Origin of the sequence: Psychroflexus tropicus DSM 15496 (assembly GCF_000378765.1) — a bacterium.
GTDB lineage: Bacteria > Bacteroidota > Bacteroidia > Flavobacteriales > Flavobacteriaceae > Psychroflexus > Psychroflexus tropicus.
Genome location: NZ_KB905342.1, coordinates 288,358 through 403,700, shown reverse-complemented (window position 1 = coordinate 403,700; position 115,343 = coordinate 288,358). Strand labels below are relative to the sequence as shown.

The 115,343-nt window shown below is 37.7% G+C and carries 113 protein-coding genes, 2 tRNA genes and 1 riboswitch (2 of these 116 only partly in view); of the genes, 46 read left to right on the top strand and 69 right to left on the bottom strand.

The annotated features are described in order from the left end of the window. Positions 1–174, bottom strand: partial view of a 5-histidylcysteine sulfoxide synthase gene (gene ovoA, locus F598_RS0101765; protein WP_019037296.1) — the 5' end (the start) only. The gene continues 1,935 nt to the left of window position 1, outside the view; the window shows 174 of its 2,109 coding nt (coding positions 1–174); the start codon lies at positions 172–174; its stop codon lies off the left edge, out of view. 8 nt (positions 175–182) lie between these two features. Then, positions 183–716, bottom strand: coding sequence for a GNAT family N-acetyltransferase (locus F598_RS0101760; RefSeq protein WP_019037295.1), 534 nt, complete (start codon positions 714–716; stop codon positions 183–185). An 88-nt stretch (positions 717–804) separates the two neighbouring features. On the opposite strand from F598_RS0101760, the gene F598_RS0101755 reads away from it, so the two are divergent. From F598_RS0101755 to F598_RS0101730, 6 genes are all read left to right on the top strand, one after another. Further along, the gene (locus F598_RS0101755; RefSeq protein ID WP_169334096.1) at positions 805–1,257 is read left to right on the top strand and encodes a hypothetical protein; all 453 of its coding nucleotides are present in this window, start codon (positions 805–807) and stop codon (positions 1,255–1,257) included. A 10-nt stretch (positions 1,258–1,267) separates the two neighbouring features. Beyond that, positions 1,268–1,444 carry a hypothetical protein gene (locus F598_RS15210; RefSeq protein WP_019037293.1) on the top strand — a complete coding sequence of 59 codons (177 nt, stop codon included), beginning with the start codon at positions 1,268–1,270 and terminating at the stop codon, positions 1,442–1,444. 16 nt (positions 1,445–1,460) lie between these two features. Further along, positions 1,461–1,841, top strand: coding sequence for a PH domain-containing protein (locus F598_RS0101745; protein ID WP_019037292.1), 381 nt, complete (start codon positions 1,461–1,463; stop codon positions 1,839–1,841). Positions 1,842–1,977: 136 nt separating this feature from the next. Then, positions 1,978–4,134 carry a TonB-dependent receptor gene (locus F598_RS0101740; RefSeq protein WP_019037291.1) on the top strand — a complete coding sequence of 719 codons (2,157 nt, stop codon included), beginning with the start codon at positions 1,978–1,980 and terminating at the stop codon, positions 4,132–4,134. 547 nt (positions 4,135–4,681) lie between these two features. Next, positions 4,682–5,104 carry a DUF2141 domain-containing protein gene (locus tag F598_RS0101735; protein ID WP_019037290.1) on the top strand — a complete coding sequence of 141 codons (423 nt, stop codon included), beginning with the start codon at positions 4,682–4,684 and terminating at the stop codon, positions 5,102–5,104. 6 nt (positions 5,105–5,110) lie between these two features. Further along, a complete protein-coding gene (locus F598_RS0101730; protein WP_019037289.1) occupies positions 5,111–5,743 on the top strand; it encodes a tetratricopeptide repeat protein in 633 nt (210 codons plus the stop codon). A 23-nt stretch (positions 5,744–5,766) separates the two neighbouring features. Here F598_RS0101730 and F598_RS0101725 read toward each other — a convergent pair whose 3' ends face one another. After that, positions 5,767–6,426, bottom strand: a complete 660-nt coding sequence (locus tag F598_RS0101725; RefSeq protein WP_019037288.1) for a class I SAM-dependent methyltransferase — start codon at positions 6,424–6,426, stop codon at positions 5,767–5,769. Between the two features lie 143 nt (positions 6,427–6,569). On the opposite strand from F598_RS0101725, the gene F598_RS0101720 reads away from it, so the two are divergent. The 3 genes from F598_RS0101720 to F598_RS0101710 all read left to right on the top strand — a co-directional run bounded on the left by F598_RS0101720 (position 6,570) and on the right by F598_RS0101710 (position 10,376). Next, positions 6,570–7,100 carry a hypothetical protein gene (locus tag F598_RS0101720; RefSeq protein ID WP_019037287.1) on the top strand — a complete coding sequence of 177 codons (531 nt, stop codon included), beginning with the start codon at positions 6,570–6,572 and terminating at the stop codon, positions 7,098–7,100. Between the two features lie 206 nt (positions 7,101–7,306). Further along, positions 7,307–9,148: a PLP-dependent aminotransferase family protein gene (locus tag F598_RS0101715; RefSeq protein WP_019037286.1), complete on the top strand. Its 1,842-nt coding sequence runs from the start codon at positions 7,307–7,309 to the stop codon at positions 9,146–9,148. 319 nt (positions 9,149–9,467) lie between these two features. Next, positions 9,468–10,376 carry a histone deacetylase family protein gene (locus tag F598_RS0101710; protein WP_019037285.1) on the top strand — a complete coding sequence of 303 codons (909 nt, stop codon included), beginning with the start codon at positions 9,468–9,470 and terminating at the stop codon, positions 10,374–10,376. Between the two features lie 542 nt (positions 10,377–10,918). Here F598_RS0101710 and F598_RS0101705 read toward each other — a convergent pair. Together F598_RS0101705 and F598_RS0101700 are read right to left on the bottom strand one after the other, a co-directional pair. Then, positions 10,919–11,389: a CBS domain-containing protein gene (locus F598_RS0101705; protein WP_019037284.1), complete on the bottom strand. Its 471-nt coding sequence runs from the start codon at positions 11,387–11,389 to the stop codon at positions 10,919–10,921. Between the two features lie 151 nt (positions 11,390–11,540). Further along, entirely contained in the window at positions 11,541–13,121 is a 1,581-nt protein-coding gene (locus F598_RS0101700) for an amidohydrolase family protein (protein ID WP_019037283.1), read from the bottom strand. Between the two features lie 207 nt (positions 13,122–13,328). Here F598_RS0101700 and F598_RS0101695 point away from each other — a divergent pair, with 207 nt between their 5' ends. Both F598_RS0101695 and serA read left to right on the top strand, forming a co-directional pair. Beyond that, the gene (locus F598_RS0101695; protein WP_019037282.1) at positions 13,329–15,107 is read left to right on the top strand and encodes an ABC transporter ATP-binding protein; all 1,779 of its coding nucleotides are present in this window, start codon (positions 13,329–13,331) and stop codon (positions 15,105–15,107) included. 151 nt (positions 15,108–15,258) lie between these two features. Beyond that, entirely contained in the window at positions 15,259–16,494 is a 1,236-nt protein-coding gene (gene serA / locus F598_RS0101690) for a phosphoglycerate dehydrogenase (protein WP_019037281.1), read from the top strand. Here serA and F598_RS0101685 read toward each other — a convergent pair. Next, positions 16,491–18,539 (bottom strand): hypothetical protein, encoded by a 2,049-nt coding sequence (locus F598_RS0101685; protein WP_019037280.1) that lies wholly within the window; start codon positions 18,537–18,539, stop codon positions 16,491–16,493. The genes serA and F598_RS0101685 overlap by 4 nt on opposite strands. 50 nt (positions 18,540–18,589) lie before the next feature. Further along, positions 18,590–19,231, bottom strand: coding sequence for a 2OG-Fe(II) oxygenase (locus tag F598_RS0101680; RefSeq protein ID WP_019037279.1), 642 nt, complete (start codon positions 19,229–19,231; stop codon positions 18,590–18,592). 196 nt (positions 19,232–19,427) lie between these two features. Here F598_RS0101680 and queD point away from each other — a divergent pair, with 196 nt between their 5' ends. Beyond that, positions 19,428–19,880, top strand: coding sequence for a 6-carboxytetrahydropterin synthase QueD (queD, locus tag F598_RS0101670; protein ID WP_019037277.1), 453 nt, complete (start codon positions 19,428–19,430; stop codon positions 19,878–19,880). Here queD and F598_RS0101665 read toward each other — a convergent pair. Genes F598_RS0101665 through F598_RS0101655 form a run of 3 tightly spaced genes read right to left on the bottom strand, consistent with a single transcriptional unit; the run spans position 19,877 to position 23,853 of the window. After that, on the bottom strand, positions 19,877–22,189 hold the full coding sequence (locus F598_RS0101665; protein ID WP_019037276.1) for a penicillin-binding protein 1A: 2,313 nt from the start codon (positions 22,187–22,189) through the stop codon (positions 19,877–19,879). The genes queD and F598_RS0101665 overlap by 4 nt on opposite strands. Before the next feature lie 16 nt (positions 22,190–22,205). Continuing rightward, a complete protein-coding gene (locus tag F598_RS0101660; protein WP_019037275.1) occupies positions 22,206–22,703 on the bottom strand; it encodes a gliding motility lipoprotein GldH in 498 nt (165 codons plus the stop codon). After that, a complete protein-coding gene (locus F598_RS0101655; RefSeq protein WP_019037274.1) occupies positions 22,690–23,853 on the bottom strand; it encodes a PSP1 domain-containing protein in 1,164 nt (387 codons plus the stop codon). Before F598_RS0101655 ends, F598_RS0101660 begins: the two co-directional genes overlap by 14 nt. Positions 23,854–24,167: 314 nt before the next feature. Here F598_RS0101655 and F598_RS0101650 point away from each other — a divergent pair, with 314 nt between their 5' ends. The 3 genes from F598_RS0101650 to F598_RS0101640 all read left to right on the top strand — a co-directional run bounded on the left by F598_RS0101650 (position 24,168) and on the right by F598_RS0101640 (position 27,454). Then, a complete protein-coding gene (locus F598_RS0101650; protein ID WP_033408212.1) occupies positions 24,168–25,322 on the top strand; it encodes a beta-ketoacyl synthase N-terminal-like domain-containing protein in 1,155 nt (384 codons plus the stop codon). Between the two features lie 79 nt (positions 25,323–25,401). Then, positions 25,402–26,490, top strand: coding sequence for a biotin synthase BioB (gene bioB / locus F598_RS0101645; RefSeq protein ID WP_019037272.1), 1,089 nt, complete (start codon positions 25,402–25,404; stop codon positions 26,488–26,490). A gap of 70 nt (positions 26,491–26,560) precedes the next feature. After that, complete coding sequence (locus F598_RS0101640) at positions 26,561–27,454, top strand: cupin-like domain-containing protein (protein ID WP_019037271.1); 894 nt, start codon at positions 26,561–26,563, stop codon at positions 27,452–27,454. Between the two features lie 30 nt (positions 27,455–27,484). On the opposite strand, the gene F598_RS0101635 is transcribed toward F598_RS0101640, so the two are convergent. The 4 genes from F598_RS0101635 to F598_RS0101620 all read right to left on the bottom strand — a co-directional run bounded on the left by F598_RS0101635 (position 27,485) and on the right by F598_RS0101620 (position 30,656). After that, positions 27,485–27,916 (bottom strand): hypothetical protein, encoded by a 432-nt coding sequence (locus F598_RS0101635; protein ID WP_026302451.1) that lies wholly within the window; start codon positions 27,914–27,916, stop codon positions 27,485–27,487. Positions 27,917–27,962: 46 nt separating this feature from the next. Then, positions 27,963–28,454 carry a regulatory protein RecX gene (locus F598_RS0101630; RefSeq protein WP_019037269.1) on the bottom strand — a complete coding sequence of 164 codons (492 nt, stop codon included), beginning with the start codon at positions 28,452–28,454 and terminating at the stop codon, positions 27,963–27,965. Between the two features lie 92 nt (positions 28,455–28,546). After that, positions 28,547–30,088, bottom strand: a complete 1,542-nt coding sequence (locus F598_RS0101625; protein WP_019037268.1) for an Rne/Rng family ribonuclease — start codon at positions 30,086–30,088, stop codon at positions 28,547–28,549. A gap of 277 nt (positions 30,089–30,365) precedes the next feature. Beyond that, the gene (locus F598_RS0101620; RefSeq protein ID WP_019037267.1) at positions 30,366–30,656 is read right to left on the bottom strand and encodes an HU family DNA-binding protein; all 291 of its coding nucleotides are present in this window, start codon (positions 30,654–30,656) and stop codon (positions 30,366–30,368) included. 134 nt (positions 30,657–30,790) lie between these two features. On the opposite strand from F598_RS0101620, the gene mutY reads away from it, so the two are divergent. From mutY to F598_RS0101580, 7 genes are all read left to right on the top strand, one after another. Further along, positions 30,791–31,861, top strand: coding sequence for an A/G-specific adenine glycosylase (gene mutY, locus F598_RS0101615; RefSeq protein ID WP_019037266.1), 1,071 nt, complete (start codon positions 30,791–30,793; stop codon positions 31,859–31,861). A 33-nt stretch (positions 31,862–31,894) separates the two neighbouring features. After that, positions 31,895–32,350 (top strand): single-stranded DNA-binding protein, encoded by a 456-nt coding sequence (locus tag F598_RS0101610; RefSeq protein WP_019037265.1) that lies wholly within the window; start codon positions 31,895–31,897, stop codon positions 32,348–32,350. 18 nt (positions 32,351–32,368) lie between these two features. After that, positions 32,369–33,718, top strand: a complete 1,350-nt coding sequence (locus F598_RS0101605) for a gliding motility-associated protein GldE (protein WP_019037264.1) — start codon at positions 32,369–32,371, stop codon at positions 33,716–33,718. Further along, positions 33,705–34,268: a gliding motility lipoprotein GldD gene (gldD, locus tag F598_RS0101600; RefSeq protein WP_019037263.1), complete on the top strand. Its 564-nt coding sequence runs from the start codon at positions 33,705–33,707 to the stop codon at positions 34,266–34,268. The genes F598_RS0101605 and gldD overlap by 14 nt, the downstream gene beginning before the upstream one ends. A 237-nt stretch (positions 34,269–34,505) precedes the next feature. Further along, positions 34,506–35,213: a GTP cyclohydrolase I FolE gene (gene folE, locus F598_RS0101595; protein WP_019037262.1), complete on the top strand. Its 708-nt coding sequence runs from the start codon at positions 34,506–34,508 to the stop codon at positions 35,211–35,213. 532 nt (positions 35,214–35,745) lie between these two features. Then, positions 35,746–36,537 carry an MBL fold metallo-hydrolase gene (locus F598_RS0101585; protein WP_019037260.1) on the top strand — a complete coding sequence of 264 codons (792 nt, stop codon included), beginning with the start codon at positions 35,746–35,748 and terminating at the stop codon, positions 36,535–36,537. 116 nt (positions 36,538–36,653) lie between these two features. Continuing rightward, on the top strand, positions 36,654–37,562 hold the full coding sequence (locus tag F598_RS0101580) for a DMT family transporter (RefSeq protein WP_019037259.1): 909 nt from the start codon (positions 36,654–36,656) through the stop codon (positions 37,560–37,562). Here the strand turns inward: F598_RS0101580 and F598_RS0101575 are convergent. The 12 genes from F598_RS0101575 to F598_RS0101525 form a co-directional block, all read right to left on the bottom strand. Beyond that, complete coding sequence (locus F598_RS0101575; RefSeq protein ID WP_157594928.1) at positions 37,559–38,488, bottom strand: endonuclease/exonuclease/phosphatase family protein; 930 nt, start codon at positions 38,486–38,488, stop codon at positions 37,559–37,561. The two genes, F598_RS0101580 and F598_RS0101575, sit on opposite strands and share 4 nt — an antisense overlap. Before the next feature lie 119 nt (positions 38,489–38,607). Beyond that, entirely contained in the window at positions 38,608–39,300 is a 693-nt protein-coding gene (locus F598_RS0101570; protein ID WP_019037257.1) for a hypothetical protein, read from the bottom strand. Positions 39,301–39,409: 109 nt separating this feature from the next. Then, positions 39,410–39,598, bottom strand: a complete 189-nt coding sequence (locus tag F598_RS0101565) for a hypothetical protein (RefSeq protein ID WP_157594927.1) — start codon at positions 39,596–39,598, stop codon at positions 39,410–39,412. A gap of 84 nt (positions 39,599–39,682) precedes the next feature. Continuing rightward, positions 39,683–39,811 carry a hypothetical protein gene (locus tag F598_RS15690; RefSeq protein ID WP_281163561.1) on the bottom strand — a complete coding sequence of 43 codons (129 nt, stop codon included), beginning with the start codon at positions 39,809–39,811 and terminating at the stop codon, positions 39,683–39,685. Positions 39,812–39,888: 77 nt separating this feature from the next. Then, on the bottom strand, positions 39,889–40,506 hold the full coding sequence (locus tag F598_RS0101560; RefSeq protein WP_019037255.1) for a hypothetical protein: 618 nt from the start codon (positions 40,504–40,506) through the stop codon (positions 39,889–39,891). A gap of 257 nt (positions 40,507–40,763) precedes the next feature. After that, on the bottom strand, positions 40,764–41,177 hold the full coding sequence (locus F598_RS0101555; RefSeq protein WP_157594926.1) for a hypothetical protein: 414 nt from the start codon (positions 41,175–41,177) through the stop codon (positions 40,764–40,766). Positions 41,178–41,208: 31 nt separating this feature from the next. Continuing rightward, on the bottom strand, positions 41,209–41,544 hold the full coding sequence (locus F598_RS0101550; protein ID WP_019037253.1) for a hypothetical protein: 336 nt from the start codon (positions 41,542–41,544) through the stop codon (positions 41,209–41,211). Between the two features lie 282 nt (positions 41,545–41,826). Beyond that, positions 41,827–42,855 (bottom strand): oxygen-dependent tRNA uridine(34) hydroxylase TrhO, encoded by a 1,029-nt coding sequence (trhO, locus tag F598_RS0101545; RefSeq protein WP_019037252.1) that lies wholly within the window; start codon positions 42,853–42,855, stop codon positions 41,827–41,829. Positions 42,856–43,384: 529 nt separating this feature from the next. Then, a complete protein-coding gene (locus F598_RS0101540; protein ID WP_019037251.1) occupies positions 43,385–44,590 on the bottom strand; it encodes a homoserine dehydrogenase in 1,206 nt (401 codons plus the stop codon). A gap of 3 nt (positions 44,591–44,593) precedes the next feature. Continuing rightward, complete coding sequence (locus F598_RS0101535) at positions 44,594–45,604, bottom strand: homoserine O-acetyltransferase family protein (protein ID WP_019037250.1); 1,011 nt, start codon at positions 45,602–45,604, stop codon at positions 44,594–44,596. Continuing rightward, positions 45,597–46,061 carry an OsmC family protein gene (locus tag F598_RS0101530; protein WP_019037249.1) on the bottom strand — a complete coding sequence of 155 codons (465 nt, stop codon included), beginning with the start codon at positions 46,059–46,061 and terminating at the stop codon, positions 45,597–45,599. The genes F598_RS0101535 and F598_RS0101530 overlap by 8 nt, the downstream gene beginning before the upstream one ends. Positions 46,062–46,063: 2 nt before the next feature. Next, positions 46,064–47,377: an O-acetylhomoserine aminocarboxypropyltransferase/cysteine synthase family protein gene (locus F598_RS0101525; protein WP_019037248.1), complete on the bottom strand. Its 1,314-nt coding sequence runs from the start codon at positions 47,375–47,377 to the stop codon at positions 46,064–46,066. 237 nt (positions 47,378–47,614) lie between these two features. Beyond that, a riboswitch (SAM riboswitch) is annotated at positions 47,615–47,715 on the bottom strand. 424 nt (positions 47,716–48,139) lie between these two features. On the opposite strand from F598_RS0101525, the gene recA reads away from it, so the two are divergent. From recA to F598_RS0101490, 7 genes are all read left to right on the top strand, one after another. Then, positions 48,140–49,162, top strand: coding sequence for a recombinase RecA (gene recA, locus F598_RS0101520; protein ID WP_019037247.1), 1,023 nt, complete (start codon positions 48,140–48,142; stop codon positions 49,160–49,162). A 122-nt stretch (positions 49,163–49,284) separates the two neighbouring features. Next, positions 49,285–49,707 carry a hypothetical protein gene (locus F598_RS0101515; RefSeq protein ID WP_019037246.1) on the top strand — a complete coding sequence of 141 codons (423 nt, stop codon included), beginning with the start codon at positions 49,285–49,287 and terminating at the stop codon, positions 49,705–49,707. A gap of 6 nt (positions 49,708–49,713) precedes the next feature. Further along, positions 49,714–50,268 (top strand): RNA polymerase sigma factor, encoded by a 555-nt coding sequence (locus F598_RS0101510; RefSeq protein WP_019037245.1) that lies wholly within the window; start codon positions 49,714–49,716, stop codon positions 50,266–50,268. Then, a complete protein-coding gene (locus tag F598_RS0101505) occupies positions 50,269–51,615 on the top strand; it encodes an outer membrane beta-barrel protein (protein WP_019037244.1) in 1,347 nt (448 codons plus the stop codon). A gap of 65 nt (positions 51,616–51,680) precedes the next feature. Next, a complete protein-coding gene (locus F598_RS0101500) occupies positions 51,681–52,649 on the top strand; it encodes an HU domain-containing protein (protein WP_019037243.1) in 969 nt (322 codons plus the stop codon). A gap of 43 nt (positions 52,650–52,692) precedes the next feature. After that, on the top strand, positions 52,693–53,211 hold the full coding sequence (locus tag F598_RS0101495) for an acyl-CoA thioesterase (protein ID WP_019037242.1): 519 nt from the start codon (positions 52,693–52,695) through the stop codon (positions 53,209–53,211). A 6-nt stretch (positions 53,212–53,217) separates the two neighbouring features. After that, positions 53,218–53,655: a hypothetical protein gene (locus F598_RS0101490; RefSeq protein WP_019037241.1), complete on the top strand. Its 438-nt coding sequence runs from the start codon at positions 53,218–53,220 to the stop codon at positions 53,653–53,655. A gap of 82 nt (positions 53,656–53,737) precedes the next feature. On the opposite strand, the gene rpmA is transcribed toward F598_RS0101490, so the two are convergent. The 3 genes from rpmA to F598_RS0101475 form a co-directional block, all read right to left on the bottom strand. Next, positions 53,738–53,998, bottom strand: coding sequence for a 50S ribosomal protein L27 (gene rpmA, locus F598_RS0101485; protein WP_019037240.1), 261 nt, complete (start codon positions 53,996–53,998; stop codon positions 53,738–53,740). Positions 53,999–54,021: 23 nt separating this feature from the next. Further along, entirely contained in the window at positions 54,022–54,540 is a 519-nt protein-coding gene (gene rplU / locus F598_RS0101480; protein ID WP_019037239.1) for a 50S ribosomal protein L21, read from the bottom strand. 84 nt (positions 54,541–54,624) lie between these two features. Next, positions 54,625–55,065, bottom strand: a complete 441-nt coding sequence (locus F598_RS0101475; RefSeq protein WP_019037238.1) for a DUF4199 domain-containing protein — start codon at positions 55,063–55,065, stop codon at positions 54,625–54,627. 163 nt (positions 55,066–55,228) lie between these two features. Here F598_RS0101475 and F598_RS0101470 point away from each other — a divergent pair, with 163 nt between their 5' ends. After that, a complete protein-coding gene (locus F598_RS0101470) occupies positions 55,229–56,548 on the top strand; it encodes a M16 family metallopeptidase (protein WP_019037237.1) in 1,320 nt (439 codons plus the stop codon). A gap of 10 nt (positions 56,549–56,558) precedes the next feature. After that, positions 56,559–58,619 (top strand): M16 family metallopeptidase, encoded by a 2,061-nt coding sequence (locus F598_RS0101465; RefSeq protein WP_019037236.1) that lies wholly within the window; start codon positions 56,559–56,561, stop codon positions 58,617–58,619. 31 nt (positions 58,620–58,650) lie between these two features. Here the strand turns inward: F598_RS0101465 and F598_RS0101460 are convergent, their stop codons facing one another. From F598_RS0101460 to hemA, 3 genes are read right to left on the bottom strand one after another with little or no spacing between them, the layout of a single operon-like run. Then, positions 58,651–59,316 carry a uroporphyrinogen-III synthase gene (locus F598_RS0101460; protein WP_019037235.1) on the bottom strand — a complete coding sequence of 222 codons (666 nt, stop codon included), beginning with the start codon at positions 59,314–59,316 and terminating at the stop codon, positions 58,651–58,653. 1 nt (position 59,317) lies between these two features. After that, entirely contained in the window at positions 59,318–60,226 is a 909-nt protein-coding gene (hemC, locus tag F598_RS0101455; RefSeq protein ID WP_019037234.1) for a hydroxymethylbilane synthase, read from the bottom strand. A gap of 34 nt (positions 60,227–60,260) precedes the next feature. Further along, positions 60,261–61,517 carry a glutamyl-tRNA reductase gene (hemA, locus tag F598_RS0101450; protein ID WP_019037233.1) on the bottom strand — a complete coding sequence of 419 codons (1,257 nt, stop codon included), beginning with the start codon at positions 61,515–61,517 and terminating at the stop codon, positions 60,261–60,263. Between the two features lie 207 nt (positions 61,518–61,724). Here hemA and F598_RS0101445 point away from each other — a divergent pair, with 207 nt between their 5' ends. Beyond that, positions 61,725–62,603: an AraC family transcriptional regulator gene (locus tag F598_RS0101445; protein WP_019037232.1), complete on the top strand. Its 879-nt coding sequence runs from the start codon at positions 61,725–61,727 to the stop codon at positions 62,601–62,603. Here F598_RS0101445 and F598_RS0101440 read toward each other — a convergent pair whose 3' ends face one another. Together F598_RS0101440 and F598_RS0101435 are read right to left on the bottom strand one after the other, a co-directional pair. Continuing rightward, complete coding sequence (locus F598_RS0101440) at positions 62,604–63,263, bottom strand: hypothetical protein (protein WP_033408206.1); 660 nt, start codon at positions 63,261–63,263, stop codon at positions 62,604–62,606. It abuts the gene before it with no gap. 5 nt (positions 63,264–63,268) lie between these two features. After that, positions 63,269–63,865, bottom strand: coding sequence for a DNA-3-methyladenine glycosylase (locus F598_RS0101435; protein ID WP_019037230.1), 597 nt, complete (start codon positions 63,863–63,865; stop codon positions 63,269–63,271). A gap of 53 nt (positions 63,866–63,918) precedes the next feature. On the opposite strand from F598_RS0101435, the gene F598_RS0101430 reads away from it, so the two are divergent. Then, positions 63,919–64,455, top strand: coding sequence for a CIA30 family protein (locus F598_RS0101430; protein WP_019037229.1), 537 nt, complete (start codon positions 63,919–63,921; stop codon positions 64,453–64,455). 4 nt (positions 64,456–64,459) lie between these two features. Further along, complete coding sequence (locus tag F598_RS0101425; protein WP_019037228.1) at positions 64,460–64,732, top strand: hypothetical protein; 273 nt, start codon at positions 64,460–64,462, stop codon at positions 64,730–64,732. 68 nt (positions 64,733–64,800) lie between these two features. Here the strand turns inward: F598_RS0101425 and F598_RS0101420 are convergent, their stop codons facing one another. From F598_RS0101420 to F598_RS0101405, 4 genes are all read right to left on the bottom strand, one after another. Next, on the bottom strand, positions 64,801–66,396 hold the full coding sequence (locus F598_RS0101420) for an ATP-dependent DNA ligase (protein WP_019037227.1): 1,596 nt from the start codon (positions 66,394–66,396) through the stop codon (positions 64,801–64,803). Positions 66,397–66,402: 6 nt separating this feature from the next. Beyond that, positions 66,403–68,034 carry a S41 family peptidase gene (locus F598_RS0101415; RefSeq protein WP_019037226.1) on the bottom strand — a complete coding sequence of 544 codons (1,632 nt, stop codon included), beginning with the start codon at positions 68,032–68,034 and terminating at the stop codon, positions 66,403–66,405. Beyond that, positions 68,031–68,462, bottom strand: a complete 432-nt coding sequence (locus F598_RS0101410; protein ID WP_019037225.1) for a deoxycytidylate deaminase — start codon at positions 68,460–68,462, stop codon at positions 68,031–68,033. Before F598_RS0101410 ends, F598_RS0101415 begins: the two co-directional genes overlap by 4 nt. 96 nt (positions 68,463–68,558) lie before the next feature. Continuing rightward, positions 68,559–69,143, bottom strand: a complete 585-nt coding sequence (locus tag F598_RS0101405) for a HupE/UreJ family protein (protein ID WP_019037224.1) — start codon at positions 69,141–69,143, stop codon at positions 68,559–68,561. A gap of 128 nt (positions 69,144–69,271) precedes the next feature. Between F598_RS0101405 and F598_RS0101400 the strand changes: the two genes are divergently transcribed. Then, positions 69,272–69,345: transfer RNA gene (locus F598_RS0101400), tRNA-Ala, on the top strand. Between the two features lie 51 nt (positions 69,346–69,396). Here F598_RS0101400 and F598_RS0101395 read toward each other — a convergent pair. From F598_RS0101395 to F598_RS0101385, 3 genes are all read right to left on the bottom strand, one after another. Then, a complete protein-coding gene (locus F598_RS0101395; RefSeq protein ID WP_019037223.1) occupies positions 69,397–69,876 on the bottom strand; it encodes a hypothetical protein in 480 nt (159 codons plus the stop codon). A gap of 83 nt (positions 69,877–69,959) precedes the next feature. Next, positions 69,960–70,136: a hypothetical protein gene (locus F598_RS15205; protein WP_157594925.1), complete on the bottom strand. Its 177-nt coding sequence runs from the start codon at positions 70,134–70,136 to the stop codon at positions 69,960–69,962. A 180-nt stretch (positions 70,137–70,316) separates the two neighbouring features. After that, positions 70,317–70,619 carry a DUF3784 domain-containing protein gene (locus F598_RS0101385; RefSeq protein ID WP_019037221.1) on the bottom strand — a complete coding sequence of 101 codons (303 nt, stop codon included), beginning with the start codon at positions 70,617–70,619 and terminating at the stop codon, positions 70,317–70,319. 261 nt (positions 70,620–70,880) lie between these two features. On the opposite strand from F598_RS0101385, the gene F598_RS0101380 reads away from it, so the two are divergent. Beyond that, entirely contained in the window at positions 70,881–71,996 is a 1,116-nt protein-coding gene (locus F598_RS0101380; protein ID WP_019037220.1) for a DUF2914 domain-containing protein, read from the top strand. A gap of 3 nt (positions 71,997–71,999) precedes the next feature. Here the strand turns inward: F598_RS0101380 and F598_RS0101375 are convergent, their stop codons facing one another. Both F598_RS0101375 and F598_RS0101370 read right to left on the bottom strand, forming a co-directional pair. Next, complete coding sequence (locus F598_RS0101375; protein WP_019037219.1) at positions 72,000–72,470, bottom strand: hypothetical protein; 471 nt, start codon at positions 72,468–72,470, stop codon at positions 72,000–72,002. A 4-nt stretch (positions 72,471–72,474) separates the two neighbouring features. Then, the gene (locus tag F598_RS0101370) at positions 72,475–72,897 is read right to left on the bottom strand and encodes a TlpA family protein disulfide reductase (protein ID WP_019037218.1); all 423 of its coding nucleotides are present in this window, start codon (positions 72,895–72,897) and stop codon (positions 72,475–72,477) included. Between the two features lie 118 nt (positions 72,898–73,015). On the opposite strand from F598_RS0101370, the gene F598_RS0101365 reads away from it, so the two are divergent. After that, a complete protein-coding gene (locus F598_RS0101365) occupies positions 73,016–76,468 on the top strand; it encodes a pyruvate carboxylase (protein WP_019037217.1) in 3,453 nt (1,150 codons plus the stop codon). Positions 76,469–76,522: 54 nt separating this feature from the next. Here F598_RS0101365 and F598_RS0101360 read toward each other — a convergent pair whose 3' ends face one another. From F598_RS0101360 to F598_RS0101345, 4 genes are read right to left on the bottom strand one after another with little or no spacing between them, the layout of a single operon-like run. After that, positions 76,523–77,314, bottom strand: a complete 792-nt coding sequence (locus F598_RS0101360; RefSeq protein WP_019037216.1) for a hypothetical protein — start codon at positions 77,312–77,314, stop codon at positions 76,523–76,525. Positions 77,315–77,324: 10 nt separating this feature from the next. Continuing rightward, positions 77,325–78,056, bottom strand: coding sequence for an MIP/aquaporin family protein (locus tag F598_RS0101355; protein WP_026302443.1), 732 nt, complete (start codon positions 78,054–78,056; stop codon positions 77,325–77,327). Next, complete coding sequence (glpK, locus tag F598_RS0101350; RefSeq protein ID WP_019037214.1) at positions 78,056–79,558, bottom strand: glycerol kinase GlpK; 1,503 nt, start codon at positions 79,556–79,558, stop codon at positions 78,056–78,058. The genes F598_RS0101355 and glpK overlap by 1 nt, the downstream gene beginning before the upstream one ends. Positions 79,559–79,615: 57 nt before the next feature. Next, the gene (locus tag F598_RS0101345; protein WP_019037213.1) at positions 79,616–81,193 is read right to left on the bottom strand and encodes a glycerol-3-phosphate dehydrogenase/oxidase; all 1,578 of its coding nucleotides are present in this window, start codon (positions 81,191–81,193) and stop codon (positions 79,616–79,618) included. A 178-nt stretch (positions 81,194–81,371) separates the two neighbouring features. Between F598_RS0101345 and F598_RS0101340 the strand changes: the two genes are divergently transcribed. Further along, positions 81,372–82,124 (top strand): DeoR/GlpR family DNA-binding transcription regulator, encoded by a 753-nt coding sequence (locus F598_RS0101340; RefSeq protein WP_019037212.1) that lies wholly within the window; start codon positions 81,372–81,374, stop codon positions 82,122–82,124. Positions 82,125–82,185: 61 nt separating this feature from the next. Here the strand turns inward: F598_RS0101340 and F598_RS0101335 are convergent, their stop codons facing one another. After that, positions 82,186–82,611, bottom strand: coding sequence for an Lrp/AsnC family transcriptional regulator (locus F598_RS0101335; protein ID WP_019037211.1), 426 nt, complete (start codon positions 82,609–82,611; stop codon positions 82,186–82,188). A 118-nt stretch (positions 82,612–82,729) separates the two neighbouring features. Here F598_RS0101335 and F598_RS0101330 point away from each other — a divergent pair, with 118 nt between their 5' ends. Then, positions 82,730–83,446: a sulfite exporter TauE/SafE family protein gene (locus tag F598_RS0101330; RefSeq protein WP_019037210.1), complete on the top strand. Its 717-nt coding sequence runs from the start codon at positions 82,730–82,732 to the stop codon at positions 83,444–83,446. A gap of 270 nt (positions 83,447–83,716) precedes the next feature. Further along, entirely contained in the window at positions 83,717–85,390 is a 1,674-nt protein-coding gene (locus F598_RS0101325; RefSeq protein ID WP_019037209.1) for a glutamine--tRNA ligase/YqeY domain fusion protein, read from the top strand. A gap of 181 nt (positions 85,391–85,571) precedes the next feature. Here F598_RS0101325 and F598_RS0101320 read toward each other — a convergent pair whose 3' ends face one another. The 5 genes from F598_RS0101320 to F598_RS0101300 form a co-directional block, all read right to left on the bottom strand. After that, positions 85,572–85,970: a hypothetical protein gene (locus F598_RS0101320; protein WP_019037208.1), complete on the bottom strand. Its 399-nt coding sequence runs from the start codon at positions 85,968–85,970 to the stop codon at positions 85,572–85,574. Positions 85,971–85,997: 27 nt separating this feature from the next. Beyond that, positions 85,998–87,011, bottom strand: a complete 1,014-nt coding sequence (locus F598_RS0101315) for a pirin family protein (RefSeq protein ID WP_019037207.1) — start codon at positions 87,009–87,011, stop codon at positions 85,998–86,000. A gap of 11 nt (positions 87,012–87,022) precedes the next feature. After that, positions 87,023–87,385 (bottom strand): YraN family protein, encoded by a 363-nt coding sequence (locus F598_RS0101310; protein WP_019037206.1) that lies wholly within the window; start codon positions 87,383–87,385, stop codon positions 87,023–87,025. Between the two features lie 2 nt (positions 87,386–87,387). Then, the gene (locus F598_RS0101305; protein ID WP_019037205.1) at positions 87,388–88,284 is read right to left on the bottom strand and encodes a S66 peptidase family protein; all 897 of its coding nucleotides are present in this window, start codon (positions 88,282–88,284) and stop codon (positions 87,388–87,390) included. A gap of 540 nt (positions 88,285–88,824) precedes the next feature. Further along, the gene (locus F598_RS0101300) at positions 88,825–89,385 is read right to left on the bottom strand and encodes a hypothetical protein (RefSeq protein WP_019037204.1); all 561 of its coding nucleotides are present in this window, start codon (positions 89,383–89,385) and stop codon (positions 88,825–88,827) included. A 133-nt stretch (positions 89,386–89,518) separates the two neighbouring features. Here F598_RS0101300 and metG point away from each other — a divergent pair, with 133 nt between their 5' ends. Both metG and F598_RS0101290 read left to right on the top strand, forming a co-directional pair. Further along, a complete protein-coding gene (metG, locus tag F598_RS0101295; RefSeq protein ID WP_019037203.1) occupies positions 89,519–91,588 on the top strand; it encodes a methionine--tRNA ligase in 2,070 nt (689 codons plus the stop codon). Between the two features lie 39 nt (positions 91,589–91,627). Continuing rightward, complete coding sequence (locus F598_RS0101290) at positions 91,628–92,470, top strand: mechanosensitive ion channel family protein (RefSeq protein WP_019037202.1); 843 nt, start codon at positions 91,628–91,630, stop codon at positions 92,468–92,470. Between the two features lie 4 nt (positions 92,471–92,474). Here the strand turns inward: F598_RS0101290 and tsaB are convergent, their stop codons facing one another. From tsaB to F598_RS0101260, 6 genes are all read right to left on the bottom strand, one after another. Next, complete coding sequence (gene tsaB / locus F598_RS0101285) at positions 92,475–93,134, bottom strand: tRNA (adenosine(37)-N6)-threonylcarbamoyltransferase complex dimerization subunit type 1 TsaB (RefSeq protein WP_019037201.1); 660 nt, start codon at positions 93,132–93,134, stop codon at positions 92,475–92,477. Positions 93,135–93,272: 138 nt separating this feature from the next. Further along, positions 93,273–94,709, bottom strand: a complete 1,437-nt coding sequence (locus tag F598_RS0101280) for a TolC family protein (RefSeq protein ID WP_019037200.1) — start codon at positions 94,707–94,709, stop codon at positions 93,273–93,275. Positions 94,710–94,724: 15 nt separating this feature from the next. Continuing rightward, positions 94,725–95,849, bottom strand: a complete 1,125-nt coding sequence (locus F598_RS0101275) for an efflux RND transporter periplasmic adaptor subunit (protein ID WP_019037199.1) — start codon at positions 95,847–95,849, stop codon at positions 94,725–94,727. A 27-nt stretch (positions 95,850–95,876) separates the two neighbouring features. Next, positions 95,877–97,136 (bottom strand): ABC transporter permease, encoded by a 1,260-nt coding sequence (locus tag F598_RS0101270; protein WP_026302441.1) that lies wholly within the window; start codon positions 97,134–97,136, stop codon positions 95,877–95,879. Position 97,137: 1 nt separating this feature from the next. Continuing rightward, the gene (locus F598_RS0101265; RefSeq protein ID WP_019037197.1) at positions 97,138–98,382 is read right to left on the bottom strand and encodes an ABC transporter permease; all 1,245 of its coding nucleotides are present in this window, start codon (positions 98,380–98,382) and stop codon (positions 97,138–97,140) included. Beyond that, positions 98,375–99,076 (bottom strand): ABC transporter ATP-binding protein, encoded by a 702-nt coding sequence (locus F598_RS0101260; protein ID WP_019037196.1) that lies wholly within the window; start codon positions 99,074–99,076, stop codon positions 98,375–98,377. Before F598_RS0101260 ends, F598_RS0101265 begins: the two co-directional genes overlap by 8 nt. Positions 99,077–99,232: 156 nt before the next feature. Here F598_RS0101260 and folB point away from each other — a divergent pair, with 156 nt between their 5' ends. Then, positions 99,233–99,592 (top strand): dihydroneopterin aldolase, encoded by a 360-nt coding sequence (folB, locus tag F598_RS0101255; RefSeq protein WP_019037195.1) that lies wholly within the window; start codon positions 99,233–99,235, stop codon positions 99,590–99,592. A 62-nt stretch (positions 99,593–99,654) separates the two neighbouring features. Then, positions 99,655–99,725: transfer RNA gene (locus F598_RS0101250), tRNA-Cys, on the top strand. 180 nt (positions 99,726–99,905) lie between these two features. Here the strand turns inward: F598_RS0101250 and F598_RS0101245 are convergent. The 6 genes from F598_RS0101245 to F598_RS0101220 form a co-directional block, all read right to left on the bottom strand. Beyond that, a complete protein-coding gene (locus tag F598_RS0101245) occupies positions 99,906–100,604 on the bottom strand; it encodes a LysE family translocator (protein ID WP_019037194.1) in 699 nt (232 codons plus the stop codon). Positions 100,605–100,646: 42 nt separating this feature from the next. After that, positions 100,647–102,341: a single-stranded-DNA-specific exonuclease RecJ gene (recJ, locus tag F598_RS0101240; protein ID WP_019037193.1), complete on the bottom strand. Its 1,695-nt coding sequence runs from the start codon at positions 102,339–102,341 to the stop codon at positions 100,647–100,649. An 11-nt stretch (positions 102,342–102,352) separates the two neighbouring features. Continuing rightward, positions 102,353–105,052, bottom strand: a complete 2,700-nt coding sequence (locus F598_RS0101235; RefSeq protein WP_019037192.1) for a PD-(D/E)XK nuclease family protein — start codon at positions 105,050–105,052, stop codon at positions 102,353–102,355. A 62-nt stretch (positions 105,053–105,114) separates the two neighbouring features. Further along, positions 105,115–106,488 (bottom strand): OmpA family protein, encoded by a 1,374-nt coding sequence (locus F598_RS0101230; RefSeq protein ID WP_019037191.1) that lies wholly within the window; start codon positions 106,486–106,488, stop codon positions 105,115–105,117. A 72-nt stretch (positions 106,489–106,560) separates the two neighbouring features. Further along, positions 106,561–107,763 carry a glycine C-acetyltransferase gene (gene kbl, locus F598_RS0101225; protein ID WP_019037190.1) on the bottom strand — a complete coding sequence of 401 codons (1,203 nt, stop codon included), beginning with the start codon at positions 107,761–107,763 and terminating at the stop codon, positions 106,561–106,563. 21 nt (positions 107,764–107,784) lie between these two features. Continuing rightward, the gene (locus F598_RS0101220) at positions 107,785–110,928 is read right to left on the bottom strand and encodes a UvrD-helicase domain-containing protein (protein ID WP_019037189.1); all 3,144 of its coding nucleotides are present in this window, start codon (positions 110,926–110,928) and stop codon (positions 107,785–107,787) included. Between the two features lie 171 nt (positions 110,929–111,099). Between F598_RS0101220 and F598_RS0101215 the strand changes: the two genes are divergently transcribed. Beyond that, positions 111,100–111,708, top strand: a complete 609-nt coding sequence (locus F598_RS0101215; RefSeq protein WP_019037188.1) for a superoxide dismutase — start codon at positions 111,100–111,102, stop codon at positions 111,706–111,708. Between the two features lie 53 nt (positions 111,709–111,761). Here the strand turns inward: F598_RS0101215 and F598_RS0101210 are convergent, their stop codons facing one another. From F598_RS0101210 to F598_RS0101200, 3 genes are all read right to left on the bottom strand, one after another. Then, positions 111,762–112,802 carry a glycosyltransferase family 9 protein gene (locus F598_RS0101210; protein ID WP_019037187.1) on the bottom strand — a complete coding sequence of 347 codons (1,041 nt, stop codon included), beginning with the start codon at positions 112,800–112,802 and terminating at the stop codon, positions 111,762–111,764. Beyond that, entirely contained in the window at positions 112,803–113,411 is a 609-nt protein-coding gene (locus F598_RS0101205) for a DUF4254 domain-containing protein (protein WP_019037186.1), read from the bottom strand. It lies immediately after the preceding gene. Positions 113,412–113,480: 69 nt separating this feature from the next. Beyond that, on the bottom strand, positions 113,481–114,410 hold the full coding sequence (locus tag F598_RS0101200; RefSeq protein WP_019037185.1) for a DUF6427 family protein: 930 nt from the start codon (positions 114,408–114,410) through the stop codon (positions 113,481–113,483). A 46-nt stretch (positions 114,411–114,456) separates the two neighbouring features. Here F598_RS0101200 and F598_RS0101195 point away from each other — a divergent pair, with 46 nt between their 5' ends. Further along, positions 114,457–114,705: a DUF6341 family protein gene (locus F598_RS0101195; RefSeq protein WP_019037184.1), complete on the top strand. Its 249-nt coding sequence runs from the start codon at positions 114,457–114,459 to the stop codon at positions 114,703–114,705. Here the strand turns inward: F598_RS0101195 and purD are convergent. Next, positions 114,697–115,343 carry the 3' portion of a phosphoribosylamine--glycine ligase gene (purD, locus tag F598_RS0101190; protein ID WP_019037183.1) on the bottom strand. 628 nt of this gene lie beyond the right edge of the window, so 647 of the gene's 1,275 nt are visible here — the last part of the coding sequence; its start codon lies off the right edge, out of view; it ends in the stop codon at positions 114,697–114,699. The two genes, F598_RS0101195 and purD, sit on opposite strands and share 9 nt — an antisense overlap.

Here is a 115,343-nt window from a genome sequence, read left to right as displayed (position 1 = left end):
GATAGGATGCCTCAGTGGGTCTGCCCGCATATAAAAGGCGTCTTCATCTTTTAAGGTGTTGTAAAGTTGGGTATCCAGCTCGAAGGTCCTGTTGAAATAGTCAAGAATTTCCTGACGTTTTTCTTCTGGCGTTCCTTGAGCGAGATGAGGGGTTTTTATATTGAATTCTTTCATAGTCTGTATTAATAATCCTTCACCATATAGCGTTTTTCCATTTCGAATGGCGCTTTGGTCACCGGTTTAAATTTTTGTTGGATGATACTTCCACAGTCTTCAAAGCCTGAAGACTTATACAAATTGTAGGCGATTTCATTTTTGCTCCACACCCTCAGCAAAACGTGAGTGATGTCTGCGTTAAGTGTAGCTTCAAATTTTTCAAACAAACCTTTTCCAAGTCCCATTCCCCGAAAGTTTTCATCGACCAGCACTTCAGCGATGTACAAACTTTCAGCATCTGGGTATTTCTCTTTGATATCAGAAGGGCGTTCCTCGTCTAAACTAGGGGGCGTCACAATTAATGCGGCCACCAGCTGTTCGTTTGAAAAGCCCAGGATGCCATATCCCTTTTCAAAAAGCGTTTTGAGATACGCTTCAGCGTTTTCAACTTCAATATGCTGAGCTGAGAGGCCTTTGGTAAAAGCATCCAGATATAGTTCTCTAAGCTGTAGACTTTGATCTTTATACGTGGATTTAGTAACTTTCTTATAAGTAATCATGTATTGCAAAACTATGTTTAAAGAAGTTTAAACAAGTTTTCATTTTTATTAAAAATTCATTAATTAAATTTATATCTCAATTTCATTAGTGAAAGTGAAAATGACTCGAGTCAAGGCCTTTAGAACCCAGAAAATACTGTCCAAAATCATGATTGGTTTTGGAGTATTGTTGCTAGCGATCGGCATCTTTGCTGTTGGAAAAATAATATTTGTAGATTCAGATTTCGATTGGACACCCTTATTTCAGGGATTTCAGGGTATTATTTTTATTAGCTTAGGGATCTACAACTTAAGAAACGAAAAGTATTATATCGAGTGGGATGAGCAGCAGGTAAGATTCTTTCTTCCTCAAACCAAACAACTTGAAGTTATCAACATCGAGGATATACAAACCATCGAGGTCAGGTTATTCGAAATTGAGCTTCAGCTCGAAGACCGCAATTTTACATTGGACCTCAATACGATGCAAGACGAAGCTCTAAAACAGGTGAAAGCTAAATTCAAGGACCTCCAACAGGCCAAAACACATACCAATCTATAATCCATTTATTATGAACATCAATAAAAAAGCATGGTATGCTTTAAATCTTATGTTACTTCTATCTTTAGTTATAGGTCACTATGAACTCGTAGAGATAAAAACCCTGGTGGCAGTTTTTATCACTCCTGCATTTATCGTTTCGGCGTCGTTAAGCTATAAAGCTAAGAAAGAAAAACTAAATAACTAATTTTAAAACACAATCCATGGGGCTATTTTCATCACTACTCGGCAACGCCGGAGCGGTAAGTCAGCAAGATTTAGAAAAGGACTACAGTCAGTTACTCACCGATAATGAAAGCATCGAAATTGGCTTTAAGCTGGTCAGAGATACCTTTATTTTCACCAACAAACGCTTGATTTTAGTCGATAAACAAGGCCTTACCGGTCGAAAAGTCGAGTATTTTTCGGTGGGCTATAAAAGCATCAGCCGCTTCAGTGTGGAAACCGCAGGATCGTTTGATCTGGAGGCGGAATTGAAGATCTGGATTTCTAGTGAACAAAATCCTAGTATTCAGAAAAAATTCAATAAAAGTGTGAACGTTTATGATGTGCAAAAAGTATTAGCTCAGCATGTTTTAGGCTAAGTTTGAAGCTTTCAATCAAGAGAAATACATTAAAATCAACGGTTCATCTATGCCATTTGACCGTTCATAAAGTTTAAGAGGTTTCAATAGAAGTGTTTTTCAACTTTTGTGTTATCAAAAGAAAAAAACACGCCAGATGAAAGCTCCTTTGTTTCTGATTTTACTATTTCTAAGCGTTCAGGTCTTAGCGCAACAATCTATTTCTGGTCAAGTCACCGACCGTCAGGGTCTTCCTATTATTGGAGCCAATGTGTACCTGGTTGGTACTTATGATGGAGCCACAACAGATGCAAAGGGGAAGTTTTCATTTAGCACTTCAGAAACCGGAGAACAAACCCTATATGTTTCATTTTTATCTTTTGAAGATTACTCATTAACCACTGATGTTACTAAGCTTAAAGAGATTGACATCCGCTTAAGGGAAGATGTCAATACCCTAGATGCTGTGATGCTCACTGCCGGTACTTTTGAGGCAGGAGAGGCTTCCAGAGTGACTGCCCTAAAACCTTTGGATGTGGTCACCACGGCCAACGCCTTAGGGGATTTTTTAGGGGCCTTACAAACCTTACCCGGGACTTCAACAGTAGCTGAGGATGGAAGACTTTTTGTAAGAGGTGGTAGAGCCGAGGAAACCCAAATCTTTATCGACGGTATGCGAGTGTTCGCGCCTTATACGCCTACGACCAACAATATTCCTACCCGCGGACGCTTTTCGCCCTTCCTGTTTAAAGGCATTTCGTTTTCTACAGGCGGTTATTCCGCAGAATACGGACAAGCCTTATCGGCAGTGCTAAAGCTTAATTCTATCGATGAGCCCGACCAGGAAAAAACAGAAGTCTCGTTAATGACGGTAGGCGTTGGAGTGGGAAACACTCAAAAATGGGAGAAAAGTTCATTGAGTATCAATACCTCATATATCAATTTAACGCCTTATCTAGAAGCTCTACCCGATCGGAATCAGTGGCTGAGCCCAATCCAGTCTGCCAATGGCGAACTGGTTTATCGCTACAAGACTAACGACACCGATTTGCTAAAACTTTACGGAGCCTTTAGCTATACGGATTTGGATGTGATTCAGGAGAATATCAATTTTGAAGAGGGATTTAGGTTTGCTAATGAAAATCGTAACCTTTACGTTAATGGATCATACAAAAGTCTGCTGGGCCAGAAATGGACACTGAATACAGGTTTATCTTTATCTCATGATAATAACCAGTTTCAAGTTGGTGAGGATTTGATTTCTAATTCTGATCACTCCGCCCACCTTAAAATTAAACTTAACAAGCGTCTTAATAATCGCTTGAAGTTCAATGTAGGAGGAGAATATTTTATCACCGATTTTGATGAGCGTTTTCAAGCTCTGGAAACTCCAGCTTTCGACTATGGATTTCAGAATAATATTTCTGCTGGTTTTGCTGAAGTTGATGTGTTCTTTTCTAAGCAGTTAGCTCTTAACGTTGGAGCTAGAGTAGGTCATTATGAACTTCTGAATCAAACAGAGTTTTCTCCTCGTGCCTCAATGGCCTATAAATCTGGAAAACACTCTCAGTTCTCACTGGCTTACGGAAGGTTTTTTCAGCATCCTAATGCGGAGGTGTTGAAATTTAATTCTGCCTTACAACCAGAACATGCAACCCACTTCATAGCTAACTTTCAGTATGTACGCAAGAATCAAATTTTTAGAGTTGAAGCTTACCACAAGTCTTACGATAATTTAGTAAAATTTGATACTGAGCTTCCAATCTTCGGCAGTAACTTCAGCAATCTTGGTTTTGGAGAGGCCAGTGGAGTGGATGTCTTTTGGAGAGACAACAGAAGCTTTAAAAACTTGGAGTACTGGGCGTCTTACTCATTCCTGGATACCGAACGGGACTATAGAAATTTTCCAGAAGCGGCCCAACCTGGTTTTGCCTCCACTCATAACGCTTCTTTAGTGACCAAGTATTGGATAGAAGACTGGAATAGTCAAGTCGGCCTTAGTTACGTCTTCGCCTCGGGAAGGAATTACACCAATCCTAATCAGCCTGGATTTTTAAACCAAAAGACTAAAACCTTCCATAACCTGAGCTTCAATTGGGCGTATTTGATTGATCAACAGAAAATCCTTTATTTTTCAGTGAGCAACGTCCTCAACACCAGAAATGTTTTTGGCTACAACTACGCTAACCAGGCTGATGCCAATGGAGTTTTCCAAAGACAGGCGATTGTACCGAACGACGATCAGTTCTTATTTGTAGGCTTTTTCTGGACTATCAGCGACGATAAAACCTCCAATCAATTGGATAACTTGTAATTCACTAGCAGAGTTTTAGACGTTTTAAATTTATTTTTCAAATAGTAAAATTCTTGTAAGCTAAAAGTACATTAAATGAATAGGGATTAAAATTCAGAATTATTAAAACGGCCTACCGAAACCTTATCGTAAAATTTGAAGTAAAGATGCCGTCAAATTTTAGGCTGTTCGAGCATAGAGAATCTTCAATTTTAGATAAGTATTTATCGCGAGTTCCTAAAATTTAGGCATTGAGCGATTTATTTAGATAAGTTTTCGTAAGCCTAGACTTTTCCTGCCTACCTGCGGTATAGCAGGCAGGTTGATTTCTTTTTTGGGCAATGTAAATCGAGGAACGAGATTCATGAACACTTAATTAATAACAGCGGGAGTGAATTAAAAAAGAAAAGAGTGTGATTATTGCTTGAAGTCTAATAGCTCAAAAAAAGGCTAAGAACAATAAAGCTATTTTTTAAAGCGATTCATCATTAAAATATAACCGCTCGTCATTAACCTTTATCCCAAAGAACATTCTCCCCTTACTTTTATATCATAAAACAGTTATACTATGAAAACAATCTACTATGTATTACTTTTTAGCCTCATGGGCTTTACCGCTCAGGCTCAAAGTGATTCAACGGTGACTTTAACTGTTGAATTTGATGTTAAAGAAGTTGAAGAGGGATCTACCAGACTTGCCTTGTATGATTCTGCTGAAAATTACCTGAAGACGCCTTTCAAATCCACTTTCTCTTCTATTGAAAACAAGACAGCAAAGTTGGTTATTGACAATATACCCAAGGGCGAATACTGCTTTGCCTATTACCATGATCTCGATAACAATAATAAGTTAGACAGAAATATGATGGAAATCCCTGAAGAACCTTATGGATTTTCAAACGACGAAAAGGGCTTCTATGGTCCTCCTGCATACCAGAATTGCAAAATTGAAATCGAAACCGATACACTTATACAAATCAACATAAACTAAAAACTTATGAAAACTCTAGCTATTTTAATCGTCACCCTATTTTTAAGCTTTTCTGCTTCGGCCCAACTTTCTTATGAAAAGGGCATGAAAAAAGCTTTTGATCTTTGGGATCAAAATCAGATCGTAGAAGCCTCCAATCTCTTTGAACGCATTGCTAGGGCAGAAAGCGATAATTGGCTGCCACCCTATTATGCTGGTTATACCTTAGTGCTTTCAGCTTTCGAAGTAAAGGATGAAGCTACCTTAAAACTGAAACTGGATAAAGCTGAAGAGCTTTTAAATCAGGCTTCTAGTTTATCTCCCAACAATCCCGAAATTATGCTTGCTAAAGCGCTTGGAAATACGGCTTACATAAGTTTTGATGGGCAAAAATACGGTATGAATTTATCCGGTAAAAACCAGATGATCTATCAAAAGGCCATGCAGCTTGCTCCGGATAATCCAAGAGTCATTCTCGCCAAGGCCGAATGGGATATGGGTTCAGCTAAATTCTTTGGTCAGTCTATTCAGCCTTATTGTGAAGATGTTCAAAAGGCCCTTAGTCTTTTTGAAACCGAAGAGAAATCTGATATTAGATTTTATCCGAGCTGGGGAAAGAAACGAGCACAACAGATTTTAGAAGAAGATTGCGAAAATTAATGGAATCTAAAACCTCCATCTGTTTAAAACATGGTATAAAGAGAGGTGAGGATCTTACTTTTAGCATCACTGGAAAAAAGTGATAGCAGTGGAGTAGATGATTTAACCTTCATATCGAAAGGCGGTGCGAGAAGATCGACACCGCTTTGTTTTTTTAAGCGGGTGCCCTGACCTGAAATAATATCAATATTAGGGACGAAAGTCCCAAGTGGAAGATGCTCGGTTAAGATGACATAGGTATAGCTGGTCAGTTTTTTGCTGACTTTTTTAATTTCTTTGTTTGACAAATGCTGAAGAACTTGCCTTAGCAAGGCGATATCACCTTCAGGAAGAGTGTCTTTCGCCAGATCGAGTTGATGGAACTCCAGCTTTTCCTCTTTAAAGTGCTGTTGGTTGTGCCTTATCAAGTCGTCAACAATATCTACAGCGATGTATTTTTGAGTGAATTCTACCAACTGAGAGCCCACATTAAAGTCGCCGCAACCCAAATCACAAATTACTGGAGTGGTTTCAAAATTACTTAGGAAAGTAGAAACGACTTTTACGTAAGGCTCTACTAGTTCCGGACGATGAGAGCCTTCCCCAGAATAAAAATCAGTGTGCTTGCCACCCCATAAATGCTGCTCATAAATCTGGCTCATCGCCGCTTTGGTAGGCCAGGCTTTTTTCAAGGGCTTCTTCATAATATGATTATTCATCACTATATAAAGATTCAAATTTAAACATTTATTCAGGTATTCAATACGGAGATATATGGAGTATCCTAAAGGAGATCAAGCTATTAAAAAATAATTATTACATTTACTTTTCACTTAATAATCAACCTATGAAAACTTTACAATTTAACCACAAAATGCTGCTTAGCTGTTGTCTAGTTGCTTTTATCCTGATAGGATGCAATTCCAATCCAGCTGAGAGTGAAGAACACAAAGCCATGGTAGAAACCAATGATCAAATGGAAGAAGTTCATGACAATATGGAAAAAGAGCACGCCGACATGGAAGCTACTCATGATGAAATGATGAAAGCTCACGCTCAATTAGAAGAAATTCCAGAAATGGATAGTATTCATTCGGCTATACGAGACAAGCATGATAAGATGCTGAAAGCTCATAATGAAATGCTAAGTCAACATAAAGAATTACTTGAAACTCATGATGAGTTAGTAGCAAAACATGCCAGCGGCGAAGTAGATATGGAAACTATGAAAGAAGAACATGAAAGTATGAAAAGCGAGCATGAAACAATGAAAGAAGAGCATGACCAAATGATGAAGGATTATGAAACCATGAAAGAGGAGCATGATCAAATGATGGAGGACCATGCTTCAACTGAAGCAACTAACGAAGAAATGTAAGCGAAGACGCTTCCAAAATATTTCAATCAAAAGGCATGCAAACGCATGCCTTTTTTTAGTTTATACACTTTTAGTTAAAAAATAGTGTTTTGAAACTCCAGTAATACAAGTAAGCATCCCTTCCTTAGGACTAAACAAAACATCTTGTTAACTTAACTGGTCTGGCCCTTTGAAATCTTTAGTTTTGTGTTCAAAATTTCTAAGCTATGCAAGATCATAACGTTCAGTCATTTATAAAATCTATTTTAGACCATGTCCCAACCGACTGGCTAAAACTCACAACGCACAGATTAGATATCTATAACGAAAGTAAAGCCAAAACTGAGTTTTTGGATCAGCTGGAAGTATTATATCAAAACCATGCTGTGGATACATCTAAGCTTGCCAAGCTTCCAACAGCCTACGATTATATTCGATTAGGGCATCCTTTATCTTCAGTTTTAGAATGGGGAATTGCTCATAAATATGAAATGGACTCTGAACGAGTCATCAGTTTTTCTTCCCAGACCATGTCCACCTTTGCGGTATTACGAACGAACAAGCTTCACGGCAAACACACTCAAATCTGTTATGCCCAAGATTTACCAGACTTCTTTGATGCAGACACTTTAAAGCGTGTTTATGGTTATAGTTTTGATTTGAAAAAAGTGAACAGCATTAAGGATATTCCTGCATCTGAAGGAAGTACTATTTTTATTTCTCAGGACCACGAAGTGGGACAGGTAGAATTGAATCCAGCCATCGATTTTTATATCAATCTCTATCCTAAATTAGGAAGTATCTTGATCGTAAATGGAGACAAGAATCAAAGCTATGTTTCCGATATACAGCACGTCAGACGAAGAGAAACGGTGGCGATGACACCAGACGATTCCTTTGAAGCTTTGCAGCGTTTTGTGGGCATCACTCCCACAATAGTTAGAAACCAGGACCGAGCGACTAATCTGGCTCAGGTTATTAATTCAGTACAAGGCATCACCTTAGCGACTTCTGATGTATTATTAGGCTCCTGCGGTCTGTCGGTACAATATGCCATTATGATGGGTCTTATCGATGATGCAAAAACCAAACACCCTGGAAAACGCATCAAAATTATTGTCCCTCCCAACTGCTATGGAGGAACCAACGATCAGGCCAGACGCGTGGTGGATGCGATAGACGGCGTTGATATTATGGACTTGCCTGTAGATCAGGATAATGATATGGTTCAAAGTTCAAATCAGGTTTTGGATCAAACCGCCAAGGATGATGCTGTGCCTTACATCATTGCAGAAATTCCAACCAATCCAAGAGTGGAAGTTCCTGATATTGAAGCCTTAACCAATGTCTTAAAAAAAGAACGTCAAACTCCATCGGGAGAACAAGCCATAGCGCCTGTATTTATTTTAGACCAGACCTTCTGTCCAAATGCACACTTTTTGAGTAAAGATGGATTGTTTTCAGACATTATGACCATCTCTTACGTGAGTGGTTCCAAATTCCCAAGCGGAGGAAGGTGTACGGCCGGCTATTGTGTAGCCAATGAAAAGGCAGATCATCTGATGACAAGTATTCAGAAGCATTTTCAGCTGTGCGATAATGAAGCCACAGATTTGCAGGTTGAAATATTAGCCGAGCAATTACCATCGATGAATAAAAGGATAAAAGACGCTTATAAGAATACTCGTGAGTTTGTTGATTTTATCAAAGCTGAACTACCTGAAGCCAAAATCAATTTTGTCCCCGATGAGGTGGTTGAGCAGGGCTTCACGCCTTCAGTATTTTCGCTGGACCTGCCAACCAAAGGAGGTACTCCAGAAGAACGGGAAACTTATAAACGGGAACTTAACCATAAGTTGATTACGATGATGATTACTCAGATTCCAGAAAGCAAGCACTGCGTGAGTTACGGTCAATTAAAAGGCTGTTACTGGACCATTCCTGCCACTTCCACCCAGGGTACCACCAAAGAAGAAGACAAAGACTACATCGCTCGGGTATCGGTTTCACCAGATTTGGATCTGGATAAACACATGCAGGTGTTTAAAGAGTTTGTGAACCAGCTCTAGAGTAATTTAACTAAAATAATAACCCTGTCTCCTTGCTTTTGTAGGGGACAGGTTTTTTATGCTGAATTTGCCAGCGTTGATCTAAAAGTCAAAAAATACATCTCTTAATGCTTTGTTGTGGTTTTATTTATCCAAGAAGACAGAAGCAGGAGGTTTAAAATTTTAATTTGAGTCTCTGCATTCTCTGCGCCTTTGCGGTATTTTGAATTAGTAGACCTGAAGGTCACTACTTAAGGTTAATTTTACCAAACATTTAAAATCCTTTAGAGCAAAGCCCATTGTTAATTGTATTTATTTTGTGGTTCTTTATTAGGTATATATGCTCAAAGTCGCTTTTCACCCCATTTATAAACACCCTCTACCAGAAGGCCATCGTTTTCCGATGGAGAAATACGACTTGCTGCCCAAGCAGTTGTTGCATGAAGGCACTTGTGAGCAGGAGAATTTTTTTCAGCCCGAGGTGAGAGAAGAGAACGAAAAGTACATCCGGTCTGTACATACACCTGAGTATCTTAAGGAATTGTACAGCCTCACTATAGAACCCAGAAAAGCCAGAAAAATTGGTTTTCCACTTTCAGCTGAATTGGTCGAACGCGAGCGCATCATCACCGACGGCACTATAAAAGCTTGCCATTATGCTCTGGAACATGGTGTAGCTATGAACATTGCCGGAGGAACTCACCATGCTTATTCCGATCACGGTGAAGCCTTTTGTATGCTCAACGATCAAGCCGTTGGGGCGCAGTATTTACTTCAAAATAAACTGGCCAAACAAATCCTAGTTGTAGACCTGGATGTGCATCAGGGCAATGGCACAGCAGAAATTTTTCAACAGGACGATAGAGTGTTTACCTTCTCTATGCATGGTAAGAGCAATTACCCCTTTAAGAAAGAAATCTCCGATCTCGATTTACCGATGGAAAATGACTGCGATGATGAACACTACCTCACGGCTCTAAGAAACACTTTGCCTGGATTAATAGAAAAGGTAAAACCGGACTTTATCTTCTTCCTCTCTGGAGTGGATATTCTAAGCACCGATAAACTCGGTAAACTCGGTTGCACGGTTGCCGGATGTAAACAACGAGACGAATTTGTGTTTGAACAATGCCTGAAGTATGACATCCCTGTAGAAGTGAGTATGGGAGGAGGATACTCCAAAGACATCAAAACCATTATCAACGCTCATGCTAATACGTACCGCACAGCTCAGCTGATGTTCTTTTGACAGTGGTTCTTTAGTTTTTGAGTCAACGAGGTCGTGAGTTTTTTAGTCGATGAGTTTTAAAAATTTGAATACCAATTTTGAATTTTGAAATAGGAAATAGTGGGTAGGTTTTAAGGATTAGGAAAAGATCTGAAAAAATCCCATTTAGATGATTAGATAAGACTTTAATATTCGGTGTTGGAGTATTCGTTATTTTTAGTTTTGAGTCCGTGAGTTTTGAGTCTTTAATTTTTTAAAAAATTTGAAATACCAATTTTGAATTTTGAAATAGTGGGTAGGTTTTAGGGATTAGGAAAAAATTTGAAAAAATACCACTTAGATGATTAGAGAAGGCTTCGATATTCGGTATTGAGTGTTCTTTATTTTTAGTTTTTGAGTCAGTGAGTTTTTGAGGAAATAAAATTCACAATTCGATAGTTTTTAACCTGATAGTTAATAAATTCACTATTCACTATTCACTATTCACTATTCACTATTCACTATTCACTATTCACTATTCACTATTCACTATTCACTATTCACTATTCACTATTCACTATTCACTACTTATGCTTCCAGCTAAAACCTTTGAGCATAAGAGCAGTTCTCAAGACATCTTTTTGACTCACAATACCTATGATTTTATCATCTTCCACCACGGGAAAGCGTCGGCGCTTAGATTTTAAAAATAAATTCGCCACATCAAAGAGATTTACATCTGGAGAAATGGTCTCCACTTCACGGGACATATAGCGCTCTACGCTGGTGTCTTCCATGGGCATGTTATAGTATCGGCTTTCAGAAATTTGTTTGACACAGTCGCCCTCAGAAATGATACCAATGACACGTTTATGCTCATCCACCACAGGACCTCCAGACACTCTGAATTTAATCAGCATATCAACAACCTCTATAATACTTTGGTCTTTATTAAAAAGAATCATGCTTTGAGACATGCAATCCCTTACCGTGATTTTTTCTGCCTGTACGTTGGCATCACCAACTTGCTTTCCTTGAAAACTTTTAATACCCATAACTTATAATTTGACATTAAATTAAGTATTAAAATAATAAATACACAATTTTAATAGTTAAAAATTGACTTTATATCAATTATTAGAGCAAGGAGGTGTGAATTTTACTTCAAAGCAAGTAACCGAAAAGGTCTTATCTAGAAAACATACTTTATTGCTTTCCTGGCGGTTTTATTTCATAGCCCGACTTAGCCTTATCTTCTTTCACCATTTGTTTTACGTCCTTCAAAAGCTGTTGAGCATCATAAATAATTCCATCCTTGATGGTGTATTTCACTCCGCCAACTCGAGTCACCTCGTTATCTTCTGTTAATTTGATAGCTCCGGTTCCATAAAGCACCTTCAAGTTTTCTAATGGATTTTCTTCTACAATCACAAAATCAGCAAGTTTACCGATTTCTACGCTCCCAATTTGATCTTCCATCCCCAGAGCTTCTGCTCCTTTGAGAGTTGCAGACATCATAATTTCCAAGGGGTGAAATCCAGCTTCACGAAGGAGCTCCAATTCGCGTACATAAGCAAATCCATACAATTGAAAGATAAATCCAGAGTCTGATCCTGTGGTCACTCGTCCGCCTCGGTTTTTATACTCGTTCACAAACGTCATCCACAACTCATAGTTTTTTCTCCAGCTGGTCTCCTCTTCGGTTCCCCAGTAATGCCAGTGCGAGCCATGAGATATTTTACTGGGCTGGTAAAACTCCCAAAGCGAAGGCAGAGTATACTCTTCGTGCCATTCGGCTCGGCTGGTTCTCATCAAATCGCGATTAGCTTCATAAATGTTGAAGGTGGGATCGATGGTAAAATCGAGTTCCAGTAGTTCATTCATCACCTCATTCCACTTTTCAGAGTAAGGCTGGGCTGCCTGTTTCCACAATTCACCAGCTCCGGCAAAGCGATCTTGTTCATTATTATAGTTATAGTCTAGCTTATAATGTTGCACAGTTCGGTCGGTAAACATAGCTTCCGGCAAGCCATACCAATGCTCCATGCTGGTCAGTCCGGCTCTTGCTGAGTTTAAAACGTTCCATCCGGCCACATCCATCTGAGCATGGTGCATAGCAGAACGTAAGCCCAGTCGTTTATTTTCTTCCAGTGCAGCTTTCATGATCTCAGGGCGGGCTCCAAAAAACTTGATACCATCCGCTCCATTTTTAGCATTGGTCTTAACCCAATCCCTGGCCATTTCTGGCGAACTTATTTTCTGTTCACTCCCTTGCCCAAATGCGGTATAGGCCAAAATTCTTGGAGCTGTTATTTCGTTGTTGGCCGACTTTTTCTTGTGTTCTAGTACCCAGTCCAGCCCGTTACCCGCTGAGGGGTCTCGAATGGTAGTCACACCGTGTCCCATCCACAACTTAAACACATATTCTGCAGGAGTGCCCTGGGCTTCGCCGCCAATATGACCGTGCATATCCACAAATCCAGGCATTAAGTACATCCCCGAGGCGTCTAGTTCTTTGCCTCCGGATTTGAGCTGAGGTCTTTTTGTATCGTCGATCTCTACCCCTGGATAGCCCACAGTTTGGATGTCGGTAATCATATTGTTTTCCACTACTATGTCCACAGGTCCTGTAGGTGGAGCTCCATTCCCGTTAATAAGCGTAGCTCCTCTAATGATAAGTTGTGGCCAGGGGCCTTCCCCTTCAGCGCGATCTGGTGCACTTTGAATTTGTGCCCAGGAGGATAATTGAACAAACAAAATAAGTAAGGGTAATAGTAGCGTTCTCATGATATATGTTTCTAAAAAAATAAAGGTATGAAAGTTTATCTACTACAACCATTTTTAGCAAAGAGCTTGCTCAGATTATACTGCCGAATTTGATACTGCTAAACCTCTGGCCTCTAGATATTTTTTAAGACATTTAAGTTTAGTTTTAGGGTTTCGTTCTTGCTTAAGGTTAACTTTGCAGGGTCAAGTAAGAATTCAACGACCAGAATGGCTAAACGAAAAAAAGAATCTGATCTTCCTAAAGTAAAACTGAATAAGCAGAATCTAAAAAAATCTTTACGCTTATTTAAATACATCGGTCCACATAAGTGGAAGCTAATCCTAGGGATGATTTTTTTAGGGTTTACAGGTCTTACTGCTTTACTCTTTCCTAAGTTGATGGGTGATCTGATTGAGACGGCTGATTTTTCTTCAGATGATATCAATAGAATGGGGTTGATTCTTCTTGCCTTATTTACTGCCCAGGCGGTGTTTTCCTTTTTTAGAGTGGTTCTGTTTGTCAACGTAACCGAGAATATGTTGTCTTCTATAAGGCAGGATACCTACAATACTTTGGTAAAGATGCCTATGCAGTTCTTTTCTTCTCGACGAGTTAGCGAACTCAACAGTCGAGTAGCGGCTGATATTTCTCAGATTCAGGATACGTTTACCACTGGGATTGCTGAATTTTTAAGGCAGATGATCATTGTTATCGGAGGTATTACAGCTCTGTTTTTTACTTCGGTCAAGCTTTCACTATTGATGCTGGCCACCATTCCTGTATTTGCAATCGTCGCTGTATTTTTTGGACGATTCATCAAAAAATTATCAAAACAAGCTCAGGACAAAGTAGCAGATTCAAATACCATTGTTGGCGAAAGCCTTCAGGGAATTGCCAACGTGAAAGCATTTACCAACGAAGCCTTTGAAATGCTGAGGTATAAGTTAGCAGTCGATGACATCAAGAAGATTGCCATCAAAGGAGGCTTGGCTAGAGGTGCTTTTTCATCCTTTATCATCTTCTGCATTTTTGGCGCTATCGTGCTGTTAGTTTGGTATGCGGTTAAGCTTCAAAATGTAGGTGAGTTGAGTCAGTCGCAACTCATCACTTTTATTTTATATACCATTTTTGTAGGCGCTTCTATTGGAGGATTGCCTATTCAATACGCTCAAATTCAAAAGGCGATTGGTGCTACAGAGCGGGTGTTCGATCTGATTGATGAAGAGCCGGAAGTGATCGAAGAAAAATCTACTCCACAACCTATTCATGGTAAGCTAAGCTTTAAAGACTTAAAATTTGCATATCCTACCCGACCGGAACTTACGGTGTTAGAAAATATTAATTTTGAAGCTGAAGCCGGAGAATCGATTGCCATTGTGGGCCCCAGTGGGGCTGGTAAATCTACTATTGCTTCTTTAATTTTAAGATTTTACGAACCACAAGACGGGGAGATGTTACTCGATGACAATCCTGCTTCAGAATTTACCTTACACGATTTAAGAAGTCAGATGGCCATTGTGCCTCAGGATATTTTACTTTTTGGGGGAACCATCAAAGAAAATATAGCTTACGGTAAACCAGAAGCCACGGACCAAGAAATTGTGGAAGCGGCCAAAAAAGCGAACGCTCACGACTTTATCATGTCCTTCCCAGACCAATACGAGACTGTTGTGGGGGAACGAGGTGTGCAATTGTCTGGAGGGCAACGTCAGCGTGTAGCTATAGCGCGTGCAGTGCTAAAAAATCCAGTAATTTTAATTCTGGACGAAGCGACCAGTTCTTTGGATTCAGAATCTGAACATTTAGTCCAAGAAGCTTTAGAAAAGTTGATGATAGGCAGGACATCTTTTGTGATTGCCCACCGCCTGTCGACCATTAAAAATGCCGATCAGATTTTGGTTTTAGAAGATGGAGAAATTGTTGAGAAAGGCACTCACTCGGATCTAATTGAACGTGAAAACGGTCTTTACCATAAGCTAATTCAATTGCAGATGGAGCTAAATTAGAATAATCAACTTGCTAAAAATAAAGAGAGGATTACTGTATCGATTGCGTAATATAGTATTGAGTTTTTGTGGATAAAAACATTTCAATTATTCAAATTGCTTTCATCTAATTTAATACTTTAGAGGCTTCTAATGGCTTATACTAAGAATTATGGCTCCTCTTAAAACCTCTTTCCCTAAAGATAAAATAAAAATTGTACTGCTCGAAAGCATTAGCGTTTCGGCAGTAGATACCTTCAAAAAAATGGGTTATACCCACATCGAGCAACATGCTGGAGCACTGTCTGGAGAGGAATTGGATGAGGTGTTGAAAGATGCTAAAGTGGTTTGTATACGGTCTAAAACCCAAATGACCGAAGCGGTGATTAAAAAGGCTAAGAAGCTAGTAGCTATTGGTTGCTTTTGTATTGGCACCAATCAGGTGGATTTGGATGCGGCAAACAAAGCAGGCGTTTGTGTCTTTAATGCTCCTTTCAGCAATACGCGTTCTGTAGCGGAGCTGGTTATTGCTACTGCTATCATGTTGATACGAAGAATTCCAGATAAAGATAAAGCAGCTCATGCGGGAGAATGGGATAAAAGTTCTGTAAATTCTCATGAGATCAGAGGGAAACGACTTGGGGTGATTGGCTACGGCCACATAGGATCTCAGGTTTCGATCTTGGCTGAGGCCATGGGACTTAAAGTATCTTATTACGATGTAGATAATAAATTACCTTTAGGCAACGCAGAGAAAGTAGATAGTCTGAAGACTTTAATTGAAGAAAGCGACATCCTAACACTACATGTTCCTGGGAATTCAGGAACTCAAAACTTATTGGATAAAAAGGTGTTATCATGGTTCACCAAAGGGCAGTTGTTAATTAACATGAGCCGTGGAGATGTCGTTGATATAGATGCTTTAAAAATTGCTTTGGAGGAAAAGAGAATTAGCGGTGCTGCTGTTGATGTTTTTCCAGAAGAACCAAAAAATAAGGAGGAGAAATTCAGCTCTTCACTACAGAATGTTTCTAATGTGATATTGACTCCTCATATCGGAGGCTCAACCGAAGAAGCCCAGTGGAATATTGGTCTGGATGTGTCTTCAAAATTGATAAAGTATATCGAAAGTGGTACCAGCATTGGCAGCCATTCTATACCTGAGTTATCGCTTCCAAAAATGGAAGACACACATCGAATTTTACATATTCACAAAAATGTATCTGGAGTGCTTTCTGAAATCAATTCCAAAATCTCAAAACTAAATGTGAATATACTTGGCCAGTATTTAAGTACTAATTTTGATGTGGGTTATGTTGTATTAGATATTGCAAAAAACGACTCTCTGTACACTTTGAAAGAGCTAAAACGTATTGATCACACCATTAAAGTAAGGATACTTTATTAATGATTTTGATCGGTCTCTACGTTTTCTGTTGCCTGTTCTTTGGGCGGCCAAAAAAAGACAATAGGTCTGTTAGTTAAATAATTCAGAACTGAAAGAACAATAGCTTTAAATTCTGATAAAGGAATTCTTCTGGACCGAAAGGCCACCAGCATAGAAAGCCCAAAACTGACCCAGAAGTTCATCATCCCTATAAAGAAAATACCTGCCAGTGACCAGATAATCATTTCAGAAGTGAGCGTAAACTCAGAGCCATACATTCCCAGAGCGAAATTTCCAGCTGAAAAGGCAATGTGACGAATGTCTAAATTCAACCCTAAAAAAACACCCACGGAAGCGGTACTGCCCATAAACACTCCAAACCAAAAATTGGACATAAGTCCTGCCCATTTATTCTCGATGAATTTAGCGAGTTTAACCGCAAATTTTTTACCAAAATTTCGCTTGAGATAGGGATGCTGGCCGATACGGCTATACACATCATTGAATTTGTTTCGGTTGGCTATGCCCCCGGCAATAATTCCGGCAAGAAACAGATAGATACCTGCTATACCTGCATGAAGAATTGCTAATGAACCAATGGGATTCAGTTTTTTGATCAATTTCTCCCATTTTGCTTCAGCGATATTATAATCTATGTTGAGATCTACCAAGTAAACCACAAGCATGGCCACCGGAAAGGCCATAATAATGTTTCCTATGAAAGCTACAAATTGAGAGCGGAAAACTTCAGAGAAGAGTTTTGCAAAGGCTTTATGTTTAATTCGCCTGGAGCCTTTGGTTTTCATCCCGGTTTCAACAGCAGAAATCAGGGTAGAAGCTGTCATAGCCGGTTGTTTGGTGGCTAAGGTAAACCCTAAAAGATAAAGTATCATAAACCCGATAGAATAATTCATACTATATAAAAACGCTTCGCCAAAACTGCTGAGTTCAAGCTTATAGAGTAAAATTTTAGAGACACACATCAAGCCTACAATTAATCCTCCACCAATAGAGGTTAAAAGCATTCTGAAATAGCCTTTTCTGGTTTTGGTGATGTAATGCTCACCGGTTTTGGCCGTTTGCTCTGTGATTTCGTAGGATAAAACGCGTGTGCCTTCGTCGAAAAATTTACTCAAATTGTTTTTATAACAATGATGTTTGATAAGCCTCTTTCCTAAGTTGATGGTGTTCTCTCTTAAATCGTCATCATCTTCTGCTGAAAGGAACGGCAGCGTCACTTCCATCCGTAAAAGTTGTCTTTTAATGCGTAATAGATCTTGATTTACTCTTAAAGAAATACCGTACTTTTTACTGTTTTTATAAGCCTGATTTACATAGTCTTTACACTGTTGAAGCAAGACAAAAAGCTGTTTGAAATCTTCATCATCTGGTGAAATACAATGGGATTCATCATTTAAAATTCGTTTTTCTATCAGACTCAGGTCATTTTGAAAGGCGACAAATGGACTATCCAGGTTGTTGTATTCCGGAACCATTTTCATCACTTTAGTCTCCAAAGCATTGCCACATATTCTTAGGGTCATGATTTCGAAAGCAAACAGAACTTCAGACAAGGGTGATTCTACTTCAACAGAGGTATTTATGGGCTTGAACTCAAGCAAGGTGAATAAAATCCTAAATTCACCCGGATCAATTTTTTCTATCCACTCCGTATCGTCGGTCTTATAAAATACCTGATTGAGTATAAATTCCAGATCGCACTCCTCTGGTTGTTTAGGAAGAAATTTAGCAAATAATTTCTCTTTTATCTCGAAGAAAAAATCCGACTCTTCTGGGATGCCTGCATCAGAAATTAATGAATGGAAAACCTTTCCTTTAAGCAAGGTGTTGAGGTAATCTGCTAATTGAGATCGATACTCGTTATTGTCCTTTAAAAGATAAATGAGAGGATTTAGAGTAACAGGTTTTTTCTCCTCTATAGATTCTGGTCTGAGTAGGTCTACCAGTTTGATCAGCAGGTCTACCTGTGCCGAAACATTCTTCCAGGACTTATCCTTAAAATAGGTTTTGAAAAATGCGTATAAATCCTGTTGTTGCTTAGCCATATGCTCATAAAATCTCAAAATTAGAGTCTTTTTACTTTATTGAACTCAATTTATCTTGTTTTTAACCAACCTGTAATACTTAGTCGTTCATCATTGATTACTTTTTTCACCTCGTGTTCCAGAATCTGACTTTCAAAAATGACTACTCTACCTGGTAAAGGATGAATGTGAATTTGTTCCAGGCCTTCAGGGTAAAGTACCAAATCACCACCATTGCTTGGACTCCAGGATTCATCATTGAGATAGCAAACCATAGACAGTTTACGCCTGTCGTCATTCTGGAACGTATCGATATGTCGCTTGTAGAACGTCCCTTTTGGGTATACTGCATAATGAAACTCTTTGTGAAGCAGCCCCATAAAACAGGTTTTATTCAGATAGTTTTTTAAAGCATTTATCCGCTCAAAAAAAGCTTTTTCTACCGAGTCGGCGCCTTGTTCATCTATCCATTGAATGTAGTCTCCTCGAATGCTTTTTTCAATAGACTCATTCACTTTATTCCCGATAGCTGCTTTTTTGAGATCGCTTTGATGATACATTAATATCAGCTTCTCTCTGAGCTGATGGACTAATTGATCTTCAAAAAAAGTATCGCAAATCGAATACTTCTGCTTCAAAAGGTCTGAAATAATCGATTCGAATTGAAGATTTTCCTCAAAGGGAATCGCTTCTGTTAGCAATGATGTATCCATATTTTAGAAAGATTTAGCCTTCAAATTTAGGTGATATTTCAATAGGTTGGGCCTGGTTATAAAGACAATTATGTTTGATTTTTAGACCAGTCATATTCAAAAAAATGATAAATAAATCATGTCCGATATAAAAGAGCAGTCTTGCTGCTCGCTTTAATTTTTCAAATCCAGTATCTTTGCCCCAAGATTTGAAGCCATGGCAAAAATTAGAATTACCAAACAATTTACTTTTGAAACTGCCCATGCTCTCTATGGATACGATGGGAAATGCAAGAATATTCACGGGCATAGTTACAAGTTGGATGTGACAGTCATCGGGGAGCCGATTACTGATATGAACAACGTCAAATGTGGAATGGTCATCGACTTTGGTGATCTTAAGAAAATTGTAAAATCTGAAGTGGTGGATACCATGGACCACGCTATTTTGCTCAATAAAGAAACCCCTCACTTAAGTTTAGCAAAAGACCTTATGGCTTCTGGTCATGATGTAGTGTTGGTCGATTACCAGCCAACAAGTGAGAATATGGTAGCTGATTTTGCTCAGCGAATTTCAAAACGCCTGGATTCCAGCCTTAAATTACACTCTCTTAAACTTAGAGAAACCGAAACGGCTTTTGCTGAATGGTTTGCTAGCGATAATTCTTAAAAATCGATTTCAAACTCAGGGACAGCTTCTTCTTCAGTTTCTTCTTCATCATTTTCATCACAATCGATTTGAATACTTAGATTATCTGGTTTTTCAAATTCATCTTTCGAAATATCCAGGCTTTCGTCTGCATAAACGTCTTTCATATACATCCCCCAGATCGGTAAGGCTAAGGTTGCTCCTTGTCCGTAAGTGATCGTTGGGAATCTAACACTTCGGTCTTCACCACCAACCCAAACTCCAGTAGCCAGGTTAGGTACCATCCCGATGAACCAGCCATCACTTTGATTTTGAGTCGTTCCCGTCTTTCCAGCAATAGCATTATCAAACGCATAAGGATAACCCGTTACCGCTTTTTTGTAATCCTCTCTATTTTTTATGTAATCGCTATTAGTTCTTAAACGTACACCAGAACCAAACTTGGTTACCCCTTCCAGTAAATTGATGGTAACATAGGCGGATTCTTCACTTAAGACATCCCGGCTTTCTGGGGTGTGCTGATAAAGAATAGTGCCGTTTTTATCTTCAATACGTTGAATGGTATATGGTTTTACGTAAACGCCTTTGTTGGCAAACGTACTGTAAGCCGAAACCATTTCGTAAACGCTTATGTCTGGAGTTCCCAAAGCGATAGCCGCTACAGGAAGAATATTGGACGTGTCTACCCCAAGTTTATCGGCCAGGCTAATCACGCTTTCTGGACCTGTTTTGTCGATCACTCTCGCGGTAATGGTATTTATGGATTTTGCCAGAGCCTTTTTCAAGGACACTAATCCTCCGTATTCATCACCACTGTTGGCAGGAGTCCAATCTTCGGTGACGCCGTGCTTTCCTTTTGGTATGGTGAAGGGATTATTTGGTAATTCATAACATGGTGAGTAATGCAACTGATCGATTGCTGTCGCATAGACAAAAGGTTTAAACGTAGACCCTACCTGCCTTCTGGCTTGTTTCACGTGTTCATATTTAAAAAACTTGTAATTCACACCACCTACCCAGGCTTTCACTTCTCCGGTTTGAGGCGTCATGGACATCATCCCGGTATTTAAAAAGGATTTGTAATAACGAATTGAGTCTCGAGGCGTCATCAAGGTGTCAATTGGCCCATCCCAGGAGAATAAACGCATTTCGCGTTTTCTGTTGAAGCTAGCCATGATGGAATCTTCATCTATGCCCTGGCGAGTCATTTTTCTGTAACGGTCTGAGTTTTTGATGCCTCTTTGAATGATCTTTTCTATTTCTGAAGCCGTAATTCCTCTAAAAGGAGCCGTTTTATTTCCGATGTTCTGAGCATCAAATTCTTTTTGAAGATTTCTTAGGTGCTTTTCTACTGCAGTCTCCGCATAGGTTTGCATTTTGGAGTCTACCGTCGTATAGATTTTAAGACCATCGCTGTACATGCTGTAAGAGCTCCCATCAGGTTTTGGGTTGTCTTCAATCCAGTCTTTCATAAATTCCTGGACATAAGCCCTAAAATAGGTGGCTATGCCGTCATCATGTTCTTCTGGAGAAAAGTAAGTGGTTAGGGGTAAATTCTGAAGTGAATCTTTAACTTTAGTGGTCAAAAATCCATTTTTCTCCATTTGTTTCAACACCTGATTTCTTCTTTGTAGAGAATTGGCTTTAAATTGTTCTTTTTCTGGATTATAAAGAATAGGGTTTTTTAACATGGCTACAAGCGTAGCAGATTCTTCAATCGTCAGTTCATTAGGTTCCTTAGAAAAATAGATTCTGGCAGCTGAACGAATTCCTACAGCCTGATAAAGAAAATCGAACTTGTTGAGGTACATGGTGATAATTTCATTTTTGGCGTACTGTTCCTCAAGCCTTACAGCGATCACCCATTCTTTTACCTTCTGTATGATACGATTGAACGTCCCTCTCTTGTTAGGATCAGTAAACAATAATTTTGATAGCTGCTGTGTAATGGTACTGGCACCACCGCGTTGCCCAAGAAATACAGCAGCCCTTAAGGTTCCTCTAGCGTCTATACCCGAGTGGCTGTAAAAACGTTCGTCTTCCGTGGAGACTAAAGCGTTGATCAAATGATCGGGAAGATCTTCATAATTGACTGGCGTTCTGTTTTCTTTAAAGTATTTACCAAGGGTTTTTCCGTCTGCAGAAATGACTTCGGTGGCGAGGTTGGTCTCAGGGTTTTCTAGTTCCTCAAACGTTGGCATTGTTCCTAAAGCTCCCCAGCTGGCGAGAAGGAAAGTGAATACTACAGCTATAATTCCAGCTAAAAATAAGATCCAAAAGCCAAGAATGTATTTCTTGTAGCTTTTTTTTGATGATTCTGTTTTACTCATAATTTTTTAAAAAAGTCTATGGTTTAGACGACTCTACCGTCTCCAATTGTATGCCAAAATCCATTAAGCCACCTAAAGTGTCTAAAGCTTTAATCTCACCAAATTTTCGCATGGCCTGTTTCACTTCAATTTTATATTCTCCCTGTTCCTTAAAAACCACATTAGATTTATACCAGAGTTTGCTTTCTTTTACACTACCAAATCCACTTCCCATCAATTCTCCATCAGGAAAGGCCATTTCATATTCAAGCGTATCTCCAATCTGCTTTCCATTAGGAAAATGAATAGTTGAAATGAGATAGAGGTTATTGAACTCGTAGTCTTGATTTAATCGCGTATTAAAAAACAAATTAAAAGGCCTTATCGTATCCGGAGCTTCAAAATTAAACACTAATGTATCTGTTTTACTCCAGCCTTGAGGTAACGCCTCAAATTCAGTAAACACCACGTTGTCCTGGCAACCTAAAACACAGAAAGATGAGATTAAGAATATAGCTATCTTAAGATTTTGCATTGTTCTTTTTGGACCTCTTGTTCTTATTAAACTTCCTTTTGTTTTTATGCTTCTTACGTTTTGGCTTATCAAAACGGGTTAAACTATCCTGACCAAAATCGTTAGAAAATTCAGTTTTCTCAGGTACCGTCTCCGAGGTGAATTCTTCTAGACTGGCCACTGGGTTCTTCTCTCTTTGAGCCTTTAAAATTACTTTTACAGCATCGGTATCCAGTTCAATCCAATTATTGTATTCTTTTTCATAAGCATACCATAACTTACCTTTAAAAATATCTATTTTCTGGCAAACAGCTTCTCCTTTCTGAGTTATCAGCTTTTTGTCTTGTCTTGGGAAGTCTTTTAAGGCCTCCAGATAAGTGTCCAGCTCGTAATTGAGGCAGCATTTCAATTTTCCACATTGCCCAGCTAACTTCAAGGGGTTCAACGATAATTGTTGATATCTTGCTGCAGAGGTTTTTACGGTTCTAAAGTCAGTGAGCCAGGTAGAACAACATAGCTCACGACCACAGGAACCAATACCTCCGAGTCTGGCGGCTTCCTGTCTAAAGCCAATCTGACGCATTTCGATCCTGGTTTTGAATTCATAAGCGAATTCTTTTATTAGTTGTCTAAAGTCAACACGTTCTTCTGCCGTATAATAAAAGACAGCCTTAGATCCATCGCCCTGAAACTCGATATCGCTAATTTTCATTTTAAGATTTAAGCGGATAGCGATTTGCCGTGCTTTTACTTTCATATTGTCTTCACGCTCTCTGGCAGTCTGCCAAACATCGATGTCTTTTTGTGAGGCTTTTCGATATATCTTAGGAATATCTTTGGAGTGTGGATCGGTCTTCTTTTTCTTCATCTGTACTCTTACCAATTCACCGGTTAAGGTGACGATACCAATATCATGACCTGGAGAAGACTCCGTTGCTACAATATCTCCAATGGAGAGGGTTAAATTCTCTGTATTTCTGAAAAATTCTTTACGACTATTCTTAAAACGCACTTCTACGCAGTCAAAAGCACTTTGTCCTCCTGGAAGTTCTACATCCGATAACCAATCAAATACGGTGAGTTTATTACACCCATCTGTTCCACACGTGCCGTTATTTTTACAGCCTTTAGGCTGCCCGTCTTTGCCGGTTGAGCAACTGCTACATCCCATAAATTCTATATATTGAAGCGTTAATCAATAAAACGCTGAAGATTAGTATTTCTTATTTCAAAAACCAAAGATACCAAATTATTACTAGAGAAATTTGTTTGTGTTTTCGGACTTCTTCTGATTTTGATGTCGATTTAATCGTATGATGAAGTGTTCGATAAGGCTCACTGTTTTGCATAGGTTTTATACTTTTTATTTTAGAGATCTTTAGGTCGAAACTTATTTTCTTTTCTGGATATCATTTTAAAATTAAGAGGGGATGATAGCGAGTCGCTTTAGATTTTTCGATCTTTGCAGCTCAAAATAGAGATCGTTTGAAACACCCTATATACATAAATAGCTTTGGTTCCATGTCGGCTTTAGGGCATGAAGAGGATAGTATACTTAAGCAATATCAGTCTGATTCAACTCATTTTTCAAAACTGAAACTCAATGAGTCTTCGGTTTTTGGGGCTAGCCTTTCTGCTTCGTCTTCAAAAGTCATTCAGGATATTGCTGAAGAAAATCAGCGTTACAAAGCTTTGGATAAGTCAGTATTAATGGCAATGTACGCTGCGAGAAAAGCAGTGTCTAATTTGAAATTTAATCCAGAGGCTACAGGTATCAATTTAGGATCCTCCAGAGGGGCTACTGCTTTGTTTGAAAAGCACCATAAAGATTTTATTGAAAATAAAACTCTATCCCCTTTAACTTCACCAACGACTACTTTAGGGAATCTTTCTTCCTGGGTGGCTCAGGATATCGGAGTAGAAGGTCCTAATATAGAACACTCTATTACCTGTTCTACCGCACTACATGCGATGCTCAACGCCAAGGCCTGGCTTCAGGCTGGAATGTGCGATATGTTCCTGGTTGGTGGCTCTGAAGCTCCTCTTACAGAATTTACGCTGGCACAGATGCAGTCTTTAAAACTTTATTCTACTTTAGACACCGATTACCCCTGTGAAAGCCTTAAACTTGACAAGAATAAAAATTCATTGGTTTTAGGGGAAGGAGCAGCAATAGCAGCTATGTCCAGGTCATCTAAAAATGCGCTCGCTCAAATCACAGGTTTCGGCTATGCCACAGAGCAAATCACTCATAATATATCCATTTCTTCAGATGCCAAATGTTTTCAGAAATCGATGAAAATGGCACTAGACGAAGCAGGAAAAGCGGAGGTTGATGCCATCGTACTCCATGCCCCTGGCACCAAAAAAGGAGATCTTGCAGAAATGAAAGCCATTGAAAAAACATTTAAAAATCTACCGAGGCTCACAACGAATAAATGGAAGCTTGGTCATACGTTTGGTGCTTCGGGAATGCTGAGTATAGAAATGGCTTTGCTGATGCTGAAGACAGGTGAGTTCTTCGAAAATCCATTTTATCCCTACGCTAAGCAGACGTCGGAGATTACTTCAGTAATGATAAACGCAGTAGGATTTGGAGGCAATGCGGTAAGTATTCTTCTGGAAAAGCCAGAGCCTTAAAATTAATTTGACTCAAATATTTCTCAGAATAGCTAATACACCTACTTTTTTCTATTTTTGAATTATTAAATAAAATACCATGACAAGATTCGACTGGACCAAAGAAGAAATTTTAGAGATATACAATAAACCTATAATGGAGTTGCTTTATGAAGCCGCTACCGTTCACAGAAAACATCACGACCCTAACAAGGTGCAGGTGTCTACTTTATTGTCTATCAAAACTGGAGGGTGTCCAGAAGATTGTGGTTACTGTCCGCAGGCGGCTAGATACCATACCGATATCGAAGGAAACGATTTGATGAGCGTCTCTCAGGTAAAAGCTCAGGCACTTCGTGCAAAGTCTGCAGGAAGCTCAAGAGTGTGTATGGGAGCAGCCTGGAGAAATGTAAAAGATGGTGAAGAATTCGATAATGTTCTGGAAATGGTAAGAACCATCAACAAGCTGGACATGGAAGTTTGCTGTACGTTAGGTATGGTGACGGAAAACCAAGCTAAGCGTTTGGCGGAAGCTGGACTTTATGCCTACAACCATAACCTGGATTCTTCAGAAGAATATTATAAGGAAGTGATTTCAACACGAGGGTATCAAGACCGATTAGATACGATCGACAATGTAAGAAAGAGTAATGTCACGGTATGTAGTGGAGGAATCATTGGTATGGGAGAATCTCAGGAAGATAGAGCAGGGATGCTGGTCGCCTTAGCTACTCTGAATCCACAACCTGAATCTACGCCTATTAATGCTTTGGTGCCCGTTGAAGGAACTCCACTGGAAGAACAACAAAAGGTTTCTATCTGGGAAATGGTACGTATGGTAGCTACGACTAGAATTGTGATGCCAGAAACGCAGGTTAGACTTTCTGCCGGGAGAACCGATATGAGTAGAGAAGGACAAGCGATGTGCTTTTTTGCTGGTGCTAACTCCATTTTTGCTGGAGACAAGTTATTAACCACACCAAATCCAGATGTGAATGAGGATATGGAAATGTTCAAACTATTGGGCTTAGAACCTCAAAAACCATTTGAAAAGAAAGCTCAACCAGAAACGGTTTCAAAAGAAGATTCTCAATATCAACCGCTAGGTGAGAAACCAAAATGGTCTAGACCTGGACATAAAATTGAACGAAACGAAGAGGCTAAACAAAAACCCAAAGTAAAGGCTTAATTCTAAGTACTCAGTCATTTACGTAAGCTTCATTTTGTAACTTTCAAAATGAAGCTTACTTTTGTATGTTATGGATACTAACCAAAAACTCAATCTGCAACAGGTGGAAAGGGTTAAGACTATATCTCCTGAATCATTTGTAGAGAATTACGTCAAGCCACAGAAACCAGTTGTTATAGAACAGCTTACCAAAGATTGGCCAGCTTATGAGAAGTGGTCCCTTGCATATCTGAAAGATCTTGCTGGAGAAGTCGAAGTCCCCTTATACGATAACCGGCCTGTGTCGGCAAAGGATAAATTCAATGAGCCCCACGCTAAGATGAAACTTAAAGATTACGTACACTTGCTTAAGCAAGGGCCAACCGAGTATAGGATCTTCCTGTTTAATTTGATGAAAGAAGTTCCTGAGTTGCAGTCGCATTTCAACATGCCAGACCTTGGAATCAAATTTTTAAAAAAATTGCCTTTTCTATTCTTTGGTGCAGAAAATTCTTCAGTGTTTATGCATTATGATATTGATTTTGCCAATATACTTCATATTCATTTCGAGGGGAAAAAGCGCTGTATTATCTATCCACCGACAGAAACCAAATACCTCTACAAAGTCCCCAATGCTTTGATAAGCCTCAATGCGATTGACTTTAACCAACCAGATTTAGAAAAGTATCCCGCCTTGACTTTAGCTAAAGGCTACGAAGCCTATTTGGAACACGGTGAAGCCCTGTATATGCCAGAAGGGTACTGGCATAATATGACCTATTTGACTCCTGGATTTTCAATGAGTCTTAGAGCCTTGCCAAGAAGCCTTAAAAACATCTCTAAGGCAGCCTATAATTTAACCATCATGAGAGGAGTTGAAAATATGATGAGAAAACTAAGAGGAGATGAGTGGATACAGTATAAAAACCGAGTTGCTTACAAGCGACAGCAGAATCGCCTTAAAAAAGAGGATTTGGAATTATAAAATTGAAAGTAAAAATGGTTAATGACCTTTCTATTTCATTTTTTCATAGGTAAGTCCAGGACCATCGCAGGCAAGCCAAGTGCTAATAAAAACCGATTCTGATCGAAATGATATCGTCTCTGATGCGTTTTGAGTACAAGACCCAATAATTTCACTTTCGTTATCATACTCCAATATCAGGAATCGCTCTTCATCCGTATCACTCCAGCGGTATGTCCCGGAAGCTTCAATCGTTTCTCCTTCTCTGAATCTTGATTTTTGAAAGTTTCCGTCAGATTCAAATCGATAGGTTTCCTGCCATTCCATTTCTGCGCCTGAAGTTTCAGAATTTGGGACACTCCCAGACATTTGTATAAGTTTCCAGCTTCCAACAAGATCAGGTTCGAAATCACTTTTGCTATCATCGCTGGAACAAGATCCAAGAAAACCAATAATCATTAAACATAATATCTGTATTTTCATAAAGCTTCAATTTATTGAATAGATGGTCTACACCAAATGGGTTGCGTCAATATTCAAGTATTTCGTTAATGACATCGTATATTAACTCAGTTTCATACCCCTTATAGGCCAAGTGCTGATACAATTTTTGTTTCTTTTTAAATGAATCTGTTTCATTTAGACTTTTAAGTTTTAGTTCCGCTAAACCACTAAGCGTCTGCAGATAGTCATCTTCATTAATTTCAGATAAGGCAGCTTGCCGATTATAGGCTGATATATTCTTTTTCTTAAGTTCTCTTAGTATTCTTAAGCGCCCGTATTTTTTAATTCTGAATTTACCCCGGGCATAACTACGTGCAAAACGTTCTTCATTCAGAAAATCTTCTTCGATGAGTTTAGAAATGATATACGCTTTGGCATCTTCATACATATCTAAGTCATTCAATTTTTTTTCAACCTCCTGATGGCAACGATCCTGATACACGCAATAGTTCATTACCTTAAGCAGTGCTTCATCTACAGTGAGAGATTTTTTGGACTTGAAATTTTGACTTTGCATGTTAATTCAATAAGATATTTACAAAGGTACAAAAACAAAAAACCCCTGCATTCACAGTGGAATGCAGGGGTTATAAAATAACAATCCTCTTGTTATACTTTGATGATCGACCCATTTTGATCATAAAAATGATATTCAAGGTAATTGTAAGCATCACGTGGCTGAATTTTCACCCACTTTTTGAAATCAAAAAACCACTTACTTCTTGGGGAAGGAAACCCTTTCATAAGATAGGCGGCTATAAAAGGATGCGCGGTAAGCGTTATCTTTTTATCCCCTTTTTTAAGGATTTTTTGAAGATCGGCGTTGATTTTATTTACAATTACGATTGGAGCTTCAATTTCTCCATCTCCATTGGGATCCTTTTCACGGGTTTTGATGTTCATCTCTGGACGAACTCGTTGTCTTGTGATCTGGATCAAACCAAATTTACTTGGAGGAAGAATTTTATGTTTAGCTCTATCATCATTCATTTCATCACGAAGATGATCGTAAAGTTTTTTTCTGTTGTCTGGGTTATTCATGTCTATAAAATCGACGACAATGATACCTCCCATGTCTCTTAATCTCAACTGTCGTGCAATTTCTGTTGCACTGATCATGTTGACTTCGAGTGCTGTATCTTCTTGATTTTTTGCCTTATTACTTCTGTTTCCACTATTCACATCGATTACATGCATCGCTTCTGTATGCTCAATAACCAGATAAGCTCCTTTCTTCATGGTTACAGTTTTTCCAAAAGACGTTTTGATTTGTCTTTCAATACCGTACTTCTCGAATATGGGAACCTTTGAGTTATAGTGTGAAACAATAGATTCTTTGTCTGGAGATATCTTCCCGACATAGTTACTGATTTGGTTGTAGGTCACTTCATCGTCCACACAAATGGAGGTGAAGGAGTCATTAAACATATCTCTCAATATTGATGAAGCTTTATTAAGCTCACCCAAAACTTTTGAGGGTTGATGTGCTTTGTGGAGTTTCTTACACATATTTTCCCATCGTTTCATCAAATTTTGAAGGTCTTTGTCTATATCTGCCACTTTTTTGCCTTCGGCAACAGTTCTGATAATGACACTAAATCCTTTGGGTTTAATACTTTTTACTAATCGCTTGAGTCTGCTTTTTTCTTCCTTGCTTTCAATTTTCTGAGAAACTGAAACGCGATCCGAAAAAGGAACCAAAACAATATAGCGACCGGCAAGAGAAAGCTCACTGCTTAATCTGGGGCCCTTGGTTGAGATAGGTTCTTTTACTACTTGTACTAAAACAGATTGATTGGAATGTAGCGTATCAGCTATGGATCCATTTTTATCGATTTCCTGTTCAAAAGGAAAATCTCTTAGAGAGAAATTCTTAAGTTGATTGGAGGTTGCTTTTTTAACGAACTTCAACATGGTTTTCACATTCGGTCCCAGGTCGTGGTAATGTAAAAAACCATCTTTCTCATAGCCTACATTGACAAATGCAGCGTTGAGACCTGGCAAAGCTTTTCTGATTTTAGCTAAAAATATATCACCTACAGAAAAATCGAAACCTTCTGTTTCTTTATGGAGCTCTATGAGTCTTCCATCTTTTAATAAGGCAAAATCTACAGCGTCGGAACTAGATCGTACTATTAATTCCTTGTTCACGCTTTTTAGATTTAGATAGTCTGTTATAAAAAAACAGACTTAAATTATACATAAGTAATTCTATTACAGTGAATAAAATTACAATTAATTAATGAAGAAATTTTAAAATTAAAATTTCAATGTCAATGAACGTATGTAATGAGAAAAAGTAGTGATACACTACTTTTTCTTGTGACGGTTAGCTCTACTTCTCTTTTTTCTCTTGTGAGTAGCTACCTTATGTCTCTTTCTTTTTTTACCGCTTGGCATAGGCTTGTATTTTATAGATTATTAAAATTTATTTTACTTCAACGTTTTGCTTGACTCCTTCTACAAATACTTTAGCAGGTTTGAATGCTGGTATGTTGTGTGCTGGAATTTTGATGGTGGTGTTCTTAGAGATATTTCTACCTGTTTTTTCTGCTCTGGTCTTAACAATAAAGCTTCCAAAACCTCTTAAATACACATTATCTCCACCTTCTAAAGAATTCTTTACTTCATCCATAAAGGTTTCTACAGTAGCTTGAACTTCATTTTTCTCGAGACCGAGTTTGTCTGAAATGTTGGCTACGATATCTGCTTTCGTCATAATTCAAAAATATTTATTCAGGATTAATCTAGATTTTTTTTTGAGCTTGCAAATATAAGTAATTAATCCGCAATAATTAAACACAATGCGCTAAATAGTAGGCGGATATGAATTATACTTGCAAAAAGTCAATTATGAATTTCTCAAAATCGCTCTTGGATTGGTACAGAACAGAACACAGAGATCTGCCTTGGAGAAAAACCAAAGATCCTTATGAGATTTGGTTGAGTGAAATTATACTTCAGCAAACCCAGGTAAAACAAGGCCTACCTTACTTTGAGAAATTTGTTTCAAGATTCCCTACGGTCCATGACCTTGCTAAAGCCAGTGAAGATGAAGTTTTAAAACTTTGGCAGGGTTTAGGCTATTATTCCAGAGCAAGAAATCTTCATTATACCGCTCAGTATGTTAGCAAAACCTTAAAAGGTGTTTTTCCAGATAATTATAAAGACTTGAAAACCTTAAAAGGCGTGGGCGACTATACCGCGGCAGCTATTGCTTCATTCGCCTATGATGAGCCTGTGGCCGTAGTCGATGGAAATGTACAGCGCGTGCTGTCTCGTTTTCTAGGGATACACACGCCAATCAACTCAACAGAGGGGCAAAAGGAATTTAAATTAAAAGCTCAGGAATTGCTGGATACATCACAGCCTGCATTGTATAACCAGGCGATTATGGAATTTGGAGCCTTACATTGCAGGCCCAAATCACCAAAGTGCATGTTTTGCGTTTTTCAGAATGACTGTGCTGCCTTTCAACAGGGAGAACAGGAAGAGTTACCAGTTAAACTTAAAAAAACTAAAGTAAAGCAACGCTATTTTGATTATTTAGTCCTCACAGATTCAGCAGAAGAGACTTTGGTGTATAAACGAAGAGGGAAAGGCATCTGGAGAGGTCTCTATGAGTTTCCATTATTCGAACATGAGCAGCAGCAGACTGCCCCTTTAGCAGAGCACATAGAAACAAAGCTTAAGGTTGATAAGAAACTTATTGAAACGATTAATCTTTACAACCAAGAGCCTGTTGTTCATATATTGTCTCACAGAAAAATCATGGCTAAGTTTTATAAAGTTGTCATCGATGGAAAGTTCTCCACTATGCAACTTCCAGAGGCTTTCGAGAGGATAGCTTTTAAAGACCTGTCTCAACTGGCGGTTCCCGTTTTGATTCAGAATTTTATAGAATCTGAACTTTCCACGGCATAATTCTTTTTCTTACATTTACATAAATTTTCAATTATGGCAGGAACACTCAACAAAGTTATGCTTATTGGTCATACTGGCGATGAAGTAAAGATGCATTATTTTGAAGGCGGAAATTGCATTGGGCGCTTTCCATTAGCCACTAATGAAGAGTACATCAATAAAGCCACTAACGAAAAGGTGAGCAATACCGAGTGGCATAATATTGTTGTTCGAAATAAGGCCGCAGAAATTTGCGAGAAATACCTTAAGAAAGGTGATAAAGTTTATATAGAAGGACGTATCAAGACCAGAAAATGGCAGGATGATAAAGGCATGGATCGCTATTCTACAGAAATTCAGTGTCTTGAATTTACCTTCTTAACTCCAAAAGAAGCGAGTGGATCTTCAGATATGGGCCAAGCCTCACCTTCTGCGCAAGCTAAGCCATCCCCAAAACCTTCTCAAGCTCCACAACCTATGGAAGAGGAGGAAGATGATTTACCATTTTAAATTAAAAGTTATTAAATTTTGGAACCCGGCCCCTCGAGTTACATCTTATTTTCAGTAATTGAATTTACTGAGGTATTTAAGATTCTATTTTTCTTTATTTTACTCATTTCTTCTGCTCTCATTTCAGGTTCTGAAGTGGCTTTATTCTCCTTAAAACCTTCAGATTTTGATGTGAAAGAAGGTCATGTGACCAGTAAGCAAGAACAGATCATCATCAATTTGCTGGACAAGCCCAAAAAGCTGCTGGCAACCATATTAATTGCCAATAACTTTATCAACATTGCTATAGTACTCCTATATGCTTCCATAAGTGAAGTGTTTTATGGGGAGAGCAGTACTTTGTTTTTTGGAATCAGCCTCAGGTTCATTATTGATGTAGGTTTGGTTACTTTTTTGATTTTAATGTTTGGAGAGATTTTACCCAAGGTCTATGCTAACCGAAATAACGTGGAGTTTGCTCATTTTATGGCTGTTCCCCTCAACGTGCTGGACAGGCTTTTAACTCCGTTGAGTTTGCCTATGCGATCAATCACCAATTTGATTCAAACCCGGTTTGGTAAGCAAAAGACCAACTTGAGTGTAGATCAATTGTCTCAGGCACTAGAGCTTACCAGCGAAGAAGATACCTCCAAAGACGAAAAGAAGATCTTGCAGGGTATTGTCTCTTTTGGGAACACCGATACCAAGCAAGTGATGCGTCCCAGGCTTGATATTTTTGCGCTTAATGTGCAGCAAAGTTTTAGGGAGGTAATTGACGGTATTCAAGAAAACGGTTATTCCAGAATCCCTGTGTTTGAAGATAATGTAGATAATATTACGGGTATCCTTTACATCAAAGACCTCTTGCCTCATCTCCATGAGAAAAATTTCGACTGGCAATCTCTAGTGAGAGAACCCTACTTTGTTCCAGAGAACAAAAAACTTGATGATCTTTTGGCTGATTTTCAGGAGCAGAAAAACCATTTGGCTATCGTCGTCGATGAGTATGGAGGTACCAGTGGACTGATTTCACTGGAAGACATTATTGAAGAAATTGTAGGAGACATTAGCGATGAATTTGATGATGAAGATGTGATTTATTCCAAAATTAATGAGTCAACCTATGTGTTTGAAGGAAAAACCCCACTGAAAGATTTTTATAAGATCCTAAAGTTAGGGGATGATAAAGTGGATGAACTTGAGAATAACAAAGGAGAAGCTGAAACCTTAGCGGGATTCGTCTTAGAATCTGCCAAAGGCTTTCCGAAAAAAGGACAGCTCATTGCCTTTAGTAATTTCATTTTCACGGTGGAAGCTTTGGACAGTAAACGAATTGTTCAATTGAAGGTAAAAATTAATCCTGAAGCAAAATCAGATGACCATGGGTAGATTGTTAGGTGTATTTATTTTGATGCTGTGTCTATCCTGCCAGGATCCTATTCAGCCAAAACCATCCGGGTTTTTAGCTTTGAAATACGAAAAGCCTCAGTATAATTTAACCGACCTGGATTGTCCTTATCAATTTGAAAAAAACAAAACAGCAGAAATAGAAGTTACTAACGTTAATCGTCCTTGCTGGATCACCCTGGATTATTCCAGGTTGAATGCTAAAATTTACCTGACTTACACTCCCGTTCATAACAACCTAAGAGCTTTGCTCATAGATGCCCAAAAACTGCCAGAAAAGCATACCATCAAGGCCGATATGATTGAGTATAGCATTTATCAAAACGATGATAAGCGCACGTTTGGGAATTTTTATGAGGTGGAAGGCGATGCCGCTTCTCAGGCTCAGTTTTACCTAACTGATAGTACTTCACATTTCCTCACCGGCTCTATTTATTTTGAAGCTAAACCCAATTACGATTCCATTCTCCCTGCAGCCGCTTACATGAAATCTGAAATGCAACACCTGATGGAAACGCTAGAGTGGAAGTAAAACGGCTGAGCTGAAGTCATGTCTATTGGCTTTACCCTTTTTTAAAAAAAATATGGGTTTTGGGACTCCTCTCTGAAATGGAAGAGCTTATCAACTTATCATTATCTTGAAGATTTCAAAACTTCTTTATCCTAGTTTCATTTTTTGTTTAATATTTAACACTAAAGATTAAACACAAGAACTACTTTTATAAAAATTAATTGAACTGGGGATTTTTATCTCACTGGAATTAAAATTATGAAAGAAAACAATACAGCTCTTGAAGAGCTTTTAAACGAAAACAATGCCTTAACTAATTTAACGGAAGAAGAAATTGGGGATGATCACCTTTATACGGGCATAGACACCCCAATGAAACCTGATGCTTTTGCACTATCCAACGAGGATAAGAAAGAGAAAATTTCTTTTTACTTTTCCAAAATCATGGATGTTTTAGGTTTAGATTTAACCGATGACTCTTTAAGAGGGACTCCAAATCGGGTGGCAAAGATGTATGTGGAAGAAATTTTTTCTGGCCTAGACCCAAAAAATAAACCCAAAATTGCACTTTTCAATAACAAGTACAAATACAATCAGATGTTGGTGGAGAAAAATATTACTTTTTATTCCAATTGCGAGCATCACTTTGTGCCTATTATGGGTAAGGCTCACGTTGCTTATATTTCATCTGGTAAAGTGATTGGGTTATCAAAACTCAATCGTATTGTTCAGCATTATGCCAAACGTCCTCAAGTGCAGGAGCGGCTTACTAACCAAATTGGCACCGACTTACAAGCGATATTGGACACAGAAGACGTAGCTGTGATCATCGATGCAAAACACTTGTGTGTTTCTTCTCGAGGCGTAAAAGATGACACTTCATCTACAGTAACGGTTTTTTACGGAGGTCAATTCAACACCGATGAGAAAATCTTACAACTCAATAATTTGATTCACAACGGGTAAAAAGTTATATTTTTTAAATATGCTTTTATCTTCAAAGCTATGATTTCTAACTGAATCCAAATGAATAAGATTTATTTTTAAAGGTCTAAAACTATAATCTGATTTTACTCTAAAAATCAAGGTTTCAACATTTCCACCCTGATGGAATCCAGTAAGGGATAGGTTGCTCTTTGTACTTATCGTATCGTTTTCGTTCATTTGTGCAGATACGAACAAAGGTCAAGGAAGAAGGTAAAATAAAAGATTTAGCCATTCTAATTCATTTAATAATTAACTGATTAAAGTATCAATATCGCTTATTTACAAGACATTAAGTTAAAGCTAAAGATAAAATACATCAGCTCTCTTTTTTGAACTAAGACTAAATTTCAACCTATAGATGAAGTTTTGAATACAGATGAAGAGCATAAAGCAGAAGTCATTTTGTAAATTAAATAGTAATTGTATACCTCAAAATGATTTTATTAAATCCTTTATAATGAAAATCGACTTAGCTTAAGATTGTTATATCTTTCAACCAAAATCTTATACCATGAAAGTATCACTATTAAGTCTAATTTTTATATCAATCCTGGCCATAGGCTGTAAAGATGCCAAAACTAACCAGGATGATGCTAACCAAGAAGTGTTGGCTGAGGCTACAAAAGACGTTGAGGTTGAATTCAACATCACCCCTATTTCACATGCTACAGCAGTTTTCAATATTGATGGTTCTGTATTTTACATCGATCCTGTTGGTGGGGCTGAAGCCTTTGAAGGTCAGCCTAGCCCAGACGTGATTTTAGTCACCGATATTCACGGGGATCACTTCAATCTGGAAACGCTGGAAGCGGTATCAGCTTCAGAAACCAAAATCATTGTGCCTCAGGCGGTAGCTGACAAAATTGAAGGAGATCTCAAAAAGCAACTGGTCATTCTCAATAATGAGGAAACCCAAAGCTTTGGTGAATTCAATATAGAAGGGGTGGCGATGTATAATCAAGGCGATGAAGATAAAGTCTATCATACCAAAGGTAGGGGTAATGGCTATGTGATTGAAAAAGCAGATTTTAGAGTCTACTTCTCTGGCGATACTGAAGCGGTGCCAGAAATGAGAGCTTTAGAAAATATTGACTTGGCTTTTGTATGTATGAATTTACCTTATACCATGGATGTAGAGGAAGCTGCAGATGGCGTACTGGCGTTTCAGCCCAAAACGGTATTTCCATACCATTACCGGGGGCAAAGTGGCCTCTCTGACGTGGAGAAGTTCAAATCTCTAGTGAATGCTGGAAATTCTGAAATTGAGGTGAAGCAGTTAAATTGGTATCCTCAAATGAATTAAAAGGCTTATAGAGATAGCATCCAGCTGTTCTGTTTATTCGTGCCTTCCAAAGTTTAACCCCATTTTATTAATTGATATCGTGGAATAAATTCACTTTTGTCAAAAATTAATCGATTTTGAATTCAAATCAGCTCAAGTGGGTTTTTCTTATTGCCTTAGCCTTGTTATGGGGAAGTTCTTTTATCCTGATCAAAAAAGGCTTAGAGGGGTTTTCTCCTCTTCAATTAACCGCCTTAAGAGTTCTCATTTGCGGAATCTTTCTGGCCCTCATCGGCTCTAAGAAAATCAAACAAATCCAAAAACACCAGTGGAAATGGATCGTGATTTCAGGCTTTATCGGCACCATGCTTCCTACCTTGTTGTTTTCTATGGCGGAGACCGAGATCGATAGTGCTATTGCTTCTATTTTAAATTCAACGGTGCCGCTACTAGCTTTAATTACAGGGGTTTTGTTTTTTAGCCGACAGTTCTTCAAAAAACAATTTATCGGGGTAGTGATTGGTCTGGTAGGCTCTGTACTTTTGATTCTTGCAGGAGCGTCGCTCAATCCCAATCAGAATTATTGGTTTGCGACGCTACCGGTAATCGCTTCGTTGATGTACGCCTTCAATGCCAATATCTTAAAGACGTATTTAGAAGACATTTCAGCTTTAGGCATTGCGACCGGTTCGTTTATGGTGTTGATTCCTTTTGCTCTTGGAATTTTGGGAGTGACCGGCTTTTTTGAAGCCGAATTTTTAGCACAGGAGACTGTCCAAACCTCCTTGCTTTATGTGGCTATTTTAGCCTTGTTGGGAACGGCTTTGGCCAAAATTATATTTAACCGTCTGATCCAGTTGTCTAATCCCGTATTTTCCACCTCAGTTACGTATTTAATTCCCGTGGTCGCTTTGTTCTGGGGCTATTTAGATGGCGAAGAATTTAACCTGTTCCAGTTAGCTGCCGGCAGTGTGATTTTATTGGGAGTGTATATTTCCAATCGGAAGAAGAAAGAGAAAAAGACTCAGCCTTTAGAAAAGGCTTAAGGTATACCAATTTTGGTTGAAATGGGTAAATGGTCAGATCCTATTGAAGATTCAGTTGAACGTTCTATTACTTTTAAAGAATCTGAAACAAGCATATGGTCCAGAGTCGTCTGTAGAATAGGAGAGTCTTCAGGCCAGGTAGGTAATAATCCAAACCCTATTCTGCTGTCTTTGAGGTCTCCTGAAGTCAATTTCCTAAAATGATTAGAGAAAGAAGAGGTATTAAAATCACCAGCAATGACCAAGTGTTTCGAGAACCTGTCTCTATTTTTGATTATGCTTAAAAGCTGCTGATTTCTACTTTCAAAAGCAGCCTGACCGAGGGGAGGTACTGGATGTGACGCCACCAAAGTCAATTTTTCATTTTCAATTTTAAGATCTGCAACAATAGAAGGCTTAGTAGATTCTGCAAAATATTCAACTGAACTTTTCATCGGGAATTTACTCAGCACAGCGATACCAAAATTATCAGTTCGAGCCACTAATTCCTTATACTCATAAGCAATTATCATGGTGTTGAGTTGTGCTTCCCAGCCCGGAGTAAGTTCCATCAGGATTAAAACATCAGGATCTTCTTCTAGGATGTACTTCTTAACTAAGTCAGTTTCATTATTACCAGACCATAAATTTACACTTGAAAGCTTAAGCTCTTTTTTGATGTCGACTTTAGTAGTATTTGTCAGGTAATAGGGCAGGATATAATAGGCGTTCCAGAGCAGACTCATGCTTAAAATGATTAGGGCTAAGCTTTTCTTTTGAAACACCAACAAGGAGCAAATTAATAGTACAATGGAGATAACAGCGTACTGCAATTTAAAATTAGAGAACACCTCCAAAAGCCAATACCCAGAAAAGAGGTTGGGAAGTATGGAAAAGCAAACGACTCCAATGATGAACACCCAAAGTAACTTCTTGATTGATGCCATTTTTTGTTTCACTATCATTTCCTCATAATCAAACACATAAATCCGTTTTGTGTCTTTAAGGTTTTTTCAAAGACTCTAGATTAAGACCTACTCTCATACACTATATATAGAAGTTAAACTCATTTATTCAGCTCATGATCTAAATCTGCCATTAAAGCTTTTATATGATCTTGTACATCGATATAGGTATTCAAAACAAACCTTCTGTTGGTTTGGATTTTCCACAAATAACTTAGCAGGACCTTTTTTTCTACGTCACTTATATTTAGAGGTAAATCCATACTTAAAATATCTCCATCTTGATTAAAGCTGAGGTGTGGAGCAATGACGTTATTTATCTTCTCAAAATAATTTTGATGAAACTGTACTTCATTGTATTCTTCTTCAAGCTTGCGTAAAGTCTGGTAGTCGAATTCGTAAATAGAAATAATCTTAGATCTCAGGATATCGTTTTCTACCAATTCGAAGCCTCTAGATTTGAGAGTTTCATACCCAGAAGTATTTTGGATAGAGATAAAATCTCTGGTTAAGATGAAATAGTGCTGTTGTACGGAGTCCAGGTTTACGGTCTCATTCCGCAAGACTTTTCTCCAAAATACACAGGATTTAATGCCCTGCTCGTGTCCATCAATGTTTTGACCTACGTCAATAAGGTCTTTTTCCAGGCCATTATAAATCTCCAATAAAATCTTGGATTCGGCATTTTTTTCTTTGCGGTTGTCATTCCAATTATTGAGGGCGAATGCAGAAATCACCACCACAAAAATGGAGATTAACTCAAAGGCATATTTATTCCAATTTCTTTTTTTCAAGTCATCATGTTTTAGCCTAGCTTAAAAAGCATGTATAGATGCTACTAAAGTTAATCTAAATTTTGAGTTTTTTTGATTCAGCTATTAAAATTCCATAGACTAAGTTGAACTAGCTTTTAGCAATCACTCCCTTTTTAAAATTATAGGTAAAGACATAATAGAAAAGCATTATAACCAGGATGTCGTAGCCAGAACTTATATCTAAATCTCCATTATTAAAAGCTAATTCTGAGATGGATTCCAGAAGAATAAACACTCCACCCACTACAACAGAATCTTTCAGTATTTCGAATCTCATTGTATTCATTATTTCAGATTCTTCTTTCTCTTGTGCAAAGGCTATGAGGAGCAGGGCGATAAGAAGGAGGTTTTTAAAAATCCATTAGAGAAGTTGAGGATCGATTGAGATCACATCGCTGTAGAATAGATTTAAAATTAAACCTATGACCGATAAAATGACTAAGCTTAGTCCGATCTTTTTGTAAAAGTTAGGTAATAACTTTTGTTTCATGGTTGTGGTTTGTTTTAGTGGACTTGGCTATGGGCATTGTCCTGCAGGGCATTGCGTATAGGTATTGTTGTAATTAGTTATTTCTCAATAATTTCATTTTTAAAGCTCCAGATTGGAGAATTTCTCAAATAAATATGTCTTTGAGAGCTATCTTGTTGCCAAAATTGCCTGAAATCAAATCCTTGTTTTAATCTTTTCCCTGTGGCATAAAAGGACATATCAACTAAATAAGAAACAAAGGTTTCTTTCTTGACTTTTTCCGAAGTAGTATTTTCATTGATAATATGTAAATACCTGAGATTTACCAGGTTTTTTAAAAGTGCATTATGCTCCTTGGCCAATTGAGAAGGATAAAGAATGACGTTAGTCTTAAGATCTCGTATTATCTCTCTATCAATTATTTCTAATGCTTCTCTAAGTTTTTCAGGAGAAATGTCTGACTCAATTTCTATATTTTGCTCTTTATCCTGTTTTAAATCGCTGATGGCAGAGTATAAATGTTGCTTTTTTATACTTCTTGAGGTATCCAATCGGGCAATTTTTATTAATTCAGAAAGAATGACTAAAAAATCTCGAGGAACCCCACCTGTAGCAACTGTTGTATAATTCAGGACATCTTCATTACTAAAGAGACCTAAAATATCATTTCCATTTAATTCGAGCTTAGGATTTAGATTAGCCGTGATTTTTATCAAATAATCCTTGAGATTAACGAAATCTTATAGTTCTTTGTCAAGTCGTATAGGTGAAAAATCGTCTTTCAGTGAGAAATCCGCTTTACCATCTTTATTTATTCGTGTTCTATTTGGAATAGAGCACATTTTAAAACAAAACGAACTGTGGCTTGCATTTTTATAAATATCATGCAAGTATTGGATTATTCTCGGTTGCTTATTTAAATCAATTAAGTAAAAATCATCAAGAAATAAGACTGTTTTACAATCATTCAATTCTAAAACAAACTAAAGCTGTCAGATATAGATAAAATTAAATCATCTAATTTTTCTGATTTCTTTATCATCTTATTAAATGACAAATCTTGAGTGTTTTCTTTTTCATTATGTTTTTTATTTTGTGTGTCTTTATTGTATCCCGCTAACAATTCAATGTCGCCTTCTAATTGAACAAAGTGACTTGGCACCTTTCCACTTGCCTTGAATTTCGATATTGCTTTTAGCTCCATGACGGAATTTATATTGAGGCTGGAATATTCTTTTTTCGTTTGTTTGATATTTATTTGAACAGGATCATCAGGAAGTTCCTTTAACTTATTTATATAGAAGTGTAGATTTTTTAAACTAGATAAAAGCCAAAGAAATTTATCGTATGTATATGGCTCTTCTCGTTCGTTAAATCTTCTTTTCATACTCTGTTTTGGCACTTTTATATGATTCTGACTATAAGGCATTTATTTTCAGTTTATCAATAAAAATTGAGAGAATTTCAATAATCGTTTTTTCCGAACTCCATTCTCTATATACTTGACAGTCTAAGGGAAGAATAAAATCTGAATTATTATCTTTCATTGTTGTTAATAGCAAGGTAGTTTTACCACAACCACGCCTTCCTAGCACTAAATGATTGTTAGAGACTTTTATTTTGCTTAGATTATCAAATGGATCTAAGTACTGAATATCATCAGGATTTTTAAAATCAACCACTTTTCTCCGTCTAACTTTTTCTATTTCTTGAATAAGTTGACTTAGCTTTTCATCTGATAACTCTAATGCCATGTTTCTCTAATTATTTACAACTCGTTTTATGTCTATAAAAGTAACCTTTTATTAGAAACAGTTACGGGAGAAGCTTATGTTTTTATAGTTTTAGTCGAGACTAAACCCATAGATCCTGGGTCGTTAGTCCTTCAGTTATCATCCTGCCCCAGCTGGATGTTAAAGTGAACTCTTAAGTCTTAAGCAATGTATCGCCACTCTTCAAGTTAGCCCAAAACAAAATCCCCCTAAACCTTTTTAAAAGTATTTAAGGGGACAGTTTGATTAAAAATAAGCTTGTAATTACTTAAACTTTAAGACTGGTGAGCGGCCTTTTTTAAATTTCCGGTTGCCAGCGGGTCTGCCAGATCTTAATCTCTTTTGCTCCTCGTAAGGCAGGTGCACGATATCCTGGCAGTGTTCTGAACAGCAGCCGTCCATTTTCTTCGCGCATTCCTCGCATTGAATAAACAGTAAATGGCAGCCGTCGTTGGCGCAGTTCACGTGGGTGTCGCAGGCTTTTCCACACTGGTGGCATTTGGCAATGACATCGTCGGAGATTTTTTCGCTTCGGCGATCGTCAAACACAAAGTTTTTTCCGTAGAATTTGTTTTCCAGGTTCTTGTCCTTCACCTGTCGGGCGTATTCGATAATGCCACCTTCCAACTGATAGACTTTTTTGAAGCCCTTGTGCTTGTAGTAAGCACTGGCTTTTTCGCAGCGAATGCCCCCGGTACAATACATCACCAGGTTTTTGTCTTCTTTGTGGTCTTTTAGGTCGGCTTCGATGATGTCCAGCGACTGGCGAAAGGTATCCACATCGGGTGTCACAGCATTTTTGAAATGCCCGATTTCGCTTTCGTAATGATTGCGCATATCCACCAAAACAGTGTTCGGATCTTCTATGAGTTCGTTGAACTTCACAGCATCTACGTGCACACCCTTATTGGTCACATCGAAGGTGGCATCGTTTAGCCCGTCGTGTACGATTTTGGGTCTGACTTTGATCTTTAATTTTAAAAAGGCCTTATCGTAATGCTCTATGGCGATGTTGAGCCTCACGTCCTTTAAAAAATCTATGCTGTCCAGAAAGGTTTTGAACGCTTCAAATTTTCTGGCGGGCACCGATAATTGGGCGTTGATGCCCTCATGAGCCACGTTGATACGACCGAGAACGTCGAGTTTATTCCAGTTCAGGAACAGAAAGTCTCTAAAGGCTTTGGGATTTTCGAGTTGATGGTACTTATAAAAAGAAAGGGTCAGACGTTCTTCTCCAGCATCTTCAATGAGCTGTTCCCTTTCCTTTGAACTTAGTTTATTGTACAGTTGCATGCTATACTAATTTTGATATCAATTTTTCCTTATAATCAACTGATAAAAACACCCTTTTCTCCTTTCTTCTGCAACATAAAATGAAAACGTAGCTAAGGCTATGCTTTAATTTTATGTTTTTAAATAAAGAAAAAAATCATCATTTTTATTTCAGCTTATTACCAGGAACAATTGATATTGAGTTAAAAGAAATGTATTAAAATGCAAAGGTATGATTTTTAGGATATCTGATTTTAGAATAATGATCAATGATTTTCGATTTGAGGTTTTAAATTTTTATTAAATAGATTTTGCAGCTGTTTAATACCCTTTGCCTTCGGCATTTCCCTCAAGGGAAAACCGTGATTGTGATTTCGAAAAAAACTTTCTTCTCTTGAGGGAAGCTTGAGAGGTGTGTCACGAAATTCTAATTAAGAATTATTAATTTTTAATTCATATTTTAGATCTCTCGTCGCCCGTTCCTTGCTCTATCGAAATGACAAAATCTCAAATCCCAAATCCCAAATCTCAAATCCCCAATCTCCAATCTTCAATCTGGAAACACTGCAATAAAGACCTTAGAGTTTGAATGCATTAGTTGCTGTTTTAGATTCTTAATCGAAATGTTTCCAATTTTATACTGAAGTTGCTTTTGAGTGCCACAAACAAGGTCAGTTTTGAACTTAAACGGCTGCAAGTCTGCTCTGTCGTAAGCTGAAATGTAAACTTTGATAAGCTTTTCGTCATCAAAGCGGATGTCATGGTTGGCACTTGTTGGTTCAATTGTGTTTTGACGGGCTTTGGAATAGGGGTAAGCATAATCTTTAAGCAAGGAGGTCACATCTGAAAGCACAGCACTAGCCGTTGGTACACTGCCAGCTCCTTTTCCCTGGAGCAACTGTTGATGGGCAAAGTCAGCATTGATTTCTACGGCGTTGTTTTCAAACGCAATGGAAGTGATGGGTTCAGAAGTTGGGATAAACTGGGGAGCGACATAAGCTTCCAGTTTCCCATCTACAACTTTAGAATGGCCAATTAATTTGATACTTAAATCCTTTTCCTTGGCAAATTCGATATCCTCTGGTTTCACGTGGCGTACCCCTACATTCAAAATATCTTCCGTGCGGTTCAACACTCCAAAGGCATGATAGTTTGAAATGATAAGTTTGTATTTAGAGTCCCAGCCATCGATGTCCAGGGTAGGGTCCGACTCTGCAAACCCATGCTTCTGGGCGTCAGTGATGATGTCTTCAAAGGGCTGTGGCTGCTGAAATAACCGGGTGAGTATATAATTGCAAGTGCCATTACTAATGGCTTTTAGAGAGTTTACAGTATCATAATCGAACGACTCTTCCAGCGTCCTGATGACAGGTATGCTTCCGCAAACTGAAGCTTCATAAAGCAGGCTGACTCCTTGTTTCTGAGCCAAGGTGACCAGTTCCTCAAAATGATGGGCCAGCATTTTTTTATTAGCTGTGACAACGTGCTTATGATTTTTTAAAGCTTGCTTTACGATAAAATAAGCAGCATCCGCATCGTCTATTAACTCCAAAACCACATTGATTTTCCTGTCGTCTAAGATATCTTCCGGTCGGTAACTGAAATGCTTGGCGCTGATAGACCTGGGTTTTTCTGGGTTCTTTACCACGATCGTTTTAAGATTGAGGTTAGGAATATTCTTCTTCTTTAAGACATGATAGATTCCAGAGCCAACGCTTCCAAATCCAAAAAGTCCAATTGTAAGTTCTTGAGGCATGATTTATAGTTTAAAATGTTTTTTTAATAAGGTTTTGATGATATCTACTTCAATTAAAAAGCCATCGTGTCCATAAGGGGAATCGATGATCTCCAGTTCTGAATTAGATATGTGTTCATCTAGAAAATCTTGTTCCTGAACAGGGAATAGCAAATCGCTTTGAATGCCGATGACCAGCGTTTTAGCTTTGATTTTTGAAAGGGCCTGCCCCAAACCTCCTCGGTTTCTGCCCACATCATGACTGTCCATGGCTTTGGACAAATACCAGTAGGATTTCGCATCAAAGCGATCGGAGAGTTTCTTCCCTTGGTAATTTTGATAAGAGGAGGCTCTAAATTGATCTAAAGTGTCTGGTTCATCGATCTGTGTTGAGCGGTAAGTATTATAATTTCGATAACTCAACAGGGCTATCGCTCTGGCAGCTTCCAGTCCTTTTCTGCCAGCTTTTTCCTCATTTTTATAAAATGTAGGATCCGACTCAATCGCCATGCGCTGAGTTTCATTTAAGGCAATTCCCCAGGACGAATGCTTGGCATTGGTGGCCAGTAAAATCAAGTTCTTGATGTCATCAGGTTGCTGAATAGCCCATTCCATGGCCTGCATTCCACCCATTGAACCCCCCATCATAAACTGGATTTCTGAAATTCCCAGAGCCTCTTTTAAAAGAATCAGGCTTTTTGTAATATCACGAATAGTTAATTTTGGAAAATCCAACCCATAAATAGTATGAGTCTTAGGGTTTATGCTTTGAGGGCCGCTACTCCCGTAACAAGAACCAATAGTGTTAGCACACACGATGAAATAATTATCCAAATCGATTCCTGTTTTTTTTTCAAATAGTCCTGGCCACCAGTCTTCAGGATTGGCATTAGCGGTTAAAGCATGGCAGATCCAGATCACATTGGAGCCTTCAGGATTAAGTTTACCTAAAGTAGTATAAGCGATTTCTAGTTCTGGTAAACACTGACCGTTTTCTAGCTGAAATGAATCTTGATATTTAAATGTTTTAGGCATCGACTTCTTGCTTGTAGGAGGACTTACGGATATGATAATGAATAGGAGTGGTGTGGCTTAAATTGTCATTGATAGGACAACGCTGCTTGACGTTCTTAAGCAAAAAATCTATGCTTTCCTGTGTGGCATTGGTCACAAAATCGATGTCCACATCCAGAGATTGGAAACCAGCTCTTCCTTCTGTGTCAATTCCTAAAAATGTCGAGGTCTCTATATTTCCATTGATGTTGATGGTCATATCATAAATCCTAATGCCGAGTTCTTTGGCCACCAGATTGATCACCACGTTAAGACAACCAGCATAACCGGCTAGCAAATACTCTACAGGATTGGCCGCCAGATCCTGGCCACCAAGTTCTTCAGGTTCATCAACTAAAAAATTAAAATGTCTGGAACTTCCTTTATATAAGGTCGAATTGAGGCTCGACCCGTTGATTGAAAAATTTGAAATACTCATATTTACTGTGTTTTTAGTTGTGAAAGTGCCTGATCAAGGTCAGCGATAATATCATCTATATGCTCAATGCCAACTGAAATTCTTAGCAATCCTGGAAACACCCCAGCTGCCTTTTGCTCTGCGTCATTAAGCTGCTGATGTGTGGTAGAAGCGGGATGAATGATTAAGGTTTTGGCATCACCTACATTAGCGGTATGGATAATTAACTTTAAGGCATCTACAAGCTGGTCGGCTTCTTCCAAACTTGCTTTCAGTTTGAAGGACAGCACTGCTCCAAAGCCTCTCTGCAGGTATTTTTTAGCGTTTTCGTGATACGCAGAACTCTCCAGCCCCGGATAATTCACATATTCCACTTTAGAATGATTTTCCAGGTATTTAGCAACTTTTAAAGCATTTTCAGAATGCCGTTCAGTTCTTAGAGATAAGGTCTCCAGACCCTGGAGGAGTAGAAACGAATTAAATGGACTTATAGATTGACCAAAATCTCTCAAACCTTCTACTCTGGCCTTGATCGCGAATGCTACGTTAGGGAGTCCCAGAGCATTGTCTTCACCAAATACCTCCCAGAATTTAAGTCCGTGATACCCTTCAGAAGGCTCTGTAAATCCAGGAAATTTACCGTTGGCCCAGTTGAAATTTCCAGCATCAACGACCACACCGCCTATGCTATTGCCGTGTCCACCAATCCATTTGGTGGCAGAACTGGTGACAATATTGGCACCATGTTTTATAGGTTGAGCAATGGCGCCACCAGCTCCAAAGGTATTATCGACAATTAGCGGAAGATGATGCTTTTGAGCAATTTTAGCAATGGCTTCAAAGTCTGGAATATTGAATTCAGGATTACCGATAGTTTCCAAGTAAATGGCTTTGGTGTGATCGTCGATTAAGGCTTCAAAAGAGCTGGGTTCATCACCATTAGCAAAGCGAGCTTCGATGCCCAGTTTTTTAAAGGTGACCTTAAATTGATTATAAGTCCCGCCATAAACATAAGACGTAGAGACAAAGTTATCTCCAGCTTCCAGAATATTGGTCAGGGCAAGAAATTGAGCCGCTAGTCCAGACGAGGTGGCAACTGCTGCCACACCCCCTTCTAAAGCGGCAATACGTTTTTCAAACACATCGTTAGTCGGATTCATGATTCGGGTATAGATATTTCCGAACTCTTCCAAGCCAAAGAGCTTAGCTGCATGCTTGGAATTATGGAATTGATACGAAGACGTTTGATGAATCGGAACGGCAATGGAACCTGTGGTTGGATCTGCAGTTTGTCCTGCATGCAGTTGTAAACTTTCAAATTTTAATGGAGTAGACATAATTATGAATGAATTAAGATTTATAAAATGGTGTGACTCGTAAAACCTTCAGAATAGAAGGTGAGAGCTAAATGAAATAGTTAAGAAATAGGCCTATGCGTACATTCGAAAACAATACGACATAGGCATACGCATTCGAGATGAGAATGTAAGAGATGTACTAAAGATTGTGCTCAACGCAATGTTGAAAAGAATAGATGCCGAGGTGTTTAAAAAATACAAGTTCATTTTTCCTATAATTTATATGTCCCTTTTTGGGCAGGAATTAGCACCTTTCAACACTATGTTGAGGTTGCCGAGGGTCACGGAGCCTGTCTCTCGCCTCTTCTTTATAAATCACACACCAATATGTGGCAGATGATAGTGCAAATATATAGCAAGCTTTTTAGATAAGTCGTCTAAAAAAGGGGCTAAATGTTAAAAAGAGTTAAAAATATTTTGAGGGTAAAGTATTAATGAAAAAAGCCTCTAATGAAGAGGCTTTTTCAAAATGTTGTAAAAAACAACAAGGTTTGGCTAATTCGTTGTTATACATTTTTAATAGTTAATCAAAAATAAAACAACGTCAGCCCCCGTCGATTTTACAGCTGCATACGGTTATAAACGAAACCGAAATGCCGTGCGTGTTAGTTATAGATGTCTTTCTAAGAAATTTCAAATACTATTGTTTATTTGGAAGATACACTTTTATTGAATGGTTGCGTAACTCCGGTTCAATATTAAAAAGAAATACTATTTTTACAAAAACGAATTCAATAAAATATGGCAAAAGAAAATAGCGAGAAAGATGCAAAATTAAAAGCATTACAACTTACTTTAGATAAATTAGACAAGACTTATGGTAAGGGAACGGTCATGAAAATGAGCGATCAGGCGGTGCAAGATGTAGATGCTATTTCATCGGGTTCATTAGGTTTGGACCTTGCTTTAGGGGTAGGTGGCTATCCAAGAGGACGAGTCATTGAAATTTACGGACCAGAATCTTCAGGTAAAACCACACTGACCTTACATGCGATTGCAGAAGCACAAAAAGCTGGAGGTATTGCTGCATTCATAGATGCTGAGCATGCCTTTGACAGGACTTATGCAAAAAACCTCAATATCGATATCGACAATCTGATTATTTCACAGCCCGATCATGGAGAGCAGGCTTTGGAAATCGCCGAAAACTTGATTCGATCTGGGGCTATCGATATTATCGTGATTGACTCGGTTGCAGCCTTAACGCCAAAAAGTGAGATTGAAGGGGAAATGGGAGATTCCAAAATGGGTCTTCATGCCAGACTAATGTCTCAGGCGTTGAGAAAGATGACGTCTACCATTAGCAAAACCAATTGTACAGTCATCTTCATCAACCAGTTGAGAGAAAAAATTGGAGTAATGTTTGGAAATCCAGAAACCACAACGGGTGGTAATGCTCTGAAATTTTACGCTTCGGTAAGATTAGACATCAGAAGATCAACTCAAATTAAAAACTCAAACAGTGATGTGATGGGTAATAAAACCCGTGTGAAGGTGGTGAAGAACAAAGTGGCGCCACCCTTCAAAATGACAGAGTTTGATATCATGTACGGAACAGGAATTTCTAAAATAGGTGAAATTATCGATATTGGTGTAGATTATGAGATCATCAAAAAAGCAGGATCCTGGTTTAGTTATGAAGACACCAAACTCGGTCAGGGACGTGATGCAGTAAAAACGCTTTTGCTGGATAACCCGGAACTCATGGAAGAGTTGGAAACTAAGATTGTAGAAGCAATTAAAATAGCAAAGTCTGAAGAGTAAGCTAAAGGATTTATATTTATTTAAAAACCGATGTTGATAACATCGGTTTTTTTATGAGAATTAAATTTTTATTTAACGCAACCTTCGTAGTATCACTACGTCTAAAGATAAACACTTCAATAATGAAATTTTTAAGTAGGCTTTTTATCCTAGGCTTTTTATCTTCCATTGTATTGGTAAGCTGCGAGGTAAATGATGACGGCTTTTTTCAAACCTCTCAGGTTTCTGCAATCTTAGCTGCCAATGTACCAGACACTATGGTTTTAGGAGAGACTTATAATCTGGAAATCACATTCCAAAGAGACTCCAATTGTCATACGTTTTCAAGCTTCGATTCTGCAAAACAGGGAGATAGCTTGCTTTTTGTGAGAGCAATCACTATTTTCACACAAGCTACTAATTGTAATGAAGAATCAGAAGGTATTTTGAGAGAGGTGGATTTCACCAATGATTTCGATTCAGATTTTACATTTAAGTTTTTAAGCGGAGAAACTAGTGAAGGCGAACCTGTTTATATAGATAAAGACGTGGTTGTGGAAGAATAACTTAGTATGGAACTTAAAAATCTTATAAAGCGATGTAAGCAAAACGACAAAAGGTCGCAGAAGCTGCTTTATGAGATGTTTTCTGAGGTCCTGTTTAGTATTTCTTTAAAATATTCCCGAAATTATTCTGAAGCTGAAGATAATTTACAGGATGCTTTCATTAAAATTTTCGACAAAATACATCAATTTGAACATAAGGGATCTTTTGAAGGTTGGTTAAAACGAATTACCATCAATATTTGTTTACAGCGTTACAGGGGTCAGAAAGTTTTTGAGCTTGTTAATGAAGACGCTCTAAAAGCTGAAGATTTACAAGTAGATGACCGGGAGTATTCACTTCAGTTTCTGCTTGAATGCATCCAGGGCTTGCCTGATCGTTACAGGATGGTGTTCAATCTTTACACTTTAGATGGATTTTCTCATAAGGAAATTGCTAAAAAGCTCAGTATTTCAGAAGGGACCTCGAAATCAAATTTATCACGCGCTAAAGACCTATTAAGACGAAAAATAAATAAGGCTAACGCAATGAATGAATCTTTAAAAAAAGTTGAATTTAATTAAATGAAACCTTCTAAACCCATAGAGCGCTTATTTCAAGAAGGTCTGAAAGATTTTCAGGAATCTCCATCGTCAAAAGTATGGGAAGGCATTGAAAAGCGTTTGGACCAAAAGAAAAAGAAGCGTTTATTACCTGTCTGGTGGTTGAAGGCTGCTTCCGTAGCGGCTATTTTGGCTATTTTCATTTCTATCGGTACTTTCTACTATAATTCATCTAAAAGCAGCATGACTGTAGCTTCCTCTTTAAATGATAATAATTCTAATAGCTCTAATTTTAATTCCAAATCTCTTAATATTAGACCTGCCAAGTTTAGCTTCTCCTCTGTTGACAGAAACTTGTCTACTTTTAACAATGCTATCGATAAAAAATTTGCATTCCAAGTGTCGATTGAAAGTCCTTCTCAAAAGAATGTAAATCCTTCTGCGGTCACTACCTCTTTTAGCAATACAAGGGCTGAAGAGATTAATCGATTACAAAATTCTTCGATCAGCCTACAAAATAAATCCTTTATTTCTTCAACACTGCTTGGAGAAAACAAAAGCACTGCAAAACAAAGCTTGAATAAAAAGTCCATATTTGATGTGATAGCAGAGGAGGAACTTGTTGCTGAAGTTTCAGATACCACTGTAGATCGGCCCTGGGAAATAAAACCCAACGTGGCTCCTGTTTTTATGAATTCTTTTAATGGAGGAAACCCCTTAGAATCCAGTCTTCAGGGGAAAACCTCAAGTAATCCTAACGTTTCTTATGGAGTTAATGTGGCCTATGCCATTAATAAAAAGATAAAAATTAGAACTGGAGTCAATCAGGTTGCTATGGGTTATAATACCCAGGATGTTCTCCTGTCTACCTCATCTTTCAGGCCTAATTCTTCTAGTAATCGCAATATTAAAACAGACCTGATTGGAGAAGTCACTCTTATGTCTGCTTCAAATAATCCAGCTCAAGTGACTAACTCTGCTTTTGGTGAGGCTACATCCTTAAATTCAATAGGAGCTTTGAGTCATGAATTAGGATTTTTGGAAGTTCCTCTGGAAATACAATATGCGGTTGTAGACCGTAAGATTGGTATCCATTTATTAGGTGGCGCTAGTACCTATCTTTTAAATAACAATGAAGTCTTTTTTGAAGAAGCCGGAAGATCTTCTAGTATAGGTGAAGCACAAAACATAAATGCATTAAGCTTTAGTGCCAATTTTGGTGTAGGTATGGATTATAATTTTTCTAAGAAGTTGTCTTTTAATCTTGAGCCTAAATTTTTATATCAAATCAATACATTTCAAAGTAGTGCTTCCGACTTTCAACCCTATTTCTTCGGTATTTACTCTGGGTTAAAATTAAAGTTTTAGAAAATATTTTCTCTTATTTGAATTAGTCTGTTGCTTATGTAAGTAAAAAATTTAACTTTGTTTATATGAGAGTAGAAGAGTATATCAAGCAATTACTTTATAGGTATGAATGTGTTATTGTTCCTGGGTTTGGAGCATTTATAACTCAGTTTACTTCCTCTCAATATCTTGAAAAGTCTCATCAGTTTATTCCGCCAACAAGATCACTTACCTTCAATAAATCCATCCAAAGCCATGATGGCCTTTTAGCAGAAACCATTGCTAAAGGGGAGTCTATGGATTTTGAAAGTGCAAAACACAAGATTGCCTTATTTGTGAAAGACTTTAATTCTGCTTTAGAGGTCGAAAGGCAATTAGAAATATCTCAATTGGGATGCTTTTACTTAGATAAAGAAGATAAACTTTCTTTTGAACCAGAAACCAGTATTAACTATTTTGTGGATGCCTTTGGTTTGGATCAAATTATGTTGAATCAAGTTGCTACTGGTAACTCCGATCTTGTTATAGAAAATTCCAAAGACAAGGAAGAAATCGAGAACAAGAAAGTAATCCATTTGCCTCATTCTAATGCAGAAGAAAGTGCCGGTAAAAAATCTTATTTTAAATATGCAGCTGTCGGTATCTTAGCATTAAGTATAGCTAGCTTTGCTGGAATTTATCAGTATAATAATTATCTAATTTCTTATAATGATTCTGAGGCTCAAAAAGCAGAGTCTTTGATTCAAGAGCGAATTCAGAATGCTGAATTTAATTACACGCTTTCAGAAATACCTCTCACCTCAACAAATATTGAGGCCATTCGCCCAAAATATCATATCGTAGCTGGAGCTTTTAGAGTGAAGGCTAACGCAGAGAAGAAGATCAATTTACTAAAAGCTAAAGGCTATAATGCAAGAATGATAGACCAGAATGCTTATGGTTTATATCAAGTTGCTTTTTCGAGTTTTCAGAATAGGACTGAGGCTCTATTGCAATTAAGGAAAATTAAAACTCTAGAAAATCCTGAAGCCTGGTTATATGTGAAGCAACTTTAAGCTAGGCTTAACACAACAAAACCTATCTTTGCAAAAAATTGAAATGGAAGTAAAACATCCTGAGGATTCTAAAACGACACTCACCGATTTAGTATTGCCTAGTGAAACCAATCCGCTCAATAATCTATTTGGTGGAGAATTGTTAGCAAGAATGGATCGTGCAGCAAGTATTGCTGCCAGAAGACACTCGAGAAGAATTGTAGTGACTGCCTCTGTCAATCATGTGGCTTTTAATAAAGCAGTCCCTCTGGGGAGTGTGGTCACTGTAGAAGCAAAAGTGTCCAGAAACTTTAAAACGTCTATGGAAATTTTTCTTGATGTTTGGATTGAAGATCGAGAAAGTGGAAGACGCTCCAAAGCCAATGAAGCGATTTATACCTTTGTTGCTGTAGATGATACAGGAAACCCGGTGCCGGTGCCTAAAATCGAACCTCAAACAAAGCTTGAAAAAGAAAGGTTTGATGCTGCGCTCAGACGTAAACAGTTGAGTTTAGTCCTTGCAGGGAAGATGAAGCCTAAGGATGCCACCGAGTTGAAAGCTCTATTTGAAAATAATAAATAATAAATTATGTACGAAGTTATTCAGATTGTTCACTCCTATTGGGCTTATTTAGTCCTTCTGGTGCTTGTTTTAGCTACTTTTAATGCCATCATTAAGACGCTTGGAAAGAAATCTTTTGGGCCTCAGGATTTTAGAATTTCGCTATTCACTCTGATCGTTTCCCACTTGCAGTTGTTAATTGGTTTAGTGCTATATTTTGTAAGTCCTTATTTCCAGGCGTTTTCTGAGGTTGGAATGAAAGGTGTCATGGGGGATAGTACTTTAAGGTTATACCTGGTTGAGCACCCGCTAACGATGATTGTCACAATCGTATTGATTACAGTTGGTTATAGTAAGCACAAGAAAAAGCTAGCCTCAAATAAGAAATTTAGAACAATCGCTATTTTTTATGCGCTAGCTCTACTTTTGATGTTATCAAGAATTCCTTGGAATGCCTGGTTTTAAGAGCAAGGACAAAAATATGTAATAATTTAAAAAGCCCTTTGATTTTTTATCAAAGGGCTTTTTATGAATTAAACGATGCTTACTAAGCTTCGTAAGGCTTTACGTGAACAAAAGATTTGTCATCTTTAGTTTTCTTAAAATGAACGATTCCGTCAATTTTTGCATGTAAAGTATGGTCTTTTCCTGCGTAAACGTTGTCTCCTGGTTTGTGAGCAGTTCCTCTTTGTCTTACAATAATGTTACCAGCGACTGCAGCCTGTCCTCCAAAAATCTTAACGCCCAAACGTTTCGATTCTGATTCTCTTCCGTTTTTAGAACTTCCAACACCTTTCTTATGTGCCATGATGTTTAGTTTTTGATATTATGTTACTTACTTAATAATTCTATCAATTCTGCTTTTTTCAAGGCAGAGTATCCTTCTAGGCCTTTTTCTTTAGCCATTTCTTTAAGTTCTGCTACTGTGTGCTTACTCAAATCATTTGAAGCTTTGGCTTCAGCTTTCTTTGGTTCAGCTTTAGTTTCAGATTTTTTCTCTTCTTTTTTCTTAGAAGAACTGGTTTTTGATGATCCTTCAGAAACTGAAATATCTTCAATCTGAATTTCAGTAAGGTACTGGCGATGACCATTTTTCTTACGGTAACCTTTTCTTCTTTTCTTTTTAAAGACAATTACTTTGTCTCCCTTCAGGTGCTTAACGACTTTTGCGCTAACAGAAGCACCGTTTATAGCCGGGGCGCCAAGTGTTACGTTGTCTCCATCTGCATGTAAAAGAACTTTATCAAAAGATACATTGGTACCTTCGTCTTCTTTTAGACGGTGAACAAACACTTTCTGGTCTTTCGCAACTTTAAATTGCTGCCCTGCTATCTCTACAATTGCATACATAGTGTTTAGTTATTGAGTTTTACTAAAATAGTTTGCAAATATAGGATTTAAAAATTAAACCGTCAAGTCTAATTTTACTGAAAATTACTCTTTGATTTTATGCTTGAAAAGCTGCATAAAAGAAAGGGTTAAGACAATAGAGGTTGCCAATCCAGATAGAAATACAGTGAAGCAAAACACACCTACGCCAATATCATAAGATTTTGAAAAGGTTCCTGCTATTTTTTTAATAAATTCAGGATCTACTTCAGTGGCATATACGGCCATGAAGATGGTAAATAAGATAGAAGCTAAAAACCCTGTAACTATTCCTGCCTGAAATCCTGATGTATAGGTATAATCCTCTCTTTTTTCAATACGCTTATACTTGATGGCTTCATAAATAGCAAATCCAGTAATTACTCCGTTAAATAAACTGAAGAGTGGATTAGTATGAAAACCAAATAAAGATAAAACTAAAAAATATGCAATCAGCGAGGAAGTAAGTGCTATACCAAATCTAACAGAAAGTACAAATCGATTCATAGGTTTAATTTATGGTGCTAATATATTAAAATTACAAATGGCTAAGAATTAATTTCATGAATTAATAAACTCTTAAGTATTTACTAGAATCAAAATTTTTTTACAGGCCTTGTAACATTTTCCGTATTTTTAGACCTATAAATTAAATCAAAACCAAACAAAAATGACTAAAACTTTTATGTTATCAGTTTTTGTATTTTTCATCACGCTGGCTCACGCCCAGAAGGTGGAGTTTACAGAGTACGACTTAGACAATGGTCTGCACGTGATCTTACATCAAGATAACTCAGCTCCCGTTGTTACAGTTGGAGTAATGTACCATGTGGGTGCAAAAGATGAAGCCCCTGGAAGAACAGGGTTTGCTCACTTCTTCGAGCACCTTTTATTTGAAGGTACCGAAAATATTGAAAGAGGAAAATGGTTCGATATTGTATCTGCTAATGGAGGTAGCAATAATGCCAACACAACTCAGGACCGTACTTATTATTATGAAACTTTTCCTTCTAATGCCTTAGAGCTTGGCTTATGGATGGAGTCTGAGCGTATGCTTCATCCCGTGATCAATCAAATTGGAGTGGATACTCAAAATGAAGTTGTAAAAGAAGAGAAGCGATCTAGGATTGACAATGCGCCCTACGGTAAAGTTGCTTATTCAACAGGTATTAATCCTTATATGTTTGAAAAGCATCCTTACAAAAATTCAGTCATAGGGACTATGGAAGATTTGGATGCAGCGAAGCTTGATGAATTTAAAGCATTTTTTGATAAATATTATGTACCTAACAATGCTACATTAGTTGTTGCTGGTGATATTGATGTATCTGAGACCAAAAAAATGATTAAAGACTACTTTGGACCTATCAAATCAGGTCCAGAAGTAGAACGAGTTGATATCCAAGAAGACCCTATTGAAGAGAAAATTGTTGCTACAGATTATGACAGTAACATTCAACTTCCTTTAACAGCTCTAGTCTACAGAACACCTTCTATGAAAGACAGAGACGCTTATGTATTGGATATGATTTCTTCAGTTTTAACCGATGGGAAGAGTTCTAGAATGTACAATAGAATGGTAGATGACGAAAAGATTGCGTTACAAGTGCTTGCGTTTGCCAGAAGTCAGGAGGACTACGGAACTTATCTTATTGGAGCATTACCACTAGGAGATACAAAACTTTCAACTTTAAGGGATGTTATGGATGAAGAAATTGAAAAGCTTCAGACCGAGTTGATTTCTGAAAGAGAATATCAAAAACTTCAAAATAAATTTGAAAACAGATTTGTGAACTCGAACTCAAGCATTCAAGGAATAGCTGCTTCATTAGCAACCTACCAAATGCTTTATGGTAATACAGATTTGATTAACGAAGAAATCGAAATCTATAGAAGTATTACAAGAGAAGAAATAAAAGAGGTTGCCAACAAATACCTACAGGAAAACCAAAGACTCGAGTTAGACTATTTACCTGAACCAAACGAATAAAACAACCAAAATGAAAAAAATAATAGCAATACTAATAGTGTGCCTGATTGGTATGAGTGCTTCTGCTCAGATCGATAGATCTCAAATGCCAAAACCAGGACCTGCTCCAAAAGTTAATATTGGAGAGCCAGATGAGTTTACCTTAAGCAATGGCCTTAAAGTGCTCGTGGTCGAAAATAATAAGTTACCTAGAGTTTCTGCCAGACTAATAATAGACAATAAGCCTTATACCCAGAAAAAACCAGGAACACAGGCAATGGTGGCCAGTCTTTTGGGAACCGGAACTAAAAAAACGGGTAAAGACGAATTCAATGAGGAAATCGACTTTTTAGGAGCTACAATCAATTTTGGTTCCGAGAGCGCCTATGCGAGCTCATTGTCTAAATTCTTCCCTCGGGTGATGGAGCTTATGGCTGAAGGGGCTTTACAACCCGAATTCACTCAAGAAGAATTCGAAAGCGAAAAGGCAAAATTGATAGAAGGTTTGAAGTCCAATCAAAACGATGTTGGGACCATTGCTTCTAGGTTGAGTAGTAGCCAGGCTTATGGGTCAAATCATCCTTATGGACAATATGTCTCTGTAGAAAGTGTGGAAGACATCACTCTAGAGGATGTAAAAAACGCATACAGAAACTATTTTGTACCAGAAAATGCCTTTTTGGTATTGGTCGGTGATATCTCAAAAAAGGACGCTAAAAAAATCGTGAAGAGTACATTTGGAGACTGGAAAAAAGCCACTCCTCCAAATACTACAATTCCTTCTGTTAAACCAGCTCAGTATACTCAAATCAATTTGGTAGATATGCCAAATGCAGTACAAAGTGAGATCATCGTTCAAAATACGGTAGATCTTAAAAAGGCAGATCCTGATTACTTTCCTGTGATTGTGATGAATCAAATTTTAGGAGGAAGTTTTGGAAGTTACCTCAACATGAATTTGAGAGAAGACAAAGGTTACACTTACGGAGCTAGATCAAGCGTAGGTGATGATCGATATGCTTCCAGATTTAGAGCTTCTGCGGGAGTAAGAAACGCGGTGACTGATAGTGCTGTGGTTCAATTCATGAAGGAAATTGATAGGATAAGAAATGAAAAGGTAGATGCAGATAAACTTGAAGACACTAAGAAGAAATTTGCAGGAACATTTGTGATGCGATTAGAACAGCCCTCTACTGTAGCGAATTATGCGCTAGACATTGAGACTGAAAATTTACCAGACGATTTTTACGAAACTTACCTTGAAAAGATCAATGCGGTGACTCAGGAAGATATTCAAAGAGTAGCACAAAAGTATTTGAAAACTGACCAGATGCAAATCGTTGTTGCAGGTAAAGGTTCTGAGATCGCAGAAAACCTTGAGAAGATCGAGTACAACGGCAAGAATGTTCCGGTCTTGTATTTCAATAAAGAGACTGAAAAAATCGATAAGCCAGAATTTAAAAAAGACCTTCCTGAAGGCGTAACGGTTGAAACGGTTTACAACGATTACATCGAAGCTATTGGCGGTGAAGAAACTTTAGCTAAGGTCAGTTCCATGATGATGAAAGGAAGTGCTAGTGTTCAAGGCATGTCTTTATCCTTTACCAGCAAAGCTGCAGAAGGTGGGAAATCTCTTACTTTGGTCGAAATGAATGGTATGACGCTAAGCAAACAAGTCTTTGATGGTGAGAAAGGATATGCTGCTGCTCAAGGCCAAAAAATGGACATGACCGAGCAGCAAATCAAAGACACCAAAGTGACTTCAGGATTATTTCCAGAGTTGACTGTTAATGAAGGAGCAGAACTTGTTGGAATTGAAAATGTTAATGGTGAAGATGCTTATGTTGTGAAACTTACAGACAATGTAAGAGAATTTTACAGTATAGAATCTGGTTTAAAAGTGGGAACAGAAACCACAGTTGAACAAATGGGACAAAAAGCAACCTCTATGATTTCTTATTTAGATTATCAAGAAAAGAATGGTGTGATGTTGCCGATGACTCTAAGTCAGAATATTGGACCACAAACTATCGACATTAAATTAGAGGAAGTGAAATTCAATGAAGGCGTTAGCGATTCAGATTTTGAATAATCACTAAAATTTATGACTACTTAAAATCCCGCTATACAGCGGGATTTTTTGGTTTTAAGAGGTTTACTGCTTTTACAATGACACTTTCTACTGAAGTTGTATTGGACATAAAAGCATTCTTTGAATAATCTTTTGCAGATGCCAGTGTGGTTGGGCCTATGCAAATCAGTTTTGATTTTGAAGAGGGGTTTGCTTCAAAATAACTTTCAACACCAGAGGGACTAAATAAAAGGACCGCATCAAAAGATCTGTGGAATGATTTTGGAACTTTATGAGTATCATACATAAATACTTCATCTAGTCTTATGTTTGATTGTTTAAGTGTCTTAGAAAGCTCTGGTCGGCGTTTCAAACTACCAAAGTAAGTGAATGTGAGTTCAGAATAGTTTTCTAAAATTGATGAAGCCAGTGCTTTTGCATTATCTGCTACTTGTTCTACATCAAAACCTAATGATTGGAGTTTTTTTGCTGTTTTTTGACCTACACAAAAACACCGCCCTAGTTTATAACTTTGAATAAAATCAACTGTAGTTTGACTCGTAATAATTGCATTAGGATATTCTTTTTCTGAAACAGAATCAGGTATTTCTAAAGCTTCTGTTTTGATAGCATTGTACTCAGTTAGGCTAAGATTGGCGTTGAGAAGCAAATTTTTTTGAGCAGGAGATAACAATTTTGTAGAGAGCACAGCAGGCATATCACAAGACTTTACGAAGCTCTTCCATCAGCAATTTGCCTCCTTGATTCAAAACTGATTGAGCGCATTTTTTCCCAAAGCCTTCTACCTGTTCTAATGCCGTAGATTCCTGGATTAAAAACTTTTGTTTTCCATCTAAGCTAAATAATCCAGCTTCAAGTTCTAGCATATTCCCATTTACTTTAGCCAACGCGCCTATAGGAGCTGTACAGCCGCCCTCTAGCGTTTTTAGAAATTCTCTTTCCACTTTGACTTCCAGTGCAGTTTCAAGATGATTTAAAGCTTCTAGAGCATTTCTGCAAGTAGTATTGTGTTCCATCGTCACCACTAGCATCGCTCCCTGTGCTGGAGCCGGAATCATCCAATCCAACTCAAGGTGACTTTCTGGTTTAAGGTTGATGCGTTCTAAGCCAGCAGCCGCAAAGATGGCTCCAGACCAGTTATTATCTTTCAGCTTTTGCAGCCTGGTATTTACATTTCCTCTTAAGTTCACAACTTTATGAGTAGGGTATTTATTCAGCCATTGTGCTTTTCGTCTAAGACTGCCTGTAGCAATTGTTTCGTGTGAGGTAAATTCACTTTGGCTTTTGTGTATTAAGATGTCACTGGTGTTAGCTCTGGGTAAAACAGCAGCCTCCACTACTCCTTTTGGCAGAGCTGTTGGAACATCTTTCATAGAGTGTACGGCAATGTCGATTTCGCCTTTGATGAGGGCGACATCCAGAGTTTTAGTAAAAATCCCAGTTATACCCATTTCATATAGTGGCTGTTCCAAATTTAGATCACCTGTAGATTTCACAGGTTTAAGTATAGGGTGATAGCCTTCCTGCTCGAGTAGATGTTTTACTTTATTAGCCTGCCATAAGGCAAGTTCACTATCGCGAGTACCTATTCGAATAGTAGTTGACATATATTATTGGTGTTAAATGGGAGGTTAAGGCGATTTAATCTGAAGAAGTTTCCAGTTCAAAGACTTTTTTGAGTAAAGCAATGCTATCTTCAGTGGAGCCGTTAGCGCTTCTTAAGTGACTGGCAAAACTGCGAGTGATTTTATGAATTACCCGGTCTGAAATAATTTCTGCCTGTTCCTTGTCAAACTGGCTGTTTTTTTTGCTCTGGTAGTCCAACTCTTCGTCTTGAAAAATCTTGAATTTTTCTTTTAAAGCTTTAATGGTAGGAGCGAATTTTCGAGTATCCAGCCATTCATTGAATTCAGCTTTTACTTCTTCTATAATCGCTTCGGCATCAGGAATAAATGCTTTTCTTTTTGATAAAGTATCATCTGTAAGTTGAGATAAATAATCTAAGTGAAGCAATTTTACGTTTGGCATACCCTCAACATTTTCAGCAACGTTTTTAGGAATAGAAAGGTCTAAAACCAAGAGGTCTTTTTTAGGGTAAATCAATTCCTTAGTAATGGTTGGAGATTGAGCCCCAGTAGCCACTATAAGAATATCTGTAGTCCTTATTTCAGTCTGTAATTCTGAAAAATCTTTGACGATCAAATTGAATTTCCCTGCGATTTCTTCAGCCTTATCTTTTGTTCTGTTGATTAAGGTAATGTTCTTGTTACTGGTATGTTTGACCAGATTTTCACAGGTATTTCTTCCTATTTTACCAGTGCCAAAAAGAAGAATTTTTTTGTTAGAAACGTCATTGATGTGATCTAAGATATATTGTACCGAAGCAAATGATACTGAGGTTGCTCCAGAGGAAATTCGTGTTTCGTTTTTAATTCTACGACTCGCCTGAATGACAGAATTAACCAGTCTTTCCATGAAATGATTAATCATGCCTTTCTTTTTGGAAAGAGTGAAAGCAGTCTTAATCTGACTAATAATTTCGAAATCACCAAGAATCTGACTGTCTAAACCTCCTCCAACTCTATACATATGATTAATGGCCTTTTCATTTTCTAAAATGTATCCATTCTCATAAAATGTAGACTGGTCACCGATGCTAAACTCACATAGCAAATTAATAAGTACCTCTGCTTCATCGGAAAATGCATAAATTTCTGTTCTATTACAGGTGGATGATGATACCACAGAGGTGAGACCAATAGACTTAGCTTTGTCTAATAAGGCCTTTCTCTGGTCGATATTGAGATTAAATTTTCCTCTAGTCTCTGCATCTGCTTTTTGATAGCTGATGCCGATGACGTAAAAATTTTTATGTTTAGATACGTTGTATTTCTGCATTCCTTGATTCCAAAAATATGGAGTACAAAATTAGAGCATAAGGATAGTTAAAAATAACGCTATAAGTTCCTTTTTTGTCGTTTGGCGTATTTTTATACAAAATCTGACATATATCAGTCTATTTAAGTAATTTTGTAACTATAGTCACACTTTAGAGGGGTTTTAATTAGAACCATTCTAAATAAAAAAGTTAAGTCAATAGTCGTTATGAACGAAAAAAATGTCGCTAGAGGTTCTGAACAATATATTGAAATTGAAGAAGGAATTTCCATATTGTCGATCAAAAATGAGACAGAGTACGAGCAATGCATTACGCATAACATCAGTGCCGATTTCATTCAATTTCACTTTTGCGTAAAAGGAGAGATTAAATTCAATTTTAATGAAGGGAGTTATGCTTTAAATATAAAAGAAGACAACTCACTTTTACTCTATAATCCAGAAAGGGATCTACCGATTAATCTGGAGGCTTTTAAAGATTCCTGGTCGGTTTCTATTTTGATCTCAATAAAAAAGCTACACACCTTGTTTTCAGCAGAGGCCAATTATATCGATTTTCTTACGGAAGACAATCGCGATAAAAAGTACTATAAAGAAGTACCGCTTACTCCGGCAATGGCTGTGATATTAAGTCAGATCTTAAATTTCAACCTTCATCCCTCTGTAAGAAAAATTTACCTTAAGGGAAAGGCTTATGAATTGATAGGACTTTACTTTAATCGTCCTGCAGAAGCTGATATAGAACAGTGTCCGTTTTTGGATGATGAGGATAATGTAAAGAAAATAAAGTTGGCTAAAAGTATAATTCTTTCACGTATGACCGAGCCGCCAACACTTCAAGAATTGGCTGATGAGGTGGGTTTAAGCCTTAAGAAACTGAAGGAAGGATTCAAAGAAATTTACGGAGATACTGTTTTTGCGTTCCTCTTTGATTATAAAATGGACTACGCCAGAAAGCTATTGGAAAAAGGACAGCATAATGTTAATGAAGTTGGGTTAAGCATCGGATACAGTACAGCTAGTCATTTTATATCCGCCTTTAAAAAGAAATTTGGGACAACGCCCAAAAAATATATCCAGGGCTAATTATTTAATGGTGATGCGCTTATTCGTGATTTGATGTCCTAAAAGGATATCTCTGCAAAATATATAGCCCTCTAGATCCAGAAAATAAGTTTCCACTACAGTTCCACTTAAATTGTTTAAGCTTCCTAAAAGTAAAAAATAAACGGTGGGAGTGGTGTAAAGTGGTAATTCGGTTTCCACATGGGTGTTGATAAGAATATTATAGGACTCAAATCTATGGACTAAGGTATCTTTAGGAACTATTTTGATGTGCTTGAGAGTTTTATCATTCAGTATAGAGTCTTTAACTTGATCCACTTTAAAACCAGAACTAGCTTCTTGAATAGACCTAGAAACAGAAGGTAGGCTTTGCTTAAAACCCATCAAAACAGTGTTAGCTGAAATAAAATCTTTTTTTACAAATTGATTGAAGGCTGCATATTTTCCGTAGTTGATGAGTTCTACTAAAGCGAATTTACTTTCAGTATTATAAAAATCCATATAAACACTGTTATTGGTATTATTCGCAAAAAATATTTTGTCCTTCACAACAGTACCGATAGGATGTTGACAATCCTGATGTTCGAAGTAATGAATACGATTAAAGAATAATTTATCTTGGCTATGAAGAGTTAATGAACACAGAATGAACAAAAGAATAAAACCTTGTTTATAACTCATAAGTATTATTTAACAGAGATATATTTTGAATTTTTGTCGTAAAACCTCCAGAGGAGTTCGGCATCTTCTTCAGCATAATCTATACCGACTCTGGTGGTTTCCACTATTGAATCAATAACCAAACCACGATCTTCTATCCATATCTCATCTCCAGCGATGCTTTGCTCATTATGTTTTTTGGTGATTCCCATGGCCTGAGTCATATTACCTGGACCAGCGGTTAAGGTTTTATCCTGCTTTTTTTTCTGCCTGCGTTTCATCATATCTTGTATGCCATTTGTGGGCTCTATGGCTCTAATTAAAATGGCATCGGCATGACCTTCAGTATTAGTAACAATATTGAAAAGATGATGAATTCCATAGCAAAGATAGACGTAGGCTACACCTCCTGGTTCATACATCACCTTGGTACGTTTCGTAAACTTTCCTAAATGTGCATGGCAGGCTTTATCTCCTTGGCCAGCATAGGCTTCAGTCTCTGTGATTATACCCGAGGTAAAAACACCGTCAATTTGGGTATTCAGTTGTTTACCTATCAACTGCTTAGCAAGTGAAACTACGTCTTCATGTTCAAAAAAAGCTTTGGGAAGGATTTGTGACATACACTGAATTTCATTTCAAAATAATTAAATTTATATTTAATGTTGAAGTAACTATGAAAATTTTAATCTTCTTTTTGATTATGATCTCAGGAACAGCTCAGGAAGTCAGCCTTTACAACTTTAAGTCTGATCAAAATTTAAACGATTGGATTATCGTTAATGATGGAGTTATGGGTGGTCTTTCACAAAGTGAAATTCACCTCAACAAAGATGGACATGCGGTCTTTTACGGGAGCATCTCTTTAGAAAATAACGGTGGCTTTGCATCGGTAAGGCATCGTTTAGAGCAAGATAATGTTCAAAATTATATATATGTCAATCTAATTGTTAAAGGTAAACCCTCTACTTATCAATTCAGATTCAAGAAAAATAGGGATGATGCTTATTCTTACATACAGGAATTTGAAGTAACATCTGAATGGCAAAAGGTTCGCTTAAAACTTTCTGACTTTTATCCGAGATTTAGAGGAAGAAGTTTAAATTTACCCAATTTTGAAGCCGACACCATCGAAGAAATAGCGGTTTTGATAGGAAATAAAAGAAAAGAAAAATTCGAAATTGAAATCGATAAGATTTATTTATCCAACTAGCTTTATGAAAGAATCCGATAGAAAATTTGTAGAAAACTGGGAACGCGTAAGAAGCCAGGGAAAAATTATATACATGGTAAAACATGGAGTGGGTTTTGGGATCATCATCTTTGCCGTCAACTTACTTTTAAATTACTGGGATAAGTGGGGACAACTAAGCAACACTGACTTCTTTGTGCAACTAGCCATTTCTATTGTAGTAGGCGGTGGAATTTATGGTGCGTTTTCCTGGTTTCTGAATGATTTTATTTATCGAAAAAAGCTTAAGGATAATTAGAATCGTACTCGTGGACTGTTTGACTGGCTGACCAGTAAACCGGTTGACTAGACCACAGGTCAACTGGTTTACTCAGGAATCAAGGCTTTCAAGTCCTCCAAAGTATTAGCATCTTCTATCTTTTTATCCTGTCTCCAGCGTAAGATTCTTGGAAAGCGGGTTGCTACTCCGCTTTTATGTCGTTTGGATTCAGCAATGCCTTCAAAAGCGATTTCAAAAACGTGCTCATGCTCAACGCTTCTTACGGGTCCAAAGCGTTCTATAGTGTTTTTCTTGATCCAGGCATCCACCTTCTTAAACTCTTTATCGGTCAATCCAGAATAGGCTTTTGCAAAAGTGACCAGTTCACTTTTATCCTCATTCCATAAAGCAAAAGTGTAATCTGTAAATAAGTTACTACGTCGACCGTGACCTCTCATGGCGTAAGTGAGCACCGCATCAATGCTGAAGGGATCTGACTTCCATTTCCACCAGTCGCCTTTTTTACGTCCAACACCATAGCTAGAATCCGCTTTTTTGATCATCAGTCCCTCAGATTTAATGTCTCTGGCTTTTTCCCGTTCTTTGGCCATCTCTTCCCAGGATGAAAACCGCATGGTTTCAGAAAGGTGAAAGGGTTTAATTTTCGAAGCATATTGCTCGAATAAGTCATCCAGTAGTTCTCGGCGTTCTTCAAAAGGAGTTGAGCGGATGTCTTCTCCTTTATGCTCTAAAATATCGTAAGCTTTCAGGATAACAGGTAATTTATTTAAGAGGGCTTTGGTAACATTTTTACGACCAATTCTTGTTTGCAGATCTTTAAAATCCCCGATACTCTCTCCTGGATATGGTAAAATTTCTCCATCCAAAACGGTTCCATCTGGGAGGACATCAGTAAACGCTTCAAATTCTGGATACTTATCAGTAACCAGCTCCTCGCCCCGGCTCCAGACAAAAAGCTGGCCCTTCCTTACAATCAATTGAGAACGAATCCCGTCCCACTTGTGTTCTGCAATCCAGTCGTCTGGATTGCCAAGTTCTGAAGCCTCGTCTTCGATAGCATAGGCTAAATAAAAAGGATAGGGCTTAGACAAATAATCGGCTTCGTTTTCTTCTAAAATTAACTCGGTATATGAAATTTTACTAGGATCCCAGTTTCCCATGAGCTTAAAAGCGAGGATGTCTTCATCGATATTGGTGGCTTTAGACAAGGCTCGAGTCATTAATTTTTGACTGACACCAATCCTGAATCCGCCTGTAATCAACTTAGTGAAAACAAAGCGTTCATAATAGTTCAACTGACCCCAGTTCTCAATGAGGTAGTCTTTTTTCTCTTCTTCTGATTTTGGTTTGAGTTTTAGAATTTCCTGTAGATATTGAGTTAAGCTCTTTTCTGTAGATTTTACTTTTTCAGGAACTACTAAAGCAATGGTTTCTGCAAGATCCCCGACGATGTGATAAGACTCCTCAAAAAGCCAGAGTGGTATGTCTGCCAGTTCTGAAGCATAATGCCTTATTAGGGTACTATTGACCGGCCGTGGAGGACGTCTGTGAGATAGTATAGCGATGGTCCATACTTTGTCAGAATCTGTGGCTTTTAAAAAATAGTCACTCAAAGCCTCTACCTTACGGTTGGTTTTATTGGTACTGTCTATAGTCTTCACCAACTGAGCAAAATCTTTCATGCCTAATTACTTAATTTTCAAGTTTTCATTTTTAAGATTAAGGGCTGTTATTTTGAGAGGGTTTGAGTTGAGGAGTTTGCGGATATAAGTATCTTGTTCATTAGCAATTTTTTCGGCTAGGTCTGTACCAAACAACTGCTTAGCCATGGTGGCTTTGAGATACTTCTCTAAAATATGACTTGTGCTTCCAAAATTATAATTCATATTGAAGTCGCTTAGATATCGCGTATACTTATCTAAAGTTTGTTCTGTAATCAACGTTCTTTCCAAAAAATCTGTTTGAGAAAGTGAATTATAAAAATCACGATCTTCATCTAGTAAGTCGAAGATGAATCTATCCATAATCCCACCATTGTACATAAATTTGATGTCTTGTATAGCCTGAGAAGATTCTCTGGGAACAAAAATATCTGGTATAATACCTCCACCACCATAAACGACCTTTCCTTCTGGTGTTTCGTACTTTAGTGAATCATCTACTATAATACTGTCTCTGCTTTGTAGTTCACCATTAGTATACCTCTCCATATATCTTGAATAGTAAGCATCGTTATTCCCATTTTCGTAGGGACGTTGTATGGAACGACCCGTAGGAGTATAATATCGAGCTACCGTTAGTCTTACTGCACTTCCGTCGCCAAGATTCATTTCTCGTTGTACTAGTCCTTTACCGAATGAGCGACGACCAATAATGGTTCCTCTATCATTATCTTGTATAGCTCCAGCTACAATTTCGCTGGCAGAAGCAGATTTTTCATCAATAAAGACAAAGAGGTTTTGATCTTCGTACTGACCACGACCGGTTGCAAAGGTTTCTTTGATATCACCATTCTTATTTTTGGTGAACAAAAGCAATTTACCATCGGCGATAAATTCATCCAAAATAAGTGTGGCTTGCTTGAGAAAACCTCCGCCATTTGATCTGAGATCCAGGATAACACTTTTCATTTCTGGTGTAGCAAACTGCTGCAACTTGGTTTTGAATTCTGAGTAAGTTGATTCTGCGAATCTGTTAATTTTAATGTAGCCTAAAGTATCATTTACCATGTAGCCTGAGTCTACACTAGCCAGGGGAACAACACCTCTGCTGATTTCAAAATCCAGTAATTCTTCTTTTCCATAGCGCTTAACCTTTAAGTTGACTTTGGAATTTACAGGCCCTTTTAAGATGCTTGTGATGGAGTCGTTGTTCATGCCAGTTCCAAATAGAGGAATAGCATCTGCATATAAAATGCGATCCCCTGCTTCCAGCCCGGCCTCTTCTCCTGGTCCTTTTTCTAAAGTTCTAATGACGGCAATTGTATCTTTAATAGTATAAAAACTTATACCAATACCAACAAAGTCGCCGCGCATATTATCTTGTACATAATCATATTCCTGACTGGAAATATAGGCTGAATGAGGATCCAGGTTTTCCAAAATTGAAGAAACAGTAATATCAACAATACTATCTGTATTCACCTCGTCGACATATTCCTTATCAATGAAATTGATAAGCCTGTTAAGTTTCTGCCGCTTCGATGAAGTTGAACCTACCAGAGAGTCTTGTTGGAAATTGAGAAGATCCCCAAGCATAATCCCAACTGCAAAAACCACAGCGAGTAGGAGAGGTAAAAGTATTTTAGTTCTTCTATTCATTCTTCTAAATCCTCAATATGTTTTAAATCAACGCCGGCTTTTTTTAAAAAATCTAAACCTGAATTGTCTTTGTATAGGAACTGGTAAACTACTCTTGTAATACCAGCCTGATGAATCAATTTACTACATTCTTTACAAGGCGATAAAGTGATGTACAAAGTTGAATTTTTGGAAGATTGGGTGGAGGCGGCTACCTTCAAGATAGCATTGGCTTCTGCGTGTAAAACGTACCATTTGGTCAAGCCTTCATTATCTTCACAAGAATTATCAAATCCACTAGGCGTCCCATTAAAACCATCAGAAATAATCATTCTGTCCTTAACAATAATGGCGCCTACCTGCTTACGTTGACAATGTGATAATTTACCCCATTCTCTAGCCATACGCAAATAAGCTTTATCAAACTTAAGTTGCTTCTCTTTTGTCATTTTTAAAATATATTCGAATATAAAACTAATGCGCTTTGACAAGCGTTAACACACCCCTTAAATTTACTTAAACTCTAAGATTTAGAGAATTAAGTTCTAAAAGATCCAATTTTCTGAAAGGATCGGGATGGTCATTCCTAAAACAATTGAAGAGATGACTAAGACCCAGTCCCGTTTTGAAAACCTAAAAAGATTTTGAACTAAAAAACTTAAGAGCAGGACTGCAAAAACTACGAGAATTTGAGCAAGCTCAATCCCTAAAGCAAATTCAGCTAACATCAAAAAAATATTATCTGCACTTTTGGCTAGCATATTAAAGTAAGTTGAAAAACCAAAGCCGTGGACTAGTCCAAAAAAGAAAGTGACAAAATATAAGAGGTTGATTTTACCGCTGCCTTTCGATTTTCCTGCCGTAAAGACGTTGTACAACGCAGTAAAAATGATACTTACCGGTATCAAAAATTCGATGATGGAGGTGTCAATTCTCAAAATATCATAGGCAGACAGGGCTAAGGATAACACATGTCCAACCGTAAAAAGAGTGACGAGCCATATTACATTTTTGCTTTGTTTAAAGGTGTAGGAAGCCACCAAAGCGGTCAGAAAAAGGACATGGTCATAGGCATTCCAGTCTAAAACATGATCGAAACCCAATTTGAGATATAGCCAAAAGTCTTCCATAATGTGTCTTTAAAAATTTTAGTTTCTATTTCTTTTTATAGTTTTCCTTTTTAGATCAGGATGTAAACGTAAAAATAATAGTCCTATGATATCTACAGGTCTAAATTTTGTTTATTTTTGTCAAACAAGGGGGATTAGCTCAGTTGGCTAGAGCGCCACGCTGGCAGCGTGGAGGCCATCGGTTCGAATCCGATATTCTCCACTTAGTAAAACCACTTCGAAAGAAGTGGTTTTTTAATTTTAAGATGTAAATTTAATCGATGTACATCCCGTTTAAATAGTCTTTTTCTACAGGGAGTCTCTCAATTTCCATTTGGATAGTAATGCTATCGTTTAGGGTTCCAGTGATGAACCTGTAGTCTTTGATTTGAGCATCAATAAATTCGATGGGATGATTGGTTGTCGACCAAAAACTCATAAGAAGGTGTTCTCCTTTAATCTTATAGGTCCCGTGATGTAAGCTATCGTTAACTGATAACTTAACTCTATCATTTCTTTCAAAAAAAAGCATTGGAGTTGAGCCTAGTGTTCCTTTACTAAATGAAATACTTTTATTTTCAATCTTTGTATTTTTAACCTCGTAGCTTCTAATGAGGTTATAGTCATACATAGATATGACCACGTATGAAAATATGAAGTAAGCTATCGGAAAAAGAATCACGTAAACGATACGAAGTTTTTTCCAAATGCCACTTTTCGCTTTGATAACTTCACCATTAACTTTACCTCCCATTTCTATGAAGAATTTGTATACATCAGTGCGATATTCAAAAAGTAATATTATAGTGAGAAATAAGGTGATGGTTATGTGTTTTTTTAACTCATCGGCAAATCAAATTCAAAGTTGATAATAAAAATATTTAAGCACACTCCTAAAGATATTAGTAAGGCAATTAATCTCGTTCTTTTAAATACTACCAAAACACCTACTGCCAGTTCTGTAAGCCCTATAAAAATATTGTAGGCATAGGACCTTCCAAAAAAAGACATCATAAGCTCGGGTTAAGGCAATTCTGCTAAGGGAACAAAGTCAAGGTAATGGTTTAATCTGAATTGCATTTGCAACAGTTTTGGAATAGCAAGTGCTATCATATCTAGGAACATTAAAAAATTGCTAGATATTTAGCTAACCTGATAATCTTTTTGAGGATGGGGTTTTTCATTTGAGAGCGGTTATTGACCATTATTCTTATCTTTTTTATACCGATCAGAATTTCCTTGAACAAGCAGGTAAGGAATGCCTACCAATAATGCCAAACCTAAAGCGTAAAATTCATAATCAGAATTTTCCGTCCAATTGGACAGTAGAAGACCAGCTATAACCACAAGCGCCATCCCAAACATGACGTTCTTCATCAACTTTGCAAGAGCTTCTACATCAAACTGCTTTTGTTCTTCCTTACTCATGGTGTTGTAGCCTGCCATAAGCGTATACATTTCGCCGTATTTAATGAATACGCCAATCAAAATGAACATTATCGGGACTAAAATCATAAGCTAAATATTGATCATTAAATTCTAAATAAGTGACTATAACAATGAATAGGTTGTTTGAATATTTAGTAAACCCTCAAGCATAGTTCGTATGCCTCTTACATTAAATAAATATCTGAAAAAATTCTTAAAAATAACGTTGAAGCCTAAAAAGTCACCTTTTACAGTCAAAAGAAATAACTGTTGATCACTGCCAAGACCTAATTGTAGAAAAAGAATAAATTTGAAGCATCATTTAAAAGTATGAAAAGCGTCTTTAGCAGGTACAAGAAAAGTCCAATAGTCAAATTTTTACTTTCCAATCAGCAGCATGCCCCAATTTTTGTTTTTATGGGTGGTTTTATTTTTGATTCACTCACTCTGGGCCGTATCGATCGCACCTACGATACCGTGGTGCTTTGTTTGCACATGAGTTTTTTAAGCCTTTGGATTTACCTTTATAACAGCAAGGAAGATCTAAGGTGGTTACGCCAATATTTAGGACGTTTTACCAAATACCTTCCACTAGCCATACAATTTTCTTTTGGAGGATTATCCAGTGCTTTTGTGATCTACTTCTTCAGGAGTGTTTCTCTTTCAAAAACAATGGCATTTTTTGTCCTTCTGCTTCTTTTACTTTTAGCTAATGAACTCCTTAAGAAAAGAATTTCAAATAAATACCTCCAGTTTGGTATTTACTTTTTTATAAGTTTTACCTTTTTTGCGTTTATGATTCCTATGCTGATAAAGCAAATGAATACCTTTATTTTCATTCTTTCAGGTCTCATTAGCCTTTTAAGCGTGTTATCTCTGATATTAGTAACTTTCAAATCCAGTACAAAAGCGCGCTCAGAGGTAAATCTCACAAAACTGTTTAGCATTCTCTTTAGTATCTACATTGCCATTAACCTGTTTTATTATTTTAGCCTAATACCTCCAGTGCCTCTCGCCATGCAGACCGGGTTAGTTGCTCATCATGTAGAAAAACAAGGGGAGGATTACTTGGTTTCTTATGAGAAAGATGATTGGTATGTATTCTGGCGGACCTATCGCAGCGACTTTCATCGTCGAAGTGGTGAAGCTGTTTATGCGTTTACTTCAATCTTTGCACCAACAGAGCTCTCAAAATCGGTGTATCATCGCTGGCAGTGGCTGGATCCAAAAACCAATACTTGGAAGGTGACAGAAGATTTAGGCTTCAAGGTAACAGGCGGTCGGGATTTAGGATTTCGAGGTTACACCTACAAAGAAAATATCTGGCCAGGGCAATGGAAGGTAGAAGTCATCACAGAAGAAGAACTCGTTATAGGAGTTTTGCACTTCGATATAAAAACTGCTGCTACTGCCGAAGATAGACAATTAATACAAAAAGCTTTTTAAGTCTTATAAACTAAAAAGCATCCCAACTGAAAGTACAAAGCGGTCTAGTTCAGAAATGATGTACTTACCCTCTGTAAAGAGTCTAAAATTCTCTTTTGTAAACAGTTGTGCACCAAGTCCTAAATTTACTCCCAGGTTGACGTCTGCATTTCTGTTAAACCCTAGAAAGCCACTTCTATTGGTAATATTTCTGAATGTTCCAAAATGTAAGCCTCCTAATCCATAAAATTTAAGGTTATTACCTTTTGCTAAATCCAGATGTAAGTCTGTGTTCACTGTTACAAAATCACTTCTTCTGAAAAAGTAGTTGATATCTGGAGAAAAAGAAAGTGAATTAGTCAAGGCAAAAACACCTTTGAAGCCAATACCAGCATTATCTCGGTCTGAATCGAAAGAAACCTGTGCTCCTGCGAGATTTTGAGCTTGCGTGGATAAAGCAAAAGCAAGGGATAGAGATAAAATAAGATACTTCATAATATTAAATTGTTGAAGCTTCCAAGGCGTAAAATAGCATTTGTTGAGCTTGAGTTTGGGAGCCAAAGATACTTCTAAATTGTTGCAATTTCAGATCAAGAACGATCCAATGTGGTGTGCCTTCACATTCAAAATACTTGTAGGCTTCCGCATTGGGGTCGATATAAATCTCAAAAGGAGAACTTTTAGACCTGAAAATATCGAGGATTTCCGATTTAGAAAACGACTGATTTCCAAAATTGGTATGAATCACGATGAGATTGAGTTTAGGAAAATCCTTGGTCAATTCAAAAGCAAAAGGAATCGCTCTACCAGTACAACCAAGACAAAAAGTATTATAAAAAAGGATAAGGTTAGGCTGTTCGGTTGATAGCAAACTGCTTAAACTAATCGTTTCCTTGTTTAGGGTCAAAAGTTCTATATCCATTCATCAAATTAAATCAAAACACAAACTTCTAAAAAAATACCAATTCCAAAGGGATGATTAAATTATTTAATAACTTTAGAGTTTTCCGTTTCAAACCACAAAAATAAACCTAATCAGAATGAACATCAAAAAAGTCTTAGTCGCCAATAGAGGAGAAATAGCCATTCGAATCTTTCGAGCCTGTACCGAAATTGGCATAAGGACCGTGGGGATTTATACCTACGAAGACAGGTACTCGTTGCACCGCTATAAAGCCGATGAATCCTACCAGGTGGGTGACGATAAGGAGCCGCTAAAACCTTATTTAGACATTGATGAAATCATAAGAGTCGCCAAAGAAAACGGTGTGGATGCCATTCACCCAGGCTACGGATTTTTGTCTGAAAATGCAAAATTTGCCCAGGCTTGTAAAGAGAATAATATTGTCTTTGTAGGTCCTGATGTAAGTGTTTTAAAATCACTGGGCGATAAGGTTACTGCCAAAAAAGTAGCGATAGATAATGAAGTTCCAATTATAGAAAGCAATAAAAAAGAGCTGACTTCATTAGAAATAGCCACTGAAGAAGCTGAGCGTATTGGTTTTCCTTTGATGTTGAAAGCAGCCTCTGGAGGAGGAGGACGAGGCATGCGTGTCCTGAGAAGTATGGACGAATTGGAAAATGCCTACGGGGAATCCAGAAGAGAAGCTAAAAATGCCTTTGGAGATGAAACGGTGTTTCTTGAAAAATTTATTGAGAATCCTAAGCATATCGAAATTCAAATTGTCGCCGATAATCATGGCAATACGCTTCATCTGTTTGAAAGGGACTGTTCGGTGCAACGTCGTTACCAAAAAGTAATAGAATTTGCACCATCAAAAGATTTAAATGAAGCAGTAAAAAATAGGCTTTATGATTATGCAGTTAAAATCTGTAAAGCGGTTAACTATAACAATATTGGTACCGTCGAGTTTTTGGTCGATGAGGATGGCAGCATCTATTTTATCGAGGTGAATCCTAGAGTTCAGGTAGAGCATACTGTTACGGAAGTAGTTACGGGTGTAGACCTGATTAAGACTCAATTATACATTGCCGATAATTATAAACTTTCCGACGAGGAGATCAATTTACCAGATCAGGCCTCCGCAAGCATCAACGGATTTGCAGTGCAATGCCGGATTACAACCGAAGACCCTAAAAATGATTTTAAGCCCGATTACGGAACCATCACCACCTACAGAAGTGCATCTGGTTTTGGGATCCGTTTAGACGCGGGTAGTGTTTACCAGGGGGTAAAAATTTCACCCTTTTTCGACTCTATGCTGGTTAAAGTCTCTGCCAGTAGCAGAACTTTAGACGATGCCTGCAAAAAAATGCGACGGGCTTTAGCCGAATTCAGAGTGAGAGGTGTCAAAACAAACATGGCATTCTTAGATAACATTTTGAGAGACTCTACCTTTAGAGAAGGTAAAGTCACGGTGAATTATATCAAAAACACCCCCGAACTTTTCGATATTAAGGAACCTAGAAATAGGGCGACCAAAATGGTCAATTTCTTAGGGGATATTACAGTTAATGGAAATCCAGATGTAAAACATACCGTTGACAACCCAACATTTTTGAAACCTGAAATTCCTAAAGTATCAGCTCAAACCCCTTATGAAAAAGGAACTAAGGACTTGTTAACAGAGCTTGGTCCTGAAGACTTTTCAAAATGGTTATCTAAAGAGAAGAAAATCCATTTTACAGACACCACCATGAGAGATGGTCATCAAAGTTTGCTGGCTACCAGAATGCGAACTTATGATATGGAGAAAGTCGCAGCTAATTACGCTAAAGATCATCCTGAAATTTTTAGTATGGAAGTGTGGGGTGGAGCCACTTTTGATGTGTGCATGAGGTTCCTGAAAGAAAACCCTTGGGAGCGACTTAGAATGTTCAGAAAAGCCATGCCCAACATTTTATTACAAATGCTCTTGAGAGGTTCTAATGGAGTAGGTTATACCGCATACCCAGACAATTTAATCGAGCGATTCGTTACGGAGTCCTGGGAAAACGGAGTTGATATTTTCAGGATTTTTGATTCTCAAAACTGGATGAAATCCATTGAGCCTTGTATCAAATACGTCAGGGAAAATACCGGAGGTCTGGCAGAAGCTTCTATGTGTTATACAGGTGATATTCTTGATCCTAAACGAACTAAATACACTTTAAAGTATTACTTACAGTTAGCTAAAGACCTAGAGAATGCCGGGGCGCATATCATCGCTATAAAGGATATGGCTGGTTTACTAAAACCCAATGCGGCAAAAGAACTGGTCACTGCCCTGAAGTCTGAGGTGAAACTTCCTATTCACCTTCACACTCACGATACGTCTTCGATGCAGGCTTCCACTTACCTCAATGCCATAGAAGCTGGAGTAGACGTAGTAGATGTGGCGCTTGGAGGTCTGTCTGGCTTAACCTCTCAGCCTAATTTTAACTCGTTGGTGGAAATCCTAAAATACCATCCCCGAGAAAATAAATTGAATACCAAAAAGCTTAATGAATATTCGATCTATTGGGAGCAGGTCAGAACCTATTATTATCCATTTGAGTCTGGACTCAAAGCTGGGAATGGCGAAGTTTATACGCACGAAATTCCTGGAGGCCAGTATTCCAATCTAAAACCACAGGCCGAATCTTTAGGCTTGGCTGATCGATTCCATGAAATTACAGATATGTATGCTAAAGTGAATGAGCTTTTTGGAGACATCATTAAAGTGACCCCAAGTTCTAAGGTTGTTGGTGATATGGCTCAATACTTAGTGAGTAATAATTTGACGATCGAAGATGTTTTAGAAAACGGTGAGAATTTATCCTTCCCCCAATCGGTAGTGAGTTTCTTCAAAGGAGATTTAGGTCAGCCGGTTGGTGGTTTTCCAGAGAGAATCCAAAAGATTATTTTGAAAGGTGAAACGCCTTACACCGACAGACCTAATGCGCATTTAGCGCCAGTTGACTTTGAAAAGGAGTTCAAAGAGTTTCAGGGTTTATTTTCTGAAGGCATGGATAGAACTTTAGACTTTGAAGACTTCCTGTCTTACAAACTCTACCCAAAAGTCTTTACAGACGCCTTTAATCATCACACCCAATACGGTAGTGTGTTTAATCTTCCTACCAAAAACTTTTTCTATGGCATGGAGCCAGGAGAGGAAATCGTGGTTGAATTAGACAAAGGTAAAACCTTACTTATCACACTTGTATCTGTAGGCAGAACTGATGATGCCGGAATGACGACTGTATTCTTTAAAGTGAATGGCCAAACTCGTAACATTCAGGTAAGAAATGAAAGCGTTAAGGTAGATAAGGTGTCTCACACCAAAGCAGACAAGTCTGACGACAAGCAGGTGGGTGCGCCACTGCAAGGGTCACTGACTCAAATTTTGGTCAAAAAGGGAGACAAGGTGAAGAAGAATCAACCTTTATTTATCATTGAGGCTATGAAAATGGAAACTACAGTAACCGCTAATGCTGAAGGTGAAGTAAGTGAGGTAGCTTTAAAAACTGGAATTATGGTTTATGCAGACGATTTGGTGGTTAAACTGAAGTAAGGTATAAAGAAATAGACCTAAAAAGCCCTTTTACTTGAAAGGGCTTTTTTACTTTTAAAAAAGATTTACAGCAACTTGCAAAGCGCCGTATTCCTGAAGGCTATTCCACATAGCTGTGGCAGAAACGGGCAGTGTGTACTGGTCAAATACATTTAAAGTTTTAGAATAAGTGGCGCCGTAATTATTAAAGCCTGGACTATCTCCATAAAAATGGGTCTCACTTTCGAATGAAAATGCTGCACCCACATATAAACTCAGGTTCCAGTCGCTACCACTAGCTACTACATAAGAAGCTTCAACGTAATTGGTAAATGCATTTCTCAACTTACCACTTGGAGTCACATAGGTATCCCTTCCCTGGACGATGGTACTCCATGAAGTTTGTAAAGGGAATTTTTCAAAAGCATAAGTAACAGACACATCAATAAAATGTGAAGTCTCCCCTCTATCATAATTGAATATTTCAGCGTTAGGAAAGTCAGTATAATTATTGATATCCCATATGGCAAACGTCAAATTCTTATGGCTGTAGGACATATAATAATCAAATTCGGTATAGTTTCCTGCAAATCCAACACCTCCCCAAAGTCCAGCTTCAAACTTCCCGTTTTTGGATTGGTAATATACGTTTGCAGCGGTCATAGCTTCGTCGGTGACTCGGTAACCCCTCCATAGATGCATATTTTTTAGGGTTAGATTGAAATCGAATGGGCGATATTTTTCTTTAGTATCTAAGCTATCTTGTGGAAGTAAATCCGGAATGGGTTGATAATCTCTTTGTGCGTTGGTAGACACATAAACCAAGGCACATAAAACCAAAGCAAGTAATTTTAAATTTGAATTCATAAAATAGGTTTTAGCAAAGCATTAAATGAAGCGCTGTGGCAAGAGTAGCTCCTATAAACGGACCAACTACAGGAATCCAGCTATAGGACCAGTTGCTATCTGTTTTTCCTTTGATGGGAAGTAAAAAGTGCATAAGTCTTGGACCTAAATCTCGAGCAGGATTTATGGCATAACCTGTTAATCCACCTAGAGAAATACCAATGCTCCAGACGACAAAGGCAATAGGGATTGCTCCCACAGCACCAAGTCCAACCGGAACTCCTTCTTCACTTTGAAGTTCAGCACCAGTGATGTAGAAGACTGCGATAATGAGTACAAATGTGCCAACGATCTCACTCATGAGGTTTCTCATCGTGTTTGGTATAGCTGGATCTGTGCAAAATATGGCACGTTTTCCAGCTGGATTATCTGTTTCGTTAAAATGATCTTTGAAAAGCATATAAACTGTTCCGGACCCTATCATTGCTCCAATTAATTGAGCAAGAATATAACTGGGTACATCTACCCAGGGAAAGCTTCCTTCCAAAGCGAGAGCGACAGTTACGGCTGGATTGATGTGTGCCCCGCTGTAAGGTGCTGATACAAAAACACCTATAAAAACAGCCATGGCCCACCCTGTGGTAATGACCATCCAGCCAGAGCCACTACTTTTGGTGTCCTTTAGTACACTGCTGGCGACAACACCTCCTCCTAAAAGAATAAGAAGAGCTGTTCCTAATAGTTCTGCTACAAATGGAGTCATCATAATGATTTGGATTTACTCCAGTATTGTAAAGCATCAACAGCTCTATACCAGCCTTTGATTCCTTTTTGGATTTCCTCTTGATCTTCTGTTGGTTGGAATCTCATATCCTCTTTCCATATGGATTGGATTTCTTCCATATCTTTCCAAAAGCCTACGGCAAGACCCGCTAAATAGGCTGCTCCTAATGCTGTCGTTTCTGTGACTTTTGGACGTATGGTTGTGGTGTTCAGGACATCAGACTGAATCTGCATCAACATATTGTTGACAGTAGCCCCACCATCTACTCTCAATTCTTCTACATCGATTTCGGAATCGGCTTCCATTGCTTTTAAAATGTCCATGGTTTGATACGCAATAGCTTCCAGTGAAGCTCTGGCAATGTGAGCATCGGTTGTTCCGCGTGTAATGCCAAACATAGTTCCTTTAGCATCTTGATCCCAATAAGGAGCACCGATCCCTGCAAAAGCTGGTAAAAAGTAAACACCATCGGATGACTCTACAGAAGTAGCTAAATTTTCAACATCTTTGGATCTTTTGATGATTCCTAAGCTATCTCTCAGCCACTGTACAACGGCCCCGCCTATAAAAATACTTCCTTCTAAAGCATATTCTGTTTTACCCTTTATTCTCCAAGCCACTGTAGTTAATAATTTATTCTTTGATATGATCGGCTTATCGCCAATATTCATCAGCATAAAGCAACCTGTCCCATATGTGCTTTTCACCATTCCTTTTTCGGTGCACATCTGTCCAAACAGCGCAGCCATTTGGTCGCCTGCAATTCCTGCAATAGGGATTTTAGTAGCAAATACAGTAGTTTTAGTATGGCCGTACACCTCGCTTGAATCTTTGACTTCTGGAAGCATACTTTTTGGAATATCAAACAACTCGAGTAGTTCATCATCCCATTCCATTGTGTTAATATTGAAAAGCATAGTTCTGGATGCGTTGGTCACGTCTGTCACATGGAGTTCACCTTTAGTAAAATTCCAGATAATCCAAGAATCTATCGTTCCTAGGATGAGGTCTCCATTTTCAGCCTTTTCTCTCGCCCCATCCACATGATCCAAAATCCATTTCACTTTGGTACCAGAAAAATAGGCGTCGATGATTAAGCCTGTCTTTTCCTGTATCATTTTTTCTTTTCCGTCAGCCTTAAGTTGGTCACAGTACTCTGAAGTTCGCTTATCTTGCCATACAATAGCATTATAGACAGGCTCTCCTGTTTTTTTATCCCACACAACTATAGTTTCCCTTTGATTGGTAATTCCGATCGCAGCAACATCTTTTCCGTTTAAGCCTTTTTTGGTTGTGGCTTCGGCAGATACACCCGCTTGTTTGGACCATATTTCAGAAGGATCGTGTTCTACCCAGCCTGGTTTGGGAAAGTACTGAGTAAACTCTTTTTGAGCAACCGAATGAATTTCTCCTTTCTTATTGAAGACAATCGCTCGGCAACTCGTAGTTCCTTGATCTAAAGCTAAAATGTATTTCTCCATGTTGTACGGATTTTAAATTAATACTCAAATTGGTGTGCTATGCTATAGAAATAGATGCTATATAATATAGCCTTGTGCTAAGGCTTTGTAGTCCTTGACTTGTTGGTTGATCCACGATTCATCTTTATTAAGCTCTTTGGCCATAATTTCAGCAACCTTAGTTGCCACTTCGATAGATTTTTTAGCATCCAAAAACAGAACTCTTACTCTTCTCGCCAATACATCTTCTACGGTTCTAGCCATTTCATGCCTTGCTGCCCAAAGTACTTCCACATTGAGGTAGTCTAAGTCTGGATGAATTTTTTCACCTAAATAAGCATCCTCTTGGATCAGTTTCTGAAGATGGGGTTGATCACTGCCATACACATACAAATGATTTTCTCTATCATCTGTTTGGATAGCGCCATGAATAGCTAAGTGCTCTGTAACACATTCTTTCTTTGAAATTTTACCCAAGCTGATGACTTTATTCAACGTATCATCGGCCATTTTTCTATAGGTCGTCCACTTCCCTCCAGTAATGGAAACTAAGCCTGTATCCGACACTAAAATTTTATGGCCTCTAGAGATCTCTTTGGTTTTTCCAGATGCCTCATCTGGTGCAGCAAGTGGTCTTAAACCTGCATAAATACTTTTGATATCTTCTCGAGTTGCTTTCTTTTCTATAAATCTATTGAAGGTTTCTAAAATAAATTCAACTTCTTTTTCGGTTGCATTGGGTTCTGCTGTATGTTTGTCTACCATTTCATCAGTTGTCCCAACAATGACCTTATCGTGCCATGGTACTGCAAATAAGACTCTCCCGTCATCTGTTTTTGGAATCATAATGGCATCTTCACTAGGTAAAAAGCTTTTGTCAAAAACAAGGTGAACCCCTTGACTTGGCTGAATTCGTTTGTTGGCACCAGGTTTATCCATTTGTAGGATATCATCTGCAAATACACCTGTTGCATTTATAACCGCTTTCCCTTTGAAAGTATGTTCTTTGTGAGTTTCTCTATCAATTGCAATCACACCAGAAACGTTATCATCTGCATCTTTAGTTAGGTTTTTTACTTTAAAATAGTTGAGTAATGATGCACCGTTTTCAATAGCTGTTTGCGCGATATTGACAGCTAACCTGGAATCATCAAACTGTCCATCCTGATAACTTACACTACCTTTCAAGCTCTCTTTTTTGATCGTTGGTAGCTTTCGAATGGTTTCGTCTTTACTTACGTGTTTGGAAGCGCCAAGGCTTAGTTTTCCGGCAAGGAAATCATAGGCTTTAAGACCAAGAGTATAATAAGCGCCTTCCCACCATTTGTAATTAGGAATGAGAAAGGTTTGATTTTTAACAAGATGGGGGGCGTTTTTTTCTAGCAGCCCTCTTTCTTTTAACGCTTCAGTCACCAAAGAAAAATTTGCTTGTGCCAAGTACCTTACACCACCATGAACCAATTTTGTACTCCTGCTAGATGTGCCTTTAGCGTAATCCAATTGCTCAAGAAGAAGTGTTTTATAGCCTCTGGTGACGCTGTCTAAAGCAATACCAAGTCCCGTAGAACCTCCGCCAATCACAATCACATCCCATTTATCTACCTTACTAGCTTTTGCTATTAGATTTGATCTATCAAATATGTTTTCGGATTTCATTTTGTTTTATTTCGAATATATATTCAAAAGTAAGTAAAAAGAATTAAAACGAAAGTAAAAAATAAAAAAAATAACAAAACGAAATTAATATTTACTTATTTCTAAGATAGAACTGCATTCAGAGCCGAAGATCTTAACCAATTATCCTTTATATTTGTAGAAACTAAATGAAATAAAAGTGAAGCGGCATCAAGCTATTTTAGAATTATTAGATAAAGAAGGCTATGTGAGCGTTGCTCATTTATGCGATCTTTTTAAGGTTTCTGCAGTTACAATACGAAAGGATTTGAAACTTCTGGAAGATAAAGGCTTGCTCTTTAGAACCCATGGAGGGGCTACTACTCAAAATCCTTACATCAACGATAGACACGTAAGTGAAAAGGAAAAACTAAAGGTTACCGAAAAGGGAGCCATCGCTAAGGCTGCTGTGAAGTTGATACAACCCAACGATTCTATAATGATTGCCTCTGGTACAACTATGCACGCATTAGCGAAAGCTCTGAACTTGGAAGAGCCGCTTAATATCACTACGTCTTCTCTGATGGTATCTTTGGAATTGACCAAGTCTCAAAACTATCATATTTTACAGCTGGGCGGAAGTGTAAGACATAGCTCATCCTCGGTAACAGGACATTACTCTCAATCTTTACTTCAAAATATATCGTGTAATCTTCTTTTTCTTGGTGTCGATGGCATAGATGTAAACCATGGCTGCACAACGACCAGCCTGGAAGAAGCGATCCTGAATAAAGAGATGATTAATTCTGCACAAAAAGTTATTGTTCTTGCAGATTCATCAAAATTCAATAGAAAGGGGTTTGGAAAGATCTGCGAATTTTCTGACATCCACCATATTATTACAGATTCTGGTATTAGCAATACTTTAGCTGAGGAAATAAGAGCAACTGGAATTCAATTGACTTTAGCTTAAAAGATAATAATTTTATTGTTAAAGCTTCATCTTCTGCATTTCGATGTGATAAGACTTTAGATCAGAAGTTTTCTTTTCCTATTCTGGAAAGTATCAAATGAGTGGTAGGCTCGCCAAAATTTACCAGCTTATCTATAAATTGCTGAATGTGAAGTTGATCTTTTAAAGCAATCCGGATATAAAGGTTATGCTGTCCAGTGATCCTAAAGGCTTCTTTCACTTCAGGGTAGGGTTCAATTTCTTGCAAAGCAGGTTTCAGTTTACCGCTAAAAATCTTCAACATAATAAACGCTTCGAGGGTGTTGCCTAACTTACTCTGGTCAAGCCTTAATGAATAGCCCTTAATAACACCAGAATCTTCCATTTTCTTTACTCGTTCTCTAACCGAAGAAGGGGAAAGGTGAATTTCCTTTCCAATTTCTGCATAGGATTGCCTTGCATTGACTTCAAGGATATCGATTATCTTCAAATCTATGGCATCTACCATTGAAATTTTTGTTTAGATGTTAAAAATACTTTTTTTAAATGGTTTTTTGTTCATTTAACCAATGTTTCATTTTCGTAAGCATTGAGATGAGATTTATTTTTGCATCAAAATTTTGGTCTTGGATCTACACATTCTCCTTATTCTTGCTATTGCTATATTTTGTGGATTTTTTATCCAGTCTCTAGTCGGTTTTGCTGGCTCTTTGGTCGCTATTCCTATTCTTTTGTTTGCTGTAAAGCTTCCGGATGCTATCGCTTATGTATCCATATTTTATTTGTTTTCCAGCTCTTATCTGCTGTATAAAGAATGGAAGCATATAGATAAGTCAACTATAATCAGACTTATTTTAGCTTCTGTAATCGGTGTGGTGCTGGGTGTAATTGTGCTTTCCTTTTCAAAACCCAGTATTTTACAAACTGCCCTTGGTGTTTTTATACTGATGTATGTGGTTTACGCCTGGTTAGGAAAAAAGGAGCTAGCCCTTGGGAAAAAATCAAACTGGGCCTTTGGTGTGCTGGGTGGATTTTTTTCAGGTGTATTTTCTACGGGAGGTCCGCTTTATGTGATTAGTGTCAAAAACACAGTGTCGGAAGCAAAAACCTTTAGAGCGACGATGATAGGGATATTAGCACTGATCACGCTCATTAGGGTTCCTGCTTTAAGCATCAGCGGAGTGCTGGACTTGCAACATCTCCAAATGAGCTTGCTGGTCTTACCTGTATTTTTTCTAGCTCAGTTTCTGGGCATCAAGTGTTTTCCTAAAATCAATGAAGTTCAGTTTAAAAAAATATTACTGGTCATTTTATCGCTTTCAGGCCTGGCTTTGATTTTTTAAGTTTAATAGACCTCACAGTCCCCAATGCTTTGGGGACTGTGAGGTCTATTGAATCAGGATATTTCAGTGTTTTTTATAAAAAAATCAATTTTGTCATAAAACCTTCAGTGGAATCGACTTCTCCAGCAAAAGGTTGAGGTGGTTTCGCTTGTTGAAGTTAGAGGGTTCTAAAGCTTCAGGCTAACGAAACCCAAAATCAAAAGAAATCTTACGTAGCCTATCTATGAAGCCAAGTGAATTTGAGTAAATTTGCAGCTTAACTTTTGAATTATGTCTGAAGAGAAAAAATCGCTAAATTTTATCGAGCAAATTATAGAAGAAGATCTGAAAGAAAACTATAAAGTCAGTGATCTAAAATTTCGTTTTCCGCCAGAACCAAATGGGTTTTTGCACATTGGTCACGCTTCCTCTATATGTCTGAATTTTGGCTTGGGGCTTAAGTATAACGCTCCCGTGAACTTAAGATTTGATGATACGAATCCGCTGAAAGAGGAAACGGTTTATGTAGACTCCATCAAAAGCGATGTAAAGTGGCTGGGGTTTGAATGGGCTCAGGAATGTTATGCTTCAGACTACTTTCAGCAGCTTTACGACTGGGCAGTAGAACTGATCAAATCTGGAGACGCCTATGTGGATAGCCAGTCTTCTGAGGAGATTGCTGCTCAAAAAGGCACGCCCACCCAACCGGGTACAGCAAGCCCGTATAGGAATCGTTCTGTGGAAGAAAACCTAGAGCTTTTTGAAGCCATGAAGAACGGTGAGACTGGTGAAAAGGCGCATGTGTTACGAGCTAAAATCGATATGGCTTCGCCTAATATGATTATGAGAGATCCTATCATGTATAGATGTTTGCATAAAGCACACCACCGTACTGGAAACGACTGGATGATTTATCCATTGTACGACTGGGCTCATGGTGAATCTGATTTTATTGAGTCGATTTCGCACTCCTTTTGTACTCTGGAGTTTTTACCTCACCGCGAACTTTACAACTGGTTTGTGGAACGGGTAAGTCAGCCTGGAGAATTGGTACCTAAGCAACGTGAATTCGCCAGACGTAATTTGAGCCATACGGTGGTAAGTAAGCGAAAATTAGCTCATCTTGTTGAGCAAAACATCGTCAAGTCCTGGGATGATCCCAGAATGCCTACGATTTCGGGATTGAGGCGACGAGGCTTCACTCCGGAATCGATTAGAACCTTTGCCGACAGCATTGGGATTGGTAAGCGAGAAAATATGATAGACGTTGCTCACCTGGAATTTTGTGTAAGAGATGATCTCAACAAAAAAGCACCTCGAGTGATGGGCGTGATGGATCCGCTGAAGGTGGTTATTACCAATTACTCAGAAGGAAAAGAAGAGTGGCTCACCGCCGAAAATAACCCTGAAGATGAAACGGCAGGCGAACGCCAGGTCCCATTTTCCAGAGAACTGTATATCGAAAAAGAAGACTTTAGAGAGGAAGCCAACCGAAAGTTTTTCCGTTTGAAATTGGGCAAGGAAGTTAGGCTAAAGAATGCTTATATCATCAAAGCCGAAGACGTGGTTAAAGATGAAGATGGTAATATACTGGAAGTGCATTGTACTTACGATCCTGAGAGTAAAAGTGGAAGTGGAACGGAAGCTTCACAACGTAAGGTGAAAGGAACCTTGCACTGGGTGTCGATTCCTCATGCTATGGAAGCTGAGGTAAGACTTTACGATAGACTCTTTACGGTAGAAGACCCAACTGCAGATAAGGACAAAGACTTCTTGGAGTTTGTGAATCCCGAATCCCTGAAAGTAAGTACGGCATACGTAGAACCAAGTTTAAAATCTGCTATGGCTGAAGATAAATTTCAGTTTCAGCGCATCGGCTATTTCTGTGTAGATAAAGATTCTACATCAGACCACTTGGTGTTTAATAGGACGGTTACCTTGAGGGATAACTGGAAGAAGAAGTAATCAAGAAGCTGACTTAAAATATTATAAACCGAAGAATGTCATATTGAGCCCGCCTGAATGACTTAGTCGGGCAGGCCTGCCTGACGGCAAAAGCAGGCGTAGTCGAAATATCTTTAATTTCAATAATTTAGGTTTATCGACTCCGCTTGAAATGACAAATATTAAGATTTTGAGTGGGTTTTTACTGCCCTACATTAATCTGAAACTCATACACCTTGGTTTCAAAAATTGGATTGCCATTTCGATCGGTTGGTGCTAAAATCTCTACATAATCCTCACCTACATAACCATTTTCCGGTTGATACAGATAAGTAATTTCTCCAGTGTCTTGATTGCGTTCAATTCTACTGATTTGGTAATGCTGTGCTTGTAACTTAAAGCTTGCACTTTGGTTTATGTTAAAAGTGCCCAAGCTTGACTCCACAATATTATTCCCACCCAGTGGATTATTGCCCACATTGATTTCAAAAGAAGTGATAGGCTCATCGCTTTCAGGATAATTGATGTCATCGTCCAGGAAGAGTTCTGCACAAGAGGAGAGACTAAAACCAATAAATAAAACTAGGATGAATTTTTTCATAATCAGTTTCTCAAACTAAAAGTCATACTATTTCTCTACCAGCTTTCCGTCTGCAAACAAAGCAAACCGTCCTTGATCACCGTGGGTAAACTCCGCTTTAGGCCAGGGCCAGCCACCAAACTGTGTACGCTGATACTCGCTGATGATTTCACTCATCTCTTCACGTGAATTGGCGACAAAAGGGCCTTGCTGCACTACAGGTTCATTGATGGGTTTGCCCTGTAATAAAAGTAATTCAGCCTTTTTATTGCCATTAGTGATCTTCAATTCTTGTGAGGCATCTAAATCCAAGGAGTGTCCTGAAGGAATCTCGAAACCCTCTGTTTTCAATTCGTCACCTTCATAGAAAAACAAGACGCGGTTACTTTCTGTATGGCCTGCAGGTAAAGTGAATCCTGCACCTGCTTCCAAGGTAATGCGCCAGACTTGAATGTCGTTTTCATCTTCGGCAGCCAGTGAGTCCGGGGTAGGATCCAAAGCGCTTTGAGATTTATACTGTCCTGCAATCACTTTGATTTTAGCTAGGTTTCCATGTTCATCCTTCTCTTCAACAATCGGAATCTCCTCATGCCATAGCATCTTATAATGCGGCTCTACTTTTTTGGAGCGCTTGGGTAAGTTCAACCAGATCTGAAACAGCAGCAAGGGATTTTCTTTGTCTTGATTGACTAGCGGAAACATTTCGGAGTGTAGCACACCCTTTCCTGCGGTCATCCATTGGGCATCTCCCTGACCAAATCGGCCTTTGGCGCCCATGGAATCCGAATGATCGGCATAGCCTTGTTCTACCAGAGTAATGGTTTCAAAGCCTGCGTGGGGATGGTAGGGGAACCCAGGCACTTCCTGCCCGTGATACATTCGCCAGCCGTCTTTTTTCTGGAAGTCATTACCGAGAAATCTACCCTTTAGAGCTTCTTTGGAGGGTCCTAAATGGGCTTCACCCTTTGGGTACTGATCCTGATGAAAGGCACAAAACATAAACGGATCTTTGGTTTCCCAGTGAAATCCGAGTTCTTTGATTTTTATAATCGGCTTGCTCATAATCCTAAAGTTTATTCAAAGTAATAAAAAGCATCTTCAAGATGTTCTATACGTTTTCCTAATTTATTTTTAATAATGGCGACAATATCAAATCGCACTTCCAGATCGATATCCTTTTCATTGATGTAATAATCTATAGCTTTGACTAGACGTTTAATCTGGGCGGGTTTCACAAACTCCTGAGGATCGCCAAAGTCTGGCGTGCTACGAGTTTTGACTTCTACCACCACCAACCTGTCAGCCGTTTTGGCGATAATATCGACTTCTGCTTTATCGTAAACAAAATTGGTTTCCAGAATCTCATAGCCCTTATTTCTAAGGAAATTGACCGCCTCTTTTTCGCCGCTTTTGCCTAATTCGTTATGCTGAGCCATAGTTAGTAAGACAGGTTTACTAGTTCTGAAGTTACACTAAGATGAGCCGTTTTCCCAAATATCAAAGGTAAATTTGTCTCGACATGACCCGCTGGAAAATTGAAAGCCACAGGAATGTTGAGATCTTTCACCACTTCAAATATGATCTCTTCAGCAGTTTTGCCAAAGGGAGTTTCATTATCATTCATAGCGGTCATTCCTCCCACAATCAAGCCTGAGATTTGGCCTATCAGGCCACTGCGTTTAAGGTTCTGCATCATTCTGTCGATGTGATAGAGGTACTCGTCTAAATCTTCGAGGAATAGAATTTTATTCTTAAAACTTGGCATGCTGTGGCTTCCTATTGCTGAATACAATACCGATAAGTTTCCACCGATGACCACTCCTTTCACTTCGCCGTTCACCTGATTCGGGTGCCTGGAGGCATATTGAATTTGATGCTTTTCTCCAAACAATACGGCTTTTAGTTCCTCTGAAGTCGAAGCCGATCGGGTTTCGATTGCTGAAGCCATCTGAGCATGGAGACTGGCTATGCCTAAATTTTGCAGGTGCAGGTGAATCGCCGTTACATCCGAATAGCCAATTAGCCATTTAGGTTGTGATTTAAACATCGAAAAATCAACCAGATCTAATATCCGTATAGAACCATAGCCACCTTTAGCGCACCAAATGGCCTTGATGCTAGCATCATTGATTTGCTCTTGAAGATCTACTGCGCGCTCCTCATCACTTCCAGCGAATTGATTTGCTTGTAAACCTATGCTCGACCCCAAAATCGGTTGCAAATCCCAAGACTTTAAAAGGGAAATGGCGGGCTGCAGATCTTCTTTTGAAATCGATCTGGCGGAAGCAATAAGGGCTACTTTATCACCTTTATGTAATGGGGGAGGAATTATCATTGTTGAATTTGTTTGACTAAAATACTTAATTCTTGTAAATCCATGCTAATTCTTGAACCAAGATTAAGATGAGGATATCTGGCAATAAACAAGACCTCACAGTCCCCAAAGCTTTGGAGACTGTGAGGTCTGTAAATACAATTTCTATTAGTATTTAATATCCCGAAATTTCGGGAGTGTGAGGATTAAATAATTCTCTAAACTTCTACAAATCCAATCCAATCCTTAAGTGAATGTCTGCTGAAAAATTTTCTTTAGATCCTGAGGCAAAAACACCTTCACCTATGATTAATTTTTAGAGTGTTCTGTGATAATTCATTTATTAGTTGATCATTATAACTACTTCAAGATAGGCTAAGCTTCCATAAGAATGGGAAGAGCAGTGTTATGTATGTAAGCTTCATTATAAACAGCTTTTCAAAATTTTGAAAAAAATTGAACAAGTAAAATAGAGCTGATAAAATAAAAAAGGCGGCTAAATACTTTTGCCGCCTTAGATCTTCTTATCAAAATTCAGAGTGATAAGCCCATGTTTTTATCTTAGTCACTAAAATCTACATTATTTAAAGATCCTTTGTAATACATGCTAATAGATCTGTTTTCCTCATCTGTACCTGTGAACTCAAACTCATAGGTAGTTCCAGTGCTCATTACTTCTAAAGTTCCATTTTGAATTTCTACAAAACTTTCTTGTTGATTTCCTCCTTCAAAGGCTATATTAATTCCTGTTTCTGAAAAAGTGTATGAAAAGTTACCTCTATCACTGAAATCATTATAGTTATAACTACCTACATTGAGATCATCTGGATTATCTGTGAATAACTCTAAATAAAGGTAAGTTACAGTTTCTGAATTATCAACAGGAACTACTTCACCATTTTCAATCCTTGTATCTAAAGAGAATAAAAAAATGTCAAAGTTGTACAAATCTTGAAAAGCTCCGTAGTCTTGTATGACTCCAGATTTCAATTCAAATTCCTGATCTCCAACTCTTAAAAAGTTATTAGATTCAATTGATGTAGGCTGATCATCATCACTGCTGCAAGAGATTAAAACGCTTGATAATAACACAATCAATAAAGTGTTTTGGATAAATTTCATAATAAAAAGGGTTATAATTATTTTGGTTAAAAATACTTTAATAAAATTAAAAATGCAACTTTAACTAATAGGTTGAACTAAGGTTTCTATAACGCAGCGTTTATTACATTTGTGTTCTAGAAATTTTGAAGTTATGAAAACCCCTAAACGCTATACGATTACGGCAGCACTGCCTTACACCAACGGACCTATACATATTGGTCATTTGGCTGGAGTGTATGTTCCTGCAGATATTTATACACGCTATTTAAAACTAAAAGGCGAAGATGTCGTCTTTGTGTGTGGCAGCGACGAACATGGAGTGCCCATCACCATAAAGGCTAAAAAAGAAGGGGTGAGTCCGCAGGATGTAGTCGATAAGTACAACGCGATCATCAAGCAATCCTTCCAGGATTTCGGCATTCAGTTCGATAATTATTCCAGGACTTCTGCTCAAGTGCATCATGAGACCGCGACAGAGTTTTTTCAAAATATGTACGACAATGACAAATTCATTGAAGAAACCACCGAACAACTCTACGATGCGAAAGCTAATCAGTTTCTAGCCGATCGTTTTGTGACAGGGACCTGTCCGAAGTGCCGCAATGAGGAAGCTTACGGCGACCAGTGTGAAAAATGCGGTTCATCTTTAAATGCGACCGATTTAATCAATCCAAAATCGGCCATCACTGGCGATGTCCCTACTTTAAAATCCACCAAACACTGGTTTTTACCTTTAGATCAATACGACGGATTTTTAAAAGACTGGATTCTAAAAGATCATAAAAAGGATTGGAAGTCTAATGTATACGGACAGTGTAAATCTTGGATCGATGAAGGTTTAAGAGCCAGAGCGGTTACTCGTGATCTGGATTGGGGTATTCCCGTGCCTGTAGAAGGTGGTGAAGGTAAAGTACTTTACGTTTGGTTTGACGCTCCTATAGGTTATATCTCTTCAACCAAAGAATGGGCCGAGCGAGAAGGGAAGGACTGGGAGCCGTACTGGAAAGATGAAGACACCAAACTGGTTCATTTCATTGGAAAAGATAATATTGTGTTTCACTGTATCATCTTTCCGGTAATGCTGAAAGCAGAAGGCAGTTACATCCTGCCAGATAATGTCCCGGCCAATGAATTTTTAAATTTGGAAGGTAGGAAACTCTCTACCTCCAAAAACTGGGCGGTATGGTTACACGAGTATTTAGAAGATTTTGAAGGTAAAGAAGATGTCTTGAGGTACGTCCTTACTGCCAATGCCCCAGAAACTAAGGACAATGATTTTACCTGGAAAGATTTCCAGACCAGAAACAATAGTGAACTCGTAGCGATTTACGGTAACTTCATCAATAGAGTTGTGGTGCTCAGCAATAAATATTACAAAGGGGTGGTGCCAAAAGCCTCAGACTTGACCGACACTGATTTAAAGGTTTTGGCGGATATCAAAACCTTCCCGCAAAGCATATCAGATTCGATAGAAAAATACCGCTTCCGTGAAGCTCAGGGCGTGATGATGAACTTAGCAAGACTCGGTAATAAATACTTAGCGGATGCTGAGCCGTGGAAACTTCAAAAAACTGACCCGCAGCGCACAGCTACGATTATGTACGTCGCACTTCAAGTGGCTGGAGCTTTAGCCGTCATCAGTGAGCCATTTCTGCCGTTTACGGCTCAAAAGCTTAAAACCATGCTGAATTTTGAAGGATTCACTCACCACGTATTATGGGGAGACATTTCTAAATTGGTTGAATTAGTTCCTTCAGGTCATCAGATACATAAAGCTGAATTTTTATTTAGCAAGATTGAAGATAATGAGATCGAAAAACAAGTCGAAAAGCTTGAAGCTTCCAAAGCACTAAATTCAGAAGAAGAAAGCCAATTGGAGCCTCAAAAGGAAGAGGCGACCTTTGAAGACTTTTCCAAACTTGATTTAAGAGTTGGGACCATTATCGCCGCTGAGAAAAAAGCCAAAACTAAAAAGTTGATGGTATTTACGGTTGATACTGGGCTTGATCAAAGAACAATCGTTTCTGGTATAGCAGAGCATTACAAGGCTGAAGAACTGATCGGTAAACGTGTAAGTGTGGTGGTGAACTTGAAACCGATAAAGCTTAAAGGAACCCTAAGTGAAGGCATGATTTTGATGACTGAAGATGCTTCAGGTAAGTTGACTTTTGTAAACCCTGAAACCGATAACTCCGTACATAATGGTACAGCAATAAATTAATATTATATATTTGTGTATTAACAAATTAACTTTATAATCATGGAAGACATTACAGTGGACAGTATTGGCGCTTACGCCGATTATTTTTTAGATAAGTTATTGTCTTATCTGCCTAGCATCATAGCGGCGTTGGTCATTCTTATTCTTGGCCTCTGGGTCATCAAATTGATCATTGGTCGACTAAGAAAAGTGATGGAAAAACGAGAGGTTGATTCTGGCGTAAGAGGATTTGCCCTGAGCATACTTAGTGTTGTGCTTAAGATCATTTTATTTATTGTGATTATTACCAAGCTAGGAGTGGAAACAACCTCCTTTGCGGCAATTTTAGCAGCAGCTGGTTTAGCGATAGGTTTAGCATTACAGGGTTCCTTGTCCAATTTTGCGGGAGGAGTTCTCATCATTATCCTCAAACCCTTTAAAGTGGGAGATTTTATTGATGCTCAGGGAGAGTCTGGAACTGTAACTGAAATCAGTATTTTTTATACCTATCTCACCACCTTTAACAATCAACGCGTGGTGATCCCCAATGGTCAATTGTCAAATAATAAGGTGACCAATTATTCTTACGAGCCTTTACGTAAAAATGCCATGACGGTAGGTATTTCATACGATAGTGATATCAAGAAAGCAAGAGAAGTACTGCTCAATATCGTCAATTCCGATTCACGTGCATTGCAAGATCCAGAACCCGTAGTTTTTGTGTCTGAGTTAGCAGACAATTCTGTAAATCTCTCATTAAGATTTTGGGCTAAGCAAGAAGACTATTGGGGCTTACACTTCGATACCATCGAAAAGCTAAAAGTTGAGCTAGAAGATGCTGGAGTATCCTTCCCATTCCCACAACGCGATGTGCATTTATTTGACATGAGCAAAGAAAAATAAAGTCTTAGTGACTCACAAAATCTTTAAGGTAAAAGGGCTCAAAATAAGCCACATCCTCAAAATCATTATTTTCAAACTTCCGTTTCGCTATAAAGAATTGTTCTTTAGCAGACGGAAGTTTTTCTTTATGAAAAACTGCATTAGGATGATTGCAAATGGCTTCAAATTTCTCTATACCAGTTCCAATAAAATGGAGCTGAGTTTGTTTTAATTCTTCTTTAAAGGAATCTTCGTTGAGTATTTCAGCTCGTATTTCTCTTTTTGAATGTTGGTTCGCCTTAAATACTTCAGAATACACTTCCATACGCCTGGCATCTAACATGGGGACAATATAGCCTCCATTTATATGAACTTGCCTTGCCAGGCATTCCAATGTCGAAACAGAAATTAGTGGAAGATCTAAAGCATAAGCCAACCCTTTTGCCGCAGAAACTCCTATCCTTAGTCCTGTGTAAGATCCAGGACCCTTACTCACCGAAATCGCATCCAGATCCTGCATTGATAGGCTAAGTTGTTCTAATAGTTCTTTTATAAAAGTATGAAGCTGCTCGGAATGTGAAAAGCTTTTACTGTTTTCCTCTTTTAGGCCTAGGACCTGATTGTCTTTACCAATGCTTATAGAGCAATTGGTGGTTGAGGTTTCTATGCAAAGAATGATACTCAAGATGATTGACTTTTTTAATGATTTCTAGCTTATAAAATGAAAATGTTTGGCTCAAATTTAAGCCAAACATTTTAATACGAAAGATATTATTTGATGTCTAAATAAACGTTTCGAGTTGTATTTTATATTCTTTAAACACTAGTATTCTACCACCCTGATTCCAAAGAATAATTCTAAGACTTTAAGGTTGAATATATAGTCGTATTTGGCATTGATCAACCTGTTTTCAGCATTGGTTAATCTAAATTTTGATTGACTCAGTTCAAAAGCATTAGAAACCCCTACATTAAAGCGTTCCTGAGCATATTCAAAGGCAAGTTGTTGAGATTCTACCGCCTTTTGAGCTGCTTCATATGATTTAGCTGCTCCCTGCGCATCAACATAAGCCTGATATACATTTGCTTCTAAGTCTAATTCGGCTTGTTCCAATTGATACTCTGCTCTTTTAACGTTAACTTCTGCTCGTTTTATAGAGTTCCTCGTCGCAAAGCCGTTAAAAATCGGAATATTCAATTGTACCCCGTAACTTAATCCGTCGTTTCTGGCCAATTGACTGAAAAAACTACTTGGGCCTGCTGTTTCAGTAATAAAATTACCAGTGACTACAGACTCTCCAGTTGCTTCTACAACCCCAATTTGTCGTGTTGGTTCATCAGGGTCTATGCTTGCGCCAACTGTTCGTCCTCTGTCGTTTTCACGAGTGTTATAATTAATAAATCCATTTAGTGACGGGTATAAACCACTTCTGGCAATTTCGATGTCTTTTTCAGCCAGTTCTACTTGTTGCTCAGCAGTTTTCACTTCATAGCGTTCCTGTCTTGCCTTTTCAAGGATCTCCTCTGGAGTTTTGGACATAATATCGGTAAGTGGAACATCATATTCATCATCAGCAATATCAAAATTTTGATAGTCCTCAATAAGCAAGGTTTGAGCAAGGTTAATTTTTGATATTCTCAGATTGTTTTCTGCGATAATAATTTGTTGCTCTTCATCTGCATTGGTGGCCTGTATTTCTAATAAATCTCCTTCAGGAGCAGTACCGACCTCAACCGTTTTCCTAGTCAGCTCAATCTGTTCTTTGGTGACTCGATTTTGTTCTATCAACAAGGCTAGCTGTTGTTTATTTACTAATATCTCTAAGTAAGCATTAGCAACAAAAAGTGCAATATCATCTTTAATAAGCTGAAGTGAGTACTGGCTTGCGAGCTGTTCTAACTTAGCTCTTTGGAAAGTTCTAAGATTTCTAAGTCCGTCAAAAAGAGTTATGCCTGCAGTAGCATTAACAGTAAGGTTACGTACCACCTGATTTTCCAAAACTCCCGTTGTAATATTCTGAGTTAAACCAGAGTTCCAGCTATTGCTTCCGCTACCATTCAAACTAGGTAAATAATTTCCAATTGCCTCACTCTTACTAATATCTGCATTTTCCTGATCAAGCATAGACTGCCTGATAGAAATATTATTATCCATGGCATAGCTTACGCATGCCTCTAAGGTCCATTCAGCTGGTTGTTCTTGTGCTGAAAGTAAAGTCGTAAAAAGTAATAGACTTGATATATATAAAGTAAATTTCATAGTTATGATCTTAGATTATCTTCCTCGGCGATTTCCTGCGATAGGTGCTTCTACACGATTCCACACTTTGATTTTATCATCTTTATCTACTCCAGATACAACCTCGACATTAATACCGTCGCTAAGACCTAGTTCTACCATTCTTTTTTCGAATTCTTGTTCACCCACTTCCACTTCGACGAATGGCTCATTCGTTTCTTTTTCGAATTGGACTAAGGATTCACTTATCGCCAGTACATCAGAAGAACGCTCTAAGATGATTGAAGCATTAGCACTCAAGCCAGCTCTAATAAAAATAGAGTCGTTTAGTTTTAAGCTTCCCTCTATATCAAATTGAACAGCACCGTTTTCTTCTGTGCCTTTTGGTGAAATGTAATCCAATGTGGCGTTGAAGGTTTTGTCTTCAATAGCTCCTACTGTAATCTCGAGTGGCAGACCTTCTTCGATTTTTCCAACTTCAGACTCATCCACCTTGCCTTTGAAGATCATATCATCTGTTTTCGCAATAATTGCTATAGTGGTCCCTTCATTAAAGTTATTAGCTTCAATAACCTGATTACCGATTTCTATAGGAACGTCCAGTATCATTCCAGAAATTCTTGCTTTTATCTCTGTAGTAGCTGCATTTCCTGCGTCCTGAGTGGTTCCTGTTTCGATAATTTCAAGGTTCTCTTCTGCTGCTCTCACCGTTTGTAAAGCATTATCATATGCATTTTTTGCCAGGTCGAAATCATTTTCTGAAATCACTCCGCGTTCATATAACTCCTTCTGTCTTTCAAAAATCTTTTTCTCATTAGCTAAATTGATCTTGGATTGCCTCACCTGGTTTTTTGCCGAGTTCAAGTTTGTGATATTAGGGACTACTTTCAATTGAGCAATCATATCCCCGATCTCTACATTATCTCCAGGCTTAACAAACAGCTTGTCTACTACACCAGAGATGTTAGGTTTTACTTCTACTTCTTCTCTAGGAATTAAAGTTCCTGTTGCCATAGTCTTTTTTACAATAGTTTCGGTGGTAGGCTCTTCGGTTTTAAACACCTCGGGACTTTCTTGATTCTTCTGATACAGATAGAATAAAGATCCTCCAAATAAGGCTACAATGAGGAGCAATACGATAATGGTAATAACTTTTTTCATGGGTTTATTTCTATTAGTAAGGTTGTTTTATTCAGTTCTTAAGGCATCTACTGGTTTTACTTTTATAGCGTTTTGAGCTGGAATAAAGCCAGCTAAGAGACCAGAGACTATAAGTATCATTAAGGCGATTAATACAGTTATGAGATCTACACTAGGATTCACAAAAGGCATGTCTGAATCTTTTGGAAGTAATGCATTAATAATGGCGAGAATACCAGTTGCAAAGGCAATACCTGTCATGCCTGCTATAATGGTAAGGAATACAGATTCAAAAAGCACCTGACCTCTTATTTGCCAAGGGGTTGCCCCTAAAGCACGTCGCACGCCAATTTCGTTGGTCCTTTCCTTGACGACAATCAACATTATATTACTGATACCAATAACTCCTGAAAACAAAATCAGAATACCTACAAAATAGGCTACTGCGTTAAGTGCAATAAACAGTCCGGAGATTTTAGAAAACTGCTCATAGAGGTCAAAATTTCCAATCGCTCGATCATCATCTGGAGCGATGCTGTGATTTTCTTTGATAATGTCAAATATTTCTGTCTTCAATTCTGTGATGGAATTATCATCATCTGCAGTGATAGCCATCCAACCCACAGTTTGTCCCATATTGAAGGCTTGAGAATAAGCTGTAAAGGGAACATAAATTTGTTTTTGTTCTTCTTCAGCATTTCCACCACCAAAACCTCTTTTTTTGTACACCCCAATCACCATAAAGTTTACACCTTGGATTTTGATGTAAGTGCCTAAAGGATCTTCATCAAAATCATAAAGACCTTTTATAACGCCTTCACCAATCACCGCAACTTTTCGCTTATTTTCAATATCATTTTGATTTAAGAAGCGACCTCTAAGAACCTTCATTGGCTCTTGAAACTGAATATCAGGATAGTCACCATACACGTTAAAAGCACCGCTTTTGAGTCCTCGGACCACGTTGTTATCTCCACCGAAGCCACCCAATTGATTTCTCGGTGAAACGTATTTGAGACCGTTAACCTCATTTTTTATTTCGGCAACATCTTGAAGTTCAAAATTATATCGGCGTCCCTTAGGAAGGCCATCGTAAGATTTAGATATCGTTTGTGACCACATAAACATTGAGTTGGAGGATATGCCGTCAAAAAGTTGTTTGACCCCATTTTCAAAACCATTACCAGCAGCCAGAAGGATGACTAAAATAAAAATCCCCCAAAATACTCCGAAAGCTGTCAAAATTGTTCTAAACAAATTTGAAGTCAGCGACTCTAAAACCTCATTCCATTTATCTCTACTAAACATATTATTCGTCTCTTAGTGCATCTATAGGCTTTATTTTAGCTCCTCTCCAAGCTGGAAAGAAGCCCGCAATTGCGCCTGCTGCGATTAATAATATCAAAGTGGAAACTGCAATACTGAAGTTGACACTTGGATTTCTGATAAAGTCCAACTCGATATAAGGTCCAACTACTTCCAAAAGGACTAGCCCGAAAATTAAACCCAATAGGCCTGATATCGCCGTTACAAAAATGGATTCATGTAAGATCATTCCAACGATAGAAAGCGGTTCTGCGCCCAGAGCTTTTCTAATACCTATTTCTTTAGTACGCTCTTTAACAATGATGAGCATGATGTTACTCACTCCAATAATTCCTGCTAAAAGAGTAGCAATACCAACCCCCCAGAAAAAAACTCTCATGGCTCCAATGAGGATATAGACCTCTTTAGTATTTTCAATATTATTGTTGATGTAAATAGCACTCTCATCCTTAGGAGCAATTTGTAGTTTTTTCTTCAGCAGTTGCTCAATTTTTGCAGCAAAAGCTGAAGAGTTTTTTAATGCTAAATCGTAATTGTCTTCTTTAGGAAGTGTTAGGCCAATAGATCTGATATCAGTTCCAGCACCGAATACAATTTGAGCGGTAGTAAGTGGGACATAAACCCGACCTTCCTCACGATCTCCACCAGGGTCTGTATATACGCCAATCACTTTAAAATTAAGACCAGAAATTTTTACCTGCTTTCCAATGGGTGATCCTTCCTTGAATAGATCTTTTTTGACACGATTTCCAATAACGACATACTTTTCATTTCCATCAAGATCGTTTGTATTGATAAATCGGCCTTCAATAATTTCTGCTTTTTCCAAAAACTGATAGTCTGGCATAACGCCTTCTACCCGATAACTGCCAGATTCGCTTTTGTAAGTAATCAAACCTGCAAAAATCTGATACATGGAAGAACTATATTCAATTTCGTTAGAACTACTTTTTGTCACTAAAGCATAATCTTCATTTTTTAACTGAATTCTTCTGCCTTCGTTGAATCCTTCATATTCTATACTTGTTTCGCCGGGGTAAATGTTAATGATATTTTCAGCATCATTTTGAAACTGATTTTCAATTCCATTTTGAAACCCTACACTTACGCCTAATAGAATGACAAGGATAAAGATGCCAGATCCTACAGAAAAGCCAGTAAGGAAAGTCCTTAACTTATTTTTTGAGATCGTCTCAAAAATCTCCTGCCAGCGTTCTAGACTAAACATTTTGTATAGCTCTTACTTGGTTAACGTATTTATCATCTATGATAACCCCATCTTTCAAATTGACTATTCGCTTGGTCATTTGGGCAATATCTTCCTCGTGAGTCACCACCAAAATGGTTCTTCCTTCATCATTGATTTGCTGAATCAAATCCATAATTTCGTAAGAAGTCTTTGAATCTAAGGCCCCTGTAAGCTCATCGGCAAGAAGGACCTTAGGATCACTAGCCAAAGCTCTGGCAATAGCTACTCTTTGTTTTTGTCCTCCAGAAAGTTCATTGGGTTTATGTGAAGCCCACTTGGCTAAGCCTACTTTTTCCAGATAGGCCATTGAACGTTCCATACGCTCAGCTCGGTTGACACCTTGGTAATATAAAGGCAAAGCCACATTATCTAATGCTGACTTATAATTTATTAAATTAAAAGATTGAAAAATAAATCCCAAAAACTTATTCCTGTATTGAGCAGCAAGTTTTTCATTTAGATTTTTAATTGGAACGCCATCTAGAGTATAAGAACCAGAGTCTGCTTCGTCTAGCATCCCAAGAATATTCAGAAGTGTTGATTTACCAGACCCTGATGATCCCATAATAGAGACTAACTCTCCTTCTTTTACGCTAAAATTAATTCCTTTCAACACGTGAAGAGAATTTTTTCCCATCTTGTAGGACTTGTGTAAATCTTTAATTTCAATCATAATAGTTGTATTCCTAAAAGTAAGACTCCATTTTTTTACAGATGTTACAATTTAGCCTGTTACAGAAGTGTTAAAATTTAAATTAACTTTAGTATTCGTAATAAAAATCAATTCATATATTAAGCGATTCCTCTTTATCTTTGTTTAAAAAAAGTATTGGATACAATTGCATTAAATAATATAAGAGTTTATGCCTATCACGGTTGCTTGCCTGAAGAAACCAAGATAGGAAGTGATTATAGAGTGGACTTAAGTGTTGAAGCAGATTTAAATCTATCCGCAGAAACAGATCAATTGACAGATACAGTTGATTACGTTCATCTTAATAAGATCGTGAAGGAGGAAATGAAACAGCCCTCTAAACTTCTGGAACACGTTGCAAAGAGGATCCTGGATCGAATTTTTTCTGAATTGACCCCGGTAAAATCCTCACGGGTCAAGGTGGCTAAACTCAATCCGCCATTAGGAGGTGATGTAGAAGACGTGAATATTACCTTATCTAGAACTCGAGATTAAATCTTATCTTCATAATGACATGGAGGATTGAATAAATTTCTTAAATTTGCACTTCCTAAAAAGGTGTCGTGGCCGAGTGGCTAGGCAGTGGTCTGCAAAACCATCTACAGCGGTTCGAATCCGCTCGACACCTCAAAACACTTTCACTAAAAAGCCTGATCTCCTATCAGGCTTTTTTTATAGCTAAAAGTTTTTTATCACTTAAACCCTTAGGGTTCTCAATTAACTTTATGAAGATCTATATTTAATGCTTCAACGTGAATACGAAATCTATCCAGTTTAAATAAACTCTTAGATTTAAAGGTTTTAATTTTTATAAATCAACAGAATTCAGATCTAAAGAGGTGGTCTCAAATTGGTCTTCAATCTGTTCTATTTTTTCGGGTATAATCCCTCTCAATATTAGGATAACTCCAAAAATGATTAATAAAAAACTGATCCCTTTCTTAAAAAGAGTAATACGTTTTGGAGTGAGTTTCTTATTGAATTTTTTTGCCAGTAGAATTTTTAAAATATCAATAAACAAGTAAGTGACAATAATCGTTGTAAAAAATACAATAAGTCTTGAACCATCCATGTCCATTGAAGGTCCAAAAATAATGAGTAGCCCTAGCCAAAAGCCCAACACTCCAATGTTGATAAAATTTAGTAAAAAGCCTTTGACAATGATGCCAAATACATCTTTTCGTTTTAGTTTTTGCACCTCAAAGTCTGCTCTGGTGTATGTAGCTTTTCTTGTCTTGATGTAGGCAATCAAACCATAAATGGCAAGGACACTTCCACCAAAAATAAATAAGGCTGGGTCATCTTTTATACTTCTAAGTAGTTGATTGGTGCTAAAATAAGCAATGAAAATAAAGACAATATCTGCCAAGATAACTCCCATATCAAAAGAAAAGGCAGCTTTAAAACCCCTCATCGCAGCGGTTTCTAATAAAATAAAAAAAGCCGGACCCACCATAAAGGCTAAGAAAAAGCCTAAAGGAATAGCAGAAATTATGTCCTGTAACATAGAATCGAAATCGATTTGTTAATCAAAGTTAAGGAATTGTAATTAATTAGACTTTTTGAGGTCCTTCAAGTTGAGTTGTACAGTCGTATTCCCGTTCCATTCGTTTTCTTCAATGGTATAAATAATATCGAATTTGTTTCCAGATTCCATGAGATTTTTTTTTGGTCCCAGGTTAAATCCAATCGATGTGAAAACAATACCATCATTTACTAAGTTTGATTTTAGATGGAGCCCTTCTTCACCTAAGCATTTCACGAATCCAGTTGTATTTACATTCCTGGTTACAAAAGTTGGTTTCATATTACCAGGGCCAAAGGGTGCTAACTGCTTTAAAATCCTGATAAATTTAGGAGTAATTGCTCTAAAACTTATTTCAGAATCGAAAATCAATTCAGGAACAAGTAACTTTGGATCGATAGTTTTTTTTACTACTTCTTCAAATTTCTCTTTGAATTTTTCAAAATTTTGTTCGTCTAGGGTTAGGCCTGCAGCATATTTATGACCTCCGAACTGATCGATAAATTCAGACGAGTCTTGCAAGGCATCATACACGTCGAAACCTTTGACCGATCGGGCAGAAGCTGCTAGCTTATCACCGCTTTTTGTAAACACCAGAGTTGGTCTGTAATAAGTTTCTGTAAGTCTGGAGGCTACAATTCCAATTACACCTTTATGCCAGTGCGGTTGGTATACAACCGTTGTAAATCTGTTTTCCTCTTTATTTTCTTTGATGAGTTCAAGGGCTTCACTTGTAATGCTCTTGTCGGTGTCTTTTCTATCCGTGTTAAAAAGCTCAATATCCTTTGCTAATTGATCGACCTTATCCTTACTTTTTTCGCAGAGCAATTGAGTGGCTAGAAGGCCATGTTTCATTCTTCCTGCAGCATTTATTCTTGGGCCTATCATAAAAACCACATCAGTAATAGTAAGTTCTCGCTTTTTAGTTTGTTCCAGAATAGCTTTAAAGGCGGGTCTTTTTCTCGAGTTGATTAATTTTAGCCCAAAATAAGCGAGTATCCTGTTTTCTCCCGTAATTGGTACAATATCAGATCCTACGGCTGTAGCTACCAAATCTAAATATTTATACACTTCTCTTTCTGGTAAGCCTAACTTACTCTGTAAAGCTGTAATAAGTTTAAAACCTACTCCACAACCGCATAACTCATCGTATGGATAATGACAGTCTTCTTGCTTCGGATCCAAAACTGCCAAAGCATCCGGAATCTGATCACCTGGTCGGTGGTGATCGCATATAATGAATTCAATACCTAAATCTTTTGCATACTTTACCTTATCGATGGCTTTTATACCACAGTCTAAGGCAATGATAAGTTCAATGTTATTCTCTCTTGCGTAATCTATTCCTTTATAGGAGATGCCGTAACCCTCTTCATACCGATCTGGTATGTAGCTTAAAACTTCTGCATCAAGCTGTTTTAAATAGGAACTCATAAGGGCCACACTTGTCGTACCATCCACATCATAATCTCCAAAAACCATGATTGGTTTATTTTGCTTAATATGACAGATGATATGCTCGCAGGCCTCCTGCATTCCTTTCATCAAAAAAGGGTCATGAAGCTCATCAAGGTTTGGCCTGAAAAACAATTTGGCTTCATCAAAGGTGGTTATGTTTCTCTTAGCAAGAAGCTCAGCAATTGGCCGATCAACTCCAATAGCTTTTTGGAGCTGATCTATCTTTTGGGATTCAGGAGTGTTAATACATTTCCAACGCATAACGTATCACTTTATACAGATTTTTCAGTAAATGGGACTTCTGGGTTTAGTATTTCTAAAATCAAGTTACTTAATTCCCCTTTAAACTCATTCACGAACTCTAATAAATTATTATTTGACTTCGCACGCTTACACTTCATGTAGCCAGCGTTCAAGTTTTTGAACGACACAATACCCGCTGTTGCGTCCTGACTTAGGCTTTCTTCTTTAAGGAGGGCATAAAAAAGAATTTGAAAGGCTTTGGAGTATTTATAATCACTAGAAAACTCCTCCCAATCTTTAGGGATAGATAATTGAATTGCTTCAACCTTACCAGTCTTATAGTCGATAATTCTCAATTGATCATTAAACAAATCAACCCTGTCTACTGTCCCCCTCAATTTAACTTCAAAGTCAATACCTTCAATCTTTAAAGGCTTTTCATGTTTCCCTTCTACCTCAAGGATTTTTAAGGTATTCCCCTTCAAATGTTCTTTTTCTTTTAATAAAAAACGCTTGACCTGATGCTTAGCAATATGGGCATCTATTAGATTTCTTCCTCTTGATAAGGAGTCTTTTTGATATATTTTTTCTAATAATTGATCGATAATATTAGGGTACTTCTGAAGCATTAGATTCACATCATCTTCTAATATATTCTTTCCCTGATAGCTTCTGTAAAGCAAATCCAAACACTCATGTATAACTGTTCCTAAGGCTTTATATGATATATCCTCCTCCAAGTCCTCTAGATCTTTTAGTCCTAACACATAGCGGTTGTAAAAATCGATGGGATTCCTAATGTAGCTAGCTAAAGCTGATGGTGAGATGCCGTAACTCAAAAGAGCTTTCAGTTTTTTAATCATTTTTGGTGTTTTGTGAATTACTTCCAATGAAGTCTCACTGTGATCCCGTTTAGCACTTACAGTGTAGTTGTTTATCCTATGTTGGGGCGATTTAAAGATTTCTAATTGCTTAATAAACCTGCTTTTTTCTGCTCTTTCCACGCCAGTAGTGGCATTATTGTAAATAAAATGACAGGTGGTTGCTCTTTGAATCAATCTAAAAAAATGATAAGCATAGATTGCATCTTTTTCCTTAAAAGTGGGCAGCTTATATGCTTTTTTCAAATCAAAAGGAATAAAGCTATTTTGCGATTTCCCAGAAGGTAAGATGCCTTCATTTACTGAGGTGATAATTACATTCTTAAAATCCAGAACCCTACTTTCCAACATGCCCATAATTTGAAGACCTTCAAACGGAGAACCCTCAAAATCTAAAGTCTCTTTCGATAGTATATCAAGGTAGATATGATTAAAAACTTTGAAATCATTAATAAGTTCAGACTTATCCATTAAATTTTCAAGCTTTAAAAACAGTTTTTTAAATCCAAATAGATATTCTAAAGACAATGAATTATGACTCAGGTTTGGTTTTAAAAGTTCGATAAGCTTAAGACAATTATCTAGAAATTCCAACACGCTGCAATTTGATGTATTGGTAGTCAAATTCATCAATTGTAAGAATTCTGAACTTAGATGATCTATCTTTTTGAAAAGCTCCAGCTTGTCTTGAAAAACAATATTATTTGCTTTTAGATGTTCCTTTAGCCAGAGCACTTCTTCCTGAAATGAGTTTTTGATGTTAGGATGATCAAGAATTTCAAAGAGTTGCTCGTAATAAATATAATCTTCATTTAGAGACCTCAATTGGAATATAATATTAAACAAGGGAGCAAGACTAGTATTAGCTAAGGGAGATCCCATTGTCACATTTAGATTTTCAATATTTTTCGGGAGGGAGGCGAGAATAGGCTGTAAGAGGGTTTCATCTCCCAAAATTAAAGCCGTATGGTTTAACTCATCTGTTGTAAGTTTGGAAAGCACATCACCTACGAGTTTTGCCTGTCCAATTTTTTTTGAAACTCCATAGAGGTTTATTTCTTTAAAATCATTGTAAGAATTGCAGGTGGGTATAAGCTCTTTTTCTTTATAAACTGACCAGTTTTTTGCGTAAGACCTCATGAACATTCCAGCACTATTTTCTTTTAAAAGGCTTTTATCGATATCCCAGAATACTTGACCTCTTCCTTTTTTAACGACTAATTCGATCATCTTTTCTTCACAGGTGTTTAAAGCATTAAAGCCTATGAAATTATATCTCTTTTTATTTAAGGCTAGATAATCTTCTATCTGATGTAAAGCTTCAAGATAGGCCATGCCCTGGTAAGCTTTATGCTTCGATCTGAGGTCTTCCTTAAGAGCCTTGTAATATCTTGGTAGACTATTCCAGAATTCGATATAATTTTTTACAAGCTCAGTTTTTACCTCAGAATTTGACCAATGCTCTAGGTCTTTTATCGCTTTTAGGTTACCGAAAAATTGGTCGGCATCAATATCATAACGGTCGATTTCATTGAAGTCTTGTATTATGGATTGCCCCCAATTATAAACCTGTTCTATGGGCTCTTGTTTGCTTGGATTAGTCTCTTCTTTGTAGACTTTATAAAATTCAAACAAGGTTTCCAGCGATGTAATGATGGTAATGCCCGATATACTTTCAATAAACTCTTCTATACTTTGAACTTTAGGAACCAGAAAACTACTATTCTTTTTATGAAATAGGGCCTTAGAAAATGCCTGAGCGGCTCTTCTGCTCGGCAGAATAAAGTGATTCTCGCTAAAATCCTCCTCCTTAAATTTTGAAGCTATGTCATCTATGAAAGTTTGCATAGGTTAAAAATAAAAAAACACCCCAATTGGGGTGTTTAATAGTTATAATTTTTAGAAATAATTTATTTCATCAAATTGATTTCAACTCTTCTATTTTCAGCTCTACCTGCTCTTGTGCTGTTATCAGCAACAGGTCTTTCTTCGCCATATCCAGCAGACGATAATCTAAATTCATCGACACCATTATCAACTAGGAAAGATTTAACTGAAAGTGCTCTAGCCTCAGACAATCTTTTGTTATTTTGAGCACTACCTACACTATCTGTATGACCTTCTACAGTAAACTTAGCGTTAGGGTATTCATCTAAAATTGCAATAATTGCCTCTAAAGCTTCTTCAGAATCTTTTGTAATCGTTGTTTTTCCAGTGGCGAAATTAATGGTTTTAGCATACTCATTAAGTTCTTTTTGAACTTCTTCAGTAACTTCTGGACAACCATTGTTAGCTGTAGTACCAGCAACATCTGGACACATATCATCTTTGTCTAAAACGCCGTCACCATCAGAATCAGGATAAGGACAACCATCATTAGCTTCTGGACCAGCTTCATTAGGACACTCGTCATTTTTATCAGCTACACCATCATTGTCAGAATCAGGACATCCGTTTAAAGCTTCAGTACCAGCTTCGTTTGGACATTCATCATTAGGGTCTGCGATACCATCTTCATCAGAATCTGGGCAACCATTAAATTCAGCTAAACCTGCTGTATCTGGACATTCGTCTTCTTTATCAACGATACCATCACCATCAGAATCTGGACATCCGTTGAATTCTGCTAAACCAGGAGTATCAGGACACTCATCATCTTTATCGTATACTCCATCACCATCAGTATCAGTACCTCCAAAAGAGATAGTTAAACCAGCAGAATGTTGGAAATAATCAAAATTATCATCTTCAAATGCAGTATTATAAGAAGATTTTACTGTGAATGCTATGTTATCTGTAAACCAAAAGTTTAAGCCTAACCCTGCATCAAATGTAGAGGCTCCATTATCATCTAACCAATAATAGCCTGCACCTACACCTAAAAATGGATCTAACACTGAGGTATTTAATAAATTTTTGAAGTTATATTCAACTCCAGCACCAATGTTATAAAAACTAATATCTTGCGATGAAACTCTTCCAACATTCTCAATCTGGTTGAAAGAACCGCTTAATCTAGCGCTAAAACCGTCACCCACGTATCTTTTCACTTCTAAATAAGAAACAGAAGGAACGATATTCCAATGGTCGTTGGCATTAAAATATTCGCTAAATAAACTTCCTCCCTCTGAACCATCAGGTAAAAAATCGTTACCAGCTGCATAGAAATCAACAGCATTAGTTCCGATAACAACAGCCCATGGGTTGTTTTCGTCTTGTGCTTGCATACTAGCTACACTAAAAGTGAGAACCAGAAGCAATAAAATTTTGTTCAATTTTTTCATGTTTTTTTGTTTTAGTTTAAAGGTAATTGTATTATATACTAAACAAATGTAAAATTAAAATTGCTAATTTCGTTAACTTTTGACAATTTTTAAGTGTTTACCTACTTTTACAAAGGCTTCTATAGCTTTATCTAAGTGAGCTTTATCATGTGCTGCTGATAATTGCACACGAATTCTCGCCTTCTCTTTAGGCACTACTGGATAGAAAAAGCCAATCACGTAAATACCCTCATCTAGCAGCATTGAAGCCATTTCTTGAGATAACTTAGCATCGTATAGCATAACCGGAACAATGGCTGATTCTCCATCTATAATGTCAAAACCAGCTTCTTTCATGTGTTTTTTGAAATATACCGTGTTTTCTGTTAATTTATCTCTCAAACTGGTGTCATTTTTCAAAATTTCGAAAACTTTTAGAGATGCACCAACAATCGACGGAGCGAGGGAATTTGAAAATAAGTAAGGCCTGGACCTTTGTCTCAATAGATCGATTATCTCTTTTTTACCTGTCGTGTAACCGCCCATCGCACCTCCGAGTGCTTTTCCTAGAGTTCCAGTTATAATATCGATGCGATCTAAGACACCTTTTTCTTCTAGCGTACCTATACCTTTCTCACCAATAAAACCTGTAGCATGGCACTCATCAATCATAACTAGAGATTCATATTTATCTGCTAAATCACAAATATCATCAAGTGGCGCAACAAGACCGTCCATGGAGAACACTCCGTCTGTAACAATCAAAATGTGTCTGGCGCCATCTTCTCTAGCTTGTTTGAGTTGGGTCTCCAAATCTTCCATATTGCCATTCTGATAGCGATATCTCGCAGCTTTACATAATCTTACACCATCTATTACTGAGGCATGATTAAGGGAGTCTGAAACAATGGCGTCTTCTTTAGTCAGTAAAGGTTCAAAAACTCCACCATTGGCATCAAAGCAGGCGGCGTATAATATGGTATCCTCTGTTCCATAGAAACTCGCAATTTCAGACTCGAGTTGTTTGTGTATATCTTGTGTTCCGCAGATGAACCTTACACTAGACATTCCAAAACCGTGAGAGTCTAAAGTATCTTTAGCTGCCTGAACTACTTCCGGATGAGAAGATAAACCCAGGTAATTGTTTGAACAAAAATTGAGAACTTTTTTTCCAGAATCGAGAGTTATTTCTGCTCCCTGAGGAGATGTAATGACGCGTTCTTTTTTATAAAGCCCATCATCTTTTATGCTTTGAATTTCTTCAATGAGTTGTTGTTGTAATTTATTTGAATACATAAATCTCTGTTTTGTGCAAATTTAAACAATCTTTACCTCAATTGAATCTGATATATAAACAAGCAGCTTCTTCTTAACAATATATTTTAAACTTCTTAAAGCTTCTGCATAAGCTTCAACCTGACTTGAATGCATAGGTGAAGGGTGTCCTGTTTTATAATCGATGATGTAAGCGTCATTTTCAAGCAGGCAAACTCTATCTGGCCGTAGTAATTTATTATGATGGTAAATATCACGTTCGTTCCAAACGCTGTATCCATCTTGATAAAACGCTTTAAGCTCAGGGTGTGTTAGAATAGATTGAAGTATGTCCTGATAGATATTTATCTCCTTATGATTAATGTAGCCATTATTGATATGCCAATTCAATGAGGCTTTCAAATCGTCCTTCAATTTTATTTTCGAGAGCAAGGAATGTATAAGATTTCCTTCCTGCTTTGCTTCCTCGAGTTCGTCGTTCCATAGCTTGCCTGCAGTTGTCACCAAGTTGAGGTTTAGATCTTGAGAAGGAGAGTGAAATGTTAATGTTTTAGTTTCGATATCAGTGCTTAAACTTAAATTTTCATGATTTGTAAGCCTTTTACCCCACGAATAATTCATGTTGGCTTCAACTTTAGTTTGTTTGGAAATTTCTAAATATCCCATTAATAATCCTGAAAATGTATTCGCTTTTAGCGATCCTTTTTTATCTCTATCGTCTTCAGAAAGTATGTAAAGTTCTTTCGCAGCCCGAGTTAAAGCAACATATAATATGTTGATATTTTCCATTTCTAATTCAGAAACAAGCTTTGAATATTTTTCCTTGTAAAGTGGATGGTCTAGTTGACCTGGCTTAGTAATAAGTGCAAATGGCAGTTTGAATTTTTCATCTAAATTAACCCAAAGGTGATTCCTCAGCGTGTTATCAATTTGTTGATTGGCATAAGGAAAAATCACTACAGGAAACTGTAACCCCTTGCTCTTATGAATCGTCATAATTTGAACAGCTGCGCTCTGGTCTGAACTGATGATACTTTTGACTTCTTCCTGAGTACCCCAGTATTTAAGAAATGCATTTAAGCCAGCCTGATTGCGGATCGTAAAATCAAAAACTTCGTCTAAGAAAAACTGTAGATAAGCATTCGCAGATTCGTTTAGCTCAAATTTATTAATGGTGTATTCTACAGCATCATAAAATGGAAGTGCCATAAATTCATTGGGATCAAAATCAAATCCAAACTTAGGGATCATCGTCCAAAACTCTTCTTTATTTTCAATGAGAGTATTACTCAGCAATTCAAATCGTTCTGCTTCAGTTTTTGAGCTTCTTAAACTTAAAACATCCAAGACTTTAGCTTTCGAATTTTCATCAGCTTCATTGTTGAGTACATTGAACAAGTTTAATACAAATTGAACCTGTGCATCTGACCTGATTAATAGTGTTTCTGAAGAAACTATTGGGATTTGATGTTGATTGAGGTATTCTGCAATCGCAATGCCTTCTTGTTTATTTCGAACCAGGATACAAATTTCACCAAGCTCGAATCCATTGTTTTGTTTGTCTATTATGATATTTAAAATTTCTTTTGGGTAAACTTGATGACGCTGATCATTATTTTCTGCTTCAAGAAATTTCAATTGAACATAGCCTTCTTCCGTTTTGGTAGCTTGCTGAATCAATCTGTTTTCTGAAAATAATTGCTTTAACTCTGGTGAGCTTAATTGGTTTCCTACATATTCAAAAAACCTATTGTTAAAATCCACAATCGCTTTAGCACTTCTAAAATTGGCATCAAGGGTTTTAAGCTTTGGCAAGGAGGGAAAGGGAGAGTCTCCGTTAGATAAACTCATAAACTGATAGGCATCTCCACCTCGCCAGGCGTAAATGGATTGCTTAGCATCTCCAACTAGAGTAAGGCTTCCGGGCTCATCTCCCTCAAATAAAGTAGCCAGAGCGTTACCCGTAAGTGGTATTAGATTGTTCCACTGTAGCCTAGAGGTGTCTTGAAACTCGTCTATAAAATAATGCTGAAACTTTTCCCCTAAGCGTTCAAAAATAAAAGGAGCGGGTTGCTTTTTGATTTCTTCACTTATCTTCTTGTTGAAGTCTGAAATCAACATGATATTTTGCTCCTTTTTGATGAGTTCCATTTCTTCCTTAACTGCGTTAAGAAGCGAAAGTTGAGTAATGTTTTTTTGAATTTTTTGATAAAACCTCAGCTTGGAAATAAGATCTTTACTAGAGATGAATTTCTCAACAATCAATTTTTTCATGGAAAAAATTATTTGCTTCTTCTCAGCTTTCTGATTTTTTTTCACGTAAGATTCTTCATTTTCAATCTGGGTTTGCCATGCTGAGTCGAATTTTGAGGGATAATGACCTTCTCTCAATTTTTTGAAGTAATTAGGTATGGAGCCCCTCATAAAATCAGTGGTTTCTAAACCATTTTGATTGAAAACTTCAAGAAAGTCTTCGCCATTGATTTTCAATTGATTATTAAGGGATTCGATGTCGTTTTCGAGGTTAGATTTCAGGGTTTTAAAATCTTCTAACTTAAAATCACTTAATGCGTTGATATAGGCCTCATCTTTTTCATTAAGCAATAAAGTGGCCGCTTCAAAGATGTCCCTGCTTACATCTCCACTTTTATCATCATTAACTTTGTCGAGTGCAAAATCGATTAAAACTTCGGTGAGTTTCTTATCATTCCCAGCCTTTTCAACTAGCCGGTCTACAGCTAATTGAAGAATCTGTTTAGCATCCATTTCTATATCGAAATTCATAGAAAGACCCAAATCCTTAGCAAAGGTTCTTATGATTCTATGTGTAAAAGCATCTATGGTAGATATTTCAAAAGCAGCATAATTACCCAGTATTTCCTTGAGAATGAAATAGGATTTCTTTTGAATTTGTTTTTTAGAAAGGCCTGTAGTGTTTTGAATTAACTTAAACATCGGATCATCTTCCAGGCTTTCCTGTTCTCTTGAAAATAAAGTAAGATAATCCAAAATTCGTGTTTTCATTTCACCCACTGCTTTATTGGTGAAGGTGATAGCTAAAATATTTTGAAAGCTGTTGAACTTAGAAGAAGATAGCAATAAGGTTAAATAGCGCTCCGTGAGCTTAAAAGTTTTACCAGAACCCGCTGAAGCATTATAAATGGTAAAATTAGATGGGTTTTGCATGCTTGAAGTTTATAATAATCCAGTAAAATTAAACATTTCGGAATTGAATTGTAGATCGCTTTAAACTTGATTTTTACCTTGTTTTTAAGTAAATAATAACATCAAATTATTCATAAACAAAGTCTTAATAGTTACTTTTGAAATTATCAAATTAACAAAAATACTATACTTATGGCTTTTGAATTACCAAAATTAGATTACGCTCACGATGCTCTTGAGCCACATATCGATCAAAAAACTATGGAAATTCATCATGGTAAGCACCATGCTGGATATACTTCAAAATTAAATAATGCAATAGAAGGCACAGACCTTGAAGGTAAAACGATTGATAACTTATTGATCAATCTTGATTTGTCCAATACTGCAGTAAGGAATAATGGTGGAGGCTTTTACAATCACAGCCTATTTTGGAAAGTGATGTCTCCAGATGGTGGAGGAAAACCTTCAGGAGAGTTAGCTTCTGCAATTGATAAAGCTTTTGGTTCTTTTGAAGCTTTTAAAGATGAATTCTCAAAAGCAGCAGCCGGACAGTTTGGTTCTGGATGGGCTTGGCTTTGTGTTCATAACGGTGGTCAATTGGAAGTATGCTCTACCGCAAATCAAGACAATCCGTTGATGCCAAATGTAGGTTGTGGAGGAACTCCAATTTTAGGTATTGATGTTTGGGAGCATGCCTACTACTTGAATTATCAAAACAAAAGACCAGAATATATAAATGCTTTTTTCAATGTGATTAATTGGGAAGAAGTATCCAAGCGTTTTTCTGAAAATAAATAAGATTGACGAACTGAATTGAAAAAAAACTGCCTTCTAAGGCAGTTTTTTTTGTTTCAATTCGTGACTTGCTTCACGGCCTCTATTACATCTTCAGGCTTGATGTCTTCCATAACTTTTTTGTAAGCTTTCACTTTTTTATTACCATAAATAGAAGTGGGAAGTAATGGATATTTTTTTAAATCTGGGAGCAATTGTAATTCTTCTCGTTGACCATAGGGGGCGAAGCCTGCATAGGGATGAGTTGCCCCCCATAGCGTTATGACATCCACACCAAACATAGCCGCTAAATGACCATTGCCACTATCCATAGACAGCATGACTTTCAAATTAGAAATCAATTTCAGCTCCTCGGGAAAACTAAATTCTCCTGCAACGCAATAACAGGAATTCACATCAGAGGCCAAGGAATTAAGCTTTTTAATTTCTTTTTTGCCACCACCAAATAATAAAACCTGAATGTCTCCTTGCCTTGCAAGTTCAGATATGACTTTTTTCATTAATTTGATAGGATACTGCTTTGGAGAATGAGCTGCAAAAGGAGCTATTCCAATCCATTTTTTTGATGTGTCTAGGTCAGGTCGGGACTTGATTCTTTCAGAAAGATCTAATGGACGCTTTTCTATGGTAAAGCCTGAATCTAAGGGCAAATTTAATTTTTTAAAGACATCGGCGTATCGTCTGTGTGTAGGTTTTAAAGGTTTTAAAACTTTATTTTGAGATCTCGTTAATGCCCTTTTATCCCTTCGGCCCTTATCTATCCTGTAGTAGTCGTGTCCAAGAATTTTCATAAAGCCACACAGAATTCTCGACCTAAGAACATTGTGCAAGTCTGCTACAGAATCAATATCGAGCCGATGTAATTGTTTAGCTAGCACCCATAAGCCGGAAATTCCCTTATGTTTCAGCTTGACTTCGGCTTTTACAATATTAACTCTGTCTAGATGTGAAAATAGATGAGCAAAAAAGGGCTTAGTTAAGACGGTTACTTTGAGGTCTGGATAAGTCTTTAGTAAATGTGTAATAACAGGAACCGTAATAGCAACATCTCCCATGGCAGATAGTCTTATCACAAGAATGTGGCTAGGACGTTTCATTTATTGTTTGCTTCTCAATACTGGATTCATCTCGTCGTCATTATACATCTTCATCTGCTTGTAGACTTTCATATATTTATCACCTACTTTAATGTCCTCAAGAAGCTGATCGATAGCTAGAGATAAATCTTTTTGTTGCTCCAGCAGCACGTTAAGCTTAGCTTTACAAGCCATTTGATGTTTTTCTGAGGCATCTTTCCTATTAGCCTCTTCATTCATATGATAAATTTTGAGTGCGAGAATAGATAGTCTATCTATGCCCCAGGCAGGACTTTCGGTATTGATCTTAGCATTCTCTTTAGGCTCTATAGATTTAAAAAGATCGAGGAAATAACTGTCTATATATTCTACAGTGTCTGTTCTGTCCTGGTTGGAAGCGTCAATTTTTCTTTTCAAAACCAATGCCTCTTCTGGAGAGATTTGTGGATCACGAATGAGATCTTCATAGTGCCACTGTACAGTATCTATCCAACATTTTCTATAGAGAAGATGTTCAATAAGAGTTTCATTCTTATCAAATGGATTTTTAAACTCCTGGTTTACATTATCTTTAATGTGGTAAGTTTCGATCACGTCTTGAAATACTCTATTCGCTTTTTCAGAAAACATAAATTTAGTTTTGATTGGTTACAAATATACCAAGTGTTTTTAAAACAGACTTTTCATTAGATCTAGTCTTTAAGAATAAATGGCAGAAAAAATAATACCAGAGATAAACAAAATATATATGCTTTCTTTAATCCATTTTTTGGTGGAATTCAATTGGAAATAATTGCCTATCAAAATACTTAGTGGAAAAATTAAATAAACAGCGTCCTTAGAAATAAGAGTATTGTTCACCAATACAACGAGAATAGAAATAAATAAAAAGAAAAGGATAAGGCTAAGGCTTTCCCTTTCGTGGAGTTTGGCTCTGCTATAGATGGAAGGCAATTGAAATAAAACCCAAACCAAGACAAACAAAATTAAAGACAATAAAATATTATACTTAAAATCAGAAAAAAGACCTTGGACGCCGTTAAAGTTTGGAAAATAAAAAGACAGTGAGGTCCATTCATTTTTGAGTAATAGAAAAAAACAGAGATGAATAACAATCCCAACAGATAAGCCAACAAATGGAATTATAAAGTGCCTGTAGTTTTGAGAAACGTAGAGTATAATCCCAAAATAGATGACTACTGCAAATAACCAATGCATTGGCACAAACCAAATAGAAATAGAAAGAAAAAGACTAGCATCAAAAATTTTTTGCTTGATATTGGTATTGTTTTTAAGGCTTAAAATCCTTCGGAAGGAGAGCAATAAGAAAAGATAGCCTACAATAAATTCTACCGACCTTAAGATATCCGGAAAAGCAATGATTAACAAGACAAAACTAGATATAGCATAGGTGTGCTGTTGGTGAATTTTATTCCGCTTTACCATAAAGTTAAGTAGAAACAAAATCAGTAAGAATACAATTAGAACACCAATCTTACTTAAGACAAATGTAGTATCCACCTCCACTTTTGATGAGATGAAATTCTCCGTAAAAAATGCCATGATAAAAAGTATGCTAAGAATAGCATAAGCAATAGGTTTTGAATGACTAAAAAGTCTTGTTAACATGGTCTATTTTATTACTTTTGCAAAGTAAATATAATATAACACAGTCATGAAGGATTTTTTTGAAGGTATTGCAAGTTTATTTGAAGATGTTTTGTTTTTGCCTTTAGATGCACTAAGAGAATTGCAAGACGATTCTTGGTGGGCTGCCAATGGATTAAACTTCGTATTTGTCCTTATCGTTTTTGTAGCTTTTCTATATTGGATGAAACAGCTCAAAAGTTTTGACGAAAATGATCAGGAAGATAAGAGCGTAAAAGCTCACTCCTTTTTAGGTAAAGATGCCGAATTAGATTAGGTCTTTTCCAAGATCTTTTCTGAAGTATTTTTTTTCAAAATTTATTTTATCTGCCTTTTGGTAAGCTATTTCTAAAGCTTCTTGAAACGTATTACCGAAGGCAGTCACAGCAATTACACGACCACCGTTTGTAAAAACCTGGTCGTTTTCTGTTTTGGTTCCTGCATGGCAGACAAACACACCTTGAGTTTCATCTAAGCCAGTAATGGTCTTACCTTTTTCATAAGCTTCTGGATAGCCTCCAGAGACCAACATGACTGTAGCAGCAGATCTTGAGTCGATGATGAGTTCTGCCTCATTTATTTTGCCTTGTGATGTTTTATCAAGCACGTCCAGGAAATCACTTTTGATTCTAGGAATCACCACTTCAGTTTCAGGATCTCCCATTCTTACGTTATACTCAACTACATAAGGATCATTATCAACTTTCATCAAACCGATAAACAAGAACCCAGTAAAATCAATTTGCTCTTTTTGAAGTCCTTCTATACTCGGTTTTACGATTCTTTCCTCTACTTTACGCATGAACTCATCATCTGCAAATGGCACAGGAGAAATGGCGCCCATACCACCAGTGTTGAGCCCAGTATCACCTTCGCCTATACGCTTATAATCCTTTGCATTAGGGAGTGTGAGGT

Coding starts and splice junctions, on each gene's coding strand:
- F598_RS0101405 (WP_019037224.1), bottom strand. CDS start 69,143: ATGGAAGACTTTTGGCTATATCTCAAATTGGGTTTCGATCATGTTTTA.
- F598_RS0101420 (WP_019037227.1), bottom strand. CDS start 66,396: ATGAAAGATTTTGCTCAGTTGGTGAAGACTATAGACAGTACCAATAAA.
- queD (WP_019037277.1), top strand. CDS start 19,428: ATGGCAAAAATTAGAATTACCAAACAATTTACTTTTGAAACTGCCCAT.
- hemC (WP_019037234.1), bottom strand. CDS start 60,226: ATGTCAACTACTATTCGAATAGGTACTCGCGATAGTGAACTTGCCTTA.
- F598_RS0101305 (WP_019037205.1), bottom strand. CDS start 88,284: ATGATAATTCCTCCCCCATTACATAAAGGTGATAAAGTAGCCCTTATT.
- F598_RS0101290 (WP_019037202.1), top strand. CDS start 91,628: ATGGAAGACATTACAGTGGACAGTATTGGCGCTTACGCCGATTATTTT.
- F598_RS0101695 (WP_019037282.1), top strand. CDS start 13,329: ATGGCTAAACGAAAAAAAGAATCTGATCTTCCTAAAGTAAAACTGAAT.
- F598_RS0101685 (WP_019037280.1), bottom strand. CDS start 18,539: ATGGCTAAGCAACAACAGGATTTATACGCATTTTTCAAAACCTATTTT.
- F598_RS0101430 (WP_019037229.1), top strand. CDS start 63,919: ATGAAAATTTTAATCTTCTTTTTGATTATGATCTCAGGAACAGCTCAG.
- F598_RS0101315 (WP_019037207.1), bottom strand. CDS start 87,011: ATGAGCAAGCCGATTATAAAAATCAAAGAACTCGGATTTCACTGGGAA.
- F598_RS0101550 (WP_019037253.1), bottom strand. CDS start 41,544: ATGGCATTAGAGTTATCAGATGAAAAGCTAAGTCAACTTATTCAAGAA.
- F598_RS0101725 (WP_019037288.1), bottom strand. CDS start 6,426: ATGAAGAAGCCCTTGAAAAAAGCCTGGCCTACCAAAGCGGCGATGAGC.
- F598_RS0101265 (WP_019037197.1), bottom strand. CDS start 98,382: ATGTTTAGTCTAGAACGCTGGCAGGAGATTTTTGAGACGATCTCAAAA.
- F598_RS0101720 (WP_019037287.1), top strand. CDS start 6,570: ATGAAAACTTTACAATTTAACCACAAAATGCTGCTTAGCTGTTGTCTA.
- F598_RS0101660 (WP_019037275.1), bottom strand. CDS start 22,703: ATGCAAAATCTTAAGATAGCTATATTCTTAATCTCATCTTTCTGTGTT.
- F598_RS0101525 (WP_019037248.1), bottom strand. CDS start 47,377: ATGTCTACTCCATTAAAATTTGAAAGTTTACAACTGCATGCAGGACAA.
- rplU (WP_019037239.1), bottom strand. CDS start 54,540: ATGTATGCAATTGTAGAGATAGCAGGGCAGCAATTTAAAGTTGCGAAA.
- F598_RS0101540 (WP_019037251.1), bottom strand. CDS start 44,590: ATGCCTCAAGAACTTACAATTGGACTTTTTGGATTTGGAAGCGTTGGC.
- F598_RS0101270 (WP_026302441.1), bottom strand. CDS start 97,136: ATGTTTAGTAGAGATAAATGGAATGAGGTTTTAGAGTCGCTGACTTCA.
- F598_RS0101245 (WP_019037194.1), bottom strand. CDS start 100,604: ATGTTACAGGACATAATTTCTGCTATTCCTTTAGGCTTTTTCTTAGCC.
- F598_RS0101375 (WP_019037219.1), bottom strand. CDS start 72,470: ATGAAGTATCTTATTTTATCTCTATCCCTTGCTTTTGCTTTATCCACG.
- F598_RS0101325 (WP_019037209.1), top strand. CDS start 83,717: ATGTCTGAAGAGAAAAAATCGCTAAATTTTATCGAGCAAATTATAGAA.
- F598_RS0101490 (WP_019037241.1), top strand. CDS start 53,218: ATGTACGAAGTTATTCAGATTGTTCACTCCTATTGGGCTTATTTAGTC.
- recJ (WP_019037193.1), bottom strand. CDS start 102,341: ATGCGTTGGAAATGTATTAACACTCCTGAATCCCAAAAGATAGATCAG.
- F598_RS0101515 (WP_019037246.1), top strand. CDS start 49,285: ATGAAATTTTTAAGTAGGCTTTTTATCCTAGGCTTTTTATCTTCCATT.
- F598_RS15690 (WP_281163561.1), bottom strand. CDS start 39,811: ATGAAACAAAAGTTATTACCTAACTTTTACAAAAAGATCGGACTAAGC.
- F598_RS0101585 (WP_019037260.1), top strand. CDS start 35,746: ATGAAAGTATCACTATTAAGTCTAATTTTTATATCAATCCTGGCCATA.
- F598_RS0101655 (WP_019037274.1), bottom strand. CDS start 23,853: ATGGGATGTAGCAGTTGCTCAACCGGCAAAGACGGGCAGCCTAAAGGC.
- F598_RS0101230 (WP_019037191.1), bottom strand. CDS start 106,488: ATGAAAAAATTGAACAAAATTTTATTGCTTCTGGTTCTCACTTTTAGT.
- F598_RS0101535 (WP_019037250.1), bottom strand. CDS start 45,604: ATGCCTAAAACATTTAAATATCAAGATTCATTTCAGCTAGAAAACGGT.
- F598_RS0101300 (WP_019037204.1), bottom strand. CDS start 89,385: ATGAAATTTATCCAAAACACTTTATTGATTGTGTTATTATCAAGCGTT.
- F598_RS0101215 (WP_019037188.1), top strand. CDS start 111,100: ATGGCTTTTGAATTACCAAAATTAGATTACGCTCACGATGCTCTTGAG.
- F598_RS0101355 (WP_026302443.1), bottom strand. CDS start 78,056: ATGACTCCATTTGTAGCAGAACTATTAGGAACAGCTCTTCTTATTCTT.
- F598_RS0101530 (WP_019037249.1), bottom strand. CDS start 46,061: ATGAGTATTTCAAATTTTTCAATCAACGGGTCGAGCCTCAATTCGACC.
- F598_RS0101275 (WP_019037199.1), bottom strand. CDS start 95,849: ATGAAAAAAGTTATTACCATTATCGTATTGCTCCTCATTGTAGCCTTA.
- trhO (WP_019037252.1), bottom strand. CDS start 42,855: ATGCAACTGTACAATAAACTAAGTTCAAAGGAAAGGGAACAGCTCATT.
- F598_RS0101470 (WP_019037237.1), top strand. CDS start 55,229: ATGACTAAAACTTTTATGTTATCAGTTTTTGTATTTTTCATCACGCTG.
- F598_RS15210 (WP_019037293.1), top strand. CDS start 1,268: ATGAACATCAATAAAAAAGCATGGTATGCTTTAAATCTTATGTTACTT.
- F598_RS0101200 (WP_019037185.1), bottom strand. CDS start 114,410: ATGTTAACAAGACTTTTTAGTCATTCAAAACCTATTGCTTATGCTATT.
- F598_RS0101195 (WP_019037184.1), top strand. CDS start 114,457: ATGAAGGATTTTTTTGAAGGTATTGCAAGTTTATTTGAAGATGTTTTG.
- F598_RS0101700 (WP_019037283.1), bottom strand. CDS start 13,121: ATGAGAACGCTACTATTACCCTTACTTATTTTGTTTGTTCAATTATCC.
- F598_RS0101505 (WP_019037244.1), top strand. CDS start 50,269: ATGAAACCTTCTAAACCCATAGAGCGCTTATTTCAAGAAGGTCTGAAA.
- F598_RS0101345 (WP_019037213.1), bottom strand. CDS start 81,193: ATGAAATCCGAAAACATATTTGATAGATCAAATCTAATAGCAAAAGCT.
- gldD (WP_019037263.1), top strand. CDS start 33,705: ATGACCATGGGTAGATTGTTAGGTGTATTTATTTTGATGCTGTGTCTA.
- F598_RS0101465 (WP_019037236.1), top strand. CDS start 56,559: ATGAAAAAAATAATAGCAATACTAATAGTGTGCCTGATTGGTATGAGT.
- F598_RS0101310 (WP_019037206.1), bottom strand. CDS start 87,385: ATGGCTCAGCATAACGAATTAGGCAAAAGCGGCGAAAAAGAGGCGGTC.
- F598_RS0101630 (WP_019037269.1), bottom strand. CDS start 28,454: ATGCAAAGTCAAAATTTCAAGTCCAAAAAATCTCTCACTGTAGATGAA.
- F598_RS0101380 (WP_019037220.1), top strand. CDS start 70,881: ATGAAAAGCGTCTTTAGCAGGTACAAGAAAAGTCCAATAGTCAAATTT.
- F598_RS0101740 (WP_019037291.1), top strand. CDS start 1,978: ATGAAAGCTCCTTTGTTTCTGATTTTACTATTTCTAAGCGTTCAGGTC.
- F598_RS0101635 (WP_026302451.1), bottom strand. CDS start 27,916: ATGAAAATACAGATATTATGTTTAATGATTATTGGTTTTCTTGGATCT.
- F598_RS0101705 (WP_019037284.1), bottom strand. CDS start 11,389: ATGGGTATTAAAAGTTTTCAAGGAAAGCAAGTTGGTGATGCCAACGTA.
- F598_RS0101370 (WP_019037218.1), bottom strand. CDS start 72,897: ATGGATATAGAACTTTTGACCCTAAACAAGGAAACGATTAGTTTAAGC.
- F598_RS0101335 (WP_019037211.1), bottom strand. CDS start 82,611: ATGGTAGATGCCATAGATTTGAAGATAATCGATATCCTTGAAGTCAAT.
- F598_RS0101410 (WP_019037225.1), bottom strand. CDS start 68,462: ATGACAAAAGAGAAGCAACTTAAGTTTGATAAAGCTTATTTGCGTATG.
- F598_RS0101640 (WP_019037271.1), top strand. CDS start 26,561: ATGGATACTAACCAAAAACTCAATCTGCAACAGGTGGAAAGGGTTAAG.
- F598_RS0101665 (WP_019037276.1), bottom strand. CDS start 22,189: ATGAGTAAAACAGAATCATCAAAAAAAAGCTACAAGAAATACATTCTT.
- F598_RS0101735 (WP_019037290.1), top strand. CDS start 4,682: ATGAAAACAATCTACTATGTATTACTTTTTAGCCTCATGGGCTTTACC.
- folE (WP_019037262.1), top strand. CDS start 34,506: ATGAAAGAAAACAATACAGCTCTTGAAGAGCTTTTAAACGAAAACAAT.
- F598_RS0101385 (WP_019037221.1), bottom strand. CDS start 70,619: ATGTTCATTTTGATTGGCGTATTCATTAAATACGGCGAAATGTATACG.
- F598_RS0101205 (WP_019037186.1), bottom strand. CDS start 113,411: ATGTTTTCTGAAAAAGCGAATAGAGTATTTCAAGACGTGATCGAAACT.
- F598_RS0101510 (WP_019037245.1), top strand. CDS start 49,714: ATGGAACTTAAAAATCTTATAAAGCGATGTAAGCAAAACGACAAAAGG.
- rpmA (WP_019037240.1), bottom strand. CDS start 53,998: ATGGCACATAAGAAAGGTGTTGGAAGTTCTAAAAACGGAAGAGAATCA.
- F598_RS0101710 (WP_019037285.1), top strand. CDS start 9,468: ATGCTCAAAGTCGCTTTTCACCCCATTTATAAACACCCTCTACCAGAA.
- F598_RS0101220 (WP_019037189.1), bottom strand. CDS start 110,928: ATGCAAAACCCATCTAATTTTACCATTTATAATGCTTCAGCGGGTTCT.
- F598_RS0101495 (WP_019037242.1), top strand. CDS start 52,693: ATGGAAGTAAAACATCCTGAGGATTCTAAAACGACACTCACCGATTTA.
- F598_RS0101210 (WP_019037187.1), bottom strand. CDS start 112,802: ATGAAACGTCCTAGCCACATTCTTGTGATAAGACTATCTGCCATGGGA.
- F598_RS0101610 (WP_019037265.1), top strand. CDS start 31,895: ATGGCAGGAACACTCAACAAAGTTATGCTTATTGGTCATACTGGCGAT.
- F598_RS0101280 (WP_019037200.1), bottom strand. CDS start 94,709: ATGAAATTTACTTTATATATATCAAGTCTATTACTTTTTACGACTTTA.
- F598_RS15205 (WP_157594925.1), bottom strand. CDS start 70,136: ATGATGTCTTTTTTTGGAAGGTCCTATGCCTACAATATTTTTATAGGG.
- F598_RS0101360 (WP_019037216.1), bottom strand. CDS start 77,314: ATGAATTCAAATTTAAAATTACTTGCTTTGGTTTTATGTGCCTTGGTT.
- F598_RS0101680 (WP_019037279.1), bottom strand. CDS start 19,231: ATGGATACATCATTGCTAACAGAAGCGATTCCCTTTGAGGAAAATCTT.
- F598_RS0101415 (WP_019037226.1), bottom strand. CDS start 68,034: ATGAATAGAAGAACTAAAATACTTTTACCTCTCCTACTCGCTGTGGTT.
- F598_RS0101320 (WP_019037208.1), bottom strand. CDS start 85,970: ATGAAAAAATTCATCCTAGTTTTATTTATTGGTTTTAGTCTCTCCTCT.
- F598_RS0101435 (WP_019037230.1), bottom strand. CDS start 63,865: ATGTCACAAATCCTTCCCAAAGCTTTTTTTGAACATGAAGACGTAGTT.
- F598_RS0101575 (WP_157594928.1), bottom strand. CDS start 38,488: ATGGCATCAATCAAGAAGTTACTTTGGGTGTTCATCATTGGAGTCGTT.
- F598_RS0101475 (WP_019037238.1), bottom strand. CDS start 55,065: ATGAATCGATTTGTACTTTCTGTTAGATTTGGTATAGCACTTACTTCC.
- F598_RS0101425 (WP_019037228.1), top strand. CDS start 64,460: ATGAAAGAATCCGATAGAAAATTTGTAGAAAACTGGGAACGCGTAAGA.
- F598_RS0101745 (WP_019037292.1), top strand. CDS start 1,461: ATGGGGCTATTTTCATCACTACTCGGCAACGCCGGAGCGGTAAGTCAG.
- F598_RS0101760 (WP_019037295.1), bottom strand. CDS start 716: ATGATTACTTATAAGAAAGTTACTAAATCCACGTATAAAGATCAAAGT.
- F598_RS0101260 (WP_019037196.1), bottom strand. CDS start 99,076: ATGATTGAAATTAAAGATTTACACAAGTCCTACAAGATGGGAAAAAAT.
- F598_RS0101565 (WP_157594927.1), bottom strand. CDS start 39,598: ATGAGATTCGAAATACTGAAAGATTCTGTTGTAGTGGGTGGAGTGTTT.
- glpK (WP_019037214.1), bottom strand. CDS start 79,558: ATGGAGAAATACATTTTAGCTTTAGATCAAGGAACTACGAGTTGCCGA.
- kbl (WP_019037190.1), bottom strand. CDS start 107,763: ATGTATTCAAATAAATTACAACAACAACTCATTGAAGAAATTCAAAGC.
- F598_RS0101620 (WP_019037267.1), bottom strand. CDS start 30,656: ATGACGAAAGCAGATATCGTAGCCAACATTTCAGACAAACTCGGTCTC.
- F598_RS0101460 (WP_019037235.1), bottom strand. CDS start 59,316: ATGCCTGCTGTGCTCTCTACAAAATTGTTATCTCCTGCTCAAAAAAAT.
- F598_RS0101235 (WP_019037192.1), bottom strand. CDS start 105,052: ATGCAAACTTTCATAGATGACATAGCTTCAAAATTTAAGGAGGAGGAT.
- F598_RS0101555 (WP_157594926.1), bottom strand. CDS start 41,177: ATGAAAAGAAGATTTAACGAACGAGAAGAGCCATATACATACGATAAA.
- bioB (WP_019037272.1), top strand. CDS start 25,402: ATGACAAGATTCGACTGGACCAAAGAAGAAATTTTAGAGATATACAAT.
- F598_RS0101440 (WP_033408206.1), bottom strand. CDS start 63,263: ATGAGTTATAAACAAGGTTTTATTCTTTTGTTCATTCTGTGTTCATTA.
- metG (WP_019037203.1), top strand. CDS start 89,519: ATGAAAACCCCTAAACGCTATACGATTACGGCAGCACTGCCTTACACC.
- F598_RS0101445 (WP_019037232.1), top strand. CDS start 61,725: ATGAACGAAAAAAATGTCGCTAGAGGTTCTGAACAATATATTGAAATT.
- mutY (WP_019037266.1), top strand. CDS start 30,791: ATGAATTTCTCAAAATCGCTCTTGGATTGGTACAGAACAGAACACAGA.
- recA (WP_019037247.1), top strand. CDS start 48,140: ATGGCAAAAGAAAATAGCGAGAAAGATGCAAAATTAAAAGCATTACAA.
- F598_RS0101730 (WP_019037289.1), top strand. CDS start 5,111: ATGAAAACTCTAGCTATTTTAATCGTCACCCTATTTTTAAGCTTTTCT.
- serA (WP_019037281.1), top strand. CDS start 15,259: ATGGCTCCTCTTAAAACCTCTTTCCCTAAAGATAAAATAAAAATTGTA.
- F598_RS0101395 (WP_019037223.1), bottom strand. CDS start 69,876: ATGGGAGGTAAAGTTAATGGTGAAGTTATCAAAGCGAAAAGTGGCATT.
- F598_RS0101715 (WP_019037286.1), top strand. CDS start 7,307: ATGCAAGATCATAACGTTCAGTCATTTATAAAATCTATTTTAGACCAT.
- F598_RS0101365 (WP_019037217.1), top strand. CDS start 73,016: ATGAACATCAAAAAAGTCTTAGTCGCCAATAGAGGAGAAATAGCCATT.
- F598_RS0101500 (WP_019037243.1), top strand. CDS start 51,681: ATGAGAGTAGAAGAGTATATCAAGCAATTACTTTATAGGTATGAATGT.
- hemA (WP_019037233.1), bottom strand. CDS start 61,517: ATGCAGAAATACAACGTATCTAAACATAAAAATTTTTACGTCATCGGC.